General features: G+C 65.4%; 102 protein-coding genes and 2 pseudogenes (1 of these 104 running past the window's edge). 43 read left to right on the top strand and 61 right to left on the bottom strand.

Annotated features, from left to right (window positions below):
- On the bottom strand, positions 1 to 165 hold the 5' end (the start) of the coding sequence (locus WDA27_02985; protein MFA5889912.1) for a hypothetical protein. The gene continues 1,173 nt to the left of window position 1, outside the view; only the first 165 of its 1,338 coding nucleotides appear in the window; the start codon lies at positions 163 to 165; the stop codon falls past the left edge of the window.
- A gap of 81 nt (positions 166 to 246) precedes the next feature.
- Entirely contained in the window at positions 247 to 672 is a 426-nt protein-coding gene (locus tag WDA27_02980; protein MFA5889911.1) for a hypothetical protein, read from the bottom strand.
- 149 nt (positions 673 to 821) lie between these two features.
- On the opposite strand from WDA27_02980, the gene WDA27_02975 reads away from it, so the two are divergent.
- From WDA27_02975 to WDA27_02955, 5 genes are all read left to right on the top strand, one after another.
- The gene (locus WDA27_02975) at positions 822 to 1,463 is read left to right on the top strand and encodes a dienelactone hydrolase family protein (GenBank protein MFA5889910.1); all 642 of its coding nucleotides are present in this window, start codon (positions 822 to 824) and stop codon (positions 1,461 to 1,463) included.
- Between the two features lie 21 nt (positions 1,464 to 1,484).
- Positions 1,485 to 2,003 carry a MarR family winged helix-turn-helix transcriptional regulator gene (locus WDA27_02970; protein ID MFA5889909.1) on the top strand — a complete coding sequence of 173 codons (519 nt, stop codon included), beginning with the start codon at positions 1,485 to 1,487 and terminating at the stop codon, positions 2,001 to 2,003.
- A 108-nt stretch (positions 2,004 to 2,111) separates the two neighbouring features.
- Positions 2,112 to 3,344 carry a radical SAM protein gene (locus tag WDA27_02965; protein ID MFA5889908.1) on the top strand — a complete coding sequence of 411 codons (1,233 nt, stop codon included), beginning with the start codon at positions 2,112 to 2,114 and terminating at the stop codon, positions 3,342 to 3,344.
- Between the two features lie 8 nt (positions 3,345 to 3,352).
- Complete coding sequence (locus WDA27_02960; protein ID MFA5889907.1) at positions 3,353 to 4,123, top strand: hypothetical protein; 771 nt, start codon at positions 3,353 to 3,355, stop codon at positions 4,121 to 4,123.
- Positions 4,120 to 4,422, top strand: a complete 303-nt coding sequence (locus WDA27_02955) for a hypothetical protein (GenBank protein MFA5889906.1) — start codon at positions 4,120 to 4,122, stop codon at positions 4,420 to 4,422. Before WDA27_02960 ends, WDA27_02955 begins: the two co-directional genes overlap by 4 nt.
- Before the next feature lie 93 nt (positions 4,423 to 4,515).
- Here WDA27_02955 and WDA27_02950 read toward each other — a convergent pair whose 3' ends face one another.
- The 15 genes from WDA27_02950 to WDA27_02880 all read right to left on the bottom strand — a co-directional run bounded on the left by WDA27_02950 (position 4,516) and on the right by WDA27_02880 (position 23,664).
- Positions 4,516 to 5,421, bottom strand: a complete 906-nt coding sequence (locus WDA27_02950; GenBank protein MFA5889905.1) for a hypothetical protein — start codon at positions 5,419 to 5,421, stop codon at positions 4,516 to 4,518.
- A gap of 204 nt (positions 5,422 to 5,625) precedes the next feature.
- Positions 5,626 to 6,342, bottom strand: coding sequence for an acetoacetate decarboxylase family protein (locus WDA27_02945; GenBank protein ID MFA5889904.1), 717 nt, complete (start codon positions 6,340 to 6,342; stop codon positions 5,626 to 5,628).
- A 322-nt stretch (positions 6,343 to 6,664) separates the two neighbouring features.
- Complete coding sequence (locus tag WDA27_02940; protein ID MFA5889903.1) at positions 6,665 to 7,915, bottom strand: hypothetical protein; 1,251 nt, start codon at positions 7,913 to 7,915, stop codon at positions 6,665 to 6,667.
- Positions 7,912 to 8,799: an ABC transporter ATP-binding protein gene (locus tag WDA27_02935; protein ID MFA5889902.1), complete on the bottom strand. Its 888-nt coding sequence runs from the start codon at positions 8,797 to 8,799 to the stop codon at positions 7,912 to 7,914. Before WDA27_02935 ends, WDA27_02940 begins: the two co-directional genes overlap by 4 nt.
- Positions 8,796 to 9,659 (bottom strand): ABC transporter ATP-binding protein, encoded by an 864-nt coding sequence (locus WDA27_02930; protein ID MFA5889901.1) that lies wholly within the window; start codon positions 9,657 to 9,659, stop codon positions 8,796 to 8,798. Before WDA27_02930 ends, WDA27_02935 begins: the two co-directional genes overlap by 4 nt.
- A complete protein-coding gene (locus WDA27_02925) occupies positions 9,646 to 11,583 on the bottom strand; it encodes an ABC transporter permease (GenBank protein ID MFA5889900.1) in 1,938 nt (645 codons plus the stop codon). Before WDA27_02925 ends, WDA27_02930 begins: the two co-directional genes overlap by 14 nt.
- A gap of 1 nt (position 11,584) precedes the next feature.
- Entirely contained in the window at positions 11,585 to 12,955 is a 1,371-nt protein-coding gene (locus WDA27_02920) for an ABC transporter substrate-binding protein (protein ID MFA5889899.1), read from the bottom strand.
- Between the two features lie 118 nt (positions 12,956 to 13,073).
- Positions 13,074 to 13,454: a hypothetical protein gene (locus WDA27_02915; GenBank protein ID MFA5889898.1), complete on the bottom strand. Its 381-nt coding sequence runs from the start codon at positions 13,452 to 13,454 to the stop codon at positions 13,074 to 13,076.
- Positions 13,454 to 14,878: a choice-of-anchor P family protein gene (locus WDA27_02910; GenBank protein MFA5889897.1), complete on the bottom strand. Its 1,425-nt coding sequence runs from the start codon at positions 14,876 to 14,878 to the stop codon at positions 13,454 to 13,456. Before WDA27_02910 ends, WDA27_02915 begins: the two co-directional genes overlap by 1 nt.
- 2 nt (positions 14,879 to 14,880) lie before the next feature.
- The gene (locus tag WDA27_02905) at positions 14,881 to 15,624 is read right to left on the bottom strand and encodes an ABC transporter ATP-binding protein (protein ID MFA5889896.1); all 744 of its coding nucleotides are present in this window, start codon (positions 15,622 to 15,624) and stop codon (positions 14,881 to 14,883) included.
- Positions 15,617 to 17,455 carry a branched-chain amino acid ABC transporter ATP-binding protein/permease gene (locus WDA27_02900; protein MFA5889895.1) on the bottom strand — a complete coding sequence of 613 codons (1,839 nt, stop codon included), beginning with the start codon at positions 17,453 to 17,455 and terminating at the stop codon, positions 15,617 to 15,619. The genes WDA27_02905 and WDA27_02900 overlap by 8 nt, the downstream gene beginning before the upstream one ends.
- Positions 17,439 to 18,296, bottom strand: coding sequence for a branched-chain amino acid ABC transporter permease (locus tag WDA27_02895; protein MFA5889894.1), 858 nt, complete (start codon positions 18,294 to 18,296; stop codon positions 17,439 to 17,441). The genes WDA27_02900 and WDA27_02895 overlap by 17 nt, the downstream gene beginning before the upstream one ends.
- Before the next feature lie 9 nt (positions 18,297 to 18,305).
- Positions 18,306 to 19,667 carry an ABC transporter substrate-binding protein gene (locus WDA27_02890; GenBank protein MFA5889893.1) on the bottom strand — a complete coding sequence of 454 codons (1,362 nt, stop codon included), beginning with the start codon at positions 19,665 to 19,667 and terminating at the stop codon, positions 18,306 to 18,308.
- A 159-nt stretch (positions 19,668 to 19,826) separates the two neighbouring features.
- Positions 19,827 to 22,358, bottom strand: a complete 2,532-nt coding sequence (locus WDA27_02885; GenBank protein MFA5889892.1) for a PEP/pyruvate-binding domain-containing protein — start codon at positions 22,356 to 22,358, stop codon at positions 19,827 to 19,829.
- 43 nt (positions 22,359 to 22,401) lie between these two features.
- Positions 22,402 to 23,664: an aminotransferase class III-fold pyridoxal phosphate-dependent enzyme gene (locus WDA27_02880; GenBank protein ID MFA5889891.1), complete on the bottom strand. Its 1,263-nt coding sequence runs from the start codon at positions 23,662 to 23,664 to the stop codon at positions 22,402 to 22,404.
- 302 nt (positions 23,665 to 23,966) lie between these two features.
- On the opposite strand from WDA27_02880, the gene WDA27_02875 reads away from it, so the two are divergent.
- Both WDA27_02875 and WDA27_02870 read left to right on the top strand, forming a co-directional pair.
- Positions 23,967 to 24,221: a type II toxin-antitoxin system Phd/YefM family antitoxin gene (locus WDA27_02875; protein ID MFA5889890.1), complete on the top strand. Its 255-nt coding sequence runs from the start codon at positions 23,967 to 23,969 to the stop codon at positions 24,219 to 24,221.
- Positions 24,222 to 24,497, top strand: a complete 276-nt coding sequence (locus WDA27_02870) for a type II toxin-antitoxin system RelE/ParE family toxin (protein ID MFA5889889.1) — start codon at positions 24,222 to 24,224, stop codon at positions 24,495 to 24,497. It begins immediately after the preceding gene.
- 41 nt (positions 24,498 to 24,538) lie between these two features.
- On the opposite strand, the gene WDA27_02865 is transcribed toward WDA27_02870, so the two are convergent.
- The 9 genes from WDA27_02865 to WDA27_02825 form a co-directional block, all read right to left on the bottom strand.
- Positions 24,539 to 25,045: a hypothetical protein gene (locus WDA27_02865; protein MFA5889888.1), complete on the bottom strand. Its 507-nt coding sequence runs from the start codon at positions 25,043 to 25,045 to the stop codon at positions 24,539 to 24,541.
- Between the two features lie 113 nt (positions 25,046 to 25,158).
- Positions 25,159 to 26,625 carry a glutamate synthase subunit beta gene (locus WDA27_02860; GenBank protein MFA5889887.1) on the bottom strand — a complete coding sequence of 489 codons (1,467 nt, stop codon included), beginning with the start codon at positions 26,623 to 26,625 and terminating at the stop codon, positions 25,159 to 25,161.
- Complete coding sequence (gltB, locus tag WDA27_02855; GenBank protein MFA5889886.1) at positions 26,618 to 31,153, bottom strand: glutamate synthase large subunit; 4,536 nt, start codon at positions 31,151 to 31,153, stop codon at positions 26,618 to 26,620. The genes WDA27_02860 and gltB overlap by 8 nt, the downstream gene beginning before the upstream one ends.
- A gap of 315 nt (positions 31,154 to 31,468) precedes the next feature.
- Entirely contained in the window at positions 31,469 to 32,092 is a 624-nt protein-coding gene (locus WDA27_02850) for a hypothetical protein (GenBank protein MFA5889885.1), read from the bottom strand.
- 40 nt (positions 32,093 to 32,132) lie between these two features.
- Positions 32,133 to 32,630, bottom strand: a complete 498-nt coding sequence (locus WDA27_02845; protein MFA5889884.1) for a hypothetical protein — start codon at positions 32,628 to 32,630, stop codon at positions 32,133 to 32,135.
- Positions 32,624 to 32,866, bottom strand: coding sequence for a hypothetical protein (locus WDA27_02840; GenBank protein MFA5889883.1), 243 nt, complete (start codon positions 32,864 to 32,866; stop codon positions 32,624 to 32,626). The genes WDA27_02845 and WDA27_02840 overlap by 7 nt, the downstream gene beginning before the upstream one ends.
- Positions 32,863 to 33,033 (bottom strand): hypothetical protein, encoded by a 171-nt coding sequence (locus WDA27_02835; protein MFA5889882.1) that lies wholly within the window; start codon positions 33,031 to 33,033, stop codon positions 32,863 to 32,865. The genes WDA27_02840 and WDA27_02835 overlap by 4 nt, the downstream gene beginning before the upstream one ends.
- A 1,357-nt stretch (positions 33,034 to 34,390) precedes the next feature.
- Entirely contained in the window at positions 34,391 to 35,263 is an 873-nt protein-coding gene (locus WDA27_02830; GenBank protein MFA5889881.1) for a hypothetical protein, read from the bottom strand.
- Complete coding sequence (locus WDA27_02825) at positions 35,260 to 35,754, bottom strand: hypothetical protein (protein MFA5889880.1); 495 nt, start codon at positions 35,752 to 35,754, stop codon at positions 35,260 to 35,262. Before WDA27_02825 ends, WDA27_02830 begins: the two co-directional genes overlap by 4 nt.
- A 69-nt stretch (positions 35,755 to 35,823) precedes the next feature.
- Here WDA27_02825 and WDA27_02820 point away from each other — a divergent pair, with 69 nt between their 5' ends.
- Positions 35,824 to 36,591 (top strand): hypothetical protein, encoded by a 768-nt coding sequence (locus tag WDA27_02820; protein MFA5889879.1) that lies wholly within the window; start codon positions 35,824 to 35,826, stop codon positions 36,589 to 36,591.
- 29 nt (positions 36,592 to 36,620) lie between these two features.
- Here the strand turns inward: WDA27_02820 and WDA27_02815 are convergent, their stop codons facing one another.
- The 10 genes from WDA27_02815 to WDA27_02770 form a co-directional block, all read right to left on the bottom strand.
- Positions 36,621 to 37,877 carry a hypothetical protein gene (locus tag WDA27_02815; GenBank protein MFA5889878.1) on the bottom strand — a complete coding sequence of 419 codons (1,257 nt, stop codon included), beginning with the start codon at positions 37,875 to 37,877 and terminating at the stop codon, positions 36,621 to 36,623.
- Between the two features lie 11 nt (positions 37,878 to 37,888).
- Complete coding sequence (locus WDA27_02810; protein ID MFA5889877.1) at positions 37,889 to 38,506, bottom strand: hypothetical protein; 618 nt, start codon at positions 38,504 to 38,506, stop codon at positions 37,889 to 37,891.
- Between the two features lie 533 nt (positions 38,507 to 39,039).
- Positions 39,040 to 39,180 (bottom strand): hypothetical protein, encoded by a 141-nt coding sequence (locus WDA27_02805; protein ID MFA5889876.1) that lies wholly within the window; start codon positions 39,178 to 39,180, stop codon positions 39,040 to 39,042.
- A 57-nt stretch (positions 39,181 to 39,237) separates the two neighbouring features.
- Positions 39,238 to 40,785, bottom strand: a complete 1,548-nt coding sequence (locus tag WDA27_02800; GenBank protein MFA5889875.1) for a glucose-6-phosphate isomerase — start codon at positions 40,783 to 40,785, stop codon at positions 39,238 to 39,240.
- A gap of 118 nt (positions 40,786 to 40,903) precedes the next feature.
- Entirely contained in the window at positions 40,904 to 41,674 is a 771-nt protein-coding gene (locus WDA27_02795; GenBank protein ID MFA5889874.1) for an ATP-binding cassette domain-containing protein, read from the bottom strand.
- A gap of 5 nt (positions 41,675 to 41,679) precedes the next feature.
- Complete coding sequence (locus tag WDA27_02790; GenBank protein MFA5889873.1) at positions 41,680 to 44,424, bottom strand: ATP-binding cassette domain-containing protein; 2,745 nt, start codon at positions 44,422 to 44,424, stop codon at positions 41,680 to 41,682.
- Positions 44,411 to 45,733: an ABC transporter substrate-binding protein gene (locus WDA27_02785; GenBank protein MFA5889872.1), complete on the bottom strand. Its 1,323-nt coding sequence runs from the start codon at positions 45,731 to 45,733 to the stop codon at positions 44,411 to 44,413. Before WDA27_02785 ends, WDA27_02790 begins: the two co-directional genes overlap by 14 nt.
- Before the next feature lie 499 nt (positions 45,734 to 46,232).
- A complete protein-coding gene (locus tag WDA27_02780) occupies positions 46,233 to 47,846 on the bottom strand; it encodes a GMC family oxidoreductase (protein MFA5889871.1) in 1,614 nt (537 codons plus the stop codon).
- Positions 47,846 to 48,520, bottom strand: a complete 675-nt coding sequence (locus WDA27_02775) for a DUF5987 family protein (protein ID MFA5889870.1) — start codon at positions 48,518 to 48,520, stop codon at positions 47,846 to 47,848. The genes WDA27_02780 and WDA27_02775 overlap by 1 nt, the downstream gene beginning before the upstream one ends.
- Positions 48,520 to 49,083, bottom strand: a complete 564-nt coding sequence (locus tag WDA27_02770) for a hypothetical protein (protein ID MFA5889869.1) — start codon at positions 49,081 to 49,083, stop codon at positions 48,520 to 48,522. The genes WDA27_02775 and WDA27_02770 overlap by 1 nt, the downstream gene beginning before the upstream one ends.
- 130 nt (positions 49,084 to 49,213) lie before the next feature.
- Here WDA27_02770 and WDA27_02765 point away from each other — a divergent pair, with 130 nt between their 5' ends.
- Positions 49,214 to 51,010 carry a CocE/NonD family hydrolase gene (locus tag WDA27_02765; protein MFA5889868.1) on the top strand — a complete coding sequence of 599 codons (1,797 nt, stop codon included), beginning with the start codon at positions 49,214 to 49,216 and terminating at the stop codon, positions 51,008 to 51,010.
- A 7-nt stretch (positions 51,011 to 51,017) separates the two neighbouring features.
- On the opposite strand, the gene WDA27_02760 is transcribed toward WDA27_02765, so the two are convergent.
- Positions 51,018 to 51,953, bottom strand: a complete 936-nt coding sequence (locus WDA27_02760; GenBank protein MFA5889867.1) for a glycyl-radical enzyme activating protein — start codon at positions 51,951 to 51,953, stop codon at positions 51,018 to 51,020.
- Entirely contained in the window at positions 51,950 to 54,859 is a 2,910-nt protein-coding gene (locus tag WDA27_02755) for a pyruvate formate lyase family protein (GenBank protein ID MFA5889866.1), read from the bottom strand. Before WDA27_02755 ends, WDA27_02760 begins: the two co-directional genes overlap by 4 nt.
- 116 nt (positions 54,860 to 54,975) lie before the next feature.
- On the opposite strand from WDA27_02755, the gene WDA27_02750 reads away from it, so the two are divergent.
- Positions 54,976 to 55,515, top strand: a complete 540-nt coding sequence (locus WDA27_02750; protein MFA5889865.1) for a GNAT family N-acetyltransferase — start codon at positions 54,976 to 54,978, stop codon at positions 55,513 to 55,515.
- A gap of 18 nt (positions 55,516 to 55,533) precedes the next feature.
- On the opposite strand, the gene WDA27_02745 is transcribed toward WDA27_02750, so the two are convergent.
- Complete coding sequence (locus WDA27_02745; protein ID MFA5889864.1) at positions 55,534 to 56,673, bottom strand: hypothetical protein; 1,140 nt, start codon at positions 56,671 to 56,673, stop codon at positions 55,534 to 55,536.
- A 136-nt stretch (positions 56,674 to 56,809) separates the two neighbouring features.
- A complete protein-coding gene (locus tag WDA27_02740) occupies positions 56,810 to 57,748 on the bottom strand; it encodes a pirin family protein (GenBank protein MFA5889863.1) in 939 nt (312 codons plus the stop codon).
- A gap of 56 nt (positions 57,749 to 57,804) precedes the next feature.
- On the opposite strand from WDA27_02740, the pseudogene WDA27_02735 reads away from it, so the two are divergent.
- From WDA27_02735 to WDA27_02705, 7 genes and pseudogenes are all read left to right on the top strand, one after another.
- Positions 57,805 to 57,945, top strand: a pseudogene (locus tag WDA27_02735) (helix-turn-helix domain-containing protein).
- A gap of 90 nt (positions 57,946 to 58,035) precedes the next feature.
- Positions 58,036 to 58,263 (top strand): DUF433 domain-containing protein, encoded by a 228-nt coding sequence (locus WDA27_02730; GenBank protein ID MFA5889862.1) that lies wholly within the window; start codon positions 58,036 to 58,038, stop codon positions 58,261 to 58,263.
- Positions 58,263 to 58,631 carry a DUF5615 family PIN-like protein gene (locus WDA27_02725; protein MFA5889861.1) on the top strand — a complete coding sequence of 123 codons (369 nt, stop codon included), beginning with the start codon at positions 58,263 to 58,265 and terminating at the stop codon, positions 58,629 to 58,631. Before WDA27_02730 ends, WDA27_02725 begins: the two co-directional genes overlap by 1 nt.
- Before the next feature lie 47 nt (positions 58,632 to 58,678).
- Positions 58,679 to 59,503: a hypothetical protein gene (locus tag WDA27_02720; GenBank protein ID MFA5889860.1), complete on the top strand. Its 825-nt coding sequence runs from the start codon at positions 58,679 to 58,681 to the stop codon at positions 59,501 to 59,503.
- Between the two features lie 72 nt (positions 59,504 to 59,575).
- The gene (locus tag WDA27_02715) at positions 59,576 to 60,484 is read left to right on the top strand and encodes an acetoacetate decarboxylase family protein (protein MFA5889859.1); all 909 of its coding nucleotides are present in this window, start codon (positions 59,576 to 59,578) and stop codon (positions 60,482 to 60,484) included.
- Entirely contained in the window at positions 60,481 to 61,599 is a 1,119-nt protein-coding gene (locus tag WDA27_02710) for an acyl-CoA dehydrogenase family protein (protein MFA5889858.1), read from the top strand. Before WDA27_02715 ends, WDA27_02710 begins: the two co-directional genes overlap by 4 nt.
- Entirely contained in the window at positions 61,599 to 62,912 is a 1,314-nt protein-coding gene (locus WDA27_02705) for an acyl-CoA dehydrogenase family protein (GenBank protein ID MFA5889857.1), read from the top strand. Before WDA27_02710 ends, WDA27_02705 begins: the two co-directional genes overlap by 1 nt.
- Before the next feature lie 10 nt (positions 62,913 to 62,922).
- Here WDA27_02705 and WDA27_02700 read toward each other — a convergent pair whose 3' ends face one another.
- Positions 62,923 to 65,247: a CehA/McbA family metallohydrolase gene (locus WDA27_02700; GenBank protein ID MFA5889856.1), complete on the bottom strand. Its 2,325-nt coding sequence runs from the start codon at positions 65,245 to 65,247 to the stop codon at positions 62,923 to 62,925.
- Positions 65,248 to 65,407: 160 nt separating this feature from the next.
- Here WDA27_02700 and WDA27_02695 point away from each other — a divergent pair, with 160 nt between their 5' ends.
- Together WDA27_02695 and WDA27_02690 are read left to right on the top strand one after the other, a co-directional pair.
- On the top strand, positions 65,408 to 65,827 hold the full coding sequence (locus tag WDA27_02695) for a hypothetical protein (protein MFA5889855.1): 420 nt from the start codon (positions 65,408 to 65,410) through the stop codon (positions 65,825 to 65,827).
- Between the two features lie 118 nt (positions 65,828 to 65,945).
- Positions 65,946 to 68,003 (top strand): HAMP domain-containing sensor histidine kinase, encoded by a 2,058-nt coding sequence (locus tag WDA27_02690; GenBank protein MFA5889854.1) that lies wholly within the window; start codon positions 65,946 to 65,948, stop codon positions 68,001 to 68,003.
- Here WDA27_02690 and WDA27_02685 read toward each other — a convergent pair.
- The gene (locus WDA27_02685) at positions 68,000 to 69,193 is read right to left on the bottom strand and encodes a DEAD/DEAH box helicase (protein MFA5889853.1); all 1,194 of its coding nucleotides are present in this window, start codon (positions 69,191 to 69,193) and stop codon (positions 68,000 to 68,002) included. The genes WDA27_02690 and WDA27_02685 overlap by 4 nt on opposite strands.
- Before the next feature lie 216 nt (positions 69,194 to 69,409).
- Here WDA27_02685 and WDA27_02680 point away from each other — a divergent pair, with 216 nt between their 5' ends.
- Both WDA27_02680 and WDA27_02675 read left to right on the top strand, forming a co-directional pair.
- The gene (locus WDA27_02680; GenBank protein MFA5889852.1) at positions 69,410 to 69,910 is read left to right on the top strand and encodes a glycine/sarcosine/betaine reductase selenoprotein B family protein; all 501 of its coding nucleotides are present in this window, start codon (positions 69,410 to 69,412) and stop codon (positions 69,908 to 69,910) included.
- Positions 69,911 to 69,946: 36 nt separating this feature from the next.
- A complete protein-coding gene (locus WDA27_02675) occupies positions 69,947 to 70,276 on the top strand; it encodes a hypothetical protein (protein ID MFA5889851.1) in 330 nt (109 codons plus the stop codon).
- 6 nt (positions 70,277 to 70,282) lie between these two features.
- On the opposite strand, the gene rocD is transcribed toward WDA27_02675, so the two are convergent.
- The 9 genes from rocD to WDA27_02630 all read right to left on the bottom strand — a co-directional run bounded on the left by rocD (position 70,283) and on the right by WDA27_02630 (position 77,873).
- The gene (gene rocD, locus WDA27_02670) at positions 70,283 to 71,473 is read right to left on the bottom strand and encodes an ornithine--oxo-acid transaminase (GenBank protein ID MFA5889850.1); all 1,191 of its coding nucleotides are present in this window, start codon (positions 71,471 to 71,473) and stop codon (positions 70,283 to 70,285) included.
- A gap of 90 nt (positions 71,474 to 71,563) precedes the next feature.
- Positions 71,564 to 72,352: a hypothetical protein gene (locus WDA27_02665; protein ID MFA5889849.1), complete on the bottom strand. Its 789-nt coding sequence runs from the start codon at positions 72,350 to 72,352 to the stop codon at positions 71,564 to 71,566.
- Positions 72,349 to 74,658 carry an ATP-binding protein gene (locus WDA27_02660; GenBank protein MFA5889848.1) on the bottom strand — a complete coding sequence of 770 codons (2,310 nt, stop codon included), beginning with the start codon at positions 74,656 to 74,658 and terminating at the stop codon, positions 72,349 to 72,351. The genes WDA27_02665 and WDA27_02660 overlap by 4 nt, the downstream gene beginning before the upstream one ends.
- 2 nt (positions 74,659 to 74,660) lie before the next feature.
- Positions 74,661 to 75,179 carry a response regulator gene (locus WDA27_02655; protein ID MFA5889847.1) on the bottom strand — a complete coding sequence of 173 codons (519 nt, stop codon included), beginning with the start codon at positions 75,177 to 75,179 and terminating at the stop codon, positions 74,661 to 74,663.
- 46 nt (positions 75,180 to 75,225) lie between these two features.
- Entirely contained in the window at positions 75,226 to 75,606 is a 381-nt protein-coding gene (locus WDA27_02650; protein ID MFA5889846.1) for a hypothetical protein, read from the bottom strand.
- A complete protein-coding gene (locus WDA27_02645; GenBank protein MFA5889845.1) occupies positions 75,603 to 75,872 on the bottom strand; it encodes a hypothetical protein in 270 nt (89 codons plus the stop codon). The genes WDA27_02650 and WDA27_02645 overlap by 4 nt, the downstream gene beginning before the upstream one ends.
- A 72-nt stretch (positions 75,873 to 75,944) precedes the next feature.
- Positions 75,945 to 76,646 (bottom strand): response regulator transcription factor, encoded by a 702-nt coding sequence (locus WDA27_02640; protein ID MFA5889844.1) that lies wholly within the window; start codon positions 76,644 to 76,646, stop codon positions 75,945 to 75,947.
- Between the two features lie 62 nt (positions 76,647 to 76,708).
- On the bottom strand, positions 76,709 to 77,074 hold the full coding sequence (locus WDA27_02635) for a hypothetical protein (protein MFA5889843.1): 366 nt from the start codon (positions 77,072 to 77,074) through the stop codon (positions 76,709 to 76,711).
- 103 nt (positions 77,075 to 77,177) lie between these two features.
- Positions 77,178 to 77,873 carry a response regulator transcription factor gene (locus tag WDA27_02630; GenBank protein MFA5889842.1) on the bottom strand — a complete coding sequence of 232 codons (696 nt, stop codon included), beginning with the start codon at positions 77,871 to 77,873 and terminating at the stop codon, positions 77,178 to 77,180.
- A 125-nt stretch (positions 77,874 to 77,998) separates the two neighbouring features.
- Between WDA27_02630 and WDA27_02625 the strand changes: the two genes are divergently transcribed.
- The 8 genes from WDA27_02625 to WDA27_02590 all read left to right on the top strand — a co-directional run bounded on the left by WDA27_02625 (position 77,999) and on the right by WDA27_02590 (position 86,952).
- Positions 77,999 to 78,928 (top strand): DMT family transporter, encoded by a 930-nt coding sequence (locus WDA27_02625; protein MFA5889841.1) that lies wholly within the window; start codon positions 77,999 to 78,001, stop codon positions 78,926 to 78,928.
- Positions 78,929 to 79,079: 151 nt separating this feature from the next.
- Positions 79,080 to 79,859, top strand: coding sequence for an ABC transporter ATP-binding protein (locus tag WDA27_02620; GenBank protein MFA5889840.1), 780 nt, complete (start codon positions 79,080 to 79,082; stop codon positions 79,857 to 79,859).
- Entirely contained in the window at positions 79,856 to 81,193 is a 1,338-nt protein-coding gene (locus WDA27_02615) for an ABC transporter substrate-binding protein (GenBank protein MFA5889839.1), read from the top strand. The genes WDA27_02620 and WDA27_02615 overlap by 4 nt, the downstream gene beginning before the upstream one ends.
- A gap of 33 nt (positions 81,194 to 81,226) precedes the next feature.
- A complete protein-coding gene (locus WDA27_02610) occupies positions 81,227 to 82,669 on the top strand; it encodes an aspartate aminotransferase family protein (protein ID MFA5889838.1) in 1,443 nt (480 codons plus the stop codon).
- 17 nt (positions 82,670 to 82,686) lie between these two features.
- Positions 82,687 to 83,601 (top strand): branched-chain amino acid ABC transporter permease, encoded by a 915-nt coding sequence (locus WDA27_02605; protein ID MFA5889837.1) that lies wholly within the window; start codon positions 82,687 to 82,689, stop codon positions 83,599 to 83,601.
- Positions 83,598 to 84,728 (top strand): branched-chain amino acid ABC transporter permease, encoded by a 1,131-nt coding sequence (locus tag WDA27_02600; GenBank protein ID MFA5889836.1) that lies wholly within the window; start codon positions 83,598 to 83,600, stop codon positions 84,726 to 84,728. Before WDA27_02605 ends, WDA27_02600 begins: the two co-directional genes overlap by 4 nt.
- Entirely contained in the window at positions 84,728 to 85,585 is an 858-nt protein-coding gene (locus WDA27_02595; GenBank protein MFA5889835.1) for an ABC transporter ATP-binding protein, read from the top strand. Before WDA27_02600 ends, WDA27_02595 begins: the two co-directional genes overlap by 1 nt.
- Entirely contained in the window at positions 85,582 to 86,952 is a 1,371-nt protein-coding gene (locus WDA27_02590) for a hypothetical protein (protein MFA5889834.1), read from the top strand. Before WDA27_02595 ends, WDA27_02590 begins: the two co-directional genes overlap by 4 nt.
- Before the next feature lie 81 nt (positions 86,953 to 87,033).
- Here the strand turns inward: WDA27_02590 and WDA27_02585 are convergent, their stop codons facing one another.
- From WDA27_02585 to WDA27_02555, 7 genes are all read right to left on the bottom strand, one after another.
- Positions 87,034 to 88,425, bottom strand: coding sequence for a wax ester/triacylglycerol synthase family O-acyltransferase (locus WDA27_02585; protein ID MFA5889833.1), 1,392 nt, complete (start codon positions 88,423 to 88,425; stop codon positions 87,034 to 87,036).
- Between the two features lie 59 nt (positions 88,426 to 88,484).
- A complete protein-coding gene (locus tag WDA27_02580; GenBank protein MFA5889832.1) occupies positions 88,485 to 89,729 on the bottom strand; it encodes a glycoside hydrolase family 27 protein in 1,245 nt (414 codons plus the stop codon).
- Positions 89,730 to 89,752: 23 nt separating this feature from the next.
- Positions 89,753 to 92,017: a hypothetical protein gene (locus tag WDA27_02575; GenBank protein MFA5889831.1), complete on the bottom strand. Its 2,265-nt coding sequence runs from the start codon at positions 92,015 to 92,017 to the stop codon at positions 89,753 to 89,755.
- Between the two features lie 150 nt (positions 92,018 to 92,167).
- Entirely contained in the window at positions 92,168 to 93,721 is a 1,554-nt protein-coding gene (locus WDA27_02570; protein ID MFA5889830.1) for a radical SAM protein, read from the bottom strand.
- A gap of 2 nt (positions 93,722 to 93,723) precedes the next feature.
- On the bottom strand, positions 93,724 to 94,542 hold the full coding sequence (locus tag WDA27_02565; protein ID MFA5889829.1) for a prolipoprotein diacylglyceryl transferase family protein: 819 nt from the start codon (positions 94,540 to 94,542) through the stop codon (positions 93,724 to 93,726).
- A 111-nt stretch (positions 94,543 to 94,653) separates the two neighbouring features.
- Entirely contained in the window at positions 94,654 to 95,319 is a 666-nt protein-coding gene (locus tag WDA27_02560; GenBank protein ID MFA5889828.1) for an isoprenylcysteine carboxylmethyltransferase family protein, read from the bottom strand.
- The gene (locus tag WDA27_02555) at positions 95,316 to 95,756 is read right to left on the bottom strand and encodes a hypothetical protein (GenBank protein ID MFA5889827.1); all 441 of its coding nucleotides are present in this window, start codon (positions 95,754 to 95,756) and stop codon (positions 95,316 to 95,318) included. Before WDA27_02555 ends, WDA27_02560 begins: the two co-directional genes overlap by 4 nt.
- A gap of 263 nt (positions 95,757 to 96,019) precedes the next feature.
- Between WDA27_02555 and WDA27_02550 the strand changes: the two genes are divergently transcribed.
- Positions 96,020 to 97,519, top strand: a complete 1,500-nt coding sequence (locus tag WDA27_02550) for a cellulase family glycosylhydrolase (protein ID MFA5889826.1) — start codon at positions 96,020 to 96,022, stop codon at positions 97,517 to 97,519.
- Positions 97,520 to 97,525: 6 nt separating this feature from the next.
- On the opposite strand, the gene WDA27_02545 is transcribed toward WDA27_02550, so the two are convergent.
- Together WDA27_02545 and WDA27_02540 are read right to left on the bottom strand one after the other, a co-directional pair.
- The gene (locus tag WDA27_02545; GenBank protein MFA5889825.1) at positions 97,526 to 98,962 is read right to left on the bottom strand and encodes an ABC transporter permease; all 1,437 of its coding nucleotides are present in this window, start codon (positions 98,960 to 98,962) and stop codon (positions 97,526 to 97,528) included.
- Complete coding sequence (locus tag WDA27_02540; protein ID MFA5889824.1) at positions 98,962 to 99,687, bottom strand: ABC transporter ATP-binding protein; 726 nt, start codon at positions 99,685 to 99,687, stop codon at positions 98,962 to 98,964. Before WDA27_02540 ends, WDA27_02545 begins: the two co-directional genes overlap by 1 nt.
- A gap of 160 nt (positions 99,688 to 99,847) precedes the next feature.
- On the opposite strand from WDA27_02540, the gene WDA27_02535 reads away from it, so the two are divergent.
- The 7 genes from WDA27_02535 to WDA27_02505 all read left to right on the top strand — a co-directional run bounded on the left by WDA27_02535 (position 99,848) and on the right by WDA27_02505 (position 108,810).
- Positions 99,848 to 101,227 carry an FAD-linked oxidase C-terminal domain-containing protein gene (locus WDA27_02535; protein ID MFA5889823.1) on the top strand — a complete coding sequence of 460 codons (1,380 nt, stop codon included), beginning with the start codon at positions 99,848 to 99,850 and terminating at the stop codon, positions 101,225 to 101,227.
- Positions 101,228 to 101,256: 29 nt separating this feature from the next.
- Positions 101,257 to 102,624, top strand: coding sequence for a 4Fe-4S dicluster domain-containing protein (locus tag WDA27_02530; protein ID MFA5889822.1), 1,368 nt, complete (start codon positions 101,257 to 101,259; stop codon positions 102,622 to 102,624).
- 9 nt (positions 102,625 to 102,633) lie between these two features.
- Positions 102,634 to 103,248: a class I SAM-dependent methyltransferase gene (locus WDA27_02525; GenBank protein ID MFA5889821.1), complete on the top strand. Its 615-nt coding sequence runs from the start codon at positions 102,634 to 102,636 to the stop codon at positions 103,246 to 103,248.
- Between the two features lie 116 nt (positions 103,249 to 103,364).
- Positions 103,365 to 105,836 carry a glycoside hydrolase family 3 C-terminal domain-containing protein gene (locus WDA27_02520; GenBank protein ID MFA5889820.1) on the top strand — a complete coding sequence of 824 codons (2,472 nt, stop codon included), beginning with the start codon at positions 103,365 to 103,367 and terminating at the stop codon, positions 105,834 to 105,836.
- A gap of 130 nt (positions 105,837 to 105,966) precedes the next feature.
- Positions 105,967 to 106,539, top strand: a complete 573-nt coding sequence (locus WDA27_02515) for a hypothetical protein (protein ID MFA5889819.1) — start codon at positions 105,967 to 105,969, stop codon at positions 106,537 to 106,539.
- Between the two features lie 25 nt (positions 106,540 to 106,564).
- The gene (locus WDA27_02510) at positions 106,565 to 107,392 is read left to right on the top strand and encodes an SDR family oxidoreductase (protein MFA5889818.1); all 828 of its coding nucleotides are present in this window, start codon (positions 106,565 to 106,567) and stop codon (positions 107,390 to 107,392) included.
- A complete protein-coding gene (locus WDA27_02505; protein ID MFA5889817.1) occupies positions 107,389 to 108,810 on the top strand; it encodes an ABC transporter substrate-binding protein in 1,422 nt (473 codons plus the stop codon). Before WDA27_02510 ends, WDA27_02505 begins: the two co-directional genes overlap by 4 nt.
- A 268-nt stretch (positions 108,811 to 109,078) precedes the next feature.
- Here the strand turns inward: WDA27_02505 and WDA27_02500 are convergent, their stop codons facing one another.
- A complete protein-coding gene (locus tag WDA27_02500) occupies positions 109,079 to 109,651 on the bottom strand; it encodes a hypothetical protein (protein ID MFA5889816.1) in 573 nt (190 codons plus the stop codon).
- A gap of 649 nt (positions 109,652 to 110,300) precedes the next feature.
- On the opposite strand from WDA27_02500, the gene WDA27_02495 reads away from it, so the two are divergent.
- The 6 genes and pseudogenes from WDA27_02495 to WDA27_02470 all read left to right on the top strand — a co-directional run bounded on the left by WDA27_02495 (position 110,301) and on the right by WDA27_02470 (position 115,267).
- Complete coding sequence (locus WDA27_02495; GenBank protein MFA5889815.1) at positions 110,301 to 110,879, top strand: hypothetical protein; 579 nt, start codon at positions 110,301 to 110,303, stop codon at positions 110,877 to 110,879.
- A gap of 201 nt (positions 110,880 to 111,080) precedes the next feature.
- Entirely contained in the window at positions 111,081 to 111,827 is a 747-nt protein-coding gene (locus WDA27_02490) for a hypothetical protein (GenBank protein MFA5889814.1), read from the top strand.
- A gap of 128 nt (positions 111,828 to 111,955) precedes the next feature.
- Positions 111,956 to 112,114, top strand: a pseudogene (locus tag WDA27_02485) (IS110 family transposase).
- Positions 112,115 to 112,160: 46 nt separating this feature from the next.
- On the top strand, positions 112,161 to 112,313 hold the full coding sequence (locus tag WDA27_02480; GenBank protein MFA5889813.1) for a hypothetical protein: 153 nt from the start codon (positions 112,161 to 112,163) through the stop codon (positions 112,311 to 112,313).
- 797 nt (positions 112,314 to 113,110) lie between these two features.
- A complete protein-coding gene (locus WDA27_02475) occupies positions 113,111 to 113,278 on the top strand; it encodes a hypothetical protein (protein ID MFA5889812.1) in 168 nt (55 codons plus the stop codon).
- Positions 113,279 to 113,311: 33 nt separating this feature from the next.
- Positions 113,312 to 115,267, top strand: a complete 1,956-nt coding sequence (locus WDA27_02470) for a CocE/NonD family hydrolase C-terminal non-catalytic domain-containing protein (GenBank protein MFA5889811.1) — start codon at positions 113,312 to 113,314, stop codon at positions 115,265 to 115,267.
- The last annotated feature ends 76 nt before the right edge of the window (positions 115,268 to 115,343 follow it).

The raw sequence follows: 115,343 nt of genomic DNA, 5'->3' as shown, positions 1-115,343 counted from the left end.
CGCGCCGATCGCCGGCGCGTCGGGGATGTTGGCTACGAAGTCGATGTTGTCTGAGGCCACCGCACCGGCCAACAGCGGCGAGACAGCCTGGGCGGGCATCAAGGACATCAAGAAGCCGGCGATAAACAGCATGACGGTCGCGCGCCGCATAGCTTTCCCCTTCATCAGCATGTCCGCTCCGCCGGCATTCGGCAGAATTCGACCAAGTCTAGGAAACGTTCCGAATGCGAGGCAACCGCAGGCGTCTCAGGAGTAGGAGAAGGCGAACTGCGCGGCGGCGCCGGCGTTCAGCCACACAACGGCCCACTTCGGCGTCTTGACGTCCGGGCAAATCACGCCGGTCTGGGTTTCCCCGTCGTCGCTAACCGTTGTGAAGAGGCAAGGGTCCCCCGTCCCGGATATGTCTGCGTAGAAGTAGATGTCGAGATCCTCAAGCCCCGTCGCGCCTTTGGTGCGAGTCAGCGTGTAGGTCTTGCCCTTCGCGGCCGGTGACACCGCGAAGACGTAACCGGTTAGCTCGTCGTTCGCCCCCGTCGCGACGTACAGAGTCCGAGCGATCGAAGGGGTCCTGACCGCCAGTTGCACGGTCCCGGTCTGCTCTCCGGCCGCGCGCGCCGGAAGCACGGCGGCACATGCCAGCACCGCGCTCGCAAGAAGTACGAGTCGCCTCACACTTCCCTTGTTCGTTGCCGCAGCCCGAGTCCCTGCCGCGCGCGCCGACTCGCCCCCTGTATCCCTTGCGCCCCGAACGCCGGATGAGCCCGATGCGTCCCATTGGATCCGCCCTCGATTTCCGCGTGCGCGCGCGCTAGCGTCGAGCAGTGAGAACCGAAGAACGCCGTGTCGAAATACCGGCGGGCAAGGTCGTCCTGGAAGGTGTGCTCGCCTTCCCCGAGGCTACCCACGGGATAGTGCTGTTCGCGCACGGCAGCGGCAGCAGTCGTTTCAGTCCGCGAAATGTCTTCGTGGCGCAGCGAGTGCAGTCGGCCGGGCTGGGCACACTTCTGATGGACCTGCTGACCGCGAAAGAGGAGCACGTTGACCGGGAGACCACCGAGTTCCGCTTCGACATCCCGTTGCTGGCCGGCCGCGTGGCCGACGCGGTGATGTGGGCCGCAGCGCAGCCGCAGTGCGCGGGACTGAGCATCGGGATCTTCGGAGCGAGCACCGGAGCTGCCGCTGCGCTCATCGCGTCTGCATCCACCCCGACGCGCGCCGTGGTGTCCCGCGGCGGACGACCCGACCTAGCCGGGCGCGCGCTCGCAGACGTGCACTGCCCCGTGTTGCTCATCGTCGGGGGCAACGACCCGGCAGTGCTCGCACTCAACCGCGAGGCCCTGGACAGGATCCCCGCCGAAAGCTCGATTGAGGTAGTCGATGGGGCGACGCACTTGTTCGAGGAGCCCGGCGCACTGGAACGTGTAGCCGACCTGGCGATTGACTGGTTCGTCAATCACCTCTGACGGCCGCAGTACGATACGCGCGTGACTGGCTCCGCAACCGGCCCTGAAGATCCAACCGACCCGCTCTGGGCGTCGGTTACTGCCGAGTCGGACTGGTGGCAGTTGAACGCACTTCTCAACCACCTGCTCCTTCGAATCCTGCGGCTGGAGTCTCACTCGGCGGGTGAAGTGGACGTTACCGAACGCCAGCACAAAGCCTTGCTGTTCATCAAGGGTGCACCGTCGGCGCCGAAGGACGGATGGGTGCCGCTTCAGATGCTGCGCCGGTACCTTCTCGCCGACAACGCGACGGCTGCCCAGTTGGTCGGACGCCTCAGGGACAAGGGCCTCGTTGCCGTGAAGCGGCCCGCGCGCAACGGTCCGGCGTTCGTACGCCTCACCCCGGCCGGAAAGGCCGCGCTGGCGAAGATCTCGACTCTCAACCGCAACGCGCTTCGCGAACTCAGCGCCGAGATAGGGCCGGGGATGATGCCGGCGCTCGTGGGTCACATCACTCGGTACCTCGGCGGCGGGGATCCCGGACCCGACGCCCGCCATTAGGAATACCCCAACAATCGAGCCTTTCCCAGGAACTCCCTTGACCAGGATGTCGTATATGTAATACATACACGACATCCGACCGACCGGTCGCGCGCGGGAGCGGGATAGATGGTCAAACGCACTCCAAGAACAAACGCCGGAAGCCAGACCCTGGACTGGCCGGCGCTGCACGAAGCCGCCGACCGGCTGGCCGCCGGCGTCGCCCCGATGATCCCCGCGCGCCCGCGCGCCGCCGAGATCAATCGCCGCCTTCGATCGCTCGCCACGTTCGCGGCCAACATGCGGATCAACCGCCGGCGCTTGCGCGCGGGGAACGAAGCGATCCGTCCGCTCTTCTACATCTGGACGATGCTCAACGCGTGCAACTTCGCCTGCGGCTATTGCGACAACCACCGCGGCGAGAAGTACCCGGACCTTCCCAACCGGGGCGCGCTGGACACCGAGCGCGGCAAGGCGCTCCTGCGAATCATGCGCACCGGGACAAGCGCCCTCTACTTCTGCGGAGGCGAGCCGACGCTTCGTCCAGACCTACCGACCCTCACGGCGGAGGCTCGGCGTCTGAACTACTGGCCGTTGATGATCAACACCAACGGCAGCCGGTTCCACCATCTGCTGCTGCAGCCGGCATGGGCCGAGTGGCTAAGCCACATGGACGTCATCATCGTCAGCTTGGATTCGCTGGATCCCAACGTGCTCGCCGAGATGTACGACTACCCGCACCCCGAAGAGGTCATCGTGAACATCTTGGCACTCGCCAAGCTGTCCAAGATCGCAGGCTTCAAGATGTTCCTGAACACGGTGATCCAACCGGGCCGCGTCGACGACGCGCGAGACGTCCTTGAGTTCTGCGAGAAACTCGACTGCTGGTTCGCTTTCGCCCCGCTGAATGCCGGCGCCGGCCTGAGCGACGAACTGGCTTGCGACCCCGCCTACACCCCGTTCGCCAAGGACCTGATCGAGCGGTCGCGCCGGGGAGCCAAGATCGTCGGGGCCCCCGAGTTACTCGAGCGAGTGCTGTTCGGTGAGCCGATTGACTGCCTGCCCACGGCGTTTTCTCACGTGAGCCCCGAAGGCAAAGTCGAATGGCCGTGCAAGCCCGCCGTAAACGTTCCGTCCGTGCACGTCCCCGTTCTGGAACACGCGACCCTGGACGACGTCTGGGGCAAGGGCCGCTCCCTCATCGAACCCACTACGTTCCACGGGAGCGGCCCGTCCCAGTGCGGGGGCGAGTGCAACTGGATGCAGCACTACGTCGCCGACGCGTTCGTCCGACTGACGCGCCACCCGACACGCCAACGCTGGGTGGCGTCCAGCCTGTGGCGTTTCCTGGTCAAACGATAGGAGCAAACATGCGGGGGTTGAGCTTGTCTCCGGGACCGCGCATCGTCGCGGAGGCTGCGCTTCTTGCCGCGCCCTACATCCCGATCGCGATGGGAAACGCCGAGAAGCCCTGGCTCATGTGGGCGTGGGTCGTCGGCGCGCTCGCCTTGCGGCTCATATTCCTTCCGCGCGCGCGCGACACCTGGGTTCTGGCCGCCGGAATCATCCTGGGCGGCGGAAGCGACATGATCACGGTTTCCCGAGGTATCTACGCCTACACGGCAACCGACTTCCTCCCGCTGGACATCCCGGGGTGGATGATTCTTGCTTGGGGACACATCTTCTTGTTCATGAGGTCCTTCTGCGCCCTGGCACCGCTGCGCACCCGCCTGCCGTCAGCGGGACGGTTCGAAGGTGGCCGGGTCCTGCTACTCGACGTCGCCACCGCGCTCGCCCTCAAGACCTCCTTCCTCTTGTTCGCCGACAACCCGGGACGGGCCGCACTGGCGGGCGGATTGGTTCTCCTCGTACGCTATGGCCTGGTTCGACCGGTCATCGGCGAAGTAGCACTCATCCTCACGGCGGTTACCATCGGCCCATGGGTGGAAGGCCGCTTGATCGCATCCGGACTGTACGTCTACCGGGAGGGCGTCTTGTTCGGAGTCCCACTATGGCTCGTCGAATGGTGGATGTTCGTCGTGCCCTCCCTTAGTCGTATCGCGCTATTCCTAGACGAGCGCGCGGCGGCGAAGGGCGCGCCCCTCGGCCTGCTGGCTGATCCTGCGATGGCGCGCGCATGAACGCCGAGACGCTCGGCATCGCCGGAGCCATCTACATCGCTCGCTGGCCGCTGCAGGTGTTGTTTTTCGGCGTGGCCTTCCGTCGCTTGCGACAGCACCGCAAAACCGAAGCTCTGTCCTGGGCGGTAGCAGGAGGGACCGCGGCCATGGCCCCGTGGATCTTCATCTTGCTGCGCCAGCCGTGGCCACTCGCGTTGAAGGTCGTCATCCTGCTGCCCCTGGCCGCCTTGTTCGGCTTCATGATGAAACGCCGCCTCGACCGGAAGCTGCAGGAAGCAGGCAACCACGCCGCGTCCTAACGCGACGCACAAACCCCACACCCCGCGAACAAGATCGAACCCCCCGGAATTCGGGGGGTTCGATGATTGCTTAGAGAATCGCTATCGATACCGCTACGCCGGCTTGAAGTAAATGCCACTCGGGTTGTGGCCCGACACATGGCAGTTCCAGCACGACCGCTTCGCGTTGCCCTCCGGCCCGTGGCAGTACGAACACGGAGCCTGACCCTGGCTGCTGGGGTCGTTAGCCGGCTGCTCGGCGGCCAGGAAGGGGATGTGTGTGGCGTGCATGTTCAGCGTAAGCACTCCAAACGCAGCTGAATCCGCAGATCCATTCGGGTCATCCGGGTTGATCTTGCCCGGCAACGCCGCCGCGGAGTCCGCGGAGCCTGCCCCAAACGCGTGGCACGAGATGCACTCGGTGATGACGCCGTGCTGCTTCGCGTCATGACAGTTTGCGCACCCGTTCTTTCCGAAGTTCACGGAGTGCTTGGTCGGGGTCGCCGGATCGCTTCCGATCTTGGGAAGCGCGAGCAAGTCCGCCGGGTTCACGAGCACTTGGTAAGTACGATCCACGCCGTCGGTTCCGGGGAACCCGTGGGACGTAACCTCCGTGTTCTTCGGCACCCACTTGTGGCACGCGGTCGCACAGTCCGCCCCCGGCGTCGTCGGGTCGGCTCCGGCGGGATAGTCGAACGTCTTCTGGGCTCCGGCCGTGCCTGTGTGGCTAGGGGCGCCCGGGATGGAAACGTGGCACTGGCCGCAGTCGGCGAGCTGATCAACCGAGTGCGTGCCGCGCTCGGTCCACTTGCCGCTGCCCTGCCCCGCCGTCGACAGCCAGTCCCGCGCGCTCTGAACCGTGACCGGCTTGATGATCTGAGGAGCACTGCTGGATGGGTTGTTGTGGCAGCTCGTTGCACAGGAGCTGTCCGCCGCCCTGGACAAGGTCGGTGCCGCAACTAGGAGTCCCCCGAGGATGGCCGCAGCAAGCGGCGCAGCCATGATCTTGCTGAGCTTCATTAACAGCCTCTCTTTCCGCCGGGCCGGCCGCTACCGACCCGATAACTCGCCCACACGAGTATGAATTGTGATCGCGTTCACAAGCAGTTCATATGTTGAGGGCTCTTCCTAAGGCGGTCAACCGATGCGGTTCCGGACTGGAAGGTATGTCTCGTATTCCTAGCCCTATCGGGCTAGTCCCCTAGTTCCCGGCCCACCCGCAAACTACCGCAAGACGGCCTTACCGACGACGGTGGCCGCTGGGAGCACGGCATCGGCTTCCACCCAGAAGGCCGCGACGTCGTTAACGTCCCCCTCAGGGATAAGCAGATCCCACGCATCCTGAGGCCCGCCTGAGATCTTGATGGTTCCCGGACCCGCCAGCGCGACGGACGGAGTTAGGGTCATCGAGGTCGATGTGATCGCGCTCACGTCGACTCCCAGGCCGTCGGCCGAGGGGATGATCTTCTCGTTGAACGTCGGCATGGCGGTAAGGGCCGACACCATCGCCGGGTCGGCGGAGTTGGTCACCGACGCGCGCAGCTCGATTGAGGCTCCCGCGCGCGTGATCGACGCCGAGACCGAGTCACCCTTCTTGTCCACCGAGATCTTGGCGATCTTCTTTGGGAACCCCCAGATCTCTCGTCCCGAGGCAAGGGTCGCGTCGGTCGTGACGTAGATGAACGGGCAGAAGAACCCGTGAACGCCTTCGTACTCGGCCGACACCAGGAAGACGACCTCGTGGTAGGCCCCGACCGTCGAGGTCTGGTAGTCGGCGAAGATGGCCAGACAGGCTTCGAGACCGCCGAACTGCATGCCTTGAGGCAAAAGCGCCTGCGCGCTCTCGGGGGGAATCCGGTACATCGCGACGGCCATCCTCGACCCCTCGTACAAGTACGGCGGGTCCGGATACAGCGGGGAAACCCTAGGAATTGCCGGCATTGTCATTCTCCTTCCGCGCGCGCGGACCGTCAGACGTTCTCAGCGAACCTCGCCCTTCACCCTCAGCGTGACCCGGTAGCCACCGACACCACGACCAGGACCGCGATGTTTCCCGCCACGGCGACCCCGAGTAGAACCACCGCCCATCGTTGCCTGATCATGCGAACGGGACCCTGGAGCCGTGCGGGCAATCGCGCTGCGATGTCATCCGAAGGAGCCGCCCAATCGCACACCGGACAGTGCCCGCGCGTGTACTCCGCGCGGAACGGAATCCCGCATCCGCCACACGATTGCGGCTCAGGGTCCAAGCGACCGCGAAAGCTCACGCAAGCCCTCCCTTGGGAACGCGCCGACGCCACCACGCAATGGCGACCCACCCGAACGTCGAGACCTGCCAGAGCCCGAACAACAGCGGAACAGGCGGAAGGCGACGTGCTCCGACCATAAGGGGTGGAGGTGGAGCAGCCTCGGAAACGGGCGGAACGAGCGGCGGAGCGTCGTAGAAGACCGTCGTGACGACTCGTCGGTCGTCGATCACCGGCGGAGGCGGCGGCGGAGGCGGCGGCGGAGGCGGCGAGAACGAAGCGTCGGCCGACGCGCGCCCAACCATCACCAACGCCGTCGATCCGGGAGCTCCGGCGGCCGCCGGCCAGCGGATCTGAATGCTTAGTCCGGCGGCGCGCGCCGACGCGCCGGCTTCCTCTGACTCGCGTCCCGACACCATCGCGATCTCAATGCCGTTGGACGTAAGGTTCTGCGCAAGCGCAAGGTTCAACTGCTCGAGTTCGCCTTCCGAAACCCCATCGGTATTGCCTGCCGCGCGCACACCATCTGTGCCGATCGTGACGGGAACGCCTCCCACCGATGCATCGATCACGCGGAACACCGTGCGCGCAGTGCGCATCGAGCCGTCCACGACCGCATGCGCCTCGGAATAGACCTCGCCGATGCGAACAAGTCCTGCCGAGATGGAAATATCCCGCACGCGGGAAACCGCGTGCGCCCCGGAGCCTTGAGAGAGGGCTTCCGCAGTCGAATGCGATTCCAGAACCGACGCCGAGAAGGTATCGGGGAGGTCGAACGAAGCCGCGCGCGCGTCGGCCGCGGCTTCCACCGCGCTGACGTCGGCGGTTGCTCGGGCCACCCGCACCAGCGCGGGACCAACCGCCGCCTCCTCTCCAAGATCCGCCTGCGAGTGCTTAGCGGCCGGATAGCGAGCCGATGCGGTGTTCGGGATGTCCGGGAACGCGGGACCACCGTTGGCCTGGAATGTGGCCGAGCCGACCGAGTACAACCCGGTGACCGCGTTGCGATCGTACGCGTAGGAGGCGATCCCCTCACTCACCGAGCCCGTCTCGACGGTGGCCTCAGCAAATGGGAACGCGGCGTTGGCGGCGTAGAAAGCCCCGCCGGTCGCGTCGCTGTCCACGAACACCGACAGACCGGAGCCGACGGCAGTTGCTCCGTACACGCCATCGGGAGCCTCGGCGGCGTGTGCTCCGGTGCCTGCGATCGGGAAAGCAACGGCGGAAGTCGCGAACGCCGCAGCCGCAATCGCCGTCCTGAATCTCATGACGCACCTCCCGGAGTCCGCAACCGATCCGCGAGAATCCTCTCCACGGTAATTCCGCCGGCGGCCGCTTCCCGCTGAAGCGCGCGCAATTGGGCGACGGGCACGTCGACGGCTACCTGTTCGACGAACGGGGTCGCACCGCTTCTTCGCGCGCGCCGGTCGGAGCGTCCGTTGCCCAGGTACGAAGCCTCGACGAACTCCCGTCGATCGGCGAGCGTAGCGGCCGGACCCGCCCACGAAACCCCGCCCTTCTCGAGCACGTACGCCCGGGACGCGACGTTCAACGCGTGTCCCACGAACTGCTCTACCAGCAGAACGGCCGTCCCGGATGCCGCGATCTCCGGAATCAACGAGAAGAGACCCGCGACGATGGTGGGAGCAAGACCGAGCGAAAGCTCATCGATCAGAAGCAACCTTGGACGCGAAATCAGCGCGCGCCCGATCGCGAGCATCTGCTGCTCACCTCCCGACAAAGTGCCGGCCGGCTGGCGCGCGCGCGCGCCGAGAACCGGAAACAGGGAAAGCGCTCGCTCGATCTCGGCGGCAACGTCGGTGCCGCGAGGCGCTACGTAGCCGCCGATCTGCAAGTTCTCCATGACCGTGAGCGACGGGAACAGGCCGCGTCCTTCAGGGACCTGCGCAATGCCGAGGCGCGCGATCGTGTCGGGTGAGCGCCCATCGATCTGACGGCCGTCGAACTCGACCAAGCCCACCGGTCGCACAACACCGGAAATCGCGCGCAACGTCGTGCTCTTTCCGGCACCGTTCGGCCCAAGCAAGGCGACAACCTCCCCGGGAGCCACTTCGAGGCTGACTCCGAAGAGAGCGGGAACGCGGCCGTACCAGACGCGGACATCTTGGAGGCGAAGCAGCGGCTCGCTCACGCGCGCACACGCTCCTTCGGTCCGGATCGCACACGCGCCTTCTTCTTCGGCTGCGCGAGCAGTGCGGTTTCCGTGTCGGCTTGTCCCGTCGGCTCTTCGATTGGAGAACCGGTATACGCCTCTCGAACTCGCGGGTCCTGAGTCACTTCGTCCGCCGTTCCTTCGGCAAGCATCTCTCCGAAGTCCAACACGTAGGTGTAGTCGCACACATCACGAATCAACGGGACGTCGTGCTCGATCCACAAGATCGACATGCGGAACGCGTCGCGCGCGCGCATCACGATCTCCGCGAACTCAGCAGTCTCCTTCGAGTCCATCCCCGACGCAGCCTCGTCGAGCAGCAACAGGTGCGGGCGCAAACACAGCGCGCGCGCAAGCTCGACCTGCCGCTGCATTCCGAAAGGCAGATCGCCGGCGATCGTGTCCAGCAGATGTTCGATCCCGATAAAGGCTGCGGCTACGCGCGCTCGTTCGTTCGCCTCTCGTCCGGCCCGGAGGCCGGAGGGCAACCGCAGTACGTCGGCGACGACATTGCCTGCCGTGCGCGTGTGCGCGGCGACTGCAAGGTTGTCCCGCACGGTCATCGCGGACAGCGTCTGCACGAGCTGGAACGTCCGCGCGATGCCGGCGCGCGCGCGCGTGTGAACCGGCCACGCGGTGATGTCGACGCCGTCGAAGACGACGCACCCCTCGGTCGGGGGGAGCAGTCCTGAGATGCAGTTGAACAGCGTCGTCTTTCCCGCGCCGTTCGGCCCGATCAAACCGACGATCTCGCCGCGATTGACCGTCATCGACACGTCCCGCAGGGCTTGCAGCCCTCCGAAGCGCTTGCCGACGCCGGCGACCTCAAGCAGCGCCAAGCGTCACCTCCGCAGCTTCCTCGCCCATCGTCCGGCGACTCGGCCACACTCCCCAGAATGCACTTTCGAGGCGCAGCACGGCACCGGCGACTCCGCCCGGCAACAGCAGGACCTGAAGAATGAGCACGAACCCCGTCATGAGGTCGTCCATGCCTCCGCTGCCGCCCAGGACGCGAGGCAGAACGAACCGGAACGCCCCGGCGACCGCGACCGCCGGAATCGAACGGATCCCGGCAATGGTCGTGATGGCAATGAGTGCGATCGACTGACGAAAATCGAACGGAATCGCCGAAGCACCCTCGAACGTCGCAGCGACAAGCGCTCCTGCGCACCCTGCGACGAATGCCGAAACGGCAAACCCGAGAAGCTTTAGGCGCGCGACCGGCCACCCGAGTGCGCTGGTCGCCAGTTCGCTCCCCTGCACCGCCGACAGAAGCTTGCCGGTCTTGGAGTTGCGCAGGTTCGCCGCTCCCCACATGAACAGCAGAAGGAAAGCGATGCATACGACGACCCAGGCGCGATCCGAGGACAAGTCGATGCCGAACAAGGAGGGCCGGTCGAACGTCCAGGATCCACCTTTCCCGACAAGCTCGACGCGGTTAAACACGAACTTGTCGAAGGCAACACCCATCGCCAGCGTCACGACGGCCAGGTGCAGCCCGCGCGCGCGCAGCGAGGGCAAGCCCACGACGACACCCAGCATCGCAGTCGCGAGCGCGGCCAGCGGCATTGCGATCCAAAACGACATCCCCACTTGCACGACGAGCTTGCCCGTGACGAATGCTCCGAACCCCATGAATGCGGCCTGCGCGAGCGACACCTGCCCGACGTACCCGGTCAGAATGACGACCGACAAAGCTCCCAGGGCAAAAGTCGCGGCGAAGGCGATCGTCGTGCTCCACGACGAGGACGCGACGGCTACGAAAATCAGAACGGCGGCGACTGCGGCAGCGCCCGCAGCGGTACGCAAGTTTCGCCGCGCCGCATGCGAAGGAGGACTTCCCCACGGAAGGATTCTTCCCGGGCCGGCCGCGCGCGCGCCCAGGAGATCCCAACCGCCGCCGAACTTTGATGCAAGACTCTCGCGCCGCGAAACCCACAGCACGACAATCATCAGCACGACGGCGAGAAACTCGCGCGTGCCGATCGCAGTCCAGTATCGGGGGACGACGTTTTGCAGCACCCCGAGCACCATCGCGCCGGCAAACGTGAGCGGCAGGCTCACCAGGCGCCCGACCATCGCCGCGGCATATGCCTGAGTGATGAGCAATGTCATCTGGACCGTGTCCAGCGGTTGAGACGGCGAGAGCAGAATGCCGGCCAGCGTCGCGAGGGCGCCACCGATCATCCACGTCCCGGCAGTGATTCGCGTTGCGCGCAAACCCAATAACCGCGCGGAGTCGATGTCGTCGGAAACCGCACGAAGCGTGATCCCGAAGGACGTCTTCTTCAGCGCCAGCGCGATTCCACCGGCCAGCGCGGCAGTAATGGCGATCAGGATCATCTGGTCGATGCCGACCGCAAAGCCCGCGATCTCGATGCCTCGAATCGGGAAGAGGATGATCTGGTCGTGAAATCCGCTGAAGCCCCACAGCAACCCCGCACCTGCTTGCAGCATCAGCAGCCAGCCGAGCGTCACCACGACCCGAGGCAGCGGTCCCCGCAACGGGCGGATCGTAAAGCGCTCGACGACGTACCCCATCACCGCCCCGAAGGCGACGGCCAGCACCACGCCGATCGGCTTGGGCCATCCCCACTGCACGATCATCTGCCACGCAACGAAGGTGCCGAACATGCCCATCGCACCTTGCGCGAAGTTGACGACCCCGGACGTGCGGTAGATAAGTACGAGCCCGAGCGATGCGAGCGCGTACATCGACCCCAGAACGATCCCGGCGACAATCAGCGGAGCGAGAGCGCCCATCTCAGACACAGAACCAGTCTGAGGACTGCACCCAGGTCCGCGTGCTGGTGAGCTTGGCGGCCTTCATGCAGTTGATGAAGTCGTGGTTCCCCGGCCGGATGGTGTAGGGGGGAGCGAACCCGGAATCGAAATCGGTCATCGAGTCGAACGCCGCGAGCAAACCCTCGCGCGTCGGGTTCGGTCCGGCGCGCTCAAGACCGGCGACGAGCATCTTGGCCCCCAGCCACGTCAGCTCCGAACCCCAGCTCAACTTGTCCATGTCGCCGGGGTAGTACTTCTTCATCTTCGCCAAGTACTCCGCGACCGGCGGCGTCTGATTGCCGGGCAGTTCCATTTCCTGAATCCCATAGACCTCTTCGTACCCGGACGGAATCACCTGAGTCGGCTGGGGATCCATGGCGAACGCGTATCCGACCTGTGGCGGGCGCCACGAACCGCGGGCAAAACTCTGCCAGTAACGCGAGGCCGAGAACGCATCAAGGATCGTGCCCATACCGTCCGCGCCGTTGCCTTGGGCGTTGACGACAGTGTCGTCGTAAACGGGCTTGGCGACGTCGGCGGCTTCGGTGTAGACGATCTTGGCGCCCCACTTCGCCGCCTCGTCATTCGCGCTGGAGGTGACGATCCCGTCGATCTCATTCGTCAAGTGGACCCACACGAGCGCGATCTTCTTCATTCCCAACACCTTCGCGAGGTGTCGAACGACAAGCCGCGGAGACACGGTCCAGTTGGCGGAAAACGGGTATGAAATCCGGCTCTTGTACTCCGCCGGCTGCCCGAAGTTCCCCACAAGGGGGATCCCGCGATCGGTGAGGTACTTGATTGTCTGGTCGTTCTCGCTGTTGGGCGCTACCCACGAGGCCATCGCGAAGACCTTCTGGTTCTCCGCAAGGTCCTTCGTCGCGGCGAAGCCGATGGATGGGTCGAACTTGTCGTCCCGCGTAACGTAGCGAAGCTTGCGACCGTGAACTCCGCCGGTCGCATTGACCATGTTGAAGTAGGCCTGAACCGCGTGCAGTGCGACCGTCCCGTCACCCGGGCCGGACAGAGTGAACAAGCCACCTATCTTGATCTCGCCGGCGCTGACCCCGACCGTTTGGTCCGTGGTCACCTTCCGGCCGCCGAGGACCGTGGTCATCGTCCTGGATCCCGATGACCCGGTGGGCTGAACCGAAGGCTGGACGCTCTGGCTCGGCAACTCATGGACGACCTGAACGGGAGCGTCCCCGGCTCGGTTCACCGCCCCCACGATGGCGGCACCGAGCACGGTCGATACGAGGAGTTGGACGACGAGCGCGACCACAAACAGCCGATCCTTCGGATCGGCGAGCCCTCGGTTTGTCGCAGATATGTGCTTAGGCTCCTGCTTCACAGCACCGTCCCGGCTCTCGACTGGTCACGCACTGCGCTTGACGACTCAATCAACTGCTTTGATTCACAACCCGCCCAACCCGCGTCGCGAAGACTTGCCGACGGGCAAAACCGACCGACTACCGCACGGACGCTTGGCGCACCTTCCTAACAGGGCGCGCGCCACCGTTAACGTCCTCCTCCGCAAGCGACGAGTTCAATACAGTCCCCCGCCGCGGAGTCAGATCATCGGCTAAGCGGGCAACTTCGTTCGCCAGTTGTCGGACCGCCTCCTCCAACTGGTCGACGCGGTCGGTGTCACGCTCGAGTTGGGCGCTCAGTAGCATCGCCGACCCAAAACCGAGAAGCATGAGCCCCCCGACGCCGGCGCTGGCGAAGTACGGCAACTGAAACGCAACCTGTGTCTCGGCGCTGACCCCGAGATACCCCGCAACGGCGACTATCACCCCGGCGAACACCAGACCGAACCCGGCAGTGACGCGGTAACGGCCTTCCAGCATCAGTTTCTCCCCCTTCTTCGGGACACCGGGGCGGACGGAGCGCGCGCCAGCAAAGGCATGATCGTAGCTCCGAGAAGTCCGCCGACAACGAACAGCAGCAAGTACGAAGTGCGCAGAGACCGAACGGCCTCAATCGGAAGAACGGCGGTCCGAGGAGGGCCATACCGGCGAGAAGTCCCGCTTGCATCTGTGGTCGGCGCGGGACCCGAAGCGAGGTCAACCGACGCCCCTGAGTCGGAGGTATCAACCGGGTCGAAGGCGCCTCCCTGGTCGAAGGCGCCACCCTGGTCTGAGGTGACGGGCACTCGCGGTGCCTTGTCGTCCGACGAATCGTTCCACGCGACGGCGCCGACCGACTTCGCGCTCGCTTCGGCGAAGCCGACCGAGAAACTTAGAGACCCTTGCGGGGACGTGATGTCGAGTTGGATGGCCGCGGATTCACGCAGGTCTCCCTCCCCCAGCGAATCGGCAACCCGCAGGGTGACACCGGCCGATTCCAGCGCCCCCATCAGGACGTCCAGCCCGGGTTGCAGCAGTACCCGCGACACCTGGTCGTTGCGCGCAACGCGGAACCCGTCACTGTCGGCGACAACCGGAACGCCCGCGATCTTGAGAAGTTTGATCGTCGACGTCGCTCGACGCTCGTTGTTGCCGGCCGCGCTCTGGGAGAACGCCTCGGTCGAGACGCCGCGAGCCTGAATGAACCCACTGAACATCGACAGCTCGCCTATCGACGCGGAAGATCTCGCCGACGAGAACTCCGCCGACGATGCGGTCTCGGAGTTGGACGCAACCTGGCGCATCTTGAAAACGTCGACCCAGCCAAGCGCTGCCATCTGCTCAAAGTGCGGAGGGATGATCCCCAGAGGAGCCAGGACGGGCTCGATCGCCTTCATCTGCGCGTTCAGCGGGATGAAGATCGTATCCATCGTCGAGATCCAGTTGTCCATCAGCTGCTTTTGCTGATCCCAGGTCATGGTCTTGCTGGAGACGGCGAACCCGCTGCCGGCCGCGGAGCCGATCCCCGCGCGGACCTGAGCCGAGTCGCCTGAAACATGCGCCTCCGCGAACATCCCTTCGGCACTGCCGCTGCCGGTCGAGTCGTTCCAACTCCACTTCGTCCCGATGCTGTCCGGGTGAGCAGAGTCGGCGCTCGCATACGCTGGGGACTGCCCCGCGATTGTGATAGGCGCACCGGTGGCCGTCGGCGCCTTGCCGCCCGCGGATGCGACCTCGGCGACGGACAGCAGGTGCTGCTCCCCGGAAGCCTGGTGAGCCACGATCTTCGCGACCCAGGATCGGGCGCGCGCCGGTGCAGCCTCAGTGGATGCCTCGACTGAAGCGACCTTCACCGTCGCGGCGGGGAATCCCACGGACAGCGCGGTGATCCCCGCAGCCACGAGCAACACCAGTGACTTGCGCATGTCTACCTCCCGACCTTCTCCGGCTCCGAAGCGCCGAGGTATGCACGAACCGCCTCGTCGCGAGTACGAGCCAACTCTTCTCCTCGGGCCTCATGCACCACGCGGCCCTTCTCCATCACGTACGCGCAATCGGCAATATCCAGCGCCGAGATGTTCTGTTCCACCATGCAGACCGTGACTCCTGCATCCCGTCGCAATCCGTCTAGGATCCGGAACACGTTTGCCACCATTGTGGGGGACAAACCCATCGATACTTCATCAACGAGCAACAGACGCGGATCGCTCATCATTGCACGCGCAACGGCCAAAACTCTCTGCTCGCCGCCCGAGAGGCTGCCGGCCAATTGCGCCCGCCGCTGAGACAACAGCGGGAAGGCCTCCATTACTTCAGCTACCCGGCGATCGGCCTTGCTCTGGTCGCGACCCAGGGCGAACGTGCCGACCCGCAAGTTGTCGAACACGGACATATCGCGAAAGACGCCCGGGGGTTCGGGAACGGTTGCGATTCCGAGCCGCACGACATTCTCGGGCTCGCGCTTGCCGATCGGCTTTCCGTCGAACACGATCTCTCCCGCCCAAGTGCGCAACAGACCGGAGATCGTGCGCAGGGTAGTCGTCTTCCCGACGCCGTTCGCTCCGAGGATCACGGCGATCTCGCCCTCAGGGACCTCAAAGCTGACCCCGCTGAGGACCTGCGCCGAACCGTACCCGGCGACGACGCCTTCAAGCCGCAGCAAACTAGACACCGACGGCAACCTCCTCGCGCGACAGCCGCTCCTCGCCCAAGTAGGTGGCGATCACTGCGGGGTCGCGCTGCACCTCTGCGGGCGACCCTTCAGCCATCACGCGACCCTCGGCGAGCACGTAGACGAACTCGCACAAGTCGGCAACCATCGGGATGTGGTGCTCGATGACGACCATGGTCAAATCGAGATCCTTCCGAAGCGCGGCCAGTCGCGCTCCCAGCAATCGGGTCTCCTCGGGGTCCATTCCGGCGGCCGGCTCGTCAAGCAGCAAGATCTCGGGTCCGGCGGCGAGCGCGCCTGCGACTTCCACGAGGCGCTGCGTCGCGTGCGGCAGAGAGCCGGCTCGCTCACCCGCGAGATCGCGCAAGCCGACCGCTTCCAGCGCCGCCGTCGCGCGCTTGGCGGCGTCCTTCTCATCGCGCCTGACACGTGGCGTTCGCACGAGCGCCGATACCACTCCATACGGGTGGATCGCGTACTGCCCCAGCAAAACGTTGTCCCACACCGTCAGCGGAGCGCAAATCCCAACTTGTTGGAAGGTGCGGATGATGCCGAGATCCGGGCGCGCGTGCGGTGGAAGGGCCAACACGTCCCGGCCGCGATAGGTGATCTCGCCGGCGGTGGGCTTGAGGAACCCCGAAACGCAGTTGAATACCGTTGTCTTGCCGGCTCCATTGGGTCCGATCAGCCCGACCAGTTCGCCGCGACGGATCTCCAGATTCACACCCCGCAGAATCTCAAGTCCTCCGATCGTCAGCTCGACGTCGCGCAGCGACAGCAGGGTCCGCATCGGAACCGAAAATCGAACGGGACGCCTATGGGTTACGAGTTCGTGGACATCGACCGGCTCACGCTCGATAACCTCGGCCTCGATGACGCGAGCGCGCCGGGACCGAATCGGGCGCTCGAGGATCCAACCCAGACCTTGCGGTCGCAATACCGGAGCCAGCATCAGCAAGACCGCGCCGATCAGGGGTGAGTACGCGGCGATCGGACGAAGCAATTCCGTCATGCCTGTGAACAGGATCGCAGCGACGAGCGCACCGCTCCATGAGCCAATTCCGCCGACGACGATAACAACCACGAACCAAAGGGACTTCCACACGCTGAACGGCGTGGCCGAGACCCGCTCAATGAGGTAGGCGAACAGACCTCCCGCGATGCCCGCGTACAGCCCGGCCATCGCATACGCCAACAACTTGACCTGGCCGACCGGGACGCCGCGCGCGGCCGCCGTGTCCTCTCGGTAGCGAACCGCGAAGAACGAACGGCCGATCCGGCTTCGCCGGACGCTCGAGTCGATCAACAGGACCAACCCAAGACCGAGAAGCGCAACGACGAGGAAGGCTCGGTCCGAGGCCATCGCTTCGGGACGATCCGCGATCATGCCGACCGTGGCGGTCTTGCTCCAAGGGCGCGCGAACAGCAACTGCTCGGCCATGATCCCGAACGCAAGCGTCGTCGCGGCAAGTTGCAGTCCCTTGATGCGCAACGAAGGAAGGCCGACCAGGGTGGCGGCGGCGACGGTCGTCACCACGCTGAACACAATCGTAAACGGGAACGGGACACCCCAGGATGCGAACTGTGCCGTCCCGTACGCCCCCATCCCGATGAACGCTGCCTGCCCGAGCGACACCTGACCCGCGTAGCCCATGAGCAAGTTGAGACTGAGCACCGCAATGCCTTGGATTGCCAGCAATGCGAACACATACAGCGAGTAAGAGCCAAGGGTAGGAAAGGTCAAGATGACGGCCAGCAAGATCCCGAGCAGCAGGACCGGCCCGATGCGCGCGCCTCCGATCAGCGCTTGAGTCTCAAGCTTCTTGCGCACCGAAGATCCCTCCCGGCCGCAAGATCAAAACCCCAAGCATGATCATGAAGATGACGAGGTCTACCATTCCCCCGACCCCGGTCTGCGAGATCACAACGCTCTCGGCAACTCCGATCACCAGACCCCCGACAAACGCACCGGGAAGGCTCGTCAGACCGCCGAGCATCGCCGCAGTGAGCGCACGGACGAGAATCAGGGTCGTCGACAGCGGGTGGAACGTGAGGACCGCCGCCAGCAAGATGGCCGCCACGCCGGCAAGCGCGCCACCGAGCGCCCACACGAACGAACGCACCTGATCGACCTTCACACCCGACAGTCGAGCGAGTACCTGGTCCGACGTCGCCGCCTGAACCGAAAGACCGAACCGAGTCCGACGAAGGAACACGACGAGCCCGGACGCCACGATCGCCGCCACAACAAGCGCCGCGACACGCGTCGAGGTGATCGTCAGCGATCCCACCTCCCACCGCCACGTACCGATCGGCGAAGGGAAGGTCTTGATATTCCAGCCCCACACGATGCTTTCGATGTAGGCCAGCGTAAGTCCGGCGCCCAGCGTCGCCGCCAGCGCCGCAAGAGGAGTGCTGTCCACCAGGCGACGAACCAGCAATCGCTCCATGGTCAAACCGGTCAAGGCCGCGAGAGCTACGCCCGCCAACGCCGCAACCGCGACCGGGACGCCGCTCTCCACCAGGACCCAGGCGAAGTACAGGCCGAAAGCCCCGATCTCCCCCTGCGCTAGGTTGAAGATCCTCGTGCCCTTGTAGACGAGGACAAAGGAGACCGCGAGCAGCCCGTAGGCAGCGCCCGTGAAGATCCCGATTACAAGGTAGTCAAGCACGACTCAGCCTCAGAAACCGGTCACAAAGCCGCTGATCTGTCGCCAGCGCTTGGCTTGTCCGTCGGCACGGAACACCGCAACCGAGTTGGCGCCGCGATGATTGGTTGCCGTGTACGAGATGGGCACCCAGTACGGCTTCGAGTACCGCAACTTGTTCAGCGCGCGCACGAACGAATCTCTCGACAGCTGTGGTCCGGCTTGCACCATCGCTTCGCGGACGAGGTTCGCCCATCCCCACATGATCAGCCCGATGTCGTCCGGGGTGATGTCCGGGGCGTACTTACGCATGACTTGTTTGAACTCGTCGGTCGCGGCCGAGTCGATCGAGGCCCACGGTGACAGGACGATGGAACCATCGAGCGCCATTCCTGCCGACTCCAAGACCATGTTGTAGTTCCACCAGGTGCCGCCGCCGAGCCACGTCGGGTGATACCCCTGGCCTTGCGCCTGCACGGAGAGCTTGATCGCGTCCACGGGCGGCAAGCTCAACAAGACGAACTCCGCACCCGCGTCCTGCAGCTTTTGAACCGTCGCCGCGTAGTCGCTCTGGCGCGGGACGCTCTGGTCGACCAGGACGATCTTGCCGCCGCCGGCCTTGATTCGAGCAACAAAATTGTCACGGGAAGAAACCTGGTCGTCCTGGAACACCACGGCAGCCTTCTTGCCGACCCCATTCAGGTGCTTCAGTACGTAGTCCGCCAGCAGGCGGCCCTGGATATCGTCGGGGCAAGTTCCGAACCACGAGAGTTGCCGGCCCTTGAGGATCTCCGGGTACGTGCCGCGCATCAGATACGGAATACCGCGATCCTCGAACAGCCTTGCGCACACTTCCTGACCGGCAGGCATCGTGTGACCGATGACGTACAACGGCTCCTCGCCGGCGAGCTTGCGACACGCCGCCAGGGCGACCTGGGGATCGTAGCCATCGTCCTCGAGAACGAACCGCAACGTGCGCCCAAAGACCTTGCCCTCGGTGTTGAAGTACTTGACGATGGCGTCGAGGGTGTCCTTGTAGTTAGTAGGCAGCGGTGCGGCGCCGGTTTCGGGGACGTGCATCCCAACCGTGACGACGTTGCCCTGGATCTTGGTTGAAACCTTCGGCCCTCGATACACCGTGGAAGGCTGTCCGGACGGACCCGTGCTGGGACCGGTCCCGGGGTTCAGCCCGCCGCCGGACCCGGAGTCAATCGGCGCGCCGGGATCGACCACTCCCGTACCTGGGTCGTCGCCCGCGGCGTACCCGCCGGTGTCGACGTAACCTCCACCGGCCTTCAACTCGGCCATGTACGCCGCACGATCAACTCGCGTGCCGCACGACGCGACCACGAAGGCGAGAATCGCGAGCCAAACGATCGGTGCAAAACGTCTCATCGGTACCCCCGCAGGAATGCGTTTACCCGTCGCACCAGGCCCTCACTCCCGGCTGCTCGAAGACGGTGGGCTCGAGAGACCCCACAAGTGTCTAGTCTAAATGATTCACTATCGAACGCGGTTAGTCCTTCCGAAAGTGCATGTTCTTCCTGATCTGTCTTATTCATCCAGCACCGTGACCACTCCGACGGTCCCGTCAACGCGAACCCGCTGACCGTCGCGCAACCTCTCGGTGGCGTGACTCACGCGCAAAACCGCCGGCAACCCCCGCTCGCGCGCGACGATGGACCCGTGGGACAGCAAGCCTCCCTCTTCGGTCACCAGGCCCGCCGCCAAGGCAAATGCCGGGGTCCAGCCGGGATTCGTGAAGGGAACCACGAGGATGTCCCCGGCCCTAACCTTGCCAAGGTCGCCGAGATCACGAACTACGACGACCGGGCCCTCGGCGACGCCCGGGGAGCACGCCACGCCGCGCATTCCCTCGGTCGAGGAATCCTCGACCTCGGCGGCCTGCTCGACCCCGATGACATCCGGCGCGGTGTAGTTCGCCCAGGAAGCCTCCACGCGTCGCGACGAGCGAATTTCGCGGGTCACTTCTTGTGTGCTCAGGCTGCCGCGCGCCAGTGCGAGCAGCGAATCGCGCGTCAGCCGGAAAACGTCGTCTTCGCGCGCGAACACACCTTGAGCCGCCATTCTGCGCCCGTAGGCAACGAGCACGCGACGAACGATCCGGTTCACGCGCGACAGCGGCTCGCGGGTCTCCTCCCGCCAGAACGAGAACAGGCGCGCGGCCTGCACCTTCTTGTCGAACCCCCGGCGCGACAGACGCGGCATCGCCGCACGCACGCGCGCGCGCTCGGAATCGAAGTTCGCCCGGGCGTGCGTGACAGCCTCTGGCGCGCGCAAGATCCCCTGCAGCGCCGCGAACGGAACCGAGGGATCCTCTTCCCACCGCGGCAAAGCGAGTTCCTCGTCGGCGTCGGCCATGTATCCGAACGCGTCGATGAGTTGCTCGATTCGCGCCATGACCTCGCTGCCGCCTTCCACCGCGCTCAGCGCCGCGCGCACATCCGACGGCTCGCTCGCAGACAAGATCGCCTGCGTCACGGCGGGATTGGCGCGGAGATCGGCGGCGAGCGCCTCAAGCGCGCGTAGCGCGCGCCCGGTCGCCAAATCACCCAACCCGGTTACGAGCGCCGCTTCCGACGGCGGCGGATTCAGGTGCTCGGCCTTCGCAAGCGCGGCCCGCAATTCGTCCTGCGCCATGTCTGCGATGAAGCTGATGCGCAATGCCACCCGGTTGACCTGCCAGCGGAGTTCGAGCGCCGAGACGACGGCCTCGGCGAGATCTGCGTCGCTCATCGCGTCGCAGTCGCGCGCGAGCGCGGCCGGCTCGACTTCCTCCAGAAACCGCCGCCGGAATTCGCCCGCCGAGACGTGCTCGCGGCGGGCGACGCGCTTCGCGCGGATCAGCACAGGCAAACCACGCACGATCGTGGTGAAGGTGAACCCGGTGGTGCGCCCGTCGCCCTCGTAGGTCGGGCGGATACCGATCCCGGTATCGAAGTCGCGCTCGCAAAACTCCGGCAGGCGCGCGAGGGCCTCCTTGATGCGATCCACTCGCCAATAAGCACGCCCGTACAGCCGCCGGCCGTCGGTCGCTCGTTCATCGGCGCCGATCAAGCCGATCTGTTCACCGAACTCCTGCAGCGCGCGGCAGTAGTCGTTGGTGAGCGACATCGACGCCGTCAGCGCCGTCACTGTGCCCGGGATGATCTCGACGAAGTTCGCCGTCGTCCAGACGCCTTCGACCGCGCGGAACGAAATCGCGGTGAGCGGCCGGACTTGAAGGACGCGAACTTGCTCGTCGTCGCTCCCCTTTGCCCACTCCACGTCGACGGGGCACCCAAGGAACTCCTGCAAATCGCGGGCGATAATCCCGGCCTTCAGTGCGGCGGCTTCGTCGACTTCCACCGACGGCGGCTCGACCTCTTCAATGACCCCCGTGTCCGACGCGCGCACCCACACGTGATGCTCGCCGCGCTCGTGCTCCAGGATCCGCTCGCCCTCGGTGTCGATCTCGAAGCGGTCGGGAGCACCACGCCCGTCAACGAGAACCGAGCCGATTCCCGGAACCGCCTCGACAACGGCGATTCCCTCGCGGCCGGTGCGCGGATCGATCGAAAACGCGACGCCCGCACACACCGCCGGTACCAAGCGTTGGATCACCAAAGCCATCCGCCCGCCGGTCTCGGCGTAAGCCGTCGCCGGACCTTCGAACGCGGAGCGCCAGCATTCGCGAACGGCGGCTTCCAGATCCGCCAGCGTGACCACACCCAGAATCGAGGAGAACTGGCCGGCCCACGAAGCGGTTTCGGCGTCCTCGACCGGAGCCGACGAGCGCACGGCGAGCGGCCCGCGCGCGAGAAACGGCTCACAGGCGCGCGCCAGCGCATCCATGAGTGACGGATCCAACGGCTTTTCGAGCGCCGCAAGACACGCCGCGGAATCGCCAGGGTCCGCGCCGGCGGCGGCCAAGTGCGCAGCGAGCGCATCGGCCGTGAGGCACACCGTGTCGGGAACCGTGAAGCCGGCGGCGTGGGCGCGCGCCAACCCCAGCGCCTTTCCCCCAATTAGGTCCGTGGAAACCCCGTCGCACTGCGCAAGATCAAGCAAGAATGGTGCCGTCACCCGATCCGCCCCCACATCTTCGTCGTCGCCCGGCACGCCGGGACTACTGGATGTTTGCGGCGTCGGCGGGAACTTCGTCGGGCAGGGCGGCGAATGCGCCGTCAAGAGCGTCGAGGACGAAGTCCACCTCTTCGCGAGAGATCACCAGCGCCGGCATCATCTGCATCGAGAAGGGCCGGTTGTTGGAGAGCACCGATAGCACCCCTCGCTCGAGCAGCAACCGCATGATGGTGTACGCGTGCACGGGACTCGGCAGGTCGTAGCCCATCATCAAGCCCTTGCGCCGGAATTCCAGCAGCAGGTCCGGGTACTTCTTCGCCAGGTTGTCGAAGCCCGCTTGGAAGACCTCGCCCATCTCTCGCACATGCTCGAGAAACCCGGGCTTGCGCACCTCGTCGATGACCGCCGCGGCCACGACCGCGCCGAGTTCGGCGCCGCCAAAAGAGGATGGGTGGAAGAACGGCCAGTCCTTGAGCGCAACGTCCAGCTCCGAGCGATAGGTGCAGGCCGAGATCGGGTACACGCCGCCCGACAAGCCCTTCCCGGTGATGATGATGTCCGGGCAGATACCCCAGTTCTCGAACGCCCAGATCTTCCCCGTGCGCCCGAGTCCGGCCTGGACCTCGTCGCAGATCAGCAGCGCGCCGACGCGATCGCACGCCGCGCGCACGCGCGGGTAGAAGTCCTCCGGCGCCATGATCATGCCGGCGGTCGCAGGGATGGTCTCCAATATCACGACGGCCGTGTCGGCGTCGATGGCCTTCTCGAAGGCCTCCGCGTTGCCGAACTCCACGCGCTCGAAGCCGGGCACCAGCGGCCCGATGCCCTTGGACAGCGATGGATCGCCGGCCGACAACGCGAACCCGGTGTGACCGTGATATCCGGCCTCGGAGCACACAACCTTCACGCGACCCGTGTACAGCCGCGAAAGCTTCAGCGCGACGTCCACGGCCTCGCCGCCACCGGGAACGAAGAAGCTGATCCAGTCGCCGCCGGGCAACGTGTCGGACAGCTTCTCGGCCGCGATGCCGCGCGCCGCGGAGGGCACCAGCCAGTCGCCCACGTCATACTCGTCCAGCGCCTTGCGCAGCGCCTCGACCGCGAACGGCGCCTTGTGTCCGAAGTTGAACACACCGCCGGAGCTGCGGCAGTTGATGAAGGGATGACCTTCCAGGTCGAACAAGCGCGTGCCTTCCCGGCGTCCCTGCACAAGGGGAAAGCCGATCGCGCGGAATGCGGTTGCGCGCGACGGCGAAACGAAGCGGCAGACTTCTTCGAGGCTGGGAATGCTCTTGTTCTCGCTCATCGCAGGCTCTCCTTCGTCACGACGCCGCCGTCACCAACAGCAGCGAGTCCAGCAAGACGCAGTACGCGCGCGACTGCTTTCGTGGAGCAGGCGCGCGTTATTCGTGGGAGGGCCAGATCGTGGCCAAGATGTTCCACGCACTCTGGAATCCCACGCTCTTCGCCACCAGGGGCGACTTGCTCATCGCCCTGTGGTGCGAAAGAACTACGCCTTTCGCAAGCGCAGGTCAAACCGAGGTCGAACGCAACGCGCACTGCGCCATTGACCTCCGGAAGCCGGACTGGTTAGGATACTGACCAGTCATGTCCGAGACGGTTCCGTTTACCGAAGCGAAGGCCCATCTCTCCGAACTCGTCGACGGCGTCGTGCGCGAGCGAGAGCGCGTCTACATCACGCGCAACGGTCGCCCCGCTGCGGTCCTGGTCAACCCCGACGAACTGGAAGCCCTCGACGAGACCATCGACATCCTGCAAGACAGGAAGTTGCTGGAATCCCTTCGCAAGTCGCGCCGTGAGGCCGCCGCGGGAAAACGCCTTCGGCTCAAGGACCACTTGTAGGTGGCCTACGGGGTCGAGATCACTCCCGAGGGTCTCCGCCACCTTCGCAGGCTCCCCGAGAAGGTGCGAGATGCCGTCCTCGAGACAACCTTCGGATCCATCGCCGAGAACCCGCGCCGTGCAGGGAAACCGCTGCGCGGTGAACTCGAGGGCCTATTCTCGGCACGCCGCGGGGACTTCCGGATCATCTACGAGATCGACTACCAAACTCATTCCGTGATCATTCACCGCGCCGTACACCGGAGGCACGCATACCGACCGAGCCAAGGTCGCTGAGGTCTTTGCGGAAACGTGAATCGATTCAGATTGGCCCATCGCTACGCGACGCAGGCCAACAGGCGGTACACGACGGGGACCACCTTTGCCGGCTCGGAAGCGAATGCCACGTCCACCAGACGGTTTCCGAAGTCGGGGAGACGGCACTCGAAGCGCCAGACATCCCCGAGCCCCACCGTGGATACACGTCGTGCCTTCACTCCAGAGTACTCAGCGACGGCCGTCTGCTTGCCGGGGGTTGAGATGCCGGGCGCCGCAACGTGAATGGTTAGGTTCTGGCCCTGGATGGTCGCTTCAACCCACGCGTCGTCAAACCCGTGCTCGGATGTGTCCGCACCGGGATCTTCTGTTCGCAGCGCCGCCAGCACGGACGCCTCAAGAGGACTCGGCCCGGCTCCCTCGGGAAGCACGGTTGCTGTCGGACTCCCGGACGAGGGGACCGCGGAAGGCCCGCTCTCCCCAGTGCAGCCGACCCCCAATGCGGCAAGCAACACGACCAGCATTACGAGCACCACCCGACGACGCCCCATGGACCTCACGACGCTCACCTCGCCCCCCCATGCCCCTCATTCGCTCCCGGACAAAGATGAGCGTATCCCTGCCAAACCGTCGGGCGCACACCACGAGGCCATGTTCCTATGGGTTGAAACCAGCGCTGCGGTCAGCGCGCGGCGAGCGAGGGTGCGGGAGTGAGCGGGGACGGGAGCAGCGTCCGGCCCATCAAGAACGCGTCCACCGACGCCGCCGCGGAGCGGCCTTCGGCGATCGCCCACACGATTAGGCTCTGGCCGCGGCCCATGTCGCCGCAGACGAACACGCCGTCGACGTTGCTCATCCACGCTTCGTCGCGCGCCACGTTGCCGCGCGCGTCGAACTCGACCCCCAATTCCTCCAGCAAGCCCTCGCGCTGGGGCCCGACAAATCCCATGGCCAGCAGCACGAGGTCGCACGGGATCTCGAACTCAGTGCCGGGGATGGGGCGGAACTCCGGACGGCCGTCGGTGGTGACCATTTCGATCTCGTGCCCGCGTAGCGCGCGCACGTTCCCGTCATCGTCTCCGAGGAACTCGCTCGTCGCGACCGAGAACAGGCGCTCACCGCCTTCCTCGTGCGCCGAGGATGTGCGGAAGATCACGGGCCAGTTCGGCCAGGGGTTGTTCGCGGCGCGAGTCACAGGCGGCCTGGGCAGGATCTCGAGCTGGTGGACCGAGACCGCGCCCTGACGGTGCGCGGTGCCGAGGCAATCCGCACCGGTGTCGCCGCCGCCGATCACGACCACGCGCTTTCCTTCGGCGGTGATCATCGGCGCTTCGCGCGTGCCCTCGGAAACGTAGTTCGCGTTCTTGAGATATCCCATCGCGAAGTAGATCCCGCGAAGTTCCCGGCCGGGGATCGGCAGGTCGCGCGGAATGGTGGAACCGCCGGCAAGCACGACCGCGTCGTAGTCACGACGCAAGCTCTTGGCGGATACATCCACGCCGACGTTGACGCCGCACCGGAACTCGGTTCCCTCCGCCCGCATCTGATCCAGGCGCCGATCCAGGATGGACTTCTCCATCTTGAACTCGGGGATGCCGTAGCGAAGGAGCCCGCCCGACTTTTCCTGGCGCTCGAAGACCACGACGGAGTGTCCGGCGCGCGTAAGTTGCTGTGCCGCGGCCAATCCCGCCGGTCCCGAGCCGACGACCGCGATGCGCCGGCCGGTGCGAACGCTGGGAACCGTCGGCGTTACCCAGTTCTCATCGAATGCGCGCTCGATGATCGTGTACTCGATCTGCTTGATCGCAACCGGTTCCGCGTTGATCCCCAGCACGCACGCACCCTCGCACGGCGCCGGGCACAGACGGCCGGTGAAGTCCGGGAAGTTGTTGGTCGCGTGCAGCCGTTCAATCGCCGCGCGCCAGTCATCGCGATAAGTCAGCTCGTTCCACTCCGGGATCAAGTTCCCCAGTGGACAGCCGCTGTGACAGAACGGAATCCCGCAGTCCATGCAGCGCGCAGCCTGAGTTTGCAGATGTTCCTTCGGGAACGGCTCATAGACCTCGCGCCAGTCCTGAACTCGCTCATCTACCGGACGGCGACGAGGGGTTTCGCGCTCGTACCGCATGAACCCGCCGGGCTCACCCACGGGCCACCGCCATGATCTCGTCGTCCACGGACAGTCCTTGTTCTTCCGCACGGCGTCTCGCTTCGAGCACTCGCCGGTAATCGATCGGCATCACCTTGAGGAAATGACCGACGGCCACATCCCATTCGCGCAGCAAGCGCTCGGCGACCGCGGAGCCGGTCTCTTGGTGGTGGCGTTCGACGATCCCGCGCAACCAGGCCCCGTCTTCGTTCGAGCACTCCTCCAGATCAACCATCTCCCGGTTCAGCAAGTTCGGGAACTTGCCGGCAGGGTCCCACACGAAAGCGACGCCGCCCGACATCCCAGCGCCGAAGTTGCGACCCGTCGGACCCAAGATCACCGCGCGCCCGCCGGTCATGTACTCGCACCCGTGATCTCCGACACCCTCGACAACCGCCGTCGCACCCGAGTTGCGCACGCAGAAACGCTCACCCACCACGCCGCGAATAAAGACTTCTCCGCTCGTGGCTCCGTACAAGATCACGTTGCCGGCGATGATGTTCTGCTCGGCGATGAGCGGCGACGAAGCCGGCGGAGTGACCGAGATGCGCCCGCCGGACAACCCCTTGCCGAGGTAGTCGTTGGCGTCGCCCTCCAGACGCATCGCAATCCCGCGCGGCACAAAGGCTCCGAAACTCTGCCCCGCCGAACCGGTGAACTCAAGGCGGATGGTTCCGTCGGGAAGTCCTTCGCTGCCGTGCCGGCGCGTGAGTTCATACCCGAGCATCGTGCCGACCGTGCGGTTGACGTTGCGGATCGGCAAGCTCAGCGATACCGGCGTTCCGTTTTCGAGCGCGTCGCGGCACCGTTCGATCAAGACGTTGTCGAGGGCCCTCTCCAGGCCATGGTCTTGCGTCGCGACGCAATGACGCACGGCGCCGGGCTCGAGGTCCGGAACGTGCAAGATCGGCGACAGATCCAGCCCCGCAGCCTTCCAGTGGTTGACGGCAGGCTCCACGTCAATCAGGTCCGCGCGGCCGACCGCCTCCTCGATCGAGCGAAGGCCGAGCGAAGCCAGTATCTCGCGAACCTCCTGCGCCATGAATTCGAAGAAGCTCACGACGTGTTCGGGACGGCCGGTGAACCTCTTTCGAAGCTCGGGGTTCTGCGTCGCGACCCCTACCGGGCACATGTCCGCGTGACAGACACGCATCATCACGCAGCCCACGACGACCAGCGCCGTGGTCGCGAAACCGAACTCCTCTGCACCGAGCAACGCGCCGATCACAACGTCCCGCCCGGTCTTTAGCTGTCCGTCCACCTGCACCACGATGCGGTCCCGCAGACGGTTCATCAGCAGAGTTTGCTGCGTTTCGGCCAAACCAAGTTCCCACGGTCCGCCGGCCCACTTGATCGACGACAACGGAGAAGCGCCGGTACCGCCGTCGTGACCCGAGATCAGCACCACGTCGGCATGCGCCTTGGACACTCCGGCCGCAACGGTACCGACACCGACCTCGGCGACGAGCTTGACGTTGATGCGCGCGGCAGGGTTGGAGTTCTTGAGGTCATGGATGAGTTGCGCCAAGTCTTCGATCGAGTAGATGTCGTGGTGCGGCGGCGGTGAGATCAGCCCGACGCCGGGCGTTGAATGCCGCGTCTTGGCAATCCACGGGTACACCTTCCCGCCGGGCAGCTGGCCGCCCTCGCCGGGCTTCGCGCCCTGCGCCATCTTGATTTGCAGGTCCTGCGCCTCCGAAAGGTACAGGCTTGTCACGCCGAACCGACCGGACGCGACCTGGCGGACCGCACTCATCCGCGAGTCGCCCGCCGGAGTCGGGATCGAGCGCTCGGGGTCCTCGCCGCCCTCGCCGCTGTTCGACTTGGCGCCGATGCGGTTCATCGCAATCGCGATCGTCTCGTGCGCCTCGGCCGAAATCGATCCGTACGACATCGCGCCGGTGGCAAAGCGCTTGACGATCTCGGAAACGGGTTCGACCTCGTCGATGGAAACCGGCGGCAACGCGCCTTCCTTGAGGCGGAACAACCCTCGCAAGGTCCCAAGCCGCGTGGACTGATCGTCGATGAGCGCCGTGTACTTCTTGAAGATGTCGTAGCGTCCCTCGCGCGCCGATTGCTGCAGCAGCGCGACTGTGTCGGGATCGAACAAATGACGTTCACCCTCACGGCGCCACTGGTAGTCGCCGCCGACTTCCAGACGCCGGTGCGCGCGCTCGGCCGGACGGTCGGGGTAGGCGAGCGTGTGGCGCATGGCCACCTCGCGCGCGATCCCGTCGAGATCGATGCCGTCGAGCCGGCTGACGGTCCCGGTGAAGTACTCGTCGACGACGCTCTTGGACAGCCCAATGGCTTCGAACACCTGCGCGCCGGTGTAAGACGCGACCGTGGAGATGCCCATCTTGGACATCACCTTGAGCACGCCCTTGCCCATTGCCTTGACGTAGTTCTTCACCGCCGCATGCGCATCGAGGTCTTTGACGACACCGGCGGCAACCAACGCCTCCACCGACTCGAACGCGAGATACGGGTTAACGGCTCCGGCTCCGTACCCAATGAGCAACGCGATGTGGTGAACTTCGCGCGCGTCTCCGGTCTCGATCACCATTCCAACATTTGTCCGCGTCTTTTCGCGAATCAGGTGGTGATGCACCGCCGATGTTAGAAGCAGAGAAGGAATCGGCGCGCGGTCTCGCGACGAGTGACGGTCCGACAGGATCACGATCCGAATCCCGTCGGCAATCGCCGCGCTGACCTTGCGACGCACATCCTCGATCGCCGCGCGCAATGCGTCGCCGCCGCCGGCGACGTCGTAGAGCCCTTGGAAGATCGCCGCGCGGTATCCGGTCATGTTGCCGTCGCGATCGACGTGAATCAGCTTCGCCAACTCATCGTTGTCGATGACCGGATACGGCAGAACGATCTGACGACACGAGGCCGCCGAGGGCTGCAGCAGGTTCTCCTCGGGGCCCAGCGTCGATCCCATCGACGTCACCAGTTCCTCGCGGATGGCGTCCAGCGGCGGGTTGGTCACCTGCGCGAACAACTGCCGGAAGTAGTCGAAGATCAGCCGCGGACGCTCGGAAAGCGGCGCGAGCGGGGCGTCGTTGCCCATCGATCCGATCGGCTCGACACCCTTTTGCGCCATCGGAGCAAGCAGAACGCGCATCTCTTCTTCGGTGTAGCCGAACGTCTGCTGACGGCGCAGCATCGACGCCTGCGACGGAACGACGTGCGCGCGCTCGGGAAGATCGTCGAGGTGAACCAGCCCGGCATGCACCCACTCTTGGTAGGGATGCTCGGCCGCCAGTTCGGTCTTGATCTCGTCGTCGTCGACGATGCGGCCTTTGGAAGTGTCGACGAGGAAGACGCGGCCCGGCTGCAGTCGACCCTTCTGAACGATGCGCGCCGGATCGATGTCCAGAACCCCGACCTCGGAAGCCATGATCACCAGATCGTCGGAGGTAACCCAGTACCGCGAAGGACGCAGTCCGTTGCGGTCGAGAACCGCTCCGATCACGGTGCCGTCGGTGAACGCGATCGACGCCGGGCCGTCCCATGCTTCCATCAGCGAGGAATGGAACTGATAAAACGCGCGCCGTTCGGACGACATCGTCGCGTGGTTCTCCCACGCTTCGGGAATCATCATCAAAACGGCGTGCGGGAGCGACCGTCCGGCCATGTACAGCAGTTCGAGAACCTCATCGAACGACGCGGAGTCGCTCGCACCCGGCGTGCAAATGGGGAAGATCCGCGAGATGTCGCCCGGGAGCGAGTCGCTCGCGAGCAGCGCTTCGCGCGCGCGCATCCAGTTCCGGTTCCCTTGCAGCGTGTTGATCTCTCCGTTGTGGGAAATCAACCGGTACGGATGCGCAAGCGGCCACGACGGGAAGGTGTTGGTCGAGAACCGCGAGTGAACCAGCGCGAGCGCGCTCTCAAGACGCGGATCCGACAAGTCGGAGAAGAACGGCCCGAGCTGCGTGCTGGTGAGCATCCCTTTGTAGACCATCGTGCGCGTCGACAGGCTGGGGAAGTAGACGTCGGGGACTTCGGCGCGCGCGCGCTTTCGCATCATGAAGACGCGCCGCTCCAGATCCCATCCCGACAGACCGTCGCATGAAACGAACAACTGACGAAAACGCGGCTCCATTGCCTTCGCGCCGCGGCCGATCATCGAGTCGTCGATCGGCACGTCTCGCCACCCGAGTACCCGAATGCCCTCATCGGCGGCGACTTTCTCGACACCGGCGATGGCGCGCGCCTCCTCGTCGGAGTCCTGCGGCAGGAACGCCATGCCGGCCGCGTAAGCACCCGGCTCGGGCAAGTCGAAACCGGTTGTTTCCCTCAGGAACCGATCCGGCATCTGCATCAGGATGCCCGCGCCGTCACCGGTGTTGGGCTCGGCGCCGGCGGCTCCACGATGCTCCAGATTCTCCAGCGCCGTGATCGCCATCCGGACAATGTCGTGGCTGCGACGGCCCTTCATGTCGACGACGAAAGCCACCCCGCAGGCATCGTGCTCAAACCGCGGATCGTAGAGGCCTTCGGAATCCGGAAATCGTCTCGCCACGTGTCGTCCCCTTAGAACGAAGACAGAAATACCGCACCTGGGACGACGTTGGCCCGGGTCCAGGGAGTCTACACGGCCCGGAGCAGGGCTTCACTTCGATATCCGGACACCTGTTCACCGCGCCGACGTGCCGAAGAAGACAAACGGGACTGCCCCAGGTCTGGTTGACACCTGATATGTGAGGATCTCCCTCACCAAAAGGATGGCCACCATGTCCAAAGCACTTCCCGCGGAGTTCCGCCGCGACGTCGTCGCTGTGGCCCGCCGAAAGCAAGCGCCGCCGTCCAAGATAGCCAAGGACTTCGGAGGGTTGCGTTAGGCGCAGGTGTCGGCCGGGACGTCGTGCCAGGTGTGCGCGAAGGTCGTCGGGGCCATCCAGAGGAAATGCAGGTAGTGATCGCTTGGATCCGCGCTCGATACGCTGTGGTGACCCAACGTGCCCGACCCGATGGCTCCGACGGGGTCGCGCGACTCGAACGTGATGCCCCACACGTGTTCTCTCGACGGCGAGACTACTCGCCAGCAGAACCCGCCCAGCCGCACGTCCTCGGGTTGATTCAATTCGAACGAGAGTCTCAGCGTGCCGAGGCCCTGCAGCGGGATGTCGATCCGGCCGCCTCTGGTGGGATCGATCGCCACCGCACCGGCCGACAGCGCGCCGGCATAGGCTCGGTATCCTCCGCCGATCGCGGCCCCGCGGACCACCGCGTCGAACCAGGCGCCGGATCTTGCCCCCGCCGAACCTACGACGTGTCCGCTCTCCTGGACGATGAAGTCGATCGTCCCCGAGGAGCCTCCGTCGAGGAAGAGACTCCCGGCCAGGGAGTCGCCCGCCGCGAACAACGTGGTTGCGACGTCCGAAGGTCCCGCCGGCGATCCTGTGATGCTCAGCGTCGTCGCGGCGATCGTGATCGCCACCAGGCGCGTGCGCACGCTCATCTCGCTATCTTCCCTCTCATGTACGCCGGTTCCTCCTTGCTCATGCGCATGAGTTCGCGATCTTGAAGACCACGTTGGCGGTTGCCCGCTTGTCGCCCTTGACGACGGCAACGAGCAGATAGGCCTGTGCCGGATCGTCGAACGAACGGACTCGAAGTCGCCACGTGTAGGTGCCTGTCGTGTTCCTCGTCGGGTCGACGTCCATGAGGTCGCTATCGGTTCGCATGCCCGGATAGGTCACGGCGAAGCTGATGCGCGCCTGCGCCGCGGTGACCGCGGTCACCTGCAGATCCTCGCCCGGGCGCGCGCAGCGCGAGGACAGCCTCACGCTCAGCGGCAGGGTGTGGGGGAATCGATCGTCCGGCCCAACCGTCACGCTGGAGCGCCGCAACCCACCGCTCGAGCTTGCAGAGACGACGGGACCATCGGTGCGCGCCGAGCACGCACCGATGGTCCCCGCGAGCAACACGCTCAACAACACTTCGCACGCGCTGCGCATCGCGCGTCCCGGCACCTCTCTGGTCAATCGCCCTAACACTGACAGCTCTCAGGGAACGCGGGCACGTACGCGGGGAGACCCGAAGAGAACTTCCCCATCACAACGATGGCGTGGTCCCGCTCGTCGCCGAATCGCCCCCGTTCGCGGACCAGGTTTCGCCACTCCGCAATCTGCTCGCTAAGTGGGACACAGCCCGTGACTGCCTCTGCGGTTCCGTGAGGAAGCAGCCCCATGAACGTGGTCAGGCACGCGATCAGAAGGGCACTCGCCTTCACGACTTCCCCACCGCATAGAACCCGGCGTCATCCCAGCGCGCCCAGTCGCTGCCGGTGTCGCCGTAGGCGCACAGCCCCACACCGGCCTTCACTGCGCCGGACGGGACGGACACACTGAACGCCCACCTCTTGTGCTCGCTGGTAATGCCCTGCTGTTCCCAGTTCACGCTGGCCCTCTCCGGCAACGTACGCCTGCGCGCGGACCTCTCGCGCCGGGGGAGCGGGCCCCCTACACACCTTGGTCAAAGATGGAGGGCAGCCCCATCATTGAAATACACCTCGTCAGACTCGCAGCACCCACCCCAAACCAGTACTTCGGAACCTGACCACTTCATGAGCGGCCCGAAACGAGCCGCGATTGGCGGCCGCGGCAATTCACGCCAAGTGTCGGCAATGGGGTCATAGACAGCGCCGACCACCGACGGTATCTCGATGCCCTCCTCATCGACACCTTCTACGCCGCCCCAAACCACGAGCCGCCCATTCGCCGCGATGACGTTCGGAGAACGAACGGGCGCGTCCCTCATCCGCCTCCACGCGTGAGCGTCAGGGTCATAGGTGGCCCCATCCGACCGGTAATCCCCCCAACTATCCCCCCGCAGGGCCTGCCCTCCCAACACGACAAAGACCGACCCTGTCCAGGCAGTGGCCTCGAACCGACGGGGCGAGAGAGGCGCAGGGGGCAGCATGCTCCACTTCCCGGTTCGCGGATCCAGTGCCGCGCCTATTCCGCCCTCGCGGAGCGTGGGGGCGTTGCCCCTCCTGTGCGGCGTCGGAGTCCTAATCCAAACGATCAGCTCTCTTCCGGTCCATGCGCTAGTCGCAACGCCCCGCCCTCCAAGCGGGCCGACAGGAAGCCGACGCCACTTGTCAGCGGAGGGATCATACGCCGCAGCCTCCCAGTGGCCCCTGTCATTCAGACAACCCGAATCGGTATCGCTCAGGCAACCCCAATAGAGGACTTCTTCACCATCCCAGGCCGCCGTGAACAGCTCTCCCCCGCCGAGCGGCGACGCGGCTGCCGGGCGCCAGGAGTTCTCGGAGGGAGTGAACACCCAGGCACTGTTGGACGGGCCCGCGTCGTCACGCTCGCTCTCGCTCCCTCCCCAAACGACCAGTTCCCTTCCCGTCCAGGTCAGGTTGGCTCCGACCGTTCCCCGAAGCCCCTTGGGGGGTTCTGCGATGGTCCCCCACGTCCCGGCGCTCGGGCTGTAGGAGATCCAAACATCCCTATCCCACATGAGCATCCGGTCGCCGATCCAAACCGCCTGCGTGAAAGCCGACAAACGGACCGGCGCAGGTGGCAGCTTCGACCAGCGGGCATCCGAATGCGCTCCCGAACGCGACACGCTCCGGGGCGGCTCCTGAGAACCGCAACTTGCGAGAATCGTCGCGGCAGCGATGAGAGGCACGAGGGCCCGGGCCCGGCTACAGGCGAGGCTCATCCGCGCACCCTCTCTCAGTAATTCGTCCTGCATGAGAACCTCCGCTCATGGCTCTTCCCAGTTCACGCGAGCGGGACCTTCACAGCAGATCCCGCCACAAGTCGCCGATGATCGCGTAGGCCCCAAAGGCCACGTTGGTCGACGCGGTTGCAGCCCAGGTCCAACGCCAGGTTCCAGCGGGCCCTGCGAAGCCGTTCCCGCCGGTGTTATCCAACCCCGCAGCCCCAACGGACGAATGCGCTCCCACCGATCGAACGAGAACCTGGGCACCATCGGGCGATTCAGATGTGTACACACACGCACCCTCACAACTCCACCCGTTGAAGGCTCCCACGATTCCATCGGTGACGAGGTTCGATTCTTGAACAAGTCCCGCACCCGCGGAGGCCACCTGAGCCGAAGCGCCCCCCATGTCCGAACGATCCCCTGCGGCAAGGACCTCCGTGCGTGTGCCGGTCCAGATCGTGACCGGCAGCGCCCCTGAATCGCTGCGCGCATGCCCCTGCGTGATCTCAGCCGTGTAGCTCGTGAAGAACTCGACCACAAAGAGTTCCTCGCCAGGGTCCAGATCCTCCACCCCTACCTCGGTCGTCAGATCAAACGTCGCGTGGGGCGCGGGTCCAATAGAGCGCCGAAGCGACAGGCCGCCGGATGAGAGCGCGAGCGCCGATTCACCGGCGGCCAATGGCATAACTCCCTGATCTCCGCCGTATTCGCTTCCTCCGTCTGCGAACCGCTTCCCCCCGCCAGTTGCAATCCCCATCAACCCCGGCCCGTCGCTCGCTCGCTCAAGATGGAACGCAACGTGAATAGTGACGTTGGTCAGCCGGTGCGAACCGGCAACGACATGGAAGGCGAACCAGCGCGGCCGTTCGCTTGCGCGGCCGGTGCTGACGATGTTAACGACCAGCAACGCGATCGCTGCGGCTTGTCGTCCTCGAGACATCATCACCGTGGAACGAAGTCAAACGTCAGCGAACATGCCTTGATTGAGGCAGTCGATTGAATTAGCAAGTAGCCTGTTCGAGCAGGCGGGGCGCCAGAGGCAGGAATCCACTCCGGGGTAACCGGAGTCGAGTCCGTCAGCCAGAAGGTGCGAACCACTCCGGCCATGCCGACCGAGAGCCTCGAGTCGGATTCGTACCATGTGGCGCCGACCTGAATCCGCGCCTTTACCCGCAGGTTGCCGGGGCCGTCGACGCGCAGTCTGCCGTTCCCGATGTATGGAAAGAACCGACCAGGTCCCGCAGGTGCCTTGGCACACGAAAACGGCTTCTTCAGCGTGAGGTGATCGCTTTCGATGGAACTGGGGGCCGGGTGCCACACTGGGACTGCCTGGCCGGCGAGCCCGGGCTTGCTGTTCACACAGGCCACGAGGGCCGCGCACGTGAGGACAGCGGCTACTCCAAGGCGCGCACGACGCATGACGTCCGTAGTTCTCACAGCATCTCCGTTCGACGCGCCCCGCCTGTTCCCTGCCCTCAGCAGCCTCCACCAGCGGCAGGAGACAGCGTGTCGCTGCTCGAACCAATGACCATGGCTCGCCTCGCCGTCTTCGCCCTGCTCGTCGCCGTTCTCGCACCCGCTGCGCCTGGGCGCGCGATGCCTCCTCGCGAGGCAGCGACGTTCGCCTACACGAGCGTCGAGGTCAAGCCGGACGACGTCCTGACGCGCGTCTGCGACGCCCCGGCCAGGGATGCGGCCCTGGTCATGGACGCGTGGTCCATAGCAGGCGTCGCCGCCGGTTGGGGCCTGAGTCCAGGTGACACGGACTACTACCTGAGTGCCAAGGTCGGGAGTCAGTCCTACGAACGCTCCCTCGCCCCGGGGTCCGGGGGTGCCTGGCACGGCTGGGAATCGGCGCAATGGGCGATCCAGGAGCAAGGACGTTTCCGAGCCGCCTTGGCGGCGTGGGGCGGCGATCCGTTCAAGTGCACCTTCCGGTTGAACGGCGTTGTCGTCGGACGATCGGGCGACCCATCCAAAGCCCGCTACCTGCTCTCGTCGGACTTCTCCGTCGGGGCCGGTGCGGGCATCACTAACCTCGGCGCCGCCGGTGCGCTCGCACTCGAGCACCAAGTCGCAGGATATGTCTTCGCCTTCATCCCGATCGATGCTGGGACGGTCGTCGTGCACCGCCCCGATGGGGGAGTCGAGGCACCGTGGGGCGGCACCGACGGGGCGGTTGTGGCCTCGGATCAGGATGGCAGATGGACCTACGTGGTGTCGGCGGCGAGGCGCGGTGGCATCTGGGGCGGCGTGATGGTCTTCCCGGAATAGGCAGCCGGGGGCATCAGGGCCGGACGTGATCACCACCATGCAGCAAGTTCGGTTGCCTCTCCCGGGTGATCGATGATGATCGACGCCACGGGCGGAATGGCTTGCCCCCCATAGTTGACGAAGGGCTCGGTGAAGCCCAACTTCGCAACGCGAGCATTGGGCGTAATGGGATACTCGGCCATCTTGCCGCGGGCGTCGACGAACTGGATGCTGCACTTCGTACACCATCGGAGGGCGACCGCCTCGAGGCGTCGAGGCTTGCGGAATTCGATCGTAACCGTGCGAACGGTGCCCGAGCACGCGGGGCAGTCCTCGGTGCTGATGCGGGTGTCAAGGTCCCCGTCCGTCAGAGGGCACGGGTCGAGAGTCTTCCTTCCCGATGCAAACTCCACCGCACATGTGGCGCCCCGGGTCGGGGGTTCTGCACCAGATCCGCGCAAGGGTGCGGGCGGCAACCGCATTAGGATCTGCCGATCGCCAGGCGCTTCGATTTGCACGACCACCGACGCGGTCAGCCTGTAATCCTCCGCAACGCGTCGATCGAACGTGCGCGCTGTGATGACGTCGTAGGGCTCGCCATCCGACGTGGCGAGTTCCACGAACCAGTGTGCGCCCCAGGGGGGCGGCCGCCATGAGAACCCAACCTTGCGGCCGTCGTCGACGACAGCGGCGGGCTTGTCGATCAGCTCGATGCGCGGGAGAGGACCAGCTCGATTCGGGATCGACATGCTGACGTGCGCCCCTCGCGGCGTGCGTACGTCGATGTGCAGGAAGGTGGTCTTCACGTGGTCGTCGAGCCGGATGGCGAAGCGCCCCGACCGGTCCGTCTTGCCCGCAGACCCGCCCGCGCAAGGTGTCCGCCGTTCTGAGGGCGGGAAGCCGCCAAAGGCGAGGGATCCGAAGAATCTGTCCAACTGGTCGCCGATAATCGCGGCAGTGTCCTTCTCTGGGCACGGAGTGTCGCGCGCGTTGGACTCCTCGAGCGTGAGTCCTACGCGCGCTCCGGCGACCGGTTGGCCGTCGAGATCGGCCACGACGCCCTCAACACGCGCGGACCCCTCAGCGATCTGGACCGCGCCGGCCGGCGCGGGCGCGTAGATGGTCGGCGTGGCAACAGGACGCCCCTGCGTACACGCCGCCAGCGCGAACGCAACGACGACCAGCGCGCTCGCGCGCCGACAAACGGGACTGCCCCAGGTCTGGCACACCTGATGTGTGAGAATACGCCCAAAGCACTTCCCGCGGAGTTCCGCCGCGACGTCGTCGCGGTGGCCCGCCGAAAGCAAGCGCCGCCGGCTCAGTGGCGCAAACTCGCGACGATGCGCTCGATTGTCTCCCCGTGCTTGGACCAGCGACGGCCGGCGCCTCCGGAGAAGCTCAGAACCTCGGTGGCGCTCCAATCGATGAAGTACTGGCGCCCAACGCACCCCGAGCACCATTCCTCACCGGACCAGTTCGCCGGCTCCTCCTCGTCGGAGACTCCGTGGATGAAGAACGCGCGTCGCGCGTCGACCGTGACTTCTCCCCCGGTGGTCACCCCGCCTCGGTGCCTGCCGAACTCCACTCCTGCCTCTATCCCGCTGCGGTACTCGTCGAACGATCCACCGTTGTCCTCCGCGTAGATCTCGTAGTGGACCGATCCGTCGGTTGACCCCAGCAGCGTGAGGTAACCCCTCTTGGTCCTCACCTTCCAGCTCGCCGGATACGACATGCTGAACAGGCCGTCGGACCGCGTGTAGGTTCGCCATTCCTCAGAAGGTGTCGGCGACGGGGACGGCGCCGATGCGGAGGGACGCGGGCTCTGTGGCGTCGGACTCGCGTGCGGCTCCGCGGTGTCCACCCCGGTGCCGCAAGCCACAAGAAACAGGAAAGAGACGGCTGCGATCGTGGGCCGATGTCGAATTCGTGCACTCATGGACACTTCCTGTCCTCCGCGGGCACGCCCCCGCCGGCCCTGCACCGCCCCTCATAGATGACCTCCGCGGCTCATCTACTTGGCACGAACGCGCGCGTGGGATGGCATGCCAAGACGCGCTCTCCTCTCCCTGTCGCCCTCATCGACACCAGGCGCGCCTGTTCCCAGGACTCCCTCCAAACCCCTTCAACATAGAACACACTCGTTTCGCACACATCCAACGGATACCTGAACGTCTCCCCAGTCTGGACGCAGACAATCGGGCGGCTCGCCCGACTGCCTTCGCGCACACCCGCTCTAACAAAGACGAAGCAGAAGCGATCCTTGTAGATGCTCACAGCCCCGACGATTCCTCGGAAGCCATTCTCGTCGCTGTCGAAGGGTTCAAATCGCGGCTCGGGCGCTTGGCATGCAACGAGGACTACACAAAGCACGAAGCTCACACCACTCCGGATGCTCATTCACGCCTCCCTGCCCGACCACGGGCCCGGCCCCTGCCTCCCCCTGCGGGCGGAGGGGCGTCCGGCCGTGCCTTAGAACCCCAGAGGATGCATGTCAACGAGATCCATCACCACCTGCCGGTAACAGTTCGTGCTCCACACGTTCACGACAGCATACGCGGGACACTTCTTCCCCTTGTCGGCCCGCAGCACGAGGTTTTGCGGGTTGATCACGTGGACCAACGTGCGGTCGTAGTCCCACGCCCGGCGCGCGCGCGAGTGACCCGGCCTCTACAGCGCCGCGTCCAGTTCCGACAAGGTGGCGCGCGCGACGCGGCGGCCGCGCGCGCGCAGCGATCGAAAATCGCCCAGCGCCTGCGCTTCGATCAGCCGGCCGAAGGTGTAGGGCGCGCCCGGCACGTCGAGGTCGTCGGGGGGAATGTCGTCGGTCACTTGGATGAATACGCCGGAATCCGGCCCCCCTTTGTGTAGTTGTCCGGTGGAATGCAGATACCGCGGGCCGAACCCGACGGTGGTCGCCACGCGGAACCGGTCGCGAATGCGCATGCGCGCCCGATGCAGCGCGCGCACGTTGGCGGCCGACGGCTCGACGAACGCCAGCAGCGCTACGTAGTCACCGGCACCAACCGAGTTCAAGACCCCTGCGACGTCCGCGCGATCGTCGTCCGACTGAGTGCCTTCTTTCAAGATGTCGCCGGTCGCTTGTTTTGCTTCGGCGACGTTGGGCTGATCAAACGGATTGATCCCGAGAACGTATCCGGCAAACGCGGTCGCAAACTCCCAGCGGTAGAACTCGCGTCCGAGCCGCAACGGCCCGTTCGCGTCGAGACGAACGATCGGGTGCCCGGCCGCAGCGAGATCCGCGAGGTCGCCGATCTCTCCCAGCGTTACGAACAGCCGATCGTCCCCGTAGACGGATGCGGGACCGAGGTCCTCACCGGTCACCGGAAGGATCCCGAGGCCCTGCTTGCCCGTGGATTCCGCAATGAGTTGCTCAACCCAAGCCCCGAAGCTCGAAGCCTCCGGCGAAAGCACGAGCGTCAACTTGTCGCGTCCGCGCGCGGCGGCCTCGCCCATCACCGCGCCGAGCCACGCCGCCTGGTTTTCGCCCTTCGACACCGGGGCATGCGCGGCGCCGGCCGCCTCTGTCGCCGCACCGAGTAGATCCTCGAAGGATGCGCCGAGAAGCGCGGCGGGAACCAAACCGAACAACGACAGCGCGGAATACCGGCCGCCGATATCCGGCGGATTCGCGAACACTGCGCGGAAACCACGGGCGCGCGCCAGTTCTTCAAGCGGCGACCCGGGATCAGTAATCGCAACGAAGCGCTCACCGCGGCCGACCTTTTCCCAGAAGTACGCCAGGTGCGAAAGCGTCTCGATGGTTCCGCCGGACTTGCTCGCCACGATGAACAATGTGTGGTCGAGATCCAGCGAGCGCTCGGCTGCTCGAATAGCTCCGGGGTGCGTGGTATCGAGCACGCGAAGGTCGATCCCCTCCGGACCCACCCCGAGAACCCTGCGCATCACCTCGGGCGCAAGGCTCGATCCACCCATGCCGAGCAGCAGCGCGTGCGTGAACCCGGCGGTCAAGACCCCGTTGCGAAACGCGATGAGATCGACCACCCGGTCGCGCATCGCGTCCACCACGTCCAGCCACCCAAGCCGGTCGGAGATCTCCGCCGGCGACGGCTTCCACACTGTGTGATCTTTGCGCCACATTCGCGCAACAATGTCGTCGCGCTCCGCCGCCGACGCGCGCTCCTCGACCGCACCGGACAGCGCCCCGAGCGAGGACTCCTGCTCCAACCGGTTCATCGCGACCCCCAGTGCGCCACACCGGCAGACTGCCGGCTGACGGCGCTCAGTGGTTCAACCTACTCCTCGGTCCGGCCCAGATGGAAACCCCAGTGCAATCGCGGGAACCGGTCGGGTTCTAGGGCTCGGTGCGATCGCCCTCGGGGTTGCCGTCGCGCACGTGGCGTTCGCCGAGCATCGACGCGACCACCTCGCGCGCGGCGGCGAGCGCGTCCTTGGGTGTGCGCTCCGCGCTCACCACGCCCTCGTCGAGCGCGATCACCCGGTCCACGACGTTGGTGAGAAAGGCCAGGTCGTGCTCGACGACCAGCAGCGAGCATCCCGTTCGCTCGCGCCACGAGCGGAACACGCCCAACAATGCGGTTCGCTCGCCGTGAGCGAGACCCGCGGTGGGTTCGTCCAGAAGCATCACTCCGCAGCCGCGCGCCGCCGCGATCGCAAGGTCCAAGATGCGGCGCACTCCCGTGGACAACTCGGAGATGAACGCGTTCTCGTAGGACGCGAGACCAAACGCATCCGCCACGTCGAGCGCGCGCTGTTCGGCCTCCGCGCGCGCGCGCCGGCCGTGCCCGGCCACCCGACACCCGACGGCGATGGCTTCGCGCACGGTGAGCGATGGATACAGGCGTCCGTGCTGAAAGGTCCGCGCCATGCCGAGGCGCGCGCGCACGTGCGGTGCGTCCCACGTGATGTCTCGACCACCGAACAGCACGCGTCCGCGCGACGGCGGCACGAGCCCGGAAATCACGTCGAGCAGCGTCGTCTTTCCCGAACCGTTCGGCCCGACGATTCCGACGGCCTCCCCCGGCGCGACTTCCAGAGTGACCCCGCGCAGAATCCGCACCGGCCCGAAGCCGACCGCGATGTCTTCGACGCGAAGCTGCGACACCGCGCTCAATGCGCACGCTCCAAAGTCGCGGCGGCGTCTTCGTCCAGCAGCACCGGAGCCAGCAAGTCGTCGCGCGCGGCAAACTCCTTGGGCGTGCCCTCGAACACGACTCGCCCGCCGTCCAGGTACACGACGCGATGCGCGATCGCCAGCGCCTCACCGAGGCGGTGCTCCACGACGACGACCCCGGCCCCTGCGGCGGCGATCTGACGAACCGTTGCCCACAACTCGGCGGCAAGGTCCGTCTGCAAGCCGAACGTCAACTCATCCAGCAGCATCACGCGCGGCTTGAGCATCAGCGTCTGGGCGATGGCCAGCATGCGTTGCTCGCCTCCCGACAAGGTCCCCGCGTACGAACCGGCGCGCTCGATCAGGCGGGGGAAACGTTCGTCGAGGACCGGGCGCGCGCCCGGCACGCCCGCACCAAGAGCAGCCATGCGCAAGTTCTCGGTCACCGTGAGGCCGGGAAACACCGGGCGCGCGCCATCGACGAGCACGAGCCCGCGGCGCGCGCGCTTTTCCGGCAGCAACCGCGACACGTCTCGCCCGTCGATCGACACCGAGCCACCCGAGGCTCGAACCATCCCGGCGATCGCTCGCAGCAGCGTCGTCTTCCCGGCCCCGTTGGTCCCAAGGAGCGCGACGATCTCGCCGGGAGCGACCGACAGGTCCGCGTCGCGAATCGCATCCTGCGAGTCGAACCGAACCGTGATCCCGCGCGCGTCCAAAACCGATTCCCCGGCGCGCGCCGGAGCGGTTCGGGGAGCGACCGCGGCATGGACGGTCGCGCGCCTGCGCGGAACGGCATCTCGGGCGACGATCCGGACCGCGGCATCGCGCGCGCGCTGCATGACGTATCCGAACCCGCGCGGCACGGCGACGAGAATCACGATCAAACCCATGCCCGATCCAAGCAACTCCCACGGGCCGCTGAAGAACAGGATCGCCCCCTGCATGACCCCCGCGCCGAGCGCCGCCGTTCCCGCCGAGCCGAGTCCCCCGATCGTGGCCATCGCCAGAAGTACCAAAGAGCGCTCGGGTGAAAACGCGTTGGGGTGAAGTAAGTGCTGATTGAAAACGTAGAGGTACCCGGCAACGCCCGCCATAGCACCTGAAAGAGCGAAGGCTACGAATCTCACGGCAGTTACCGAGATTCCATGCACAGACGCCGCCGCCTCGTTGTCGCGCGCGGCCAGCATCGCGCGCCCCAAGGGGCTACGGCGCATTCCCCGCACGAGGCCGATGAAGAGCATCAGCGCCACCAGTACAACGGCCGTGATGACCGCGTCGTTCTCCATCGCGAACCCGGCAAGCCTTGGTGGACTAAAAGGAGCAAGCGGCCACAGCGAGGGGAACACGAGCAGCAGCGAGGACCATCCCAACGCGAATGCGAGCGTCGCCACCGGGTACGCGAACCCACCACGACGAACGAACGCGGCTCCCAACGCGACCGACGTCACCGCCGCGAAGATCGCGGCGATGGGTAGCCCGACGAGCGCGTTGAGGCCCGGGCCTCCGACCGTAGCAACGACCGCACCCACGCCGGCAATCGCCCAATGCCCGAACGACAATCGACCGGTTAACGCAGTCACGATCGAAATCGACGCGGCCACGAGCGCGAAGATCGCAACGGCTCCGACGCGCTGAGCCTGGCTCGGCGGCAACGCGTGCGTCACCACGATCGCGACGGCGAGCGCCGACAGCGCCAGCGCGGGACGACCGAAACGCACGGCGGCGTTCTTCAGCACGGCTTGCGGCAGGGGACGCCAAGGGGCGGCCAGCACCCACGAGGATGCGGCGAGGGCTTCTTCTTCACGACGCGAGCGAGGACGGCGCAGCATCGCCGCGCCGAGCACGATCACGAACAGCATGATGTCGGCCACCGCGGCGCGATCCGTTCGCCACAACACCGTTTGGTACAACACGCCGATTGCGAAGGACGCGCCGACCGTGCCCGTAAGGCTCGACATTCCGGCCACCACTGCCGGTGCCAGCGCGAGCAGCAGAATCCCGACCGAGACCCCACCGTCGAGTGACACGCCGGCGACCGGAACAGTCAGGATTCCGCCCAGCGCCGCGAGCACGCCGGCAACCGCCCACACGCGACGAGACACCGCGCGCGCCGGCACTCCGAGGCTGCGCGCGCGCTCCTCGTTCTCGGCGAGCGCGCGCGACGAGACTCCCGCGCGCGTGCGCAGCAAGAAGCCTGCCATGGCGGCCAGACCCACGGGCACAGACATCGCCGCCACTACGTGCGTCCCGGAGAACCGCAACGGGAAGATGTCCAACGTGACCCCGAACGGAACCACGTAGAACGGCAGCGCGCCGAACATGATCGCGAGCATCGCGCGCGCGCCTGCGAAGACCTGTGCCACGCCGAGGCTGGCAACCATCGGCAGGGCGCGCGGAGCGCGCCCCAAGCGTCCAACCAGCAGCGACTCCGACACGATGCCGAGCACCGCACCCGCCACCAGCCCGATCGGCAACGCGAACCAGAAGTTCCAACCCCCCGCGACGACAAGTTGCGCCACCATCGCGCCGGCCAGCAGGCCCTGCGCTGAATGCGCGAGATTCAGGAACCGATGGGTGCGATAGATCAGAACGAGCCCAAGCGAGGTAAGCGACGACAACCCGCCGAGCAGCAGCCCGAGGGCAACGACGCCGACCGGAATCCGCAGCAGAACAACCGCCGCGAGGACGAACGCCCCAACCGCGGCAGGGATCGCCGGTCCGCGTCTAGTTGTATGCATCGCGCCGCCCGTAGCGGCGGCCGTCCTCCGGGAACACATAGGCGCCCGTGAAAGCGCTGCCGTTACGTCGCGCGGTCGCCGACCAACTGAGAACCGTGAAGTCCCCCATCAGCGCGTGCTCAATCCCGCCCGGTGAAAGCAGCAAGCTGCGCGCGTCGGTCGTGCGTCCCGTGGCGGCGCTGTACCGATATGAGTCGAACTCAGCGAGGGCGTCACGGAACGTATCCACCGTGAGGTTTCGCCCGGCATTCGTCACGCCGGCGACGAGCGGCAATATCGCCGAGTAGACGAGCGGCGCCTGCGCCGGAGGCTCGGCAGATGTGATGGTGCCGTACTTGGCATGCCACTCGGTCTGCTGAGCTTCGGTGTCCATCGCCAGGTCCGGCATGAAGTTCTTGTCGAAGCAGGTCAGCCCCGAGGCGCGCGTCCATTGCTTCGCGCTGAACAGTCGCACCTGCGCCGGCGTGTCCTGCCCCGAACACGGCCAGATCACGTAATCGGGCTGATACGCCTGCGCCTCGGCCCCGGGCGTAAAGGACATTGGAGATCCGCCCTCGGGCATGAAGATCGTGTTGACCCCCGCGGCGCGGAACTTCGCGACGACATTTGCGGCCTGCGGCTGCGCCTCGGCGAGGTCGGCCGAAATCGAGGCCTGCGAAACGATGTTGATCCCCGCGCTCTTGAACCGCGCGGCAACGGTCTTCATCGCCGCGGCTAATCCGGGATACTCGGCGTAGAGCAGCCCGAACTTGCGCGCGTCCGTCCCGTCATACTTCGTCTTGGAAACGCGCTGAGACAGGTAACGCTGCATCGCGTCCACTTGCGCGTTGAACGAGGCGTACGCCGGGGTACACCAACCGTTGGTCTTCTTGTAGAGATCAAACCCAAGGTCGTAGGTCGCGATGTTGTAGATGCCCTTGGACGCCAGATACGGGCAAACGTACGTGGATACGCCACCGTGAGCGGCGACCGCGGCGAACGGCTTTAGCTCCATCGCAATGCGTTGGGCAGCCGCCGTCTGGTCCTCGGGGGTGCTCCCCGCTTCAACAACGACGCCCTTGATCTTGCGCCCATGAAGGTTGAAGGGGAACCCCATGAACGTCGCGCCGCCACCGGCGTGCTTGTTGAGATAGCTCACCCAAGTCCGAAAGGCCTCAGCCTCGTCGACATTGGACTCCGCGCCCGTGCCCTTTAGGTACGGACTCGTTCGCGTGCGGTCACCCTTCCAGTAGTAGACGACCGTGATCTCTTTGTCCGTAACTCCGTAGGTCTTGCCGCCCCTCGGAGCAGGTTTCCCCGGGCTGGGCAAGGAGGGATCGTCGTCGCGCGGCGGCGTATCCGCCGCGGAGCTACCCGATGCGTTCGGTGAGGGCGACGCGGACCCTGAGGCGGTCGGGACCGTTCCCAGCGTCGGGTCACCGGACGCCGACGCTTGGGGATCGCCGGAGTCGGCGGAATCATGTTTTGGAGAAGAGCAGGACGTCGCAACGAGCGCGACCAGAAGCGTGAACGCGGCGGCGATTCGCAGGCCGCGTCGATTCCCGGACCGTGGGACTGTCATAAGTTGCGGCCGGGCGCTGAGCGCCCAAGCCGACCTCCTTCATGGATGCGTGGGATCGGGTCAACCTTCCAGCAGACCTATTGCACAGGCCCCCGGGAGCGCGTGCAAATCGGACGCTTCAACCCGGGGGTCGGTCCACCCGGTTCAACGAGCGAACGGGCCCTTCGGGCGCGCGGGCCGATCCGACCCGAGGGCACGCCCAATCAACCTCGCATCAAGGGTCAAAAAGCTGCCCGAGTGACGCGCGTTAGCGCGGCCTGTGCAGCTGTCCGCTCCCCGGCCGCCGATCTTCGGAGTAGTCGACCGAGATTCCAGCGGCCTGTGCGCTCTGCGCGATGAACGGCGCCGCCCGTTCGGCGAGCGCCGCGATCGTGATGGAAGGATTTACGCACAAAGAGGTCGGCACGGCGGACCCGTCGGTCACGAACAACCCGGGGTGGCCGCGCAACTCATTGTGATCATCAAGCGCCGAGATCGCCGGATCGTCTCCCATGCGACACGAGGCCAAAGGATGCGCCGACAGCGAGTTCTCGGTTTGCTTCCACTCCAAGAAACTGCCGAGGCCGTCCTGCTCGACGATCGACCTGACCTTTACATCGGCGTCCGCGCGCGCCGCGAGAGTTCGCTCCGACGGCTTGTACGTGAGCTGAGCGAGCGAAGCAGCCGAGGCCAACCGGGTGAAGTTCCCCGTCGGGGGCGGCGTCCCGAACACACCTTCGTTCTCGTCCTCCACCATCGCCAGCACCGACATCCACGATGGCCACTTCTTGGAGAGTTCCTTCTTGTCCGCGCCGAACCAAACCGGGTCACCCTCGACTCCGTCCTCCGGCATGAGGTTGACGATCGGCGGGTAGTAGATCTGCTGCAGCGCGTACCGAAGGCCCTCGGGGAGGGACGGATCCAATTGATCGAAGCTCGTCGTTCCGATCGAGCGACCGATCGAGTGCGCCGCGTAGGGCACCCCCGGCGCGCGCTCAAGACCAAGCAGTTCCTTCACCTTGTCCTCGTTGAACAACGCAAGCGAGACGTGGTCGCCGTTCGGCGAGAAGTAGCGACCGACCGCGTTCGGAATACTTCCAAGCGCTTGCGCTGATCGCTTCAAGATCACCGGCGTCCCCAGTGCCCCCGCCGCGCACACGACAACTTTGGCCTCGATCACACCGCCGCCGGTCTGCGCGCGGTAATCGTCGGGGTTGATGGTGAGGTAGTTCACGGCGTAGCGGTAGCCCGGCGACGCCGCCGGACCGATGAACTGCACCTCGTGTAGCGGCCGGATCTCGGCGCCCGCGGACACGGCAGCGGGGAGGTAGTTCGTCAGCATCGAGCGCTTGGCCCCGTACACGCAGCCCGTCGCCATCCATCCACAACGCCCGCACTGGGACAGATTGACCGCAACCGGGACGGGGTTGCACGTCCCCCCGGCGCGCGCGCACGCCCCCGCCCACAAACCGCCGCTGTACGAAACCTCGTTCCACGGCTGCTGTGCGACCGGCAGGTTCTCCTCGACGATGTCGTACCACGGATCCAAGCTTCCCCGGGTGACCGAGGCCGGCCACTGGGATACTCCGTTGGCTTTGCGCTCGAAGACAAAGGTCGGGGCCCGCATGGACGCCGCGAGATACACGACGCTGGATCCGCCGACGCAGTTGCCGGCGATGACCTCGACACCGGTGCCCATAACTAGGTCGAGAATCCTGGTGTAAGTCCCAAGCTGATAGTCCTGGCTCAAGTCCGAGGTGTCGAGCCACGGCCCTCGCTCGAGCATGAGAACCTTCGCACCGCCGGCGGCAAGGTGAAAAGCGGGAATGGCGCCGCCGAATCCGGTGCCGATTACAAGGACGTCGGTCTTCTCCGTGGACATCAGGCAGGGCTCCCATTAACGGTGGTGCCGGGATGCAAAGAGGCGAGTTCCCGCGCGTAGGAGTGATTCTGGAACCACCACAGGTCTCCCAAGAGCGGAGCCGGGAAGCCGATCGCGGCGAGCCCGGGGTGCCCCGTTTGCACGGCAGTGGCTGTGTTGAGGTGGCCGGCCGTGTGATAGGCCAGGAACACGACGGCGCCGAGCGCTTCCCACAACGCGCCGTCCGGCCCGTCGAACATCTGAAGCACGAGTTCGGTGCGCTGCTGAAACGACAGAGCCACGAACGGAGCGACTCCGGGTTGGCGCGTCAAGGCTGTGTTGTCGTACCCCGCCGCGCGCATGTTCAGCTCGGCCACGCACGGACCAAGGATGGGCTCGACGCCGGTCGCCGGGAAATACAGCAGGTCCACCGCGCCGGCCTGAACCGCGCCCGGCCCCTCGGCCGCGCCGGCAATCGCAGGATCGCCGCCCGGAAGGGGTCGCTTCGCTCCGGGGATGAGAGTGTCGGCAAATGCTTCCCACGAGGGGACTGCCAACGCCGCGCTCGCCGGATCGGGCGAGGGAAACGTGCCCGTCGGGTCCGCGGCGCGGGCCAACTTCAGCGCCGGCGCTGCCTGGAATGCGACGAATGCCAGCGTCGCGCGCCGGATGAGTTCCCTGCGAGTCAGATCCATCAGCCCGCACACCATCCGCCGCCGGCAGCGCCGCTGACGCCGCCACCGCCGCCGGGTTCCCCGTATGCGCGCATCGCCGCGGCCAACTCCGGACTGAGCAACTCGATGACGTCGGCCGCTTGACTCGGCCCGGCCGCCACCCCGGCGACACGGAAGTTCTCCATGCGCGCGCCGCCCATCCCCGCGCCGGTATCCCACCAGTAGCTTCCGTCCCAGGTCACGAGCGGAAGACCGCCGGGTTCGGCCTGAACGCTCCAATGGTCCCGCTGCCAGTACCGGCAGTGATTCGCCGCGATCGCGAATCGCGCCGGCTCGGCGGCCGTGAATTTCGCAGCACCACCGTCGGACAGCGTGATCTCGCGCTTGTCGTACTCGACGCACAGCGGATCATCGGGATACCCCGCCATGTCCGGTGCCTCACCCTCACCGAATTGCCGAAGGACGCACTCGCCGGCAAACGGCGGGTCCTGGTACACATCGACCGGGGCGGCCGGCGCGCGCCCCATAACCAGAATCGGAACAAACGAACCCAAGATAAGGACACGCGCAACGAACGACCGCATTGAACACCCTTTCGCTCCCGCCTACGGACGCCCCACTGTTCGACGCGCGCGCACTCGTCTCCTCCCGCGCGCGCAGGATACCCACGCCTTGCGTCGAATGGCTTCACGAAGCCGTTTCCCGGGAGGGTCAATGCGTCGTTTCTCTCTGCTGCTTTCGCTTGCGCTCTGCATCGCCGCCGTTCCGGGATCAAGTCGTGCCCAGGAGTGGACCCCTCGCCCGGCAACGTACGGAAGCTATCTGGAACGCGACGTGAGAATCACCATGAGCGACGGCGCTCGCCTGAGCGCCGACGTGTACCACCCGGCCGACCTCGACACCGGTAATCCCGCCGCCGGCCTATTTCCCGTCCTTCTGACTCAAACCCCGTACAACAAGAACGGCCTCAACTGGCTCGCCCCGTATCTGGTAACGCGGGGGTATATCCAGGTCGTCACGGAGGTGCGAGGCACGGGCTCATCCGAAGGCACGTGGGAGGGGATGGGCGCGCGCGAGCAACTCGACTCGAAAGAACTCGTTGAGTGGGCGGCATCGCAGCCTTGGTCGAACGGTCGAGTCGGCCTTCACGGAAGGTCGTACGGTGCGGTGAATCAGTTCTTCACTGCAGCGCAACACCCCAAGGGCCTAAAGGCTCTCTTCCCCGTCGCGCCCATGGCCGACTGGTACCGGGACTTCGCATATACGGGCGGCGAACAGAACACCAGTTTTCATCCGGCATGGCTGGCCGCAGTCACGGCGCTGGGTCTGGCTCCGGGGACATACGCGACGAGCGATCCGGCCGGCGCAGGCTCGACGATGCTTCAGCACGCCGGCGGCGCACTCTCGTTCCAGGCGTCGTCGTTTGCTCGTGGCCCGGCCGGCAACGACACCATCTCCTATGACGGTCCTTTCTACCGGCAGCGCTCGCCCATCGAGTTCGTCGATCGCGTTGACGTGCCGACCTTCGTTGTCGGCGGATGGTTCGACCTGTTCCAACGCGGCGAGCCGATGCTCTACGACGCGCTCCAGGCGCGAGGCGTCCCGGCGCGTTTGTTGATGGGACCTTGGTACCACCTCGACGCCACGTCGGGGACAGGTCTTCCGGCCGATGACGTGCCGACGCTCGACGAGTTGGAACTTCGCTGGATGGATCGGTACGTGCGCGAGGACGCCGATCCCGACCTCGACGCAGACGTTGCTCCGATCACCTACTACAGGCTCGGTGACGGCCACTACCACACGTCGGCCCAGTGGCCGCCCGACGGAGTCCGATTCGAACAGCGATTCCTTGGCGGCGCCGCAGTCGCGGGAGTCCAGCACGGCACTCTGCAGATGCAGGCGCCTGAAACGTCGGACCCCGACACCCTGATCTGGCAACCGGCTTCGGGACCGTGCTCGCGCTCGATTTCGCAGTGGTCGGGCGGAGGCCTGCGGCAATCCTGCGAAGAGGACAACCGCGCGAACACCCTCGGCGGCCTGACCTACGACCTGCCGCTCGATCAGAACACGACCATCGCCGGACCGCTGGCCGCGCGCCTGTTCGTCTCGACCAACGACCGCGACGCGTTCGTGACTGCGCGCGTCGAGGACGTCGCGCCGGACGGTAAGGCGACCCAACTAACTGCCGGGTGGAGCATCCTATCTATGCGCGCGATGGATTCGACTAAGACGCGCACAGCCGACGGACTCATCGTTCAGCCCTACCACCCGTTCACAAAGGAGTCGGTCCTGCCGGTTGCAGCGGGTGAGGTGAACGAACTGTGGGTCGAGATCTTCCCGACCGCCGCGCTCCTGAGGCAGGGACACAGCCTGCGGCTATCCCTGCAGCCGTCCGATGCGCCACACCTGTCGCCATCGGTCCCCCTGGCAGCAAACATGGTCGGGTCGGTGCTCTCGCTTCACCACGACACCGCATTTCCATCTTCGCTGGTGATTCCCTTCCAGCGGTAACGCGCGCTCAGTCGACGAGGCGCAATCCGTCGAAGTGCGCGCGGCAGCGCGCGACTTCCTCCGCGCTCATCCAGGTCGTGCGATCGACTTCCGCCCGCGCGCCGATCTTGGAGGACTTCTCGATCCACAGCGGGTTGTACTGGAGCAGGGAAACTTCCTCCGCTCCGGCATCGCGCAGGAACCCGGCGATGGCGGCCAGGTTGGCGTCTGTCGCAGTGATCTCGGGGACGAGCGGAACGCGCGCCAGGACCGGTACCCCGCCGGCGCGCGCGCGCGCAATTAGTGTGCGGAAGTTGTCCAGGATCGTGCGGTTGGACGTGCCGCACCACTTCAGGTGCTCGGCGTCGTCGAGGATCTTGATGTCCATGTACACCTGGTCGAGGTAAGGCTCGGCCAGCGCGGTGTACCGCTGCATCGAGAACAGCCCGCAGGTCTCCAGCAGCGTATGAATCCCGCGTTCCTTCAATCGGCGGAGCAACTCGCCGGCTTCCTCTGGGAAGATCATCGGCTCGCCGCCCGACAAGGTGACGCCGCCGCCGGATGCCGCGTAGAACGGTTGGTAGCGGGAAATGGTGTCGATGATTTGTTCGACGTCGAAGGGACGGCCGACTACCTCAAAGGCACCCGACGGACACGCGTCCACGCACCGGCCGCATACATCGCACAGGTCCCGGTCTACGAAGCCTTCGCGCGCGCGGTCCAGCGCACCTCGATCGCACGCCGCAAGACACGCAAGTGTCCCCAGGCAGCGCTTCGTATCGAAGGACAGTTCGGAGCCGATGCGTTTGGTTTCGGGGTTGTGGCACCACGCACACGCCAAGGGGCATCCCTTGAAGAACACCACCGAGCGGATGCCGGGACCGTCATCCAGCGAGTTGCCCTTGAGTTCGGTGAGCAGCGCGCGCGAGGTCGTGTCGGAAGCGACGATGGGATCGACGCTCATCCGCCGTACTCCGCTCGCTCTATCAATTCGATCTGCATGTCGTGGTTGAGGGTGACGAAGTAGGCGTTGTACCCCGAGATCCGCACCAGAAGGTCGCGGTAGTTCTCGGGATGCTCCATCGCGTCGCGCAAAGTCTCCGAACTCACCACGTTGAGTTGCATCTGCATCCCGCCGAGCGAGAAGTAGCCCTTGGCGTACGCGGCGATGTTGTCCACGGCGCGCGCGTGGGAGTCCGACGCCGCCGGGACGTACTTGACGTTGAAGGCGACGTTGTTATCCAAGTTCGTAGGCTCTAGTGCAGCAACATCGCCGAGGTTGTCGAGCAAATTCGGCGATGCTCCCGGCGACGGGGTCAGCCCGGGCGTGAACGCTTTTCCGGTGCGACGACCCGACGGAAGCGCGCCGGTCAACCCACCGAACGCGACATGGTTGGACATCGACCAGAAGCCCGTCGTGTAAGGACCACCGCGGAAACTACGGCGACTCGAGAACAATTCGTGCGCCAGTCCGGCCACGCGGTTCGCCATCTGCAGCGCATCGGCGTTACCGGAGCCGAACTTCGGCACCTTGTTCTCGATCATCGCGTGGATCTGCTCGTAGCTGTCGAAGTTGGATCGCACGGCAGCCAGCAACTCCGAGAACTCCACCAAGCGCTCGTCGTACACAAGGTGCTTGATCGCCATCATGGAGTCCACGATGTCGGTCAGACCAATGCACGCGACGCCCGAGGTATTGAAGCGCGCGCCGCCGACGGTGACGTCGCGGCCCTTGCGGATCGAACCCGAAATCAGCGACGAAAGCAGCGGAGTGGGACGGATAAGCGCGTGAGCCTCGCCCAGCATCTTGTTGTAGGTCGTAGCCTGCTCGACGAGAAAGTCCAGTTGGGTTCGAAACGCTGCGAAGAAGTCCTCGAATGCGGGATACTTAGCGGGGTCTCCGGTCGAAGGGCCGACCTTCCAGTCCATCAGCGGGTGCAGTCCGTCGTTCAGCGCCATCTCGAGCGCGGCGACCATGTTGAACATCATCGAACCGGTATGCCCCATGTGCTGCCCGGAAATCGTCGGCTCGACGCACCCGATCGCCGACCAGTCGCGCACATCCTCGGGCCGGTAACCAAAGCGGCCGAGAGACGCCATGACGTTCTCATCTCCGTGAATCGACGGCGTCGCCGTGGTCACAAGATTCACTTCCGCCAAGCGGCGCAGATACGTGTCGCTGTTGGCATCGAGGCTGTAGCGCGCGTTCACGTTCGGGTCGCGCAGCTTCAGCATTTCGGTGACCTTGAGCAAGACGTAGGTCATGTCGTTCACCGCACTCGAACCGTCGCGCGCCATGCCGCCGAGCGTGATCGCCTGGTCCGAGGAACTGCCGCCGAAGAGGTAGTTGCCGATATCGGGCACAAGCGGCAGGTGGTCGGTGCAACGAAGGTAGAAGCAACCGAGCAACTCGATCGCGTGTCGCACGTATGCCTCGCGCGCGCCCGGGTCGGTGATCTCCTCCAAGTCCGACTCGAAATACGGCTGTAACCACTGGTCCATGCGCCCGAGGGACAACCCCGTGTTGGTGTTCTCCATGTGCGCTGCGATCCAGCCGATCCACACTGCTTGCACCGCCTCGTCCAGCGTCCGCGCCGGGTGCTCCGGCACGTGATCACACGCGTCGGCGATGCGGAGCAACTCGTCGTGGCGCACTGGATCGCCGCAGGACCCGGCTTCGATCCGAGCTTGCATCGCGATGTTGCGCGCGTGAGCGACGACGCCTTCCAGACAGAGGCGCATCGCCTCGAGCGTGTCGCGCTTGAGATCGTCGGCTCCAGAATCCCGAGCCGACTCAGCTTCGATCTCGGCGATCACGCCGCGCGCGCCGAGCCGAAGGAGTTTGGGGAAGTCCAGAACGGTGTGCGAGATCGCGATGGTCTTCCAGCACGTGTACACCGCAAAGCGATCGTCGAGTTCCTGGCACAACGGCTGGTCGTGATTGCGGCGGACCCACTCGCGGAACGAACGACTCGCCCAGTAAGGAAACACTTCCTCGTGCAGAATCCGCGCGACTTGCTTTGAAACCCGGTAAGGGTTGAGCGGCCGGTCGGGCGCCGACAACAACTCGCCCCAGATGTAGGCACCGTGCGCGTCGGGGTAGATGACGACGCCGATGTCCTTCATCGTCGTCGTGCCCCCGATGAGGTCGCCCTCGCGAATCAGCGGCTGCTTGTTCTGCATCAGGAACTTGAACGCGCGCGCCTGACGAAGAACCGGGCTCCAGGGCCGCCCTTCGGAGTCGGCTTCAAACCCGTGATCGCGGAACCACCGCGTCAGCAACGCAGGCCGTTCCACGCATATCTCAGGCATTGTCTCGAAGTGCGCGTCCAAGAACCGGCGCAGCCGTGGGAAGTCGTCGAGCGAGTACCGGGCGAGGTAGGGCTCGTCCAGGACGCGCACCGTGTCTGAAGCTTCGCCGGTCAGACTTTCGACGGCAGGTGCGGCCGACTTCGCGAGCGGCGCGGACAAGACACGCTTCGTCTTGGCGAGCATCTTGCGATGACGCCTCCGGAGCAACAGCGACAGGTAGTAGTTGAACAGCGACAGGTACGCGAGGTTGCCGCGCGCGCGCATGCGTCCGCGCATCAGCAGCAACAGGGCTTCGTTCGGAGGAGCCGACAGCATCTCGCGCGCGGCCTCCTCGTCCTTGAAGATCATCGTGGCCGTCGCGTTCTCGTCCGCACCGCGCCGCACCGAGACTCGACCTCCCCGGAAACGAATCGTCCGGCCGATCGATCCGGACTCGGTACACACCGCAAGCGAGAAGTCGATCCACCCGTCGGTCCCACGCAGGTACCGGCGCAAGGACGGCCGAAGGTTGAACTGCAACGCCACAAGGCGCAAAAGAGCGCCGGCGACCAGATTCATCGGTGACGGTATGGGGCGGCCCTCCCTGGCTCGGCTCCGTCGTATTGTCGCCGAAATCGCCTCCGGAGAGAGAATCCGGCTCACCCGACCGTCGCGGACCGTATGCTTACCCGGCCGTGATCGAAACCTCTCAACTCCCACCCGGCATCTCGCTCCGCGAGTGGAACGCCGAAGAAGACTCGCTCGTCGAGCTCACCGACTTGCTGCACCGCTCATACGCGGGACTGGCCGAGATGGGCCTGCGCTACGTCGCCACATACCAGGACGAAGAAACCACCGCGCGCCGGATCGCCGGGGTCGAGTGCACACTGGCGCTGCTCGACAACCAAATGGTGGGAACGGTGACATTCCGTCCTCCCGGCCGCTCGCGCGGCTGTCCGTGGTACGACCATCCCGACGTCGCCTCGTTTGGTCAATTCTGCGTCGATCCCGATCTGCGGCGCGTCGGGCTGGGTTCCGCCCTTCTGGACCACGTCGAAGCGCGCGCCGCGCAGTCGGGTGCTGCCGAGATCGCCTGCGACACCGCCGAACAAGCCACCCACCTGATCGAGATGTACGAGGCGCGCGGCTACCGATTCATCGAATACGCCGACTGGCGACCGATGACGAACTTCCGCAGCGTCGTACTGAGTAAGACCCTGCCGACGGCCCGTTAGGCCGCGCGCGGCTTCTCTCTACGGCGAGTTCACGCACATCCGCAGATCCGGACAGTCGAGACCGTCGAGGAAAGCCGCGGACGTGAACTGCTCGCTGAGCAGGTCCTCGGTCGGCGCGCCGTTTACCGATGAGGCGAGCAGGCGCTCAAGTGCACTCGTGTCGTTGCGTAGATATCTGTCGAACCACGCGCGTGTGTAGTAGGCGGACAAACGCTGGAGCGGTTCCTTCGCGTTCGGGTTCGTCTGCACCCAGTCGAAGTGACTCGCCCCTCGGAACACGATCTCCATGGTCGCGACCCCGGCCGCGCGCCACACCTCGTACGCGGCCTTCTTCTGACTGGGATCGTCGTTGGCGGGAGTCGTGGAACCCCTTGAGTCGCTCGCTTGACCCATAGCCGGAACTCGAGGCACGGACGGGTGGGACGTGCCCGGGAGTTCACCGCCGATGAATGTCGAGGCGGGACCGCCGCCGCTCGGCGTGCCGTCGTCGCCGGCGACGTCCTTGGCCAGATTGTCCCAAGCCACAATCGCCTTGATGCGAACGTCTTCTCCCTGTAGCCAACTGACACCCCGCGCGGCCAGCGAATGACCGGCGGCGCCGATCTCACTCGGATCGACAAGTTCGCTGAAGGGGTTCTCGGGGGAAAGGAGGAAGTCAATGCCGCTCACCACGGCATCGACGTAGTTGGAGGCCTGCTGGAAGGGAACCCCCGGGCAGGGCGATTGGCCCTCGTACGCACCCCGCGCCGGTCCGCAAGCGGAAGAACCAAGAACCGCAGATCGCCCCACGCCTTGCGGATCGACGGTAAGTGACAGGTAACCGTGTCCCGCGAGATCGCGCGCCGCCCACTGAACGTGGCTCTGGACCGACGGGCCGCTTCCGGGAACGATGACCACTGCGGGAAGCATCTCCAAACCGCTGAGGTCCGCCGGCGCGAAAAGCACCCCATAAAGCTCAGCCCCCGTGCTGCTCGATGGGAAGGCGACCTCACGGCTCTGCCACTCGCCCTGCCACTCGTAGGCGGGAGGAGGGTCCTCGTAGAACGGGACGAGGCCCGTCGCTCCCGGGAGCGGAAGCGCCGGCTCCGCCCAAGAGGTCGGTGCGACGAATGCGCACACCACAAGAACCGCCCAAGCCAGTCGCTTCCCTCGGCGCACCAACCGCTCCTCTCGCCCTGCAATGCATAGCCTGCGCAAGACCCCGCGCCCGGCATCTACCAACCCGGCCCAAGACGTGGCCAGAGTAGACGATCGAGCCCCTCAGGAGAATGTTGAGTATGTCGATTGCGGCCGGCTAAGCCGTGCGCGCGGGTGGGATGTGTCCCATCCGGCCGGCGTGGTAGTCCTCGATTGCTTGGACGATCTCATCACGCGTGTTCATCACGAACGGCCCGTAGGCGGCGATGGGCTCGCGAATCGGCATCCCGCCGAGCAAGAGAACATCGAGCGGAGCGGAGGTTGCCGACACGGTAAGCGCATCGCCCGGACCGAAGACCACGAGTTGCCCCTCGCGGAACGGTGCCCCTAACACCCCGGCGCTGCCCTCGCCCGACAACGCATACGCGAGCGCGTTGAACTTCGCGGGCCATGCAAGATCGATGCGCGCGCCGGCAGCCAGTGTGACGTGTGCGTAGAGAATCGGTGTGTGCGTGACTCCTCCACCACGATGTCCGCCCAACTCGCCGGCAATCAGGCGCACCAACGCGCCGCCGTCTGCAGACGACAGAAGCGTTACGGCGCCGGGTTCGATGTCCTGATACCGCGGCGGCGTCCACTTGTCGGACGCAGGCAAGTTCACCCAAAGTTGGGTTCCGTGGAACATGCCGCCCTTGGTGATCAAGCTCTCAGGCGGCATCTCTGAGTGAACAATCCCGGCGCCGGCCGTCATCCACTGCGTCGCGCCATCGGTAATCAGTCCGCCGCCACCGGTCGAGTCACGGTGTTCGATCGCGCCGTCCATGATGTAGGTGACGGTCTCGAAACCGCGATGCGGATGATCGGGCGCGCCCTTCGCCTCGCCGGGTGCGTATTCCACTGCGCCCAGATGGTCCAGCAACAGGAACGGATCGGTCAGCGCAGGATCGATGCCTGGGAAGGCCCGGCGGACTTGAAAGCCCTCGCCTTCGAACGTCGTCGGGGCTGAGACCACTCCGACCACCGGGCGCGCGACTGCCGTGGGACCAGGGACCGGAATCCGCGGCAACAAGACAGGATCGGCGTCGACTGCAGGCATGGCCTTTGGGAGAACGCCCGCGCGCGCACCCCTGTTCCCGCGAACTCGGGTGTCGTATGCTACACCCCATGATCACAGTCCCCGAGGCCGCCCGGCGCGCGGGCGTCGCGGCGGAGACCATTCGCAGGTGGATCCGCGCAGGACGCCTTGCATCCACCAAAGTCGGAACCCAGCACCTGGTGGACGAAGGTGACGTGGACGCACTCGCAGGACGCGCACGACGCGCGGCCGAGCCCCCAGCCCCCTACGCCGCCCGGGAGGCCTCTCCGCAAAGGGACCTGAGCCGACTGAGCGGACGGATCATCACCGATCCGCACCTCGCCGTCGGTAAGCCCACCATCCGCGGAACGCGCATCCCCGTCGAGTTGATTCTCGAATTCCTCGCCTGTGGATGGAGCATCTCCGACGTGCTCGACAACTACCCACGACTCACCGACGACGACGTGCGCGCATGCCTGGCGTACGCGGCGTTGTGCGTCGGAGACGAAACCGTGCTCCCGATCACGGCTCGATAGTGCGCATACTCGCGGACGAGAACATCCCGCGCGCAGTTGTCGCCGCGCTCACCGAAACAGGGCACGATGTCCGCGGGATCGGCGACGAGTCCGGAGGCGCCGACGACTTGGATGTCCTTCGCGCGGCAGTCCGAGAACGGCGAGTCCTGCTGACGGCGGACAAGGACTTCGGGGGACTCGTGCGCCGATCCAAGCGTCCGACTGCGGTGATACTGCTGCGCGCTCGAATGTCTCCGCCCGACCGGCTTGCATCCCTGGTGGTTTCGGTCGTGTCCACGCGAGACGACTGGGAGGGTTTGTTCGCAGTCATCACCGACGCGACGCTGCGCGTTCGGCGCATGACCCCTAATTCCGACCAAGCTGTTTGACTCCGCGCGCGCGCGCCTCGACGATCGATGTGAGACTCGGAGGAGACATGACCAACGATAAGCCGCGGCGCGCGCGCAAGCTGCCGATGGTTCCCCGCGAACATGGGGCGAGTTTCATGAGCGTGCATGCGTGGCTGCTCGGGCTGGTCGGCGGCCTGGTGGCAGGCGGTCGCGATTGGGCCGGTCTGGCGATCAGCCTCGGTTTCGCCGCGCTGTTCCTCCCGCTCGCAGCAGCAGCGTCCTTTTGGTCCCACAAGTCGCTTGGGGCGCCCGCCCGACGGAGAACCGCGATCCTGCTCGCGGCGTACGCAGCACTTGGTGTCGCGGCGCTTGGGCGCGGACACGTCGGCAACCTTCTGTCGCTGGGTGCAGCCACGGTCGGCGTCGGACTCGCCTACGTGGGCGCGCGCGCATGGAAGGGGCCGCGATCGATCTTGGCCGAACTCGTGGCGATCGCCGGGATCACGCTGCTGGCGCCGCTCACGTGGATCCTCATCGCCGGACCGGCGCGCGCATGGACTCTGTCTGCTCTCGCCGCGTTCCTGGCCTTCGGCGGCACGGTTCCCTACGTTCGCGAACGTGTCGCACGCCGGACGCTCGGCGAGATCGGCGCGCGCGAACGCCTCTCACGCGGAGCCGTGGCGATCGTCTGGCAAATCGTTTCCGTCGCGGCGGCCGCGGTCGGCGCGATCGCCGGACTCGCCCACCCCCTGCTGGTCGTCGCGCTGGTTCCGGGGGCCGTCAAGACGGTCGCCGCGTTGGGCGCGCGCGAAACGCGGCCGCCGATTCGGCACATCGGCTACATCGAGACCGCGGTGTCCACTGCGTTCGCCATCCTCGCGGGATGGGGCCTGGGACTCGGGCCGATCTGAAATCGCGCTACCCTAACGGCCGCTGGTGTTCGTCTCGTGGGTGAGGCCCGTTTTCGCGGGGGGAGTACAAGGATGGCGACAATCAGGCAGTCCGCAAAGAAAGACTTCTTCGAGTGGAGCGGTCCGGCCGAGTCCGGCGTTGACGTCGGCGGCTTCCAGATCGACCTTCCAATTCGCTACTACCGCAGCGACGTGTTCATCGGGATCTTCTCCGCAGAACTCGACGCAGCGCGCGCACTGCTCCCATCCAGCCGACTGCAGCCGGTTCGGTTGGCCAAGAATCGCGCGGCAGCCGGAATCGTAGCGTTCAACTACGTCGAGACCGGCGTTGGCGCGTACGGCGAGATCGGGATCGCAGTGCTGTGCACGCTCGACCGCGAGGCGCCCCCGTTCGCGCCTTTGCTCGCCGAAGCCGCGTGGCCGGGCTTCGGGGCGTTCATCGCGCACCTGCCGGTCACCACGCGCATCGCGCGCCAGGCGGGACGCACGGTGTGGGGTTACCCCAAGTTCGTCGCCGACATGGCGTTCGACATCACGCCCGAGTCTCAGCACGTGGATCTGCGCGAGGGCGGCTCGGACATTCTGTCATTCGGGGTGCGCCGCACCGGACTCGTCATCCCCGACCGGCGCGCGCTCGTCACCTACACCGTGCGCGGCAACGATCTGGTCAGGACGAAGATACCGACGCTTGCCAACTACCAGACCGGCTTCGGCCGGCGCGCGGGAAGTCTGACACTGGGCGACCATCAGGTCGCGAAGGATCTGATGGACCTCGGCGTCGGATCGACCCCGGTCATCACCAAGAGCTACGTGTCGCACTCAGCGATTCTGCCCGTCGGCGAAGTCGTCGGCACAACCGACCGCGCCTACGAGGGCTACTGGGGTGCGGAGCGCGAATCCGGCCTGCACACCGTGCGCTACGACCGCGGGACCCAAACGACTGTGACGCAGAGCACCGACGCGACGGCGACGCTGACATGATCGTTTCCGCCGAGGACCTCGCGGTCGTCGGCGACGTAGTGCGCCGCTTCGGCGAGCACGTCGAAACGACCTTGTTCGGCGCCGAGGGACCCGACGGCGACCTCGGCGCAGTGCCCAAGTTGCTGCGGGAAACCGCCGACATGGACTTGCTCGCCGACCCGAATCCCGGCAACGCGGGCCACGACGCAGGGGTATGGGGGCGCCACGCTCTGGAGTCCGGTGCGGCACTGTCGCTGGTGACGCTCAGCACGCTCGCCGAGACCTGTGCGGGCTTCGCCGCGGCAGTGCATGCGCAGGGCATCGGGTGCCTGGCACTGGACGGCGAATCGGCCGAAGGCGCGATCGTCGGCGCCGCGTTCATGCCACCCTTGGGAATCCCTCTGGATGAGCGCACTGCTCCCGATGTCTGCCGCGTCCAAGAAGACGGGACGCTGCACGGCACCGCGCACTTCGTCACCTCCGCCGGAGCGCCGGAGTCGCTTGCGTGCTTCGCGCGCGCGGGCGACGGTTGGGCGCTTGCGACGGTTGGGGCCGATGCTGAGGGCGTCCGGGTCCAAGACGTAGGCGCGCGCGTCGGCGTACGCGCTATGACCCAGTCCCACATCACCTTCGACCGCGCCGCAGCGACGGTTCTGCGCCGTGGACCCGCCGCAAGCGATCTGCTCCGACGAGTCGTTGCATGCGACTGGCTCGGTCAGGCTACGATCGCGGCCGGAGCGGCGAGGCGCGCGCTTCGCGATGCGCAGACCTACGCCGAAGGCCGCTATCAAGGCGGCAGCATCATCGTCGAGCACGCCGCCGTCCGACTGCTGCTCGCCCACGCGCGCCACGATGTCGAAGTGATGACGTCGGTGCTCGGCGCGCGCGCGCACGAACCGCTGGCGACGATCGACGCGACGGCGCTGCTTCGCTGGGCGATCAGCGCGCGCCTTTGCATCGGCGAGCACGCACGGCGCGCGGTGACCAGCAGCCTGCAGGTTCTCGGCGGGTACGGATACATGGATGACTACGGCCAGTCCAAACGACTGCGCGACGTGAGTGCGCTCGCATCGATGCACGGCGGACGCGACCAGTTGCTCCTGCTGCTGCAGGATCTCGCAAAGGACGCGCGGTGATGGACGCAATCCTCGCCAACTCAATCGAACGTCTCGCGCCCCTGGGACGCTTCCTCTACGACCGCGGAGCAGAAACCCTTTGGGAACGCGACACCGCGACGCTGCCGGTGAACCTGCGCGCGCGGCGCCGCGCATATCGGCGGTTCGCAAGCGAGGAGATCGCGCCCCGCGCGATAGAGGCCGACCGCGCACCCCACGACTACGACCCTCGGCCTTTGTTCGCGGAGGCCGCGCGCCGTGGATTCCAGTCCGAACTTGTTCCACCGCCGTTCGGCAAGATGCCCCTCGTTGCGCTAACCAGCCGGCGCACGATCTTCCATTCCGTTCTGAAGGCCGAGGAGTTCTGCGCGGCGTGCGGGGGACTCGGCCTGTCGGTGCTCGCACACGACCTCGGGATGGCACCGTTGATGATCTCGGGACACCTCCCGACGTGGAAGCGGTGGCTCCTTCCGTTGTCGCGCGCCAACATGTCCGGACGTCCGAAACTCGCAGCATTCGCAATCACCGAGCCCTCGGCCGGATCCGACGTCGAAGACACCGACGGGGCCGCCGCCGCGCGCTTCACGACGACGGCGCGCGCGGTGTCCGGCGGCTACGTCTTGAACGGCCAGAAGGTGTTCATCTCCGGCGGCGCCTACGCCGACATCGTGTCGACCTTCGCGGTTCTGGAACCGACCGACGGCAGCAAGGGACGCGTCGATCGCGACTGGACCGCCTTCGTCGTCGAGAGCAGCCGGCAGGGTTTCCGCGTCGGTCGCAGCGAGCACAAACTCGGTCAGCGCGCGTGCGACGCAACCGAGTTGTTCTTCGACGATGTGTTCATCCCCACCGAGAACCTGATCGGCACCGAACGTTCAGGCTGGGCGCTGAACAGAAACGTGCTCAACTACTCGCGGCTGCCGGTGGCAGCGATCGGTCTTGGTATCGCGCGCGGCGCGGTCGAGGCCGCGACCGAGTTCGCGCGTAGCGCCCGCCTAGGCGGCAGGCCGCTTCTGTCATACCAAGAGGTGCAACTCGCCTTGGCGGATCTGTGGCTCGAGGTGATGGCGATGCGCGGGATGGTGTGGCAAGCCGCGCGCCAAAAGAGCGCAATGCAAGGAATCAACAGCGCGACAAAGGCCCGCTGCGGGGACGGAGCCTTCGCCGTCACGACGCGCGCCATGGAGTTCCTAGCCGACCACGGAACCCTCACCGCGAACCGCGCCGAGAAGACGATGCGTGACGCGCGCCTCAACCAGATCTACGAGGGCACCAACGAAGTCAACCGCTTGGGCTTCATCGAAGCCTTCTGGGACTCAGGCATCGCACAGTAGAAGACGCGCCTCACCCGACGTAGATGGGCGAAGTCAGAGCCGTCACGAGAATGTGGTCGCGGCAGTACGTCGTGTTCTCCGGACGCAGGGAATTGCAGTTCTCACGTCTCTGCGCCACCCCGTCGGGAAGCCGGAGCGTCGCACGCACCCACCCGCTGCTTCCCGCAGTGAGCGACGGAGCGTTGAACTCAATCGATCCGCCCGGCGCCAGCGGCGCGTCGTCGACGGGGGTTTCGATGCCGGCCCCGACCGTTCCCGCGCGCACCTCGACCTCACCCGCGAATCCAAGGCCATCCGCGCGCACGCGCATCTTCGTGCCGGGCGGCACCGTGTCTCCGATCATCGACTCGTAGTTCCCGTCACCGTCTACGTCGGCTTCCAGGACGAGTCGCGGCGCGCCGTACATCGGCGGGTGAATCGCGATGCTGGTGCGACCCTCGCGCAGCGCGTCGACGACGCCGCGCTCGCTTCGCGCGCGCGCAAATACCCACGTGGTCGGGTTGCCAACCCCCTGCACTGCCGCCGTCACGAGCGCGTGAGAATCGCTGCCTCCCGTCGCCCCAACGTGCGCGCCGCGCTGCAGCCAGCATTCCCAGTAACGGACTGCGTCCTCATTTGGGGAACCGGCCGGCGGCTGCAAGACCCACGGCCCGTTCCACACCTCAACGGTGTCTACCGGGACGTCGTAGCCGTAGGTCCAATGGAGGTTCTCGGGTTCGTCGCAACTGAACTCGCCGACAAGCCCCGCCGTCGGGTGGTTCGCTTGGAAAGCCCCACCGGCCGCACGCAGTGCGGCAGCCATCTGCGCGACGGCGGAGGCGGATCCATCACCGCTGTCGTAGATGCGGTCAACACCGAGCATCTGTCCATGACCGTTGAGTGAGTTCTCGTACCCGCGGACGCCGATGACACCCTGCGTCCCGAATCCGGGATCAGTGTGGGACCGAATGTCGTTGTGGTCGGTGATAGCGAGGTAGTCGAGCCCGCGCGCCGACGCTTCGAGGAACCGCTCCGCGACTGTACCGCTCAGCGCGTAGGCCGTATCCGGCCCGGTGTTGTCGTCGTCGGGCGGGCAGTAGGAGTCGTGCGAGAAACATGTGTGCACGTGCAGGTCTCCGGCCAGCCACTGGCCGACGGCAGCTCCCGGTGCGGCGGACACCCACACCGGCGAGGAGTACGCGATCGGCTTGCCTGCTGCGTTGCGCGCGCGCACGTAGTAGTAGCCCTGCGCACCCGATGCGAGAATCGATACGTCCAGAGTCGATATCCCACTCTCTACGACCTCACCGCCACTGGTGACGACCTCAAGAGTTGCCGCCGCGTCATTCACCGACGCCTCGATGTGAAGCGGCGCATCCTCCGGACGCACGAGGCGCGCGCCCATCAGTTCGTCGTCCAGCGTGTAGGTCATGCGCACATCCGACGTGCGGACTGCGTAGAACCGACGAGCAAGCATCGCTTCATACAGGGCCCCCTCGCCGCGATCGGTCGCCAAGATGACCGTCTTCGCCCACTGCGGTCCACCCCAATCGTCGATGCGCTGGTGCCCTAGATCCTCCGCGCCGACGGCACCCAGATGCCACCCCTTATCGAGCGCATATGAGTAGTAGGCGTCGTAGTCCCGATCATCGTTGAACAACTCGATGCCGACCATGCGGTCATCAGCAGCAGGAACGTACGCGAAATCCTCCCAGTTCACGTCCGGGTCATACGGACCGACAACCTGAAGTTTCTTCGCGCCGGGATGATTGAAGACCGCGAGCCCGTCCTCTCCACCGCCCAACTGGGGATGCAGGGCGAACCACTCGTAGAACGTCCTCATCGTGGCTGCGTACCCGCCGTCGGTCTTGGCGTTCGCGTAGTTGCGCGAGAAGTAAACGTTGATGTGCCCGTAGCGGTCGGACGTCCACTCAAACCCGCGGACCCCGGTGAAGCTCGCGTCGGAGGCCGCGCGCGCGTACGCCAGCGTCGAGTCCCACTTACGCAGCGCTTTCTGCGGCTCTTCTCCGCCGCCGGGGCACGTAGCGGTCTTGGTGGGGTCAAGGCACTCGTCGTTGAGGGCGACGGGCACATCCATGTTGTCCGAGTGCTCGCCCGACATCAGGAAGTCGAGGTCGTGCCCCTTCGCGCTCGCGTAGTAGGTGCCCGGCGTGGACCCGGGGTACCCGTCGGAATAGCCCGAGTGCTCGTGCATCGCACCGACGAACGGCGTGTAAGGCGAGGGAGCAGGGTCGCCGGTGGCGCGCGCGCCCGACGGAACAGCCATACCCGCGACGAGCGCAACCAGCGCGATGCAGACACGAAGTGATCCCAAACGAACGCGCGTGTGACCCATTACCCCTCCCGAGTCAATGCTGTTGGGGTTGGAGTTCGCCCGAGATCAAAGGACTCCTTCCCGATCACGCAGGGTTTGCAAGAATTCACAACGAACCCGGCAGGAACCCGCACCACGACGTCGAAGGAGCAACCCACAAACGCCACAGGAGGGAACCGTCATGCGCCGCATCGCCCTTGCCGTAGTTCTCGTCGCCGCGCTCGCGCCGACCGCAGGCTTCGCACGAAAGGGCCACGCCCTTCGAGACGTCCCCGATGCTAAGGACTGTCGGAGCAAGGAGCAGGTCACCGTCGTCACCTACGCCGGCGGAGCGACGTACGACGAGGCGAACGGCCCCGCGCCGAAGAACGCCTCTAAGCAGCCCGAGCGACTGGCGATCTGCGTCAACCAAGGCGGCCAGACGATCTTCTACTTCGGCGGCGACATGCAGTCGGAGCAGCAGGGCAATGACGGCGCCGCGAACACGTGCGGCGTGATCATCGTGGCCGACGAGAACCAGGCAGAAGGTCGCTACGGCGAGGACTGGTCGAGCTCGGGCCCCGACGGCGACTGGGACACGGGCGACGACCACGACTGCTAAGGCGCCCCACACACTCACTATTCGGGGGTCCTCTAGGCCTTCCAGGACTCCGGCGTCGCGATAGGGAACGCGGTCGCTGGCAACACCGAGAAGCCCGCCCTATGCTGGCGGCGGTCGCATGCAGTCCTTCGAGAGTTCCCCCTCACGAAGAGCCGGCTCCGTCACCGCCACCTCGGCGGTCGTGATCGGGCTCACTTCGGTCGTTGTGCTCGTGTCCTGGGCGGTCGGCGCGGAAGTGCCGACCCGCATCCTTCCTCAATCCCCTCAGATGGTGCCCAACACCGCGCTCGCGCTACTGCTCGGCGCCGTCGCCTTGTGGCACGCCCGCACGCCGACCGAACGCGAGAGCCGCTCGGCGCGCGCGTTTCGCACGTCCGCCTCGATCGCCGTCACCGCCATCGGCGCGCTCACGACCTTCGAGTACGCAACCGGAATCGACCTGCACATCGACCGGATCATCCCCCGAGCCTTGGAATCCGGAGGAACGTTCCCCGGCCGCCCCTCCCCTCAGACGGCAGTCGCGCTGATGCTTCTGGGATCGGCACTGCTGTTGTTGGATTCCCGGCCACAGTGGCGCCTGCCACCTGCGCAACTCCTCGCGCTTGCCGGCGCGGCGATCGGCACGATCGCGCTGACCGGGTACGCGTTCGATACCCGAGGTTTCTACGGAACGCCGGACTTCTTGCCCTACACGGGGATGGCCATCCACACGGCCGGCGCAACGCTCCTTCTTGGGACAGGAGTGCTGACGTCCAGGCCCGACGTAGGCATAATGCACCTGTTCACCAGCCGAGGCGCCGGCGGAAGGACGTTGCGACTGTTGCTCCCCGCCGTGATCGGCGCCCCCTTCGCCGTCAACTTCCTCGCGCTACGCGGCGCGCGCGCCGGCTACTTCACTTCGTCGTACGCCCTCGCTCTGGGTGCAGTTGCAGCGGCCGCCGTCCTGCTGTTCGTCGCATGGCTGATCGCCGCGGCGACCGAGCGCGCCGACGACCGGCGTCGCGCAGTCGAGCGCGCGCTTCGGAACAGCCGCAAGACCTACCGGGACGCCTACGTCCGGGAACAAGAGGCAACAAAGCGGCTGCGCGAGGTCGACGGGATGAAGAACTCCTTCCTGCAGATGGTTTCCCACGAGTTGCGCACACCGCTCACCACGGTGCTCGGGTTCTCCGAGACGCTGGCACGACCCGAACTCGGTTTGTCGGAAGAGCAAATGGATTTCGCGACCCGCATCGCATCGAGCGCGCGCCGGCTCGACAGCCTAGTCACCGACCTGCTCGACGTAGACCGACTGTCCCGAGGGATCTTCTCGCCGCGGCGCCGGCCGGTCACCATGGCACCCCTCATCGACAGCGTCGTCGCGACCGCGGACCTCGAAGACCGGCCACTGGACGTCCAGATCAATCCCGATGCCACTGTCGCATTCCTGGACCCCGGTCAGACGGGGAGGATCCTCGAGAACCTGCTCATAAACGCCGTGCGTCATACTCCCGCGGGTACACCGATTTCGGTGCAAGTTCGCACCGAGGCCTACGGCATCGTGATCTCCGTTGACGATCGCGGGCCCGGCGTGCCTGAAGAGATCCGCGAATCCATTTTCCAACCGTTCGTCCGCGGCACAGCATCGGCCTTCGTGCCCGGTGTTGGAATCGGCCTCTCTCTCGTGCGGCAATTCGCAGAGATCCATGGGGGGAAGGCGTGGGTGGAAGACCGCGCGGGCGGAGGCGCATCCTTCAACGTGGCCCTACCTGCCTGGCCGCCGAACGACCGTCGGCGCGTTCTAATGACCTCGAGACCGGACGGCGACGCGGGAATCGAGGACGCACTGCGCGAGGCCGGGTACGAAGTCGCTCTGTGCGTTGGGTCGGGCGAATCGCCTGCGTGTGTGCGGTGCCCGCTGGTCACGGATGGGTCGTGCGCCCTAGCCGAGGGCGCCCACATCGTGGTGTTCACCAGGGATCTGAGCAACCCGGAGAATCTAGCTGTGCTGCGGGCGTACCGGGCAGTGTGCCCCATGACTCCGGTAATTGTTCAAGTCGACGAAGCAACCGCCGCGCGCCACAGTGAACTGCTCGGCGGATGCGAAGTCGTGTCGGAAGAACTCGATGCCGACCGCATGGTCACGCTGATCCGCAAGGTATTGGGCGAACAACTCGCTTCGAACGCGGGCGGCTAGAAACGCCGACGCGGGCGACGACCGAGCAGCGAGTTTCGCTTGCGCGGAGCCGCATACGCCAAGCGCGGCGGCGGAACCTTCATACCTTCGCGCTCGAAGTGCTCGTCCAGGTCCAAGCGCGCCGCCATGCGGCCGATGTCCCCAGCCTGATCCGGCAGCACGAACGTGACGCCCGTGCCGGTCCGGCCGGCGCGCGCCGTCCGCCCGACGCGGTGAACGTAGTCCTTCGAGTCCGAAGGCGGATCGAAGTTGATCACGTGAGTGATCTCGTCCAGGTCGAGTCCGCGCGCCGCCACATCGGTCGCAACCAGCGTGTCGGCCTTACCCGCTTCGAACTGTGCCAGCGAGCGCTCGCGAGCGGCCTGCGTCATGTCGCCGTGCATCGCAACCGCGCGCACGCCATGCGACAGGAGTTTCTCGGCCAAGCGATCGACGCCGCGCTTCGTGCGGACAAAAACCAAAGCCAAACCCCGCTCGGCCCCGAGCAAATCCACCAGGGCACCGATCTTGTCATGCGGGGCAACCGGAATGAAGCGGTGTTCGACTTCATCTACCGTCTGCGTCGGAGCGGCGACTTCGTGCAAGACGGGCTCGTGCGTGTAGCTCTTCGCGATACGACCGACCTCTCCGTCAAGCGTGGCCGAGAAGAACATGGTCTGACGCTCGGAGGGAATGCGCGTCACGATTCGATCAACCTGCGGCAAGAAGCCCATGTCCAGCATGCGATCGGCCTCGTCGAGCACGAGCACGCTGATCCCGTCGAGCCGAATCGCGTTGCGCGATGCGAGGTCAGTCAGCCTGCCCGGAGTCGCGATCAAGATGTGCGCGCGCGCCGCAAGCCGCGCCTGCGCCTGAATCGCGACGCCGCCGTACGCCGTGGCAACACGCAAGCCCTTGGCGCGCGCAATGTCGGCAAACTCGCCGGCGACCTGCGAGGCCAGCTCGCGCGTGGGGACCAGCACAAGCGCAGCCGGTGTCTTTGACGCGGCATCCAGCCGTTCCACGATTGGGAGAGCGAACGCCAGGGTCTTGCCGGACCCGGTCCGCGACTTCGCAAGAATGTCGCGACCCGCGAGGGCGTCGGCCATGACCATAGTTTGGATCTCGAACGGTGCATCAATACCGCGCGCGGCAAGCGCGGCGGTAACGTCGGCGGACACGCCAAGGCCGACAAAGGTTGTTTCAGACATACAGCTCCTCACTTGGCGGCCAAGCGGCCGCTCTCAACATCGGGAGGTATCAACACACCCGATGCCGCCAGGGAAGCAGGAGCGGGAAGCGAACCTCACAGGACACCCAACGGTGTCCGTGACGTCAGAGTAGCAGTCCCGGGGAATCGGCGCATGGATCGGTCGCAAACGCGGTGAATTCGGCGGTTTCCCGCCGCCCGGGGATATGCTGCAACAATGTCGGTGGATTCGTACCGGTTTCTCCCGCGGTCGCTGGCGGCGTTCTTCCAAGCGGCGCCTGTCGCGCGCCCCGGCATCATCCCCTTCTCTCCGCTGTCGAAGCCCCTTGCGGACTGTTCGGTGGCATTGGTCACGACTGCGGGTCTGCACTTGCGCGACGAGCAACCTCCATTCGACCTCGACCGCGAGCGCCGCGAGCCGGCGTGGGGCGATCCGTCATTCCGCGAGATCCCCGCGTCGGTCCGACAGGATCAAATCGGCGCCTCGCACCTGCACTACAACACCGCGGACACGCTCGAGGACGTCAACTGCGTGTTCCCGATCCACCGACTCCACGAAGCACAACGCGCAGGACGCATCGGCGCGGTCGCCCCAACCCACTACTCCTTCATGGGCTTCCAACTGGACCAGCACGAGCAAGTCGAGAGGTACGTCCCCCAAGTAGTGCAACAGCTTCGCCGTGACGCCGTTGACGCGGCGCTGCTCACCCCCGCCTGACCGGACTGCTGTCGCGCCGTGTGCGCGATTCAGCGAATGATCGAGGAAGCCGGCATTGCGACGGTTTCCATCACGATGATGCCGGACATGGCACGCCGTGCCGGAGTCCCGCGCGCGCTCGGCGTCGACATGCCGTTCGGTCACACATGCGGGCACGCACGCAACTCCGACGAACAAACCGCGATCGTGGCTGCGGCGCTGTCCCTGCTGGAGTCGGCGAGCGGCCCCGAAACCGTGGTGGACCTCGACAAGCCTCGATGGGAGGGCGACGCCGACTGGCATCCTCCCGAACCCTCGCCGATCATCGCAGCGTTGAAAGAGCAGCGTCGGCGCGAAGCGGAACTACGCCGCTCTGGGTCCCCGTAACCAACGCTACTTCGTCATCTCGCCGAGCGTCTCGGCGATTCGGTCCACCGCCCAGTCCAGATCCGCTTCTTCAATGACAAGCGGCGGGGCGATCCGGATAGTGCGACCGTGCGTGTCCTTGGCGAGAACACCCTTTCCCAGCAGCTGCTCGCACACCGCGCGCGCCGACTGCCCGGGAAGGTCGACGTCTATCCCTGCCCACAAGCCCCGGCCGCGCACCTCGGTAATCCCTCGCCCGACCAACTCCCCCAGGCGAGCAAGCAGGCGCGCGCCGAGATGCGCCGCTCGCTGCTGGTACTCCCCCGTCGAAAGCATCGCGATGACCTCGCGCCCGATCGCGCACGCCAGCGGATTCCCTCCGAACGTAGATCCGTGCGACCCGGGGGTGAAGACCCCAAGCACACTCCAGTCGGCAACAACCGCGGACAGCGGCATGATCCCGCCCCCCAGCGCCTTGCCCAGGATGTATACATCCGGCCGCACACCCTCGTGCTCGCAGGCAAAGGTGAGTCCGGTCCGGCCGAGACCGGACTGAATCTCGTCCGCAATCATCAATGCGTTCGAAGCGGTACACGCCTCTCGCACCTCGCGCAGATATCCGTCGGGCGGAACCACAACGCCGGCCTCCCCCTGAATGGGCTCGATCAGCACCGCCACAGTCTCCTCATCCAGCGCATCCTCCAGCGCGCCGGAGTCCCCAAACTTCACGGTCGTGAACCCGGTGCCGTAGGGGCCGAACCCCTCGCGGGCGAGAGGATCTGTCGAGAATCCAACAATGGTTGTCGTTCGCCCGTGGAAGTTGTTCTCGAACACGATCACCTTCGCTCGATCGGCCGGCACCCCCTTGACCTCGTACCCCCAGCGGCGCGCGGCCTTTATTGCCGTTTCAACGCCCTCTGCTCCGGTGTTCATCGGAAGCACGGCGTCCATCGCGCACAGGGTCGCGAGGTCCCTGCAGAACGCGCCGAGTTGATCATTGCGAAACGCGCGACTGGTCAGCGTGACTCGGTCGAGTTGACGCCGCGTCGCTTCCACCAAACGGGGATGACGATGTCCGAAATTGAGTGCGGAATAGGCCGAAAGCAGGTCCAGGTAACGGTTCCCAGCTTCATCCTCGACCCACGCGCCCTCACCGCGGGCGATCGTCACCGGCAGTGGCGCGTAATTGTGCGCCGAGTACGTGCTTTCGAGATCCACCGTGCCTCCCCGCGTTACCGGACGCCGACGATCCGGGAATCCTAGCGGCGCAACGACACTGCGGAACGGCAAGCGGGCCGCTCGTCGGAACTATCCGACGACCGTGGACACCTCGTTCGAATCCTTGGCCGGAACTCCTACGCTCTGCACGTGGGCGATATTGCGAATCACCGTTCCCTGCGGAGTCTGCGCCTCGATGAGGACAGTGAAGACCCTGCGCACGCTCCGGCCCGGGCCAAGCATCGCCTCACCAATGCTGTAGTCCGCCGACGGACTTGTCGGGGACTCAATCCGCAACCCGTAGCAAAGTACCTGACTCGAATCCGTCGTTACGCGCACGGCCACCGGCCGGTCGCCGCAAGTATCGTCCGACACGAACCGCGTGTGCGCCGGGACATGCGACGAGATCGATACCTGGCGTGCGATCCCTCGCCCGACGTTGGTCACGACGATTGTGTACGTCAGCGTGTCGGCGACCTGAGCCCGAGACTTGTCCACCGACATGGTGATGCGTAACTTTGGCTGAGAAGTGATCTGCTCCGAGAGCCTCGGGGGACTACTGGGGGTATTCGGAGGCGGCTTCGGCGAGGGACGCGGCGACGTCCCGCCGGAGGAATCACCCGATCGCGAATCGGCGAGCAGGCGCCCTGCCGTGTCGACTCCAACGATGTCGTCCAGAATCCGTGGACTTACCGGAGCAAACATCAGAATGCGACCGGCCCCGAGGCCCTCCAGCGCCCGACCTACCTCCGCGACGGGCCCAATGACGCGTAATCCCGGACCTCCGGTCGCGGCCAGGATCATCGACATCGCGGTTGTCAGCCCCGCAACCACCAACCAGACGCCCGTCGCGGCGGCGCCCCCCGCACGCAGTCTCACCCTCGTCCCGCCTTCCGGACTTCCCCGGCCTTTGGTTCCCGCGCGTCCATGACGGCCGCGATCTTGGCGAGCAGCGTCTTCGCGGCGACCGGCTTCACCAAGTAGTCGTCGCACCCTGCGGCCATGGCCCGGTCGATGTCCCCCGGCATGCCGTGCGCGCTCAGCACGATCACCTGCATGCCGGCCGTCGCCGGCCTCGACCGCAACCACGGGACGACGTCCAGTCCGTTGTCCTTGCCCAGGCGCACATCCAGCAGCACGACGTCCGGCTTCCTCGCGCGAACCCGGGAGATAGCCTCGCGCACCGACGCCGCTCGATCCACGTGGTGCCCGCCGCTACACAGCGCCCTGTAGACGAGATCCTGCGTCACCGGGTCGTCCTCGACGACCAGGACGCGCGCAGGGCGAACCGCCTCGGCAACGTCTCCGTTTCCGATCACGGCCGGGCGCGCGGCGCCCGGATCCGCGGCTGAGAACACTGCCGTGAACCGACTGCCCTTGCCCGGCACGCTCGACACCTTGATGCTACCGCCGTGTAGATCGACGATTCGCTTCGACACCGCCAGCCCAAGGCCCGCGCCGCCCATGCGCCGATCCGACACCTGTTCGAAGGGCTCGAAAATGCGAACAAGATCCCGCCGCGCGATCCCGATGCCCGTGTCGTGCACCGCGATTGCCACGTCACCCTTCGACTTAGTCACCTCCAGCCAAACCCGGCCCCCCGACGGCGTGAACTTCACCGCGTTCGACGCCAAGTTGAAGAGAACCTGGAGTGCGCGAACAGGATCGGCGTAGATCCGGCAATCGCCCCCGGACGGGATGTCCACCTTCACGCGCTTCTCGGCTGCCGCCGGCTCGATCGTCAAGCGCAGATCGTCCAAAAGCAAGGCCACATCCACGGGTTGAGGTCGCAGTTCCAGCCGTCCCGCCTCGATGCGCGAAAGGTCGAGCAAGTCATCGATGAGCGCCAACAAGTGGCGACCGCTCGACAGGATCTTGCCGCCGAGATCGCGGACCTTCTCCTCGGAAAACATGCCGAACGCCGGATCATGCAGCATCTCCGAAGCGATGAGGATGCCGCTGAGCGGCGTCCGAAGTTCATGCGAGACATTCGCCAGGAACAGCGACTTCGCGTCGTTCGCCTGGGTCAGTTCGGCGTTTGTGTGGTCAAGGACCACGAGAGCTTCTTCAAGCTCGTGCGTACGGTTCTCCACCCGTTGCTCTAGGTCGCGGTGCGACGCCTCGAGATCCTCCGCCATCCGGTTAAACGACTCGGCGAGTTCGCCGACTTCGTCGGTGCCCTCAAGATGCGCGCGGTGAGAGAAATCACCCCGGCGCAGCGCGCGCGTGCTCTCGACCAAGTGCCCAAGCGGCTTGGAGATAAGCCCCGACACCCATACCCCTACGACGAACACTGCCATCAACAGCGCCATCGTGATGAGTCCGATCTTGACCCCATCGTCTCCGAGAACTCCGAACCGCGACACCACGGGCGACGCCACCCTCAACGTCGCCGCCCTTCGCCCACGCAGCGTCACCGGAACCGTCAGGACTTCTACGGCGACCCCATCCATCCGACCTCTAACCTGCGCGACGCCGGAGACCTTCGAAGCCGGGACCGACATCTCTCTGCCGGCGAGGACCCGGCCGGCCGAATCCACCAAACCCAGTTGCGACTTCGTGAGAGACTCCAACACGTCCAGGATCGGCCGGAGCGTCTCGGCGAAGAGCACCACGCCAACCACGGTCCGACCCGACTGCTGGATCGGCATGGCGACGACGACGTACGGCGTTCCCTCTTGAACGACGAACTGCGCCGCGGCCGCACCGGCGTCCTTCCCGCGGGCGGCTGCGCGAACTGCCTCGACCCCTCCCCAATCGGTGCCGGCGGTGACGATCGATTCCATGGCGAAATCCGTGACCACGTCGACGAGCCCCCTGCCTCGCCGATCGGAAACCACGGCCCGTGTGTCCTTCATTCCGGAAGCGAGCGGCAACAGCAGCCGGCGCACGTTCGCGATGTCCCCGCGCGAAACGGCGTCCGCGAGCCCCTCGGTGAACGCGGCTTGACGCGCCGACGTGGCCAGCGCGGTAACCCGGGACTCGAACCTGTTGCTCGCGACGGCCGAAGCGTCACGCAACCCGGTGGTTTGGCGCGCGCGAGACTCGGCGGCAACTCCGCTCGACAAGACGAACGCGCCCATTCCTCCAAACGTCAACGACAAGAGCGCGAACGGCGTGAGGATCTTCCACTTGATCGGAGCGTTCGCGACCGTGGCGCGAACAGTGCCCCCCGAACGCGGCATCCTCACAAATCATCCCCGTCGGAGGGATCGACGACGCGCAAGTCCGGAGGCCTGTGGCCGAATTCGCGCAACAGGTCAATCAACTCGCCGAGGTTCGGCGGCTTAACCACGAATGCGTCGCAGCCCTCTCGCACGGCGTGCTCCTTCTCCGGGTGAGTTCCGAACGCCGTCAGAACGACGACGGGAATACCCCGCGTGTCCGGCGTCTGCTTCATCCGTCGCAAGACCTCGATTCCACTGACATCCGGGAGCTGTATATCGAGAACAACCGAGTCGAGGCGGTAGTTCGCGATTGCGTCGAAGGCAGCGCGCGCGGTCCCGGCTTCGACGACGGCAAACCCCTTTGCGAGCAACGCTTCGCGCAGCGCAACCCGTCCGAGCAAGTCGTCCTCCACCAGAAGGACCGTGGGCGGCGGCGCGACGTCGGCATGGGCACGGGGGGTGCCCTGTCGCTGCCGCCGCCCCACGCCGCGGGGCGACGAACCCCGTCCATCCTCAGCAACTGCGACGAATGCTGCCATTCCCGATTCTCTCCCCCGTGGCGGCTTGCCGCCTGTACGGCGACTCCTACGGTCCCATCTCTTCGACGGGCATGTCAACGTCCCCTTTGTCGGCGGCGCGGAGACCTCGAGTCAGAGGATCCGACAACCCTGCTTCTCCCGTCACCGCTTCCTCCATTCGCGCAGCCGCGGATTCCAGCAACGCTAGGGCCCGCAAGCGGCGATCGGGGGTGAGCTTCTCCCATCGGCGCGCGAGGACCGCCGCCGCGGCGCGAAGCGCCGCGGCGGCGCGCACGACCGACTCATCGCGGATGGTGGGGTCCCACGCGGAAGCGGCGACGAATTCCTGCGACGGAAGAGAGGGGAAGACCCCTCCGTCAAGTGACCGTGAACCGACCGCGGCGATGCCTGCGGGCACTCCCAGCGCAACCACGTTCGAACGCGTCATCTTCCCTCCTCGTCGGTGACCACACCCGGGTACCACTCAGCCAGGATCCCCCGGGCACTGGCGCGCACCCGTTGGCTCGCCAGTCGCAATTCCCCGATGTTGCGCGACGCTGTTTGCCGTCGGTCTCCGCCAAAATCGCCGGTTGCCGCCGACAACAGCCCCGCCAGCAAGTCGGTGAGCCGAGCGACCTCAACCATCTCGCCCACCGCAGCACGCACCAGCGGCGCCATCGGCATCGGGAGTTCGGGTGATCTCGTCGCCTTCATGCGGCGAATTCTGCAGTTTGCCGCGAAGCGGGACCAGCCGGAAATTACAGGGGCAACGCCCCGCAATATTGACTACCAGGCGTCGGGGATTCCGCGCGGGGCGGAGATAAGACCCCGGCGCACCGCAACGACGACGGCCTCCAACTGGCTGTGAACCTCCAGCTTGGCGAGGATGCTCTGCACGTACCCTCGGCACGTGCTCAACTTGATCCCTAGGCGCTTGGCGATCCCGGAAGGATCCATCCCCTCGCCCATGAGGCGCAGGACCTCCATCTCGCGCGCGGTCATACGAGAAACGTCCCCGGCCGAGTTCCCTTGGCCCGTCCCGCGAATATGCTCGATCATCCCGGCAAGGGCCGAACGCTCGACGAGCATGCCACCGGCGCCGGCCGCGCGAATAGCATCGAGAATCTGGGCGACCGGACTGGTCTTTTGCAGAAATCCCGAGGCACCGGCCGAAGCAGCCCTCGCCATCCACTCAGGATCTCCGTGAGCCGTCAGGATGACCACCCGCGCAGACGGGCGCAACGCCTTGACTCTGCTGGTTCCCTCGATCCCATCCCCGTCCGGGAGGCGAAGGTCCATCAACACAACATCGGGCGTCTTTTCGTCGACAAGGCGCGCCGCCTCCTCAAGTGTCGAGGCGATGCCGACCGACTCCAAGTCGGCCTGAACCCCAATCGCGATCGCGAGTGACTCGGCAACCGCCTTGTGGTCGTCTACCACCAGTACTCGCGTGACCGATCGTGCCCGGTTCTGCCCGTCATCCGCCATACACCCTCCGGGCACGAACTCTAGGCGATGGTTCAGGTCGCGCACCACTTTGGCAATCGGGCTTACGATCGGATCGGGTCTGCGTGCCCCGGATCCTTCATGCACGCCTCGAGGCGCTCGGCCGCGGACACCAAGAGCCCCAGGGCACGCGCGCGGTCGTCGGAGTTGAGCATGCTCCAACGCCGCGCGAGCACCCGCACTGCAACGCGCAGCGCAGTCGCCGCGCGAAGGGCTGCTTCGTCGTAGATCCCCGGAGACTCAGGCTTCGTGACCGCCTTCCCCACCGTCGGAGGAGAAGGGGAGACCCCTCCGTCGAACGGGAACTTCTCCGGTGAGACGACGACGCCGCCCACCCCAAGGGCAACCACGCGAGCACCCTCGCCGAACGGCGTGGCGCCACTCGCGAGGTACCCCTCGGTCCTTTTCAAGATGTCTGCTCCGCTTCGCTTAAGTACCAAATGGCAGTTTGCTGCACGATGCAGCGATGCGTACAGGCACAAACGGCCCGTTCGGCGCACTCAATTGAGAGTGCTACGCCTCGCGTTCGGGGGGAGGAACCAAGCCAAGGCGAACCGCGATAAGGACGGCCTCAAGCTGCGAATGTGCGCCCAGTTTGCGCAGAATGCCACGAATATGCCAGCGGCAGGTGCTTAGTCGAATACCAAGTTGTGCGCCGATTCGAGCGGCGTCACATCCTCGGGCCATGAGGGCGATCACCTCCAACTCTCGGACCGTCAACTCGGGCGAACTCGAGTTCGCGAGTTTGCCGGCGCGCTGCGTCAAAGAGCCTCTGAACTCCGACAGGGTCCGCTCCCCAACGACCATGTGTTCGGTCGAACACGACCGCACCGCGTCGAGAACCACCGACACCGGCGTCGCCTTCGACAGGAACACCGACACACCCTCGGCAGCGGCGCGGGCCATGGATTCCGAGTCCGGATGCGCGGTTAGAACAACGACCCGGGTTTCCGGACGCAGCCGCCGGACTCGGCCCGGACCATCCGCCGGATCACCCCCGGGGAGCGAGAGGTCCATCACAACAACGTCGGGAGCCTTTCGAACAACCAGGTCGGCGACTTCCGCGGCCGTCACGGCCGCGCCGACGAACCGCATGTCCGCCCGGCTCTCGACGGCGACCCCAAGAGCATCCGCATAGCTCCGGTGTTCATCGACAATCAGCACTCGGGTACGCGCGCCCGAGTCGTCGGGCCGCTCAGCACCTATCACGCCCTGAACTCTACTAATGCCGCACCCGTGTCGCGCGCCTGAGTGATCCCACAAACGCACCATTTGCGAGGTGTAGCATTCGCTGTCCAAGCGGGCCGCCGGCCCGCGCCCCAGGAGGCCCGCCAGTGGACGACGCGCACCATTCCGCCTCCGGAAACCGTGCCGTCAGCGCGGGACTCGCCGCCGGCGGGGCGCTCTCGTTCGGAGCCACGGTCGCCCTCAGCCGCGCGCTTGCGCGCGCCCAGTTACCCCCGTCGGGAGTTCTCGGGATCCGCTTCGCCACGGCCGCACTCGTACTGTGGGCCCTCCTTTGGCTGTTGCGGGCCCCGCTGCTGCCGGCACCCGGCGAGCGGGTGGCGACCTTCGGACTTGGTGCGGTTGTTTACTCCATTGAGGCAACGTTCTTCTACCTCGCACTGCAACACGGAAGTGCCGCCGCGGTGACGCTGCTCTTCTACTCCTATCCCGCCCTGGTGACCGTGACAGAAGCACTCACGGGCGCGCGCAAGGTTGGACGCCGGACCCTGGGCGCCCTCGCATTGTCCACGTCGGGTGCCGCGCTGGTTATCGCGTCACGAGATCACCTCACGATCTCGGGAGCAGGAGTCGCCTTCGCTCTGTGCGCAGCACTGACCTTCGGCGGTTATCTAATGGCCGGAGACCGCCTAACCCGACGCAGTGACCCGCGGGCTGTCGGAGCACTGGTCGCAGCGGGAGTCGCGGTAACACAGCTCCTATACGCCTTCGGATCCTCGAGCTTTGACGTCCCTGCGCGCTACCTCGGGATCGTGCTTGCCAACGGCGTCGCGACTGCATCTGCCTTCGCGCTCGTGTTCGCAGCTCTGCGACGACTCCGGGCGGCCGACACAGCGGTGATCCTGACGCTCGAGGCCTTCTGGGCGGGGCTGCTCTCCTGGGTCTTCCTGGGTGAGTCCATCAGGCCAATGCAGGCGGTCGGGGGCGTGGCGGTCCTCGCGGCCGTCGCGATCATCGCGATCAGCAGCGAGAAAGGAACCACCGGAGCAAGCGAAATCGGCGTCGTCGACACTCCGTGAGGCCGGGACTTCCGGGTTGGAAGTATTGTCGATCTTGACCCGATCTCCGCCGAACTCATACGATTCCCCGAGTCGCGTCCCCGAGTGAACCGTTCGATGAGCGGGTCGACTCGCCGGGTGGGAGGACGCTCTGGAATCCAACCGCACTTCATTGCGCTCCGGTGTCACCGACGATGTCGCGCGCCTGCCGATCGGCGCGCCGCTTCTGGCCTGCGCAGGTCTGGACGTCTTCTACGGCCGCGTGCAGACGCTGCACGGCGTCGACTTCCAACTGCTCGAAAACGAAATCGTGGCTCTGCTTGGAGTCAACGGCGCCGGGAAGTCCACCTTGCTCAAGGCCATCAGCGGCATCCTGCCTCCGGCGGCAGGGCAGATCACGTTCCGAGATGAACGGATCGAGGGCCTGCCCTCCCACGAGATCGTCGCTCGCGGGATCGTGCAAGTTCCCGGGGGTCGCGGAACACTGCCCGGCCTCACGATCGAGGAGAACCTAAAGCTCGGCGGATTCGTGTTCCGCCGCGACAAGAAGCGGTGGCGCGAAGAGATCGACCGCGTGATCGCCCTCTTTCCTTGGCTCGGCGACCGCCTCGGAGACATGTCCGGGAGCCTGTCGGGTGGACAGCAACAGATGCTGCTTCTGGCGCGCGCCTTTGTTTCGCGGCCCAGCCTGATCATGATCGACGAGTTGTCACTGGGGCTGGCGCCGATCATCGTCGGGCAGTTGCTCGGCATCGTTCGCAAGATGAACCGAGAAGGCGTCAGCGTCGTCATCGTCGAGCAGCACGTCGACTTGGCGCTGAACATCGCCGACCGCGCCTACTTCATGGAACGCGGGGAAGTGCGTTTCTCGGGACCGGCTGCCGAACTTCGCGGTCGCAACGACCTCCTGCGAAGCGTGTTCCTCGCGGGTGCGGCCGAGGCGAACCTATGAGACGCGTTCCCGTCGCCACGGCGCTCGCGATCGCGACGCTCGTCGGCACGTCGTGCACCACCACCGAGGTGCGCACGATTCGGGTCCCCGTAGAGCAGTCCGCAACGGCTTCCGCCGCCCCCGAGGCCACCGCATCGACGAATGGCCGACCGGGCGTCGGATCGACCACGGTCAAGACCTGGGACCAAGACGTTCCCGCCGGATCGCTCACCGCATCGGATGTCGGAGTAACCGCGACAACGATCAAGATCGGGCACATCGGCGACTTCACCGGCCAGGCGCGCGCGTTCTTCGGTCCCCAGCTCGACTCGCTGAACGCGTACATCGCGGATCTCAACGCGCACGGAGGGATCTTCGGGCGCCGAGTTCAGCTCGTGTACTACTCAGGCTCCTACCAGTCCCCCGACCAAGTACTCGCCGCCGCGCGCCGGTTGGTCGAGAAGGACAAGGTCTTTGCGGTAGTGACGCAGTCGGGCCTGGACAACGCCAACACTTCGGCGATGCGCTACTACAACGAGAACGGGATCCCGTGTATCGGCTGCCACGCGGCCTCGCAGATCTCGGAAGACCTCGGAGCGTCGATATTCTCCAACCTCGTCGCGCCGAAGATCCACGGCGAGATCCTCGGCGCCTTCCTCGCAAAGCGGCTGGGGAAGAAGCAAATGGCGCTCGGGTTCTGTCCCAGTTCCTGGTCCCACCAAGTCAAGGATTCGATCAAGGCATCCTTTGAGCGCTACGGAGGCACGGTCGTCGACGAGCGCGATATCGGCACGTGCGATCAGCAGACAATGGAGCCGACCGTCACCGCCTGGTCGAGCATGGTCCCCCGTCCCGACGTCGTCGCCGTCACCGATCCGATCGGGATGGCCGAAGGTGCCGCGGCAGCGAGGCGCATGGGCTGGAGCGTCCAATTCACAGGTCCGCGCGGAATGGCCCAACTCGTGCTCGACATCGGCGGAAGCCAGACCGAGGGGCTGATCGGCACAACCGACGGACTCGCGCCGCCCGGCACCAACACCGCGGAACTTCAGCGATTCCGTCGGGTGCTGAAGAAGTACTACCCGAAACGAACCGAAGAACAAAACACCTTGCGCCCGTGGGCGGACATGAGGATGTTCGAGGAGGCGGCACGCAGGGTGGGACCCAACCTCACGCGAGCCGGGCTCGCAAAAACACTCGGAGAGCTGCGCGGGTGGAGCGACGGAGTGGGATCCCCCTTGTCGTTCGCCCCAAAGAAGCACTGGGGTCGCTCCGCAATTGCGTTCTTCCGCATCCACAACCAATCGTTTCAGCGCGCCACCGAAGAGGACTACTTCACGATCAACGATTTCTGACGTTGTGCGCGGACATCCGCGCGGAGGTGACCGGTGAGAATCCCCGACAAAGGCATCAACAAGGAAGCGATCTTCCGGCAGTTGCGCGAGTACCGTCGCGACGACACCGAGACCCGCGGCGGGCGCGCGTGGGGATTCGTCTACGACTCAGGGTTGGCCGAAGCCGACGCCGTCGTTGAGGAGGCGTTCGTCGAGTTCCTGAAACTCAACGCGCTCGATCCGACAGCGTTTCCAAGCCTGCTGCGCCTGGAGAACGAGGTCGTCGCGATGTGCATCGCGCACCTGCAGGGACCGCCGGAGGCCGTCGGCAACTTCACCAGCGGCGGGACCGAGAGCTGCATGCTCGCGGTCAAGAGCGCACGGGACCGCGCGCGCGCCCTTCGGCCCGAGATCGAGCGGCCCGAGGTCATCCTGCCGATCACCGCCCACCCGGCATTCCACAAGGCGTGCCACTACTTGGGGCTCACAACGGTTCCCACCGCGGTGGATCCGGTGACGTTCCGCGCCGACCCCGCAGACGTCGCGCGCGCCGTCACGCCCAACACGATCATGATCGTCGCATCGGCCGTCTCGTATCCGCATGGAGTTATGGACCCCATTACAGAGATCGCCGAGGTGGCGCGCGCGCATGAGGTGTGGCTGCACGTCGACGGCTGCATCGGTGGATTCCTGCTGCCCTACTACCGCCGACTAGGCAGAAGCGTCCCCGACTTCGATTTCAGTGTGCCCGGCGTGTGCTCGATGTCGATGGACCTGCACAAGTACGCGTACTGCCCCAAGGGAGCCTCCGTCGTGCTCTACCGCGACAAGTCGCTGCGCAAGTATCAGTTGTTCTCGTTCGGAAGCTGGCCCGGATACCCGATGTTGAATGCGACGATCCAGAGCACCAAAGCCGGCGGTCCGGTGGCGGCCGCCTGGACAGCGCTGCACTTCATCGGCGACGAGGGGTACCTGGAGCTGGCCCGACAGACGCTCGAGGCGACCGAGCGCTTGAAGAAGGGGCTCGAAGCCATTCCCGGACTGCGCTTGCTGGGCGACACCGACACGAGTCTTATCGCGTTTGCGTCCGACGATGTCGACGTCTTCTTCATCGCGGACGAGATGAAGCGGCGCGGATGGCTCGTGCCGCCGCAACCGTCGTACGGACCATCGCCCGCCAGCCTGCACCTACTGGTCTACGCGGCGAGCCTTCCGCACGTGAACGAGATGCTCGCCGACCTCGAAAAGGCGGTAGTCGAAGCAGCGGGGCGCGCGCCGGCTTTGGACCCGGCCTTGCGCGAGATGCTCGCGGGGCTGGACCCGGCATCGCTGACCGACGAGATCATCGGGCAGATGATGACAGCGGCTGGGCTGGAGTGGAACTCGGTCGGCGACAACATGGCCGAGGTCAATTCGATTCTGGACTCGCTGCCGGGGCCGCTGCGCGAAACTCTACTGACCGTCGGCGGGAACGAACTGTTCACTCCTGCGAACTGAACACAGGTGAGGCGACCATGCTGTACCTGAATCTCATCCTCATCGGAGCAAGCATCGGCGGTGTGTACGCCTTGCTGGGCCTCGGCCTGGTGTTGATCTATCGCAGTTCCGGCGTGCTGAACTTCGCCCAGACTTCGATGGCGATGTTCTCGACATACGTCTATTGGGAAGTCACAACGCGCGCGCCGTTCCTGACGGTGTGGGGGGCGCTGCTCATCGCAGTGGCGTTTGGCGCCGGGCTGGGCGTCGGGCTGTACAAGACCGTGTTCGTGCGGCTGCGCGATGCTCCTCCGGTCACCCGCCTGATCGCCAGCGTCGGTGTCGCCTTCATCTTGCCGGCGCTGGCGCGCGTTATCTGGAGCGGCCAGAGCGACCACGGGATCCAACTCCCCGCTCCATTCGGAACCAAAGTGTTGCGTTTCGGATTCGCGGCGATCCAAACCGAGCAACTTGCCCTGGTCGTCGCGAGCATCGCCGTCGGAATCGGCCTGCACCAGTGGATGAAGCGCAGCGTAACCGGAATGGCGCTGCGCGCGGTAGCGCAGAACCGTCAGGCGTCACAGATGCTGGGCGTTCCCGAAGCGCGAATCTCGGCAACGGCGTGGGGAATCGGCGGTGCGCTCGCGGCACTCGCCGGAGTCCTGTACCTGCCACTGCAGTACCTCGATCCGAACCAGATGGCCACAATGCTGCCGGTCGCGTTCGCCGCCGCCCTCCTGGGCGGTCTGGTCAATCTCCCCATGGCGCTGATCGGAGGAATCGCGCTCGGCGCAATGGAAAGCCTTTTCCGCGGAATGCACGGAGTCTTCCCGCGTCTGGCGCCCACGATTGCTGCACTCGGCATCGTCGCATTCCTCCTGGCACGAATCGACCGCTTCTTCGTGACTCCGGCCGAACTGAAGGCCATTGAAGGCGAAGGAGCCGGCCGGTGAGCGCAGTGATCGAGGCGCCGGCGCCCGTCGACGCACCCACGCGGCCACACATCGTCGTACCTCGCTCGGTGAGTGGCGCCCGTAGTGCCGGACTGCCGATGGCCGTCACAGCCGCGGCTGTACTCGCGGCCGCTATCGCCGTGCCTTCACTTGCGGGGAACTACTGGACGTTCATCGCGACCTACTTCCTGATCTACGCCATGATCGGCCTGTCGCTGATCCTCGTGACGGGCTACGTCGGCCAGGTCACACTCATGGCCGGCACGGTCGTGGGAATCGGCGCCTTCACATCCGCCGCCGTTGAAACTCACTTCGGCTGGCCGTTCTGGGCTTCGATCGTCGCGGCCGGTGTTGCCACGCTGCCGTTCAGCCTTGCCGTCGGCTTTCCCGCCCTGCGATTGCGAGGGCTGTACCTGGCGATCGCAACGCTGGCCTTCGGCCGCCTGATCGAGGAGTTGCTGTTCCGAGGTTGGGATTGGTTCTCGGGCGGATTCGCCGGGGTTGCGGTCAAACGGCCGACCCTCGGGATCTCGTTCGAATCCGACACGCGCTACTTCTGGCTCGTTCTCTTCTTCTTCTGCCTCGTCGTAGCGTTCATGTTCAGTTTCAGTCGCTCCCGCATCGGACGCGCAATGCGCGCCACGCGCGAGAACGAACCGGCGGCGCAGGCGATGGGTGTCAACATCGTCAAGTACAAGATGATGGCGTTCTTCCTGTCCGGAGTGGTCGCCGGAATCGCGGGATCGCTGCAGGTTCACTTGGTCAAGTCGGCAACGCTGGATACCTACGGCTTCTACCTGTCCTTCATCGTGTTCATCATGGTCGTGATCGGGGGCGCGCGATCGATCTGGGGCGGAATCCTCGGCGGCTGGTTCCTCATCATCCAGACCGAGTTGCTGCGTGGAGTCGAGTGGCTCACGCGCTACACCGACATCGCCTTCGGAATCGGCGTCCTGTGGGTCGTTCTCTCGAACCCCGAAGGCCTTGCGGGGTTCTTCCGCGACCGGTGGCTGTGGGTTCGCGAGAAACCGAAATGGCGCGCGCTGGTCGCCGCCGGGTTCGCGACGGCCAACGTCGCGGTGATGTGGCTGATGATCCACTACGGCACGCAGAAAGGCGGCGCTTGATGTCGAGCGAGCACCTGTTCGCGTGTGCAGGCATCGACCTGTCCTTCGGCGGAGTGCGAGTACTGAACGGAGTTTCCCTGCACGTCGATGCGGGCGAAATCGTCGGCATCATCGGACCGAACGGCGCGGGAAAGACCACGCTGCTGAACTCGATCTCCGGGTTCGTCGCGCCCGACGCCGGACAGGCAACGTTGGACGGACGGGATCTGGGCGGGCTCCTGCCGTACGAACGCGCGGAGCTGGGCCTCGGGCGCACGTTCCAACAGGCACTGATGTTCCCGAGTCTCACTGTGCTCGAGAACCTGCTGATCGCGTCGCACCGCCACAGCCACCACGGTCTGTTCTCGCACACTCTGCGCCGCGCCGACGCGGTGCGCGCAGAACGTGCCGCCGTCGAGCGCGTCGAACACACGATGGACGTGATCGATCTCAGTCCGTACTTGGGAGCGAAAGCCGGAGCGCTTTCATTCGGGACACTTCGGATGCTCGAACTTGCGTGCCTGCTCGTGCAAACGCCGAAGTTCCTCTTGCTCGACGAGCCGGCGAGCGGGATCGCGCAACGGGAAGCCGAAGCGCTCGCTCCGCTTCTTAAGCGCGTCCGCGAGGAAACCGGAACCACGATGTTGATGATCGAACACGATATACCCCTGATTTCGGGCCTTTCGGACCGGATGTACGCAATGGACCTCGGGCGCGTCATCGCCGAGGGGCCGCCGCGAGAAGTTCTAGCCCACCCCGAGGTAATCGCCTCGTACCTGGGAGAGCAGGAAGAAGCGGCCCCGGCGCAGAAACCTAAATCCCGAAGCGCGCGCGCCGCGCGCTCTTCGGCACAAACCGCTGGAGGTGCGTCCAGGTGATTCCTCGTCGAACGCGCTCGGGTTACGACCGGCGAGTCGCATGCTTCGCCGTCGCGCTAGCGGCGACCTGCGCTCCTCTGCTCGCCACCGGACAGGCGCGCGCCGAGGACTCACCCACCACCGTCACCGCGTCGCTGGATGGGGAATCCGAAGCATACGGTCCACGACCGGCACCGTACTTCCAGCAACTCCCGATCAGGCTCACCGTCGGCCATACCTTCGCGACGGCCGCGAATTCGCCATATGGGGGTCACGCGATGTCGGCCGTGTTGAACGCCGGATACATCGAGGGACTGCTCAAGCCCGACGGCCCGTCGCTGTCGATTCAAAAGGCGGATACCGACCTCACGTCGCCGAGTCTTCCGCGCGATTTCGGTCCGCAGAACATGGTCGCCCAGGACGCCGGCGCGGCGGCGGTCGAAGGTGGCACGATCGAAGCACACTCGCGGCCCAAGCCTGAAAGCGTTGCCGACGCGTCCGTCGCGCGCGTCACGATCGGCAACGGCGCTGTGGTGGCGCGCGCCGTTCGGTCTCACTCCGGAGTAGACATCACCGAAGGAACCGCAGACGTTCCCGCAAGCGCCGTCTCGACGGCCTGGAGCGAGACGACCGGCATCGATATCGCAGGCGTCGTCAAGATCGCATCGATACGCCAGATCGCAAACGCGACCGCGACAGGAACCGAGGGCGGCGCTAAGGCCGACGCGCGCACCGAGATCGTCGGACTGGAGGTTGCCGGAACGCCGGCGGTTCTGGACTCCGACGGCGTGCATGCCTCGGGCCAGAACGCCCAGTTCTCGCTGGGGCGCTCGCCGGACCAAGCCATCGACGACGCTCTCGCCGGAGCCGGCATCACACTCAGACTGGTACAGGCGGCCACCGGCACGACCAAGGACGGGGAAACGGCCCAGGCCGACGCCGGCAGTCTGATCGTCACGGTTCTTCGTACGGTGGGCACGCCCGTGGAGGGCACGCCTCAACAGGACGCCGGCATAGAGATGGCTCTCGGCGGGGCGCACGTGACCGTGTCGGCGCGGCGTATCGAACCAATCACTCCGCAACGGCACCCGAACATCGTCCGGCGTAGCGAGATCATCGTCGTGCCACCGGTGGGTCCACCGCTCGAGTTGCCCGAGGAAGAAGTCGCCCCAGCGCCGGAAGCCGACGCGGCAGGCCCCGCCTTCCGGATCATCCGGGTGATGGTGCGCCACTTCCGGCCGGGACTAACCGCAGCGTTTCTCACCGTCCTGGTGGCCGGGATACTTGGTCCGCTGCTGGCCTTCCGGCGCAACCCAGTGGCTGCGGCGATCCTGGCAGCGCCGCACACCGGACGCCGCGCGTTCTTGCGCTACCTCGTGCGCGGCTAACGCCCGGGACTTACGCAGCAGGATTCACAGCACCCGCGCGCAGGAATGCGGCGCGCGGCCGTCCGGCCGCGCGCGAGCGTCCTATACGCCTGCGGACTTCTTCAGCTCTTCGACGGAGGAGAGCACACCGTCGGCCAGCGTGTCGATATCGGGAACGGCATCCCAGTCGCCGGTGAACCCGAATCCCATGATGCCCGACAGACTCGTTATCGCGACCGACAGAGCCATGGTTTCGGCGAGCGGCATGACGGGGAACGTGACCACCATGCGCGCGCCGGCCAGGTACAGCGAAACTTGCGGTCCGGGCACATTCGACACGATGGCGTTCGCGAAACGCTGGCGCGCGACCAACCTGGACGTCAGCGCGTGCAGTGTCGGCGGCGCCCAACGCCCAACGCCCATGATCGACGCCGCGCCTACGGCCTGCTTCGATTCCTTCAGATCGCGCGTAGCCGCGGTGATTTGCTTCAACCGTTCGGCGGGATCGATCGGTCCTACGGGAAGATCGACGAAGAACATCGAGATCCGGTTCCCGAGCGCCATTCGCTGCGAGATGTCGCGAGTCGAGATCGGCACCATCGCGCGCAGCCTCGAACCATCAGGCGGAGCCTCTCCGCGCTCGACCAGAAGACGACGCAACGCGCCGGCCGTTACCGCCAGGATGACGTCGTTGACTGTCCCGCCGAGCGCGTTCTTGATCTCCTTCGCATCGGCGACCGGAGCCTCCGCGGTCGCGAAACGACGGTTGGGTCCGATCGACACGTTGAAGGGGCTTCGCGGTGCCTGCCACGAGCCCGCGAGCGAACCGATTCCACCGAGAACTTGGCGCAGTTGCGCCGCCGCATCACGCGGTGCGCGCAACGCTCCCTGCGCGCGCTCGACCGCCGCCTCGACCGGGTGCGTCACCGAGTCCACGACCCAGTGGCGCATCAACTCGCTCAACGCCGTAGGGCGAGGTGTCCACGGCTCCGGCTCGACCGCGCGCGGCTCCGGAGTGAAGTCGAACAACACCGTCGCTATGTCTACACCGCTCATCCCGTCGATCATCGCGTGGTGGGACTTCCACAGAATCGCAACGTGTCCGTCCTCGAGCCCCTCGATCAAGTACATCTCCCACAAGGGCTTCGAACGATCCAATTGCCGCGACGACACCCGCTGAACAAACTCGTTCAGTTCGCGTCGGCCACCGGGTTCGGGCAGCGCCGTGCGCCGCAAGTGGAAGTCGATGTCGAAGCGATCGTCGTCCACCCACATCGGCCGGCCAAGGTTGTAGGGCAGGAACGCAACCCTTTGACGAAAGCGTGGGACAAGGTGAATCCGATGCAGGATCAGTTCGCGGATGTCCTCGATCGTGAGGCGTCCTTGCGGGCGCGTCGTTGGATCTAGAATCGCGACACCTGCAACGTGCATGTGAACCGCCGGCTTCTCCAAATACAGAAACTGCGCATCCATTGCGGTCAGACGGTCGGGCATGGCTCCCCCCTCGCTCGACTGTGTCAACAATGCCGTTATTCCAGGCGGTAGCGCAAGACCTACGCGGCGTTCACTCGGAACATCGCTGCCCCGTGCGGCTCGACCGTAACCGTGATGGCGCCCTCGACCCCACTCGCCGTCCCAGCCCAAAGGTCGTGGACATGGTACGAAGCAGCGGGCCCAAGTCCGAGTTGCGCCGCCGTCACGCTCATCTCCGCGGCGGCCGCTCCTCGGTTTAGAAGCACGACCGCGCGCCCGCCGTCGGCCAAGCGCTTACGCCACACCTCGTGGTCTCCGTCGTCGAGAATTCGCACGCCTTGCTCGCCCAGCGGGTCCTGATCGACGGCGATCACCTCTGTGTTGGTGAGGATGTTCAGGGTCTCATCCGGCATCGTGCGCAGATCGTTTCCGGCCATCAGCGGGGCGGCCATCATCGCCCACATGCTGAAGTGCGCGCGCCCCTCCACCGGCGTAACCGAGCCGACGCCGACCTCGAGCATGTCCGGGTCGTTCCACCCACCCGGTCCGGCGTACGGCGCGAGGTCCGCGTTCTGGTCGATGATCCCGACGATACTCTCCCAATTCGCTTCGATGTCGGGAGTTGTGCGCCACAAGTGGCCGGTGTTCTTGCCCCACAGCCAAGGATCACCCGATCCCCACGAACAGATACTAAACACCATTGGGCGTCCGGCAGCAGCGATAGCGTCGCGCATCATTGCGTACGCAGTCGCCTGGTTGAATCCGGCGCCGAGCCCTTTCGGCCAAACCTCCAAGCACGTCTGGATGCTCAGACCGACGGCCGAACACGCATACGGGATGTTGTCGACGTTCGCGAAGCACCAGTCGAACTTCAGGTAATCGATGCCCCAGGCTGCAAACGTCTTGGCATCCTGCTCGTAGAACCCGTAACTGCCGGGCAACCGCTGACACGTGAGCAAGCCGGCATCTTGATAGATCCCAATCTTCAAACCCAAGCCGTGCACGTAGTCGGCTAAAGCCTTGATTCCGTGAGAAAAGCGGATTGGGTCCGGCAGCAAGTTCCCGTCCGCGCCGCGAGCCGGAGCCATCCAACAATCATCGAGAACCAGGTACTCGTATCCGGCGCCCTGCAACTTCTCGGCCATTGCATCCGCCGTTTCCCGGATCAGATCCTCTGTGATGTCGCACCCGAAGGCGTTCCACGGATTCCAGCCCATCGGAGGCGTCTGCGCGAGTCCGTCGTCGAGCGCGTGGGACGCCGCCGGCGACGCCACCGGAAAGACCATCGCTGCCGCAGTGATGAGTATTGCGATTCGGCTCCGCATTGCTCCTCCTCGAACGCCTTGCATCAACACCAGTCGAAGCCGCCGAACTGCTCCGGCACGCGCGGGATCGTGTCCGAATACCCAGGCCGGCAGGCCAGGTAGGGTCCGCCCGACATCACGTCGATGATGTTGCCGGTCAACCAGAACGTCACCTTTTGGTCCGCGGCATTCGGGTCGCGGCGTGGGTCCTCGTGCGGGTCCCCGCCATCTTCGGCCGGCGGCACGTTGGCGTTCGGCGGCCGCAGGTTCCCCGAGTCCCAGAAGACCAGGGCCGACCCGTTCCACGGCTGGATCTCGTCATCGCCGTTCCGCGGAAAGCCTTGGAGCCCAAAGACTTTGTTATCGATCGACCAGTGACGTCCGGGCATCAAAGCCGTGTCCATGACGCGCGCGCCCACCGTGCGCGCCTCGACCTCGGCCGCGGAATTCGCGACTTGAAAGTCCCCGACCGCCGAGTGCATCAAGACTTGGTGCGCCGGCGTATTGGGATACGGATCCGATGTCATGTGCTGCGCGTAGCCGTCGGCTTCCGCCCGATCCCAGAGCATTTGCAGCAAGTCCATGACGATCTGCTGCTGCTGCTTGTCTGGGAACATCGTGTAGACGGCCGATGAATACGACGGAATATCCGGGTTCTCAGGATCGAACAGAGGACCCTCCCAGTCGACGGAGCGATTGAGCAGCGTGGAGTAGTTCATTCCGGTGACGCCGAGCGTGGCGCGCGTGAAGTCCACCGCGAGGGCCGTCAGCGCTCCGCCCATGATCCCGCCCTGGCTGTTGCCGTCGTAGAACAGTTCATTCGTGAGAAATAGCGGCTGCTTTTCGTCGTCCTGGAACGCCGGGTCGGTCGACAGCCCCTTCGAATGCGCCAGCGCGCGCCCGAGGTACAGGAAGTTCACGAACCCCTGCTGGGATCGGTCGGCCATCGACGGCATGTTCGAAGGATCCATCAGCGTCGCGACCGCATTTGCCAGGTCGTATCCGGCAAAGCCCATCCAGTTCGTCGCGCACGGCATGAAGTTGCGCTCGCGATCGCGGTCGGTCGATCCGCCGGTGGATTCGAAGCGACTCCCGAGCAACCCGTGACCGTACAGCGTGGGGTGGGCCGGGGCCTGGGCCGTGGACACACGTGGCACCGTGCACACGAACGGTACGTCGATCGTAGGGATCGCAGGGTTTTGCCTGGGCAATCCGTCGAGTCCGTACACGAAGCGCGCGCCGGGAATCGCCTGGAGTACTTCGCTTGGGATATCGCCCGTGTCGGCCTCCGCGGGCTGCGGAGGACGATCGAGGTAGTTCGGAACAGTGATCGTGCCCTCCACCTGGCGAAGCCGAGTCGAGTCCCCGTCCTTGGGGGTCACACGCGTGACCGCGAAGCGCGGCGCGACACCCTGGATCACGCCATCGGCGAGATCAACGTCGCCGAGCTGCGCGAAAGCGTCATCGCGAATGTGCAGAACGCGCTCACTGAGGTTGCGGCCGGAGGCAATGGTGAACTGCCATGCAAGGAACAGCGCCGAACGATCGAAGGGGTTGCCGCGCGCGCGCTCGGCCGTCTCGACCCGCCCGATGATTCCGCTCACTTCGGCGCGCCGGGATTCCTCAAACGTCGGGTCTCCGACCGGACCGACGGTGTTGTCGCGATACGCCGTGAACTGCGGACCCGCGGGAATGATGTTCCCCTGCGAGTCCCGCATGTCACGCAACGCCACGAGGTAAGTGTGGCCTTCCAAGAAGTTCACGGCCGGGCGAAGGATCAGCAGACGCTCGTCGCTGGTGGTCGCGGCGTTCATGTCCAACTCGGACCAGAACGGCCGGCGCTCACCGGTCGCAGCGTCGATCAGCAGAACCGGCGCGTCGACCGCCTCGTAACGACCGATGTCGGCCAAGTGATCGCGCGGGTCGTTGGGACCTCCGACCCCGGGAGCCACCAGATCCGCGGTTCCCCACGTCCGATGCAGGTCGATTCCAGGCACGAACGCCAAGACTGCCGACCCCGGAGAGAACCCATCGTTGCGATTCCACTCGGTCGGATCGATCGGCTTGCCGGCGATGCTTCGCGGCATCTCGGCCGCAAGGAAGTCGATCCTCCGGCCGGTCACGGCCGTGGGGTCGATCCGCGTGAAGCGGTCGTTGGGGAAGGGCAGCAAACACTGCGCGCGATCGAGCGGATCGCACGGAATCCGGAGCGCCCCGTCCAGCGACCCTGGGGCTGCGCCTGCGGACGTCGATGCAACCAGCAGCGCAACGGAAAGGAACCCCAACAGCAAACGTCGAACTCGGACCACGATCGCTCCCCTCAATCGGACCAGGTCCCTTTCGTTTCGACGCGCAGGCGCAGTTCCCTTTTCCCGATTTGTCACAGGTCAAAACCTTGCCGGCAACGAAGCCGTGGTCACGATCTGCCTCGTCGACGAAGCGGACTGCTACACGCGGACCTACAAGACCGTCGCCTGACGCAAGGCGGGCCCGGCCGCGGTGCCGAACTTCATCGCGCCGAGGCCGGGCCACGCCTGCGCCGCGCAAAACGGAATCGCTTGAGGACCACAGCTTCCGGTGGTCGCGACATGAACGCAGCATTGCAGCAGTCGCTCCTCGATCATCGTGTCGAGGTCCATGAACGGCTTCACGGTGATTCGCTTCACTCGGCGCGCAAGCATCTCACGGAGTTTGCGGCGGCCGCCCAGTGCGGATCCCGCGCGCCGCAAGAGCCCGCCCATGCCCAGATCGCACGCGCCGTCGACGACGGAGAGCATCCTTCGAATGGCCGGGTGCGTCAGCGAGGACTGCTCGCTCAGCAACCCCATCAGCGACTCCTTCGCAAGCGTCTGCAACTCGTCGCTCAAATCCGGATCCAGCATCCGGTTGCTCACCAGACCAAGGTTCGCCTTCAACTGGTCGTGGCCGATCAACCCCGTTAGCGAACGCCATGCCCCGTCGTCCATCCGAAACATGTAGCCGACCGCTGCGCAGTGCGGATGCGAGCACGGAAGCGCGGTGAGATCCCGCCAGGTGATCACATCGGACGTCTGTGGTCCCAGACGCCGCAAGACTCCCGTGGATGTCAGCCTGTCGCCGGAATCGATACGCGCGCCGCGTCCCGATCCGAAGGCCGGCTGGATGCATAGGCCACCCACGAACGCAGTATCGAGCGCGAGTCGAACGACGTCGCCTATCTCGTCGTCGTTTACTCCGGCGCGCGCAGTCATCACCAAGGTTGTGAACACTCCGGCATCGCTCAAGCGCCCGAGCGCACGTTGCTTGATGTCCCGCAGATCGCCGCCCCGATGGAAGCGATGAGTCGCCTCACGGAAGCCGTCGTGCTGTAGGTACACCTCGAGCCGTTGGTTGTGCCGCTCCAGGAACGACAGCAAGGCGTCGTCGCGCGCGATCGAGATCCCGTTTGTGTTCAGAAGGATCCGCGTGATGTTGCGCTCCATCGCGCGCTCCAGCAGATCGGTGAGTTTCGGGTGCAGCGTAGGCTCTCCGCCGCTCACCATGAGCACATCCAGATACCCGTCCTCCAGCGAGATCCGGCGATCGACGGCCGCGAGCACCTCGGAAACGTCGGCGAAACCCTCAAGGTCCGGCGACCCCGACGCGAAACAGGTCGGGCAGCGAAGGTCGCAACTGTCGGTGACATCGGCCAGCAGGATGCAGGTGTGTTGCGTTTGCATCTCGCCCAGACCGCGCGCGTAGCACGCCGGAACCGGATCGAAGTTCCCAGGGGTGTCCGGGGTGTGACGCTTGGTCGGCGCCGTCCACTCCTCCAGGTAGTCCAGGATCGCAGCGTCTTGTTGATAGAGCGTTGCGATTCGCCCGTGCTTGGGGCACCCGCGCACGAGCCAAACGCGGCCGTCTTGCTCTGACAGGTAACCGCTGAGGCGCGCGACTTCTTGCAGAGGAAGCGCCGGGTTCTCCTCGTGACAGCGAGGGCAGAAGGCGACTACATACCGACGGATTCGGTCCGCACGAACAGGAGGCCCTCCCACTGCTAAGCCTCCACCGGGGCCGGCGCGCGCCCGGGGGCCGGCGCGCGCCCCCTTCGATATGCGCCACGGCGTACCTGCCGCGCGAAGTATCCAAGAAGAACCGGCAGGGTGCACAAGAGAAAGACCTGCGACCCCGAAAGCCCGAGGGCGAAACGCGGATTCTCGCGGACGAACTCCACGGCGAACCGGAACATCCCGTAGCAAAGCAGGAACACCTTGAACAGCTCTCCCGGAACGGAGACGCGGGAACGCATCCACCGCAGCAACCCGAAGAGCGCCACCAGAAACGCGATCTCGTAGAGGAACGCCGGGTGCATCGGGTGACCCGTCGCGCACGCCGGGCACGACGGGATTCGCGACGCGATACTCGGCGAGGGCAAGATCCCCCACGGCATCGAAGTCGGAGTTCCGAGCGGTTCGGTAAGGAAGCATCCGATGCGACCGACCGCAATCGCCAGCGCGGCGGCCGGCGCAAACAGGTCCCCGGTCTTCTCGCGGTACCCAACAATGCGCTTGGTCAGCAGCACGCCGAAATAGGCTCCGGCGAGTCCACCCAGGACGCTCTTGCCGCCGTACAGCCACAGCCCGGCGAACGACGGCTCCGGATCTCCGGCCAAATAGCGCCATCCCGCGCTCAGCCTGGCGAACACCGCACCGGTGAGCAGTGCCCCGAGGACGAGCCACCACATGCGCTCGTCCCGGAGTCCTCGCCGGCGCGTCTCCCACCAAAAGACGATGATCCCGGTGGCAGCCCCGAGCACAACGAACACGTCGTGCGTCGGAACCGAAACCCCACCGACGTGAAACGCAACCGGGAACACAACTGCCTCAGTTCGACATCTGCGAAATGATCGAAATACAGATCCCGCCTGCGACAAGGACGACGGCACCCATGATTGCGAACGCCAGGAGCACTCTGCGCGACCTCTCCTTCATGACGGCCTCCCCTTCTCACGGCTCCCGCGCGCGCGCGCGGTCACCTCTTCGACGCGACGACCAACACGCGGCACCACAGCCGGAACGCGCGCCCGATAGGCCGCGTGCTCTTGCGGGAACTCCTCAGCGAGCAAACGCTCTTCTCGTCGGATCTTGACGACCGCGGCCGGGAGCACGACAACCGCGAAAACCATCGCCCACGTCCGGTACAGCAGCAGCGCTCCGAGCGCTCCGAGCGCGATCCCCACATACATCGGATGACGGACCACGCGATACGGACCCGACGCGACGAGGCGGTGTCCGGCGTACAACTCGGATCCCAACGCGCCGGAAACGTTGTACATGTCTCCCAGCGCGCTGCGTCCCCACGTATACAAACTCCATCCCGCCGCGATCAGACAAGTGCCCGCGCACAATGCGACCGCGCGCGCCGCCACCGAAGGATGCACCGGCAAAGGCCGCCACAACACGACACACACGACTGCATACGGCACGGCAGATAGCGCCCACGCAATGCGCGCGCCTACCCGCCGCGCAAGTCCCGACGCGCGCGCGCGAGAACGCCCTCGAGCACGCGCCGTCACTACGCCGGACACCGCGAGCGCGACGGCGAACCCCGCGGCGACTACCGCGCGCGCGACTTCCTCGGCCACGTCGATCACGAAGGCTCCGGTTGCGCGGCGGCGCGCGCGTGCGTCATGACTTCGGAGGCAATCAGTTCACCGTCGAACGTTTGGAACAGACAGATCGGAACCTTTCGAACGCGCCCCCTCCGAGGCCGGATGCGGATCACCTTGATCACCGACAGCGGCAGGAGCCACAGGCCGACGACCACAAGGGCTATGGAGAGCGCAATGCCGGGAGTAAACGCAACGACGGCGGCGAACAGCGCGACCGCCGCCGGGAGTCGAGTCGGGAGAACAGCCCAGGCGACGCCGATCTCTTGGATGTCGGCGAACGGAAACTCCAGTGCCTTCCGGCCGGCAGGCAGGAACCCGAGGATGCTGCGAGGAGCGTCGATTCGAAGGCTTGCCGGGGTCACACTAATCCGCACTTGCATATAGAAGGTGAGGCTGTTGCTAAGAAGAACCGAATTCACAAGGTGCCTCCTGAGCCCCGCAAGGCCGCCCTCCAGTGTCGCACCATGGTCGCACGAAGGACCAGGGCCTTACCGCAGGCGGGCACCCGGACAACCGAAAGACAACCCCCGAGCATCTTTTGAAGGTCGCGCGGCAGGAGAACGCCGGCGCGCGCCGAACCCACTGTCGTTCGGTCAAGCCGCCGCGGCTGGGTGAGCGTTCCCGCGGCGGCTTTCATGAGAGCTGACGCGGGAGCACGGACATCATGAACATGCCCAACCGCTTGAGACGACTTCTTCCGGCCGCAGCGGCCGTGATCGCCCTAGCCGCGACGTCGGGACCGGCCGCAGGCGATCCCCCTGCTATCGGCCAGGCGGGACGCCATTTCGTGGACGAGACCGGTCGCACCCGCATCCTTCACGGGATCGCGTTCACATACAAGGAGCACGGCTCCGAGGAGTTTTCGGCCGAGTTCGACGAGGACGACGCCGCATTCCTAGCCCAGAACGGACTGACTCTCCTGCGCCTGGCCGTCTTCGCCTCCGGCGTCATGCCGGCGCCGGGCGTGTTCGATCCGGCGTACGTCGACGGCATCGGGGACATCGTGGACGTCGCAGCCGAAGCCGGACTCGATGTCATCGTGGACTTCCATCAGGATGTCTACGCCAACAAGTACAACGGCCGAGGAATGCCCGACTGGATGGGAGAGGACGACGGCGTGCCGGTCTCACCCGACACCGGGAACCTCGCAGCCAATTACTTCGCGAATCCGTCGGTGTGGCGCGCGTTCGACAACTTCTGGATGAACGCGCCGGCCGATGACGGAGTGCCACTGCAAGAGCACTTCGCGCGCGCGTGGCGCTACGTCGCAGAGAAGTTCGCGAACCACCCCGGCGTGATGGGCTTCGAGATCATGAACGAGCCGTTCCCCGGATCACAGTGGACCACGTGCGCGAGTCCGGCCGGGTGCCCGGCGTTCGACCAACTCATGCTGACCGAGTTCTCAAAGCGCATCGGCAAAGCAATCGCGGAGGCCGCGCCCGACAAGTTCGTGATCTACGAACCCAACGTGACGTTCGACTTCGGGGCCGACACCTACCACGGAGACATCGTGGTGCGGCCCGCCGCATTCTCGTACCACGTGTATTGCCTGGGCCTTCAGTTCGGGACTCCGCCCACCGGCGATCTGGCATGCGAGGATCTGGGAGAGCGCCCACAGTTCCGCTCCGCGGCCAAGCACGCAGACACCTACCAGGTTCCACTGATTCTCAGCGAGTTCGGTCACTTCACAGCCGGGAAGGACGAAGACGTCAGCGGCGTGATCGATCGGGTTGCCAATCTGGCAGCCGAGATCGGTTCGAGCTGGACCTACTGGGACTACGCGATCGGCAACCCGCAAGGCGCCAAGCCGTACGGCTCCGCCGAGATCCTCAAGGATCTCCGCAGACCTCCGACGGAGGACAACTTGATGACCGAGCGCGTTGACGCAATCGTGCGCGCCTACCCGCGCGCGGTAGCCGGAACGCCGACCCACTACGCGTGGGATTCCGCGACGAAGACCTTCACCCTGGAGTACACGCCGGCGCGCGCCGACGGATCGGGGTCCTTCGGCGCCGGATCGATCACCGAGGTCTTCGTGCCCGCGCGCCGGTTCCCCGACGGCTACTCGGTAGAGGTGACCGGAGCGAGCGTCGTCTCCGCCCCCGGCGCTCAGATCCTGAAGCTCGCGCTCGACGAAGCAGCGGATGGCGTGACCCTCACGATCACGCCATCCGGGAACTAGAACCGGCTACTCGTACCGAAGCGCTTCTACGGGATTCAGGCGTGCCGCTCGACGCGCCGGGAAGACGCCGGCCGACGTGCCGACGAACGCCGTCAGACCGAGCACTCCGGCCACCAGCCAGGCGGGAAACGCGATCACGTCCGAGATGGGAACGCTCTGCGCCGTCGCGAAGCGATTCACGAGGGCATTGCCCCCCTGCGCCATCAGGAACGCAACACCGAGAGCGATCATGCCTCCAAAGACCCCAATGAGGCCGGCCTCCAGCGTGAACAGACGGCGAACGACCGCGCGCGTGGCGCCGCACGCACGCATCACGCCGATCTCGCGCGTGCGTTCGTACATGGCCATGACCATCGTGTTGACGATGCCGATGCACGCGACCAGAAGCGAGATCCCGCCGATCGCGCCTGCGATCAGCCCAAGGATGAGGAACAACTTCGAGAGCTGATCGAGCATCTCCTGCGCACTCGTCGCGCCGTATCCCTTGCGCTCGATTGCCGCAACAACGCTCTTGACGTTCGCGGTGTCGTCGACCTTCAGCATGATCGACGCGTAGCCCTTTTCGGCGATTCCGTCCGTCCGCTCAATCCTCATCGGCTGCACGTCGGGCACGTTGGGAGTCCCTTGCTTGGCCTGCCGGCGCTCTGCTTCGATCAGCTTGGCTTTTGCATCGTCGAACTTCCATGACCGCTGAACCATGAGTTTGCGGGCCCAGCCCATCGAGATGAAGTTGTTGCCGTCGCTCATCCCTGAGGCCGCAACGCCCACGACCTCGGCCATGATCGGCCGCTGTATCTTGCCGATCGTGTCCCAGTATTCATCCCCGGCGTTCGGCAGCGGCTCCGGCGGGTTTCCGGTCCAGTCGTTGTAGTAGGCCCAGCCGTCGGCATACAACATCACGCGCTTGCCGATCGCGGACTCGGGCCGATCCCCATAGCCGAAGGCGCGAATTGCGCGGTTGCCGAGCACGACCTTGTTCATGTCGCCGGGTCGAAGAGCGCGTCCGGCCGCGAGCGGCAGACTGAGAACGCCGGCACCCGGCTCATACGCCAGCAAGTTCGGCCACATCTTCTTGTCCGAGCCTGCCATCCCGAGCGAGCGCACCCACACCGAAACCGTTGGAGTCAGGGCCTTGACGTGGTCGATGCCGGCCAGATCCTTCAACGCCGCTTCGTCCATCCGCTTCGCGCTCTCATCCGCAGACTGCCCTCCGCTGAAAAGGTCTCCCCCCTCCGCGTTCGGATCACCCGACACCGTCACCAGGGAGAGCGCATTCATGGAGTTGAGTTGCTGTACGAAGACCCGCTTAGCCCCAAGCACGAGCGACAACATCACGATCACGGACATGGCTCCGATAACGACGGCCGAGATCGTCAGAGACGACCGAAGCTTGCGGCGCCACAAGTTCTTCAGCGCGACCGCGAAGTAATCGGGAAAACGCATCAGCCGACCCTCTTTCTCTGGGTGCGCACGACATCGGCGACGAACTCGCCGGTCTCTTCCGGCTCCTCAATCTGACCGTCGCGCATTGCGAGAACACGATCAGCCTGCGAAGCGATCGCGGCATCGTGAGTGATCACGATGAGGGTGAGCCCCTGCTGCTGGTTGAGATCCCGCAGCAAGTGCATGATCTCGGCGCTCTTCCTGGAGTCCACGTTGCCGGTCGGCTCATCGGCGATCAGGATCTCCGGATCGTTCGCTAGCGCGCGCGCAATGCTCACGCGCTGACGCTGGCCTCCCGAGAGCTGCCCCGGGCGATGTCCCATCCGGTCACCCAAGTCGACCGCCCGCAAGACCTCCTCCGCACGCCGCTTGCGCGCGCGGGCTCCGACTCCCGCAAACAGCAACGGCAGTCCGACGTTCTCGAGCGCCGTATACCCGGGGTGCAGATTGAACGCCTGAAAGACGAAGCCGACCCTGCGATTTCTATAGGCGGACAACTCGCGATCATTCAGGCTCGCGAGATCGCGCCCTTCGATGAGGACTTCTCCGGAATCCGGTCGATCGAGCCCGCCTACGATGTTCGCAAGCGTGGACTTCCCCGAGCCCGACGGCCCGACAATCGCCACGAACTCCCCCGCGGCGATTCGAACATCCACGCTGTCGAGCGCGCGAATGATCTCATCTCCCATTCGATACGCCTTCGTTACCGACCTGAGTTCGATCATTCCGCTCCGATCCGGTCCGCGACTCGTTTCCCGGTTGTCGGCTTGGAGGCAACCTCCTTGACTCACCCGTTGGGACCCACCTTCTGCTCATTTCGAGGAGTCCTAACGTAGTCCCGACCGGTTTGGCCCGAATGACGCGGCAGCGCTTAGGCTGACGCACATGGGAGACATCACTACGGAGCTTGCCGAGATCGTCGGACCGGCGAACGTGCTGACCGGCGACGCAATCAACGACGACTACACGCACGATGAAGCGCTTCACGCGCCCCCGCAGCGGCCCGTCTGCGTAGTGAAGCCTGCCGGCACCGACCAGGTGGCCGCAGTCGTGCGCCTCGCCGCAGCGCAGGGAATCCCCCTGACCGCGCGCGGATCCGGAACCGGCCTGTCGGGCGCATGCATCCCGCGGGCCGACGGAATCCTGGTGTCGTTCGAACGCATGGCGGCGGTTCTTGAGATCGACACCGGCAACCACGTCGCCGTCGTGCAGCCGGGCGTCACGCTCCGGGAACTGGACGACGCCACCACCGCACACGGCTTGGTCTACCCGGTCTTTCCCGGCGAGAACTCGGCGAGCCTTGGAGGCAACGTTGCGACCAACGCCGGAGGCATGCGCGCGATCAAGTACGGCGTGACGCGGCATCAAGTACTCGGACTCACAGCCGTGCTGGGGACCGGCGAAATCGTTCGCACCGGTGGACGGTTCGTGAAAGCAACCTCGGGGTACGACCTGACCCAACTCATCATCGGCTCGGAAGGAACGCTCGCCATCGTCACCGAGGCGATCCTGAAGCTGTACCCGCGCGCGCCTCACGCCACGACGTTGCTCGCGCCCTTCACGTCCCTGGACGAGGTCACCGCCGCCGTGCCGCGCATCGTCGGCAGCGGCGTCGACCCGATGATCCTTGAGTACATCGACTTCGTGTCGATGGGCGGAATCCTCAACGCGGCCGGTCTCGACCTCGGGATTCCGCAGTCGATCAAAGAAACCGCGCTGGCGTACTTAGTCATCGTCTTGGAGAACCGGAAAGCCGACCGTCTGGACGAAGACATCGAGGAAGTCGGGAACCTTGTCTCCTCGCTCGGGGCACTCGATCTTTACGTCCTGCCGTCACAAGCGGGCGCGCAGCTCATCGAGGCCCGGGAGCGCGCCTTCTGGGCGGCCAAGACCGCCGGCACGAATGACATCATCGACCTGGTCGTGCCGCGAGCGGAACTCGGCCGGTACATGAAGACCGTGACCGAGATCGCACAAGCGTCGGGAACGTTCATCGTCGGTTGCGGGCACGTGGGCGACGGCAACATCCACATGTCGGTGTTCCAAGCCGACGACGACGTGCGGCACCGCGTGATGCACGAGATCTTCGCCGCGGGAGCGGCGATCGGCGGTGCGGTATCGGGCGAGCACGGAATCGGGACCGAGAAGAAGCCGTACCTGATGGCGCTGGAAGATCCCACGAAGATCGACCTCATGCGCCGCATCAAGCAGGCGTTCGATCCGGCGGGGATTCTCAACCCCGGTGCGATCTTCGATCCCGAGTAAGAACCAGACCTTCAAGCGGGGGAGTCGTCATGGGCCACAATCACAACGGCAACGGCGTGTACGGGCGCTTGCAGCAGCGACTGGATCGGATGCCGACGGGCGCACCCGACTCCCCCGTCTTTCAGGCGATCTTGCGTCACTTGTTCTCTCCTGAGGAAGCCGAACTTGCGGCTCAAATGCCGTCGCTGATTTCGCTTTCCGCGCTGGCTTCGCGCGTCGGGCGCGACGAGGCCGAACTCGACGCGATGATCACCAGCATGGCCGCGCGCGGCCTGGTCCTGGATCTCACGCGCGGCCGAACGCGCTTTGTGTCGCTCGCACCCGTCGTCATCGGGTTCTACGAGTTCACCTTCATGCGCGCGCGCGACGACGCGCCGATGGACGAGCTGGCCAAACTGTTCGACGAGTACCTCTTCCAGGACCCCGACTTCGCGCTCGCGCGTTCCATCTTCCAAGGCAGCACGCAGGTCGGGCGCGCGCTGGTGCGCGAGGAAACCGTGCCCGACGAAGGCACATCGGAAGTGCTCGACTGGGAGCGAGCAACCCGGATCGTGTCGTCGGCATCGAGCGTCGCGGTATCGCTGTGCCCGTGCCGGCACCACGAGCAGCTTCTCGGGCGCGGGTGCGACGCCCCGCTGCGAACATGCATGAGTTTCGGCCAGGGCGCCGAGGCGTTGATCCGTGCCGGCATCGCCGAGTGGGTGACCAATGCGGAAGGCCTGGGAATCCTGGAGGAGTGCAAGCAGGCCGGGCTCGCCCAAATCGCCGACAACGTTCGCGAGGGCATCTCGTACATCTGCAACTGCTGCGGATGTTGCTGCGGCATGATGAGCGCGATTCGCGACGCCAAGATCCCCGGCGCGATCGTTTCGTCCAACTGGACCGCCGCGATCGACCACGAGAAGTGCCGCGGCTGCAAGAAGTGTGCGCGCGCCTGCCCCGCCGATGCGATCACGATTGTGGACAACCAGGGCAAGGGTTTGCGCAAGTACTGGGCGGTCCTGGATGCCGACGTGTGCATCGGATGCGGCGTGTGCCACGAAGTCTGCCGTTACGAAGGGCACGCGATGCTCCCGCGCGCGCGCCGGGTATTCACCCCCGCGAATACGTTCGACCGCATGGTCGCCATGGCGGTCGAGCGCGGCAAGCTCGGCGACCTTCTGGTGGACACAGTCGCGGGTGCGGGCCCGCAAGCGATGGCGCGCGCGCTACAGATCATCGAACGCATGCCGCCGGCGCGCGCCGTGCGCGCGATCGCCCCGCTCCGGTCGGTCTACCTTCGCGCGTTCCTGGCGGCGAGCCACGCCGCGTTGCCCAAAGGCAACGGAGTAAGAAGCGTCGCCAACGGCTCAACCTCGAAAACACCGGCCGGGGCGACGCAAGAGGGACAGTCGTAGACTGACCTCGTGGACCGCAAAGCGCACTGGGAGCACATCTACGAAACCAAGACCGATCACGAGGTCAGTTGGTTTGAACCCGACCCCCGGCGATCCCTTGAGCTGATCTTGGTCGCGATCGTCGCCGGCGGCCGGTCGGTCATCGACATCGGCGGCGGCACCTCCTTGCTCGTCGATCATCTGCTGGAGGCCGGAATCGGGCGCGTCGCGGTTTTGGACGTGTCTGAAGCGGCCCTTCGACGCACCAGAGAGCGCCTCGGCGATCTCGCGGGCGCCGTCACCTGGCTTTGCGGCGACGTCACCGATCTCCCAAGTGTCGGCAACTACGATGTGTGGCACGACCGTGCCGTCTTTCACTTCCTGACTTCCGAGAGCGACCGACGGCAGTACGCCACGTTGGCGGAGGCGACGGTGCCGGCCGGCGGCCACATCGTGATGGCGACTTTCGGCCCGAACGGACCTACGCAGTGCAGCGGGTTGGAGGTCGTGAGATACGACGCGGAGGGCATCACGCGCGCGCTCGGCCCCGCGTTCACGCTGCTGCAGTCCGCAGTCAAGATCCACGACACACCGGGCGGCGGAACGCAGGAATTCCTCTACTCGCTGCTGCGCCGCAACGCCTAGCAGGTCGCGATTCCGCAGGGCGTGCAGGTCTTCGGACGTTGCGCGCAGAACCACTCCCCGGCACCCGAAGACAACGCCCGATGTCCCCGTACCCGAGAGCCACGGAGAACGTCACCATGAGACAGAATTCACCTGTTGCCGCACGCGTCGGAATCCGCCGCCGCACATCCGGAATCGCCGTTGCGCTTCTGCTCGCCGTCGCCGGCTTGGCCATCCCGGCCGGTGCCGAGTCGCCAAGCCCGCTAGCCGAGCGCTGTCGCGACTTCGCCGAAGCCGACGAACTCTGCGCTGCCCTGGACGGAAGCGCGCAGCAGATGATCGAGATGTGCCTCGAATACGGCGCGCCGTCGGGATTCTGTGACTTGTTCCGCCAGACCGAAGACACGATGACGGCCGCACGCGAAGGCTGCCGGGCCTTCGGCGGGTGGGCGGACTTGTGCGCGCTCGCGGGCGACGGAGAAGGCGAGGGGGCGACCTACGCGGGGTGCGGCGAGCATCCGTGGTGCGATCCAGGCCTCGAGCCCGACGCGCGCGCCGGGATGGTCCTGGCCCAGATGACGTTGGACGAGAAGCTGCAACTGATGGGAGGAGACGACTACGACCGCCAGCTCATCCGTTACCGAAACTACGCGCCCTCGATCAACCACGGTATCCCGCGTCTTGGTATTCCGAAGATGTCGTTCAGCGACGGACCCGTCGGGTTCCGTCATTGGTCGATGTTCGACACGACGGACGTCACTGCGCTGCCCGCAGGCATCGCGCTCGCCGCGGGATGGAGCCCTGAACTGGCGCGCGCCTACGGAGCGGTCATCGGAACGGAAGTCGCAAGCTACGGCGGCGACGTCGTGCTGGGGCCGACGGTCAACATCATGCGTAACCCCGGAGGCGGCCGGACGTTCGAGGGGTACGGCGAAGATCCGCACCTAACGTCGCGCACCGCCGTCGGCTGGATTCAAGGCGCACAAGGGGCCGGTGTCATCGCCGACATCAAGCACTACGCGGCCAACAACCAAGAAACCGACCGCTTCGTAACCAACGCCGTCATCGCGGAACGCACCCTGCGGGAGATCTACCTGCCGGCATTCGAAGCCGCGGTGACCGACGCGGGCGTCGGCAGCGTGATGCTGGCGTACAACCGAGTCAACGGGCAGAAGGTGACCGAAAACACGCACCTGGTTCGCGAAATCCTGAAAGGTGACTGGGGATTCGAAGGTATCGCGCTCACCGACTACGGCGCCGCGCAATGGAGCACCGCAGCCGCCGCGAATGCCGGCACCGATCTGGAGTTACCGCTGGCCGCGTTCTTCCGGCCCGAGGCGCTGCGCGCGGCAATCACCTCCGGGCAGGTGAGTGAAGCCGTGATCAACGAGGCCCTTCGCCGGTATCTGCGCACGATGTTCGCCTTCGGGGTGTTCGATCGTCCCGAGCGCGCTTACGACACGGGGTTCGACGTGGCCGGACACCGGGCGGTTGCGCGGCGCGCGGCCGAAGAAGCCATCGTGTTGATGAAGAACGACCAGAGCCTGCTGCCGCTCGATGCCGCCGGGCTCACCAAGATCGTCGTGATCGGAGCGCAGGCCGACTCCTACAAGTCCGGGGGCGGCAGTTCCGAGGTCAAGCCCGCGAACCCGGTGACACCCTTTGCCGGAATCCGCGACCGCGCCGGCCCGAACGTCGAAGTCGTCTTTGACCGAGGCACCGCGCCCGAGGTCGCCGCGCGCGCGGCAGTCGGTGCCGACGTCGCCATCGTCGTCGCCACCGACACCGAAACGGAGTTCGTGGACAAGCCGTGCCTTTCGCTGGAGTGCCCGCCTGCCGACGGTCTCCAAGACGATCTGATCGCGGCGGTCGCCGATGCGAACCCGAACACCATCGTCGTGCTCGAGACCGGCGGCCCTGTGCTGATGCCGTGGATCGCGAAGGTGCCGGCCGTCCTGGAAGCCTGGTACCCCGGCCAAGAAGGCGGTAGCGCCATCGCCTCCGTCCTGTTCGGCGACGTGAATCCGTCCGGGCGCCTGCCGGTTACCTTCCCCATGCGCGAAGGCGACCGCGCCGCGTCCAGCCTCTCCCAATACCCCGGGATCGCACTCAACGCCGAGTACTCCGAGGGCGTCTTTGTGGGTTACCGCTGGTTCGACGAACAGGGAGTCGAGCCGCTCTTCCCCTTCGGCCACGGACTGTCCTATTCGCAATTCGGCTACTCGAATCTTGAAATCACCGCCGACCCGCAGACACCAGGCCAGGCAACCGTCGTCCTGGACGTGACCAACGAAGGCGCGCGCGCCGGCAGCGAAGTCGTGCAGCTATACGTAGGCATGCCCGAGACCGTGCCGCAGCCACCGCGGCAACTGAAGGCCTTCCGCAAGATCCACCTGACGCCAGACGAAACACAGCAGGCGCGATTCGACCTGGATGCGCGCGCGTTCTCGTACTGGAACGAAGCGAACGGAGATTGGACGGTCGCACCGGGCTGCTACCGGATCGGGATCGGCACGTCTTCCCGCAACATCCGACTCGAGCAAGACATCCACTGGGGCACGGGCCCCTGCGCGCAAACCGACCCCGGCGGAACGGTAGCCCTCCCATAAGCGGGTGGAGCCCACCTGCGCGCGCCGCGCGCGGCGCGCGCCCAAGCCCTCAGCTTGACATCCAAACGACGCGCCGAGTTACATCACTCGCGATTGGCGCATGGCCGTCGAATCAAGGAGCCCGGACAACATGCTGCAAGTCGACGTATTCCTGTCTTACGGCCTCTCCGCCGGACTGGCGATTGCATCGAGCAAGCAAGCCGGCGAAGAGGAATCCCCTCTGCGCGACAAGTATTTCGTAGCCACGGTCTTGTGGCTTGCGCTCGCGTTTGTTCCTCAGGTCATCTACCTGTGCTGGCGATTCCCCGCGTGGGAATCAATGTTTGTCGCAACAAGCGCCTCCGACTACCCGCCGTGGCTGGCCAGCGCGGCGGCCATCGCCATGATCCTCATGGGGGTGGCGGGCTTCACGATCACGCGTGCACTTCTCAGGAAAGGGAAGACGATCGCCGCGATCGCACAGGTTGTCTGGAGCGTTGCCTTGCCGCTGTTCCTGGTGACCTACGGATGGGACGGCACAGGACTCAAGCGGATGCTGTACGCGGGCGACGGCGCAGACTGGGTCGCGGGGGTCGCCCACCGCTACACGGACTTCCTGTCGAGCCCGGTCGGCGTTTCCCTGATCTGGCTCGAAGCGCTCGCGCTAATCCCCTACGCATTCCTGTTGTTGCGCGCGTTGCGCGAATCGCCGAAGCACGCCTAGCACTCACACCTGCAGGGAGGATTCCATGGCCGACCTACGAGACAAGGTCGCGATCGTAACGGGCGGTGCGTCGGGAATCGGCGAAGCGCTTTCGAAGGAACTCGGGAAGCGCGGCGCGATCGTATACGTGACCGACATAGACGAAGGCCGCGCAAAAGACGTTGCGTCCTCGATCGTCGCGTCCGGCGGCACTGCCGAGTCCTTCGCGCTGGACGTGTCGAGCGAAGAGCAGGTCGCCGGCCTCATCGGGGACATCGCATCCAAACACGGCCGCCTCGACTACATGTTCAACAACGCCGGAATGGCCGTCGGCGGCGAACTTCGCGACCTAGACATGAGCCAGTTCCGACGCGTGCTGGACGTGAATCTCTGGGGGGTCATCAACGGAACTTACGCGGCGTACAAGATCATGGAACGGCAGGGCCACGGGCACATCGTCAACGTCGCATCCATGGTCGGCCTGGTGCCCGTGCCGATGGAGACTGCCTACGTCACCTCCAAACACGCGGTGGTCGGCCTGTCCAACTCGCTTCGCGTCGAAGGCGCGGCGCTCGGGGTGCGCGTGAGCGTTGTCTGCCCGGACTTCATCAAGACGCGGTTCTACACGAGTTCCAGACACGTCAACGTGGATGAAGACAAGCTCATCGCCCAGATCCCGAGTTTCTTCTTCACAAGTCCGGAGCGGTGCGCGCGCGTCATCCTTCGGGGAGTGAACCGGAACCGCGGGATCATCACCATCGGCATCTACGTTCGGCTGCTGTGGCGGCTGTACCGGACGTCGCCTCGCATGGTGATGCGCGGCCAACTCCTCTACGCCCGCAAACTGCGCAAGCTTCGACTCGAGGACGCGTGAACTCGGAGCGACCGGACCCGACCTTCAAGCGCTTGCTTGCGGTGGCCTGCGCGCTCACACTCTTGTTCGGCACACTCGTCGTGAACTACTACAAAGACCTCGGCGAGGAATCCGCGAACTCGGGTTCGTTCGCCACCCAGTACGGCGAAGCCGCGCCGGGTACCGATTCCGCCGACCCGTCGGCCGCATCCGCCCGCGGTCCCGGCCTGCTTGAGCTCGCGGCAACGCGCGGCGCGTCCCAAGCCGCCACGCCCGGCTCGAAGCGCCGGACGGACTCCAGCGCCGGCGTATCCCGGGGAACCATCAAGGTTGGAGGGATATTCACCGAGACCGGGCCTTTCGACGCGCGACCTGCCGACTACTCGGCGCGCGCGTACTTCCAGATGATCAACGCCCAGGGCGGCGTACACGGCCGCAAGATCGAGTTCATCTCCTACGACGACGGCTACGACCCGACCCAGGGCCTCAACGCCGCACGGCGTCTGGCCGAGCAAGACAAGGTCTTCGCGATCGTCGGGTGGTTGGCTCCGAACTCCGAGCCGGCGGCGAGCGCCTACTTCGCCGAGGCCGGCCTGCCGGTAATCGGAGGGCTCGGTGTCCCTCAGGAATTCGGCCCTCCAGGCTTCTTCCCCACGAACGCGAACTTCGCCAAGGCCGGTGCGGGGCTCGCCCGATTCCCATGTGAAGCCGGCGTGAAACATCCGGCCGTGGCGGTCGTGAACCTTCCCTACTCGGACCAAATGCTCGAGGGCATCAAAAGAGGAATGGAGCGTTGCGAGGGCGCCGCTCCCGTCGCCTACGAAAAGATCGATGCAACCGAGACCAACTACAACGCCAAGGTCCTCAACTGGCGAACGATGGGAGCCGATTCGATCCTCGCCGGACTCGATCCGATGAGCTACGTGCGGCTGTTTCAGGCGCTCGCTCAACAGAACTGGTATCCGCAGGTCTTCAGCACCGGCTTCGCCGACACGGAGCGCAACGACTACGTCGCGGACGTACTTGAGAAGACGAAGGCGATCAACCTCGAAACGCAATTGATGCCGTCTCTGCACATGAACCTGCCCGGACCGCGACGCTACGTCGAGGCCCTTCATCGCTACTACCCGGGAACGTCGGTCATGGCAGTCGCCGAGGTCTCGTGGACCGCGGCACAGATGTTCGTCGAAGGTCTGCGTCGCGCCGGACCCAACCCCACGCGTGAGAAGTTCGTCGCCGCTCTGGAGACACTTCGCGAGTTCAAGGCCGATGTTGCCCCGCCAATGACGTATGCGCCAAACACCCATGATGCCGTGCGCTGCGTCGAGGTGCAGAGGTGGAATGACGGCGGCTGGGAAGACGTCTACCCCTCATGGGAGTGCTGGGACTACGACTCCAAAGGCTACGCTTTGCGCCGCCCCTCGAAGCCCTTCGGCTGACACCGTCGCCTCGGTTGTGCAACTCACCAGCATCTCGCCGCCTGGTTCTCGATGCTTCGAGACCCTTGGGTACTCGGGATCAAGAACGCCAGGCATCTTCGTTCTGCTCCATCCATCTGATCAACGCGTCTCCCTCGGCCGGCCCGCGTCCGGGGCTTGTGAGCAGATCGGCAGCGACTTGCGGATGTCCGCGCTGAACCGAGAATCGAGGTTAGTCGTCAGCGGGCGAACTAAGCGCGCACCCTCTCTGCCAACGGCGGAACGAGAACTACCTGTCAGATCGCGCGGGATTGGGGACGTCGTAAGGGATCGCCGACTGGATCGCATCGCGGAACCGGCGAACAAGCCGTCGCCGCTGATCATCAGACGCTAGGAGCGTGTGACCTACACCCGGCGTCGCAGTCTCGCCGAGGAAGTCGTCTCCCGAAGATCGTGTCGCGAACAGGTATGTCTCGCTTGGCTGAAGCATAGGTACACCCTCGATTCGCCACACGTTTCCGTACTGATCCTCGCCCCCGACTTGATTCACGAGGATATCGGCAGATGGCACGTCACCCTTCAGAACCTCCAAAACGCGAACCGGGAATACTGTTCGATTGACTGTCGAATCCAGGTCGTAGAAGCGACCCTCACCCTCGACACGTCCGACGAAAACATCGTCAGCGAAACCGGCCAGTCGTCGCGGATCCGACAGATCCCGCGAGAATGCCCGAATCTCGAAGGTGGCCGCGACGGAACGCATGTAGGCCTCGTACACGAGAGGTGTGGCCAACGCTACCAAGGCGAGCACCGTTGCGATGCTGCGCCGACCGAGAAGCGTCATTACCCTGGTTGCGAACATAGAGGCTCCAAACATCCCCATCGCGCGTAGTAGTCATTCTTCTCATGCTGCCCAGGGCCAATGCAGCCGCAGAATCCGGCGAACGGATCGACGCTGTCCGGCCCGCCCATCATCAGATACGAAAGGCCCTGGTGCTCGATGCAACCATCGGCTAGCCCGAGTGCGTGTCCGAACTCGTGTGCCATCACTTCTCTCCTGCGGGTGGTCCCGGCTGGGTGCATCTCGCAGGTATATAAGTAGATGTCATCAGCACCAGGAGGGCTCTTTTCCCAGGAGCCATACCAGCCAAGATCGCAGCGGCCGTCATTGACTGCGCCTGAGCCTTTCACCGGAATCCGTAAGGGAATCCTCTCACTCATCGTCTGTCCGCAGCCCCTCCGCATGCGTTGATTCACCGTAGCGTGCGCGTTTCCTGCATACCATGCTTGCGGGCGGCGATGATCGCGATGTGTCGGCCCTCGTGGTGCTCGGCCGGCGTCACGAACCCGAGCCCCTGGAGGTCGCCCAGCCCTAGGCTGACAAGGGGCCCACCACCGAGGTCGACCCAATCCGCATATCAGATCGGCTCCGACTCCTGCGCGGACATGCGCCACTGCTGAACCTTCCTGCGGGGCGTTGAAGTAACGTTCTCGGCAAGGGGTGTTGGGTCATGCCGACTGCCGCAGGAGAAATCCGTCGCTACCGGGTCCAGGGGTCCCCAGTCCAGCGCCCCGAGCAAGACGTGCGACTCGCGGCTCTGCGAACGGTGCTGTTCCAAAGCGGAGTTCGCATCGTCGCCGAGGGCCTGTCGGAAGACGGGCACGAGATCACACTCGTCTGCCAAACCCCGAAAGACGCCCGGGAGATGCCTGAAGACCCCGGACTGCCGCAGTTGCGTTTGATCGAGCGTCACCGACTTCATTCCTTGACGCCCCCAGAACCGTTCCGTCTTCGCCTGGCGGAACCGGACCCCCAGCTCGTCAGACCTCATGCGGTTCCCTTGAAGGGAGTCGCATGGGCGCGCGACCGGACTGCTCTGGAGGTCATCTTCGAGCGGGGACAACCGGAGGGACTTCACCACATCGAAGTTGTTGAAGGTGCGGATCGGGTGACGATCACCGTCTATCTCGGCACGAGGCCCCAAGGGAATCGCCTGGTCCATCCGGTCCTCATCAGAGAACGAGCCTTCATAGAACTTCAAAACCCGCCGGCCGGACGGGCGATCGCGGATGGCGCCTGGGACGGCTAAGAGGCCCGCCGCAGCATCGAAGTGCACCCAAAGCGGTAGTTTCAGGAGATTAGGGTCTTGACCCTAGGGTCTTCTATTGACGCACCCAGCTATTGGGTGTAACAAGACAATTAGGACCAACACTGATAATTCCGACATGTTCGGACGGTTTTGCGGTGTCGGGGGCAAGTTCGTTAGGGATCGGCGGCGGGAGGAATCGCAATGAAGACGAGGAAGCGTTGGACGTTGGTGGCGCTCGGGACGTTGCTCGTGGGCCTGATCGCACTCCTGCCCTTGCTGGCAAGCGCCGACACTGTTCGGAGCCAGCGTTCGTGGATGCGCGAAAAGGGCCAGACGGGCGCAGAAGGCAAGGGACGCTGGGTCTGGCGCGGAACAGGCGAGACGCCGGTATTGGGAACAAAAGGCTGGCCGATCCGATCGGACGGAACGGAAGCCGACCCTGCGGTTCCGGCCACCTGCGTCGGATGTCACAGTTGGGTCGAGGGCAAGACCATCACCGAATCCGGCTTCATGAACGTGCTGGGCAAGGCGCCGGGCGTTGTTGACCAAGACATCAGCCCGAAGGCATTGCTCGACGCGGCGATCCACGTCGATCCCGCGACCGGAGCGAAGACGTACGACAACAAGCACGCCGAGAACTACGACAAGCAGGGATGCGCGGCGTGTCACACGGTGCACGGCCGGGCGGACAACTTCGGCTGCGGCAAGTGCCACATCGCGGATCAGGGTGGATTCACCTCACCCGCCCACACAACGCACGCGGCGTTGGTCAACGCCGAGGAGCCGGTCTTCGATCCGGCGGCAGTGCAGGCGGGATCGCCCTCGTGCCACTACTGCCACAGGGGGCTCGCCGACCCCGAACCACAAGTCGGCGGGGCGGCATGCTGGAACTGCCACCTTTCCGGTCACCGACCGAAGCCTGCTGCGTACTGGGGGCTCGGCGAGTAACAACGCGTCACCGTAACGATGCAGACGACTTCCCGTCCGGGTGAGGGAAGTCGTCTGCATTTCACCTAAAGATGTTCCGCCGGTGGACCGGCTCGACAACGCAAGCGCGGCGCGCGCAGGGGCATGTGCTCGAGGACGGGGTGGAATGCTGGCTGCTCAACGCGCAGCATTTGCGTAACGTCCCTGGACGCAAGACCGACGTGCGTGACGCTGAGTGGATCACGCAGCTCATCGAGCATGGTCTGGTACGTCCTTCGTTCGTGCCACCCAAGCCGATCCGAGAGTTGCGTTGGGGGTCTCCATTTAACCGGAGTTGCCCGGGTCAAGATCCCTGTGTTACGCCAGGCGCTCGAAGAGGAAGTGATCGATCTCGGAGGCGACTACTTCCTCCGTCGCAACGACCCCGCAAGGACAGCAACAAAGCTCATCCTCCAACTCAACAGGCTCGGCTATCGAGAGACCCTCGATCCGGTGGATGCCGCATGACTGGACGCTTCGGGGATTTTCACCTGAGTCAACACGGCTTGTTGGCAATTGTCTTAATTACCTCTTATGCTCCTATTATCGGTAAGATCGGTATAAAGGGGGAAACCTATGGAGATTCGAGAATCGATATGGTTCGTGCTCGCCCACAAGAAATGGAGGAACGCAGAATGCGCAGAATAACGCGAGTGGCGGTGCCAATCTCCTTGATGATAGGCCTCTTCCTCGGGGCAGGCGCGGGAGCAGCCCATGCTACGGCAGGGGATGTGTTATACGACTGCGCGGGTCATTTGGCTGGCGATCCCCTATGGATTCCCTTCTATTGTGCGCTCTACGGGGGGCCGGATGCCGTCGAAACCGCACAAGGAATCGTCAGGGCGCCCACAATGATATCCCTCCTTGATGGACACGGGACCCCGCTCCCCCCAGTCGCCCCAACGACCAAAGACGTAAGCGTCCCGAGCCTGGGACCCGCCTGCCTCGCGGTGATTCAGTACGGGGTTAAGGGCGGAACCTTGACCATCACAACGCCAGGAACGTTGACCATCACAACGCCAGGAACGACCGGTGGCGAGGTCGGCGTAGGACAGACCCAGGTCGGCATTAATAACGGGCTTCCGGACGTACGCCCTGGCGAGCCAAGCGCTGAGCCTCCTACGCTTTCTTCTCCGGCGGTCGGAGGAACCCCCCCGGCACCCATCCTCAGGGCGAACTGCTCCTAACAGAGAAAGCCCTAGCCAAGAGACCGAAGAACGAAACCGAACCGCACAGCAGTTCAGAGGGCCGTGCTGGAATACCGCATGGATATCTGGGACACGGCCTACACGATCGCGCCCGGGCACCGGCTCTTGGTGTGGTTCGGTTCATCCGACACCCCCAACCACGAACCGCTGCCGTACGCCGGCCGCAACCTCGTCTACCACGACCAGATGCGTCCGTCCGAGGTCATCCTTACGACCGCGGGCTGAGAGGCGACGAAACCAAAACCTGCGGAGGTACAGATGCGCCATCGTCATTTGCTCGGACTGCTCGCTGCGGCGAGCCTCGTCGGATCTCTCTTGGTGAGCCCGGCCGCGCACGCCGTTGCGTGCGCGGCCAACTCCGCAACGCCCTTCGCCGGGATTCCGGGAGCCTCACTCTCCCCGAGTGACTTCCTGAGCAAGGACGGTGTCCGCTACACGATGTGGCGCGGGACGGTGCCGAGCTTCGACGGACTCCCACTGTCGGTAGACGTTACGCTCCCGTGCGATGCGTCCGGTCCCTTGCCCTTGGTTTCGATGAATCACGGCTGGACCGACGACAAGACGATCTGGGAAGAGACCGGGCGCTCCGACACCGTGAGTTCGGAGTTCAGACGAGGCTCAAACGCGCACTGGAACAACATCTGGTTCGCCTCGCGCGGGTACGCGGTGCTCACCTACACGATGCGCGGCTGGCACGACTCGTGCGGTCCGCAGTCGCCGGGTGCAATCCCCTACGTCGCGCCCTCGGTGGAGTGCCAGTCATACAAGTACTGGATCCACACCGGAGATCAGCGGTGGGAAGTCCGCGACACCCAATGGCTCACCGGCGCGCTGGTTGCTTCGGGCGTTGCGGACGCGACGAAACTCGCCATCACGGGCGGTTCATTCGGTGGCGGCAACACCATCCAGAACGCATTCCTGCGGGACCGGATCCGTTGCGGCGCCGATGCGCAGATTACCGGCGTCGATGCTTGCGCCGGGAAGGCAGACGGCGAGTTCGCACCGTGGACGACACCCGACGGCACCGAGCCGCTGCGGTGGACGGTCGCGGTCCCGCTCTACACGTGGTTCGACTTCATCGAGACCGTCGCGCCCAACGGAAGGAACTCCGACGGTGAATCCGTCCCCGACGGTGACCACGCCGACCCCGTGGGCGTGCCTATTCAGTCTTACGTCACCGCCGTGTGGGCGGCGGCCCACCCACTCGGCAACGGCTACGCTCCTGCGCCCGGGGTCGACCCGACCGCCGACACGACGACCGCGACCGCGCGCATGCTCGCGGGGAACCCGTTCCCCGCCGAAGATCCGGTACTGGCGAACGCGATCGAGCAGTACGGGACCTACAAGTCGGCGCGCGGGATCCCGGTCGACGGCTTGATCCCGATCTTCTGGGTACAGGGTGAGACCGATCCGCTGTTAACGGCGTTCCACGCCTTGCAGGCGGCGAACACGCTGCGCGACTACGACCCCGCCTATCCGATCAAGCTCTTCTTCGGCGACTTCGGTCACGACTACGCGGCCGAGCGCATCGACGAATGGGATGCGGCGCACGAAGCCATGAATGCGTTCCTGGACTACTACCTGAAAGGAGTGGGTCCGGCACCCTCGTTCGATGTCACCGCCGCGATCACGCGCTGCTTGAACCACGACGCGCCTATGGAACTCGTAACAGCGCCGACATGGAGCGGGCTCCACCCGACGGTCGCGACATGGACCTCGACCGAGGCGCAGACCACGACCACGGCAGGACCGAGTCGCGTCGGCATCCTGACCGATCCGGTCACTCAAGCCGCAATCACGCAAAACCCGCAGTCCTACCGAGGGTGTCGCAAGATCGACTCGAGCATCGCGGATCCAAACGCCGCGACATACGTGTTCCCGGTGACGGACGATGTCACGATGCTTGGGGCACCCGTCGTCGACGTCGACTTCACGACCACCGCGCCGGACACAACGCTCGCCGCAAGACTGTGGGATGTCGATCCGGTAAGCGGGCAGCAAGCGCTGGTGACTCGGGGGGTCTATCGCTCGCTCGACGGGCCGAGCGCTGGATTGAAAGCCAGGTTCCAGCTGGCGCCAAACGGATACCGGTGGCTCGCGGGACACTCGATCAAACTCGAAGTGACCTCGAACGACCAGCCCTACTACCAACCGAACAACATCCCCGGCGTCGTTGCGATCTCCTCGACAACCCTGACCCTGCCGACCCGCTGAACGCTTCACATCTCACGCATCGCCACCGACCAACCCGGATTGCGCCGCAAACCGAACCGCCGGTTCCGACGCTTCC

This window comes from Actinomycetota bacterium (assembly GCA_041658565.1).
Classification (GTDB): Bacteria; Actinomycetota; AC-67; order AC-67; family AC-67; genus JBAZZY01.
The sequence above is the reverse complement of the archived record's forward strand: the minus strand, read 5'-3'. Positions and strand labels throughout refer to the sequence as shown.

What these genes read in the sequence shown, in the direction of transcription:
- WDA27_02965 (MFA5889908.1), top strand. Translation starts at nt 2,112, where the DNA reads ATGGTCAAACGCACTCCAAGAACAAACGCCGGAAGCCAGACCCTGGAC.
- WDA27_02960 (MFA5889907.1), top strand. Translation starts at nt 3,353, where the DNA reads ATGCGGGGGTTGAGCTTGTCTCCGGGACCGCGCATCGTCGCGGAGGCT.
- WDA27_02955 (MFA5889906.1), top strand. Translation starts at nt 4,120, where the DNA reads ATGAACGCCGAGACGCTCGGCATCGCCGGAGCCATCTACATCGCTCGC.
- WDA27_02950 (MFA5889905.1), bottom strand. Translation starts at nt 5,421, where the DNA reads ATGAAGCTCAGCAAGATCATGGCTGCGCCGCTTGCTGCGGCCATCCTC.
- WDA27_02945 (MFA5889904.1), bottom strand. Translation starts at nt 6,342, where the DNA reads ATGCCGGCAATTCCTAGGGTTTCCCCGCTGTATCCGGACCCGCCGTAC.
- WDA27_02940 (MFA5889903.1), bottom strand. Translation starts at nt 7,915, where the DNA reads ATGAGATTCAGGACGGCGATTGCGGCTGCGGCGTTCGCGACTTCCGCC.
- WDA27_02925 (MFA5889900.1), bottom strand. Translation starts at nt 11,583, where the DNA reads ATGGGCGCTCTCGCTCCGCTGATTGTCGCCGGGATCGTTCTGGGGTCG.
- WDA27_02915 (MFA5889898.1), bottom strand. Translation starts at nt 13,454, where the DNA reads ATGCTGGAAGGCCGTTACCGCGTCACTGCCGGGTTCGGTCTGGTGTTC.
- WDA27_02910 (MFA5889897.1), bottom strand. Translation starts at nt 14,878, where the DNA reads ATGCGCAAGTCACTGGTGTTGCTCGTGGCTGCGGGGATCACCGCGCTG.
- WDA27_02890 (MFA5889893.1), bottom strand. Translation starts at nt 19,667, where the DNA reads ATGAGACGTTTTGCACCGATCGTTTGGCTCGCGATTCTCGCCTTCGTG.
- WDA27_02880 (MFA5889891.1), bottom strand. Translation starts at nt 23,664, where the DNA reads ATGAGCGAGAACAAGAGCATTCCCAGCCTCGAAGAAGTCTGCCGCTTC.
- WDA27_02875 (MFA5889890.1), top strand. Translation starts at nt 23,967, where the DNA reads ATGTCCGAGACGGTTCCGTTTACCGAAGCGAAGGCCCATCTCTCCGAA.
- WDA27_02850 (MFA5889885.1), bottom strand. Translation starts at nt 32,092, where the DNA reads ATGAGCGTGCGCACGCGCCTGGTGGCGATCACGATCGCCGCGACGACG.
- WDA27_02810 (MFA5889877.1), bottom strand. Translation starts at nt 38,506, where the DNA reads ATGAGTGCACGAATTCGACATCGGCCCACGATCGCAGCCGTCTCTTTC.
- WDA27_02800 (MFA5889875.1), bottom strand. Translation starts at nt 40,785, where the DNA reads ATGAACCGGTTGGAGCAGGAGTCCTCGCTCGGGGCGCTGTCCGGTGCG.
- WDA27_02790 (MFA5889873.1), bottom strand. Translation starts at nt 44,424, where the DNA reads ATGCATACAACTAGACGCGGACCGGCGATCCCTGCCGCGGTTGGGGCG.
- WDA27_02780 (MFA5889871.1), bottom strand. Translation starts at nt 47,846, where the DNA reads ATGTCCACGGAGAAGACCGACGTCCTTGTAATCGGCACCGGATTCGGC.
- WDA27_02775 (MFA5889870.1), bottom strand. Translation starts at nt 48,520, where the DNA reads ATGGATCTGACTCGCAGGGAACTCATCCGGCGCGCGACGCTGGCATTC.
- WDA27_02770 (MFA5889869.1), bottom strand. Translation starts at nt 49,083, where the DNA reads ATGCGGTCGTTCGTTGCGCGTGTCCTTATCTTGGGTTCGTTTGTTCCG.
- WDA27_02765 (MFA5889868.1), top strand. Translation starts at nt 49,214, where the DNA reads ATGCGTCGTTTCTCTCTGCTGCTTTCGCTTGCGCTCTGCATCGCCGCC.
- WDA27_02760 (MFA5889867.1), bottom strand. Translation starts at nt 51,953, where the DNA reads ATGAGCGTCGATCCCATCGTCGCTTCCGACACGACCTCGCGCGCGCTG.
- WDA27_02755 (MFA5889866.1), bottom strand. Translation starts at nt 54,859, where the DNA reads ATGAATCTGGTCGCCGGCGCTCTTTTGCGCCTTGTGGCGTTGCAGTTC.
- WDA27_02740 (MFA5889863.1), bottom strand. Translation starts at nt 57,748, where the DNA reads ATGCCTGCAGTCGACGCCGATCCTGTCTTGTTGCCGCGGATTCCGGTC.
- WDA27_02720 (MFA5889860.1), top strand. Translation starts at nt 58,679, where the DNA reads ATGACCAACGATAAGCCGCGGCGCGCGCGCAAGCTGCCGATGGTTCCC.
- WDA27_02715 (MFA5889859.1), top strand. Translation starts at nt 59,576, where the DNA reads ATGGCGACAATCAGGCAGTCCGCAAAGAAAGACTTCTTCGAGTGGAGC.
- WDA27_02710 (MFA5889858.1), top strand. Translation starts at nt 60,481, where the DNA reads ATGATCGTTTCCGCCGAGGACCTCGCGGTCGTCGGCGACGTAGTGCGC.
- WDA27_02705 (MFA5889857.1), top strand. Translation starts at nt 61,599, where the DNA reads ATGGACGCAATCCTCGCCAACTCAATCGAACGTCTCGCGCCCCTGGGA.
- WDA27_02700 (MFA5889856.1), bottom strand. Translation starts at nt 65,247, where the DNA reads ATGGGTCACACGCGCGTTCGTTTGGGATCACTTCGTGTCTGCATCGCG.
- WDA27_02695 (MFA5889855.1), top strand. Translation starts at nt 65,408, where the DNA reads ATGCGCCGCATCGCCCTTGCCGTAGTTCTCGTCGCCGCGCTCGCGCCG.
- WDA27_02690 (MFA5889854.1), top strand. Translation starts at nt 65,946, where the DNA reads ATGCAGTCCTTCGAGAGTTCCCCCTCACGAAGAGCCGGCTCCGTCACC.
- WDA27_02685 (MFA5889853.1), bottom strand. Translation starts at nt 69,193, where the DNA reads ATGTCTGAAACAACCTTTGTCGGCCTTGGCGTGTCCGCCGACGTTACC.
- WDA27_02680 (MFA5889852.1), top strand. Translation starts at nt 69,410, where the DNA reads ATGTCGGTGGATTCGTACCGGTTTCTCCCGCGGTCGCTGGCGGCGTTC.
- WDA27_02675 (MFA5889851.1), top strand. Translation starts at nt 69,947, where the DNA reads ATGATCGAGGAAGCCGGCATTGCGACGGTTTCCATCACGATGATGCCG.
- WDA27_02660 (MFA5889848.1), bottom strand. Translation starts at nt 74,658, where the DNA reads ATGCCGCGTTCGGGGGGCACTGTTCGCGCCACGGTCGCGAACGCTCCG.
- WDA27_02655 (MFA5889847.1), bottom strand. Translation starts at nt 75,179, where the DNA reads ATGGCAGCATTCGTCGCAGTTGCTGAGGATGGACGGGGTTCGTCGCCC.
- WDA27_02650 (MFA5889846.1), bottom strand. Translation starts at nt 75,606, where the DNA reads ATGACGCGTTCGAACGTGGTTGCGCTGGGAGTGCCCGCAGGCATCGCC.
- WDA27_02645 (MFA5889845.1), bottom strand. Translation starts at nt 75,872, where the DNA reads ATGAAGGCGACGAGATCACCCGAACTCCCGATGCCGATGGCGCCGCTG.
- WDA27_02640 (MFA5889844.1), bottom strand. Translation starts at nt 76,646, where the DNA reads ATGGCGGATGACGGGCAGAACCGGGCACGATCGGTCACGCGAGTACTG.
- WDA27_02615 (MFA5889839.1), top strand. Translation starts at nt 79,856, where the DNA reads ATGAGACGCGTTCCCGTCGCCACGGCGCTCGCGATCGCGACGCTCGTC.
- WDA27_02605 (MFA5889837.1), top strand. Translation starts at nt 82,687, where the DNA reads ATGCTGTACCTGAATCTCATCCTCATCGGAGCAAGCATCGGCGGTGTG.
- WDA27_02595 (MFA5889835.1), top strand. Translation starts at nt 84,728, where the DNA reads ATGTCGAGCGAGCACCTGTTCGCGTGTGCAGGCATCGACCTGTCCTTC.
- WDA27_02585 (MFA5889833.1), bottom strand. Translation starts at nt 88,425, where the DNA reads ATGCCCGACCGTCTGACCGCAATGGATGCGCAGTTTCTGTATTTGGAG.
- WDA27_02580 (MFA5889832.1), bottom strand. Translation starts at nt 89,729, where the DNA reads ATGCGGAGCCGAATCGCAATACTCATCACTGCGGCAGCGATGGTCTTT.
- WDA27_02545 (MFA5889825.1), bottom strand. Translation starts at nt 98,962, where the DNA reads ATGCGTTTTCCCGATTACTTCGCGGTCGCGCTGAAGAACTTGTGGCGC.
- WDA27_02540 (MFA5889824.1), bottom strand. Translation starts at nt 99,687, where the DNA reads ATGATCGAACTCAGGTCGGTAACGAAGGCGTATCGAATGGGAGATGAG.
- WDA27_02535 (MFA5889823.1), top strand. Translation starts at nt 99,848, where the DNA reads ATGGGAGACATCACTACGGAGCTTGCCGAGATCGTCGGACCGGCGAAC.
- WDA27_02530 (MFA5889822.1), top strand. Translation starts at nt 101,257, where the DNA reads ATGGGCCACAATCACAACGGCAACGGCGTGTACGGGCGCTTGCAGCAG.
- WDA27_02520 (MFA5889820.1), top strand. Translation starts at nt 103,365, where the DNA reads ATGAGACAGAATTCACCTGTTGCCGCACGCGTCGGAATCCGCCGCCGC.
- WDA27_02515 (MFA5889819.1), top strand. Translation starts at nt 105,967, where the DNA reads ATGCTGCAAGTCGACGTATTCCTGTCTTACGGCCTCTCCGCCGGACTG.
- WDA27_02510 (MFA5889818.1), top strand. Translation starts at nt 106,565, where the DNA reads ATGGCCGACCTACGAGACAAGGTCGCGATCGTAACGGGCGGTGCGTCG.
- WDA27_02500 (MFA5889816.1), bottom strand. Translation starts at nt 109,651, where the DNA reads ATGTTCGCAACCAGGGTAATGACGCTTCTCGGTCGGCGCAGCATCGCA.
- WDA27_02495 (MFA5889815.1), top strand. Translation starts at nt 110,301, where the DNA reads ATGCCGACTGCCGCAGGAGAAATCCGTCGCTACCGGGTCCAGGGGTCC.
- WDA27_02490 (MFA5889814.1), top strand. Translation starts at nt 111,081, where the DNA reads ATGAAGACGAGGAAGCGTTGGACGTTGGTGGCGCTCGGGACGTTGCTC.
- WDA27_02475 (MFA5889812.1), top strand. Translation starts at nt 113,111, where the DNA reads ATGGATATCTGGGACACGGCCTACACGATCGCGCCCGGGCACCGGCTC.
- WDA27_02470 (MFA5889811.1), top strand. Translation starts at nt 113,312, where the DNA reads ATGCGCCATCGTCATTTGCTCGGACTGCTCGCTGCGGCGAGCCTCGTC.